The sequence below is a fragment of the Paenibacillus monticola genome (genome assembly GCF_009664975.1).
In the GTDB taxonomy this organism is placed as follows: domain Bacteria; phylum Bacillota; class Bacilli; order Paenibacillales; family Paenibacillaceae; genus Paenibacillus_AQ; species Paenibacillus_AQ monticola.
Window position 1 is genome coordinate 230,686 of the sequence record NZ_WJXB01000003.1, and the last position, 115,343, is coordinate 346,028.

109 protein-coding genes, 3 riboswitches and 1 other annotated feature (2 of these 113 only partly in view) are annotated in these 115,343 nt (G+C 46.5%); of the genes, 13 read left to right on the forward strand and 96 right to left on the reverse strand.

Translation table 11 applies throughout. The features are described from left to right. The 51 genes from GJB61_RS10140 to GJB61_RS10390 all read right to left on the reverse strand — a co-directional run. Positions 1-876: the 5' portion of a sporulation protein YpjB gene (locus GJB61_RS10140; protein WP_154118400.1), read on the reverse strand. Its footprint begins 21 nt before the window's first position; the window shows 876 of its 897 coding nt (coding positions 1-876); it begins with the start codon at positions 874-876; its stop codon lies beyond the left edge, outside the window. A gap of 68 nt (positions 877-944) precedes the next feature. After that, positions 945-1,589: a DUF1405 domain-containing protein gene (locus GJB61_RS10145; protein WP_154118401.1), complete on the reverse strand. Its 645-nt coding sequence runs from the start codon at positions 1,587-1,589 to the stop codon at positions 945-947. Between the two features lie 101 nt (positions 1,590-1,690). After that, on the reverse strand, positions 1,691-2,566 hold the full coding sequence (locus GJB61_RS10150) for a menaquinol-cytochrome c reductase cytochrome b/c subunit (protein ID WP_154118402.1): 876 nt from the start codon (positions 2,564-2,566) through the stop codon (positions 1,691-1,693). A gap of 28 nt (positions 2,567-2,594) precedes the next feature. Next, positions 2,595-3,266, reverse strand: coding sequence for a menaquinol-cytochrome c reductase cytochrome b subunit (gene qcrB / locus GJB61_RS10155; protein WP_154118403.1), 672 nt, complete (start codon positions 3,264-3,266; stop codon positions 2,595-2,597). A 6-nt stretch (positions 3,267-3,272) separates the two neighbouring features. Then, positions 3,273-3,827: a QcrA and Rieske domain-containing protein gene (locus GJB61_RS10160; protein WP_154118404.1), complete on the reverse strand. Its 555-nt coding sequence runs from the start codon at positions 3,825-3,827 to the stop codon at positions 3,273-3,275. 224 nt (positions 3,828-4,051) lie between these two features. After that, the gene (locus GJB61_RS10165; RefSeq protein WP_229521591.1) at positions 4,052-4,483 is read right to left on the reverse strand and encodes a DUF2487 family protein; all 432 of its coding nucleotides are present in this window, start codon (positions 4,481-4,483) and stop codon (positions 4,052-4,054) included. A 103-nt stretch (positions 4,484-4,586) separates the two neighbouring features. Further along, positions 4,587-4,766 carry an IDEAL domain-containing protein gene (locus GJB61_RS10170; protein ID WP_154118405.1) on the reverse strand — a complete coding sequence of 60 codons (180 nt, stop codon included), beginning with the start codon at positions 4,764-4,766 and terminating at the stop codon, positions 4,587-4,589. A gap of 18 nt (positions 4,767-4,784) precedes the next feature. Then, positions 4,785-5,291, reverse strand: a complete 507-nt coding sequence (locus tag GJB61_RS10175; protein ID WP_154118406.1) for a gamma carbonic anhydrase family protein — start codon at positions 5,289-5,291, stop codon at positions 4,785-4,787. 14 nt (positions 5,292-5,305) lie between these two features. After that, entirely contained in the window at positions 5,306-6,394 is a 1,089-nt protein-coding gene (locus GJB61_RS10180; protein ID WP_154118407.1) for a hypothetical protein, read from the reverse strand. Positions 6,395-6,484: 90 nt separating this feature from the next. After that, entirely contained in the window at positions 6,485-7,072 is a 588-nt protein-coding gene (locus GJB61_RS10185; protein ID WP_154118408.1) for a histidine phosphatase family protein, read from the reverse strand. Positions 7,073-7,272: 200 nt separating this feature from the next. Then, positions 7,273-7,719 (reverse strand): anti-sigma factor, encoded by a 447-nt coding sequence (locus GJB61_RS10190; protein WP_154118409.1) that lies wholly within the window; start codon positions 7,717-7,719, stop codon positions 7,273-7,275. Positions 7,720-7,871: 152 nt separating this feature from the next. Next, positions 7,872-8,465 carry an RNA polymerase sigma factor gene (locus GJB61_RS10195; RefSeq protein ID WP_154118410.1) on the reverse strand — a complete coding sequence of 198 codons (594 nt, stop codon included), beginning with the start codon at positions 8,463-8,465 and terminating at the stop codon, positions 7,872-7,874. Positions 8,466-8,982: 517 nt separating this feature from the next. Next, positions 8,983-10,077 (reverse strand): prephenate dehydrogenase, encoded by a 1,095-nt coding sequence (locus GJB61_RS10200; RefSeq protein ID WP_154118411.1) that lies wholly within the window; start codon positions 10,075-10,077, stop codon positions 8,983-8,985. A 48-nt stretch (positions 10,078-10,125) separates the two neighbouring features. After that, positions 10,126-11,223 (reverse strand): histidinol-phosphate transaminase, encoded by a 1,098-nt coding sequence (gene hisC, locus GJB61_RS10205; RefSeq protein ID WP_154118412.1) that lies wholly within the window; start codon positions 11,221-11,223, stop codon positions 10,126-10,128. A gap of 32 nt (positions 11,224-11,255) precedes the next feature. After that, complete coding sequence (gene trpA / locus GJB61_RS10210; protein ID WP_154118836.1) at positions 11,256-12,062, reverse strand: tryptophan synthase subunit alpha; 807 nt, start codon at positions 12,060-12,062, stop codon at positions 11,256-11,258. Between the two features lie 14 nt (positions 12,063-12,076). Continuing rightward, on the reverse strand, positions 12,077-13,273 hold the full coding sequence (gene trpB / locus GJB61_RS10215) for a tryptophan synthase subunit beta (RefSeq protein ID WP_154118413.1): 1,197 nt from the start codon (positions 13,271-13,273) through the stop codon (positions 12,077-12,079). Then, positions 13,270-13,950: a phosphoribosylanthranilate isomerase gene (locus tag GJB61_RS10220; RefSeq protein WP_154118414.1), complete on the reverse strand. Its 681-nt coding sequence runs from the start codon at positions 13,948-13,950 to the stop codon at positions 13,270-13,272. The genes trpB and GJB61_RS10220 overlap by 4 nt, the downstream gene beginning before the upstream one ends. Beyond that, entirely contained in the window at positions 13,943-14,773 is an 831-nt protein-coding gene (trpC, locus tag GJB61_RS10225) for an indole-3-glycerol phosphate synthase TrpC (protein WP_154118415.1), read from the reverse strand. Before trpC ends, GJB61_RS10220 begins: the two co-directional genes overlap by 8 nt. After that, positions 14,763-15,803 carry an anthranilate phosphoribosyltransferase gene (gene trpD, locus GJB61_RS10230; protein ID WP_154118416.1) on the reverse strand — a complete coding sequence of 347 codons (1,041 nt, stop codon included), beginning with the start codon at positions 15,801-15,803 and terminating at the stop codon, positions 14,763-14,765. Before trpD ends, trpC begins: the two co-directional genes overlap by 11 nt. A gap of 225 nt (positions 15,804-16,028) precedes the next feature. Continuing rightward, positions 16,029-17,585 carry an anthranilate synthase component I gene (trpE, locus tag GJB61_RS10235; protein ID WP_154118417.1) on the reverse strand — a complete coding sequence of 519 codons (1,557 nt, stop codon included), beginning with the start codon at positions 17,583-17,585 and terminating at the stop codon, positions 16,029-16,031. Between the two features lie 344 nt (positions 17,586-17,929). After that, complete coding sequence (aroH, locus tag GJB61_RS10240) at positions 17,930-18,304, reverse strand: chorismate mutase (protein WP_338115739.1); 375 nt, start codon at positions 18,302-18,304, stop codon at positions 17,930-17,932. After that, positions 18,298-19,401 carry a 3-dehydroquinate synthase gene (gene aroB / locus GJB61_RS10245; RefSeq protein WP_154118418.1) on the reverse strand — a complete coding sequence of 368 codons (1,104 nt, stop codon included), beginning with the start codon at positions 19,399-19,401 and terminating at the stop codon, positions 18,298-18,300. Before aroB ends, aroH begins: the two co-directional genes overlap by 7 nt. Before the next feature lie 2 nt (positions 19,402-19,403). Then, positions 19,404-20,573, reverse strand: a complete 1,170-nt coding sequence (gene aroC / locus GJB61_RS10250; RefSeq protein ID WP_154118419.1) for a chorismate synthase — start codon at positions 20,571-20,573, stop codon at positions 19,404-19,406. A gap of 197 nt (positions 20,574-20,770) precedes the next feature. After that, positions 20,771-20,932, reverse strand: coding sequence for a hypothetical protein (locus GJB61_RS31170; RefSeq protein WP_195724300.1), 162 nt, complete (start codon positions 20,930-20,932; stop codon positions 20,771-20,773). A 106-nt stretch (positions 20,933-21,038) separates the two neighbouring features. Next, complete coding sequence (locus GJB61_RS10255) at positions 21,039-21,842, reverse strand: CheR family methyltransferase (RefSeq protein ID WP_154118420.1); 804 nt, start codon at positions 21,840-21,842, stop codon at positions 21,039-21,041. A gap of 26 nt (positions 21,843-21,868) precedes the next feature. Continuing rightward, complete coding sequence (gene ndk / locus GJB61_RS10260; RefSeq protein WP_154118421.1) at positions 21,869-22,312, reverse strand: nucleoside-diphosphate kinase; 444 nt, start codon at positions 22,310-22,312, stop codon at positions 21,869-21,871. A 93-nt stretch (positions 22,313-22,405) separates the two neighbouring features. Next, positions 22,406-23,374, reverse strand: coding sequence for a polyprenyl synthetase family protein (locus GJB61_RS10265; protein WP_154118422.1), 969 nt, complete (start codon positions 23,372-23,374; stop codon positions 22,406-22,408). Then, entirely contained in the window at positions 23,371-24,231 is an 861-nt protein-coding gene (locus tag GJB61_RS10270; RefSeq protein ID WP_154118423.1) for a menaquinone biosynthetic enzyme MqnA/MqnD family protein, read from the reverse strand. The genes GJB61_RS10265 and GJB61_RS10270 overlap by 4 nt, the downstream gene beginning before the upstream one ends. A gap of 4 nt (positions 24,232-24,235) precedes the next feature. Beyond that, entirely contained in the window at positions 24,236-24,838 is a 603-nt protein-coding gene (locus GJB61_RS10275; protein ID WP_154118424.1) for a UbiX family flavin prenyltransferase, read from the reverse strand. Continuing rightward, positions 24,835-25,710 (reverse strand): UbiA-like polyprenyltransferase, encoded by an 876-nt coding sequence (locus GJB61_RS10280; protein ID WP_154118425.1) that lies wholly within the window; start codon positions 25,708-25,710, stop codon positions 24,835-24,837. Before GJB61_RS10280 ends, GJB61_RS10275 begins: the two co-directional genes overlap by 4 nt. A gap of 1 nt (position 25,711) precedes the next feature. Then, positions 25,712-26,458, reverse strand: a complete 747-nt coding sequence (locus GJB61_RS10285; RefSeq protein WP_154118426.1) for a demethylmenaquinone methyltransferase — start codon at positions 26,456-26,458, stop codon at positions 25,712-25,714. Positions 26,459-26,461: 3 nt separating this feature from the next. Continuing rightward, positions 26,462-27,331 carry a heptaprenyl diphosphate synthase component 1 gene (locus GJB61_RS10290; RefSeq protein ID WP_154118427.1) on the reverse strand — a complete coding sequence of 290 codons (870 nt, stop codon included), beginning with the start codon at positions 27,329-27,331 and terminating at the stop codon, positions 26,462-26,464. Positions 27,332-27,445: 114 nt separating this feature from the next. Then, positions 27,446-27,991, reverse strand: a complete 546-nt coding sequence (locus GJB61_RS10295; RefSeq protein WP_154118428.1) for a hypothetical protein — start codon at positions 27,989-27,991, stop codon at positions 27,446-27,448. Positions 27,992-28,089: 98 nt separating this feature from the next. Continuing rightward, entirely contained in the window at positions 28,090-28,338 is a 249-nt protein-coding gene (gene mtrB, locus GJB61_RS10300) for a trp RNA-binding attenuation protein MtrB (protein ID WP_087916928.1), read from the reverse strand. A 142-nt stretch (positions 28,339-28,480) separates the two neighbouring features. Further along, positions 28,481-28,753: an HU family DNA-binding protein gene (locus GJB61_RS10305; RefSeq protein ID WP_154118429.1), complete on the reverse strand. Its 273-nt coding sequence runs from the start codon at positions 28,751-28,753 to the stop codon at positions 28,481-28,483. Between the two features lie 304 nt (positions 28,754-29,057). Continuing rightward, positions 29,058-30,536 (reverse strand): stage IV sporulation protein A, encoded by a 1,479-nt coding sequence (spoIVA, locus tag GJB61_RS10310; protein WP_154118430.1) that lies wholly within the window; start codon positions 30,534-30,536, stop codon positions 29,058-29,060. Between the two features lie 429 nt (positions 30,537-30,965). Then, a complete protein-coding gene (locus GJB61_RS10315) occupies positions 30,966-31,712 on the reverse strand; it encodes a DUF3939 domain-containing protein (RefSeq protein ID WP_338115740.1) in 747 nt (248 codons plus the stop codon). Between the two features lie 32 nt (positions 31,713-31,744). Continuing rightward, positions 31,745-32,113: a 2Fe-2S iron-sulfur cluster-binding protein gene (locus tag GJB61_RS10320; protein ID WP_154118431.1), complete on the reverse strand. Its 369-nt coding sequence runs from the start codon at positions 32,111-32,113 to the stop codon at positions 31,745-31,747. A 33-nt stretch (positions 32,114-32,146) separates the two neighbouring features. Continuing rightward, on the reverse strand, positions 32,147-32,326 hold the full coding sequence (locus GJB61_RS10325) for a DUF2768 family protein (RefSeq protein ID WP_154118432.1): 180 nt from the start codon (positions 32,324-32,326) through the stop codon (positions 32,147-32,149). 153 nt (positions 32,327-32,479) lie between these two features. Further along, positions 32,480-32,755 (reverse strand): stage VI sporulation protein F, encoded by a 276-nt coding sequence (locus GJB61_RS10330; RefSeq protein WP_338115741.1) that lies wholly within the window; start codon positions 32,753-32,755, stop codon positions 32,480-32,482. A 67-nt stretch (positions 32,756-32,822) separates the two neighbouring features. Continuing rightward, on the reverse strand, positions 32,823-33,863 hold the full coding sequence (locus GJB61_RS10335; protein ID WP_154118433.1) for an NAD(P)H-dependent glycerol-3-phosphate dehydrogenase: 1,041 nt from the start codon (positions 33,861-33,863) through the stop codon (positions 32,823-32,825). Then, positions 33,856-34,473, reverse strand: a complete 618-nt coding sequence (gene plsY / locus GJB61_RS10340) for a glycerol-3-phosphate 1-O-acyltransferase PlsY (RefSeq protein WP_338115742.1) — start codon at positions 34,471-34,473, stop codon at positions 33,856-33,858. The genes GJB61_RS10335 and plsY overlap by 8 nt, the downstream gene beginning before the upstream one ends. A gap of 12 nt (positions 34,474-34,485) precedes the next feature. Beyond that, on the reverse strand, positions 34,486-35,814 hold the full coding sequence (gene der, locus GJB61_RS10345; protein ID WP_154118434.1) for a ribosome biogenesis GTPase Der: 1,329 nt from the start codon (positions 35,812-35,814) through the stop codon (positions 34,486-34,488). A 186-nt stretch (positions 35,815-36,000) separates the two neighbouring features. Next, entirely contained in the window at positions 36,001-37,350 is a 1,350-nt protein-coding gene (gene rpsA / locus GJB61_RS10350) for a 30S ribosomal protein S1 (RefSeq protein ID WP_267490797.1), read from the reverse strand. Positions 37,351-37,527: 177 nt separating this feature from the next. Next, positions 37,528-38,115 (reverse strand): lysophospholipid acyltransferase family protein, encoded by a 588-nt coding sequence (locus GJB61_RS10360; RefSeq protein ID WP_154118435.1) that lies wholly within the window; start codon positions 38,113-38,115, stop codon positions 37,528-37,530. Next, a complete protein-coding gene (gene cmk / locus GJB61_RS10365; RefSeq protein ID WP_229521592.1) occupies positions 38,112-38,822 on the reverse strand; it encodes a (d)CMP kinase in 711 nt (236 codons plus the stop codon). Before cmk ends, GJB61_RS10360 begins: the two co-directional genes overlap by 4 nt. Before the next feature lie 337 nt (positions 38,823-39,159). Then, a complete protein-coding gene (locus GJB61_RS10370) occupies positions 39,160-39,813 on the reverse strand; it encodes a flagellar brake protein (protein WP_154118436.1) in 654 nt (217 codons plus the stop codon). 170 nt (positions 39,814-39,983) lie between these two features. Then, positions 39,984-41,342: a germination protein YpeB gene (ypeB, locus tag GJB61_RS10375; protein ID WP_154118437.1), complete on the reverse strand. Its 1,359-nt coding sequence runs from the start codon at positions 41,340-41,342 to the stop codon at positions 39,984-39,986. A 300-nt stretch (positions 41,343-41,642) separates the two neighbouring features. Then, entirely contained in the window at positions 41,643-42,338 is a 696-nt protein-coding gene (gene prsW, locus GJB61_RS10380) for a glutamic-type intramembrane protease PrsW (protein ID WP_338115743.1), read from the reverse strand. A gap of 109 nt (positions 42,339-42,447) precedes the next feature. Beyond that, on the reverse strand, positions 42,448-43,062 hold the full coding sequence (locus GJB61_RS10385) for a genetic competence negative regulator (protein ID WP_154118438.1): 615 nt from the start codon (positions 43,060-43,062) through the stop codon (positions 42,448-42,450). 223 nt (positions 43,063-43,285) lie between these two features. Continuing rightward, entirely contained in the window at positions 43,286-43,666 is a 381-nt protein-coding gene (locus GJB61_RS10390) for a hypothetical protein (protein WP_154118439.1), read from the reverse strand. Between the two features lie 28 nt (positions 43,667-43,694). On the opposite strand from GJB61_RS10390, the gene GJB61_RS10395 reads away from it, so the two are divergent. Next, the gene (locus GJB61_RS10395) at positions 43,695-44,627 is read left to right on the forward strand and encodes a polysaccharide deacetylase family protein (RefSeq protein ID WP_420819740.1); all 933 of its coding nucleotides are present in this window, start codon (positions 43,695-43,697) and stop codon (positions 44,625-44,627) included. Between the two features lie 55 nt (positions 44,628-44,682). Here the strand turns inward: GJB61_RS10395 and GJB61_RS10400 are convergent, their stop codons facing one another. From GJB61_RS10400 to GJB61_RS10410, 3 genes are read right to left on the reverse strand one after another with little or no spacing between them, the layout of a single operon-like run. Then, positions 44,683-45,486, reverse strand: a complete 804-nt coding sequence (locus tag GJB61_RS10400) for a metallophosphoesterase (protein ID WP_195724301.1) — start codon at positions 45,484-45,486, stop codon at positions 44,683-44,685. Positions 45,487-45,530: 44 nt separating this feature from the next. Further along, positions 45,531-45,902 (reverse strand): hypothetical protein, encoded by a 372-nt coding sequence (locus GJB61_RS10405; protein WP_154118441.1) that lies wholly within the window; start codon positions 45,900-45,902, stop codon positions 45,531-45,533. Then, on the reverse strand, positions 45,899-46,492 hold the full coding sequence (locus tag GJB61_RS10410) for a CPBP family intramembrane glutamic endopeptidase (RefSeq protein WP_154118845.1): 594 nt from the start codon (positions 46,490-46,492) through the stop codon (positions 45,899-45,901). Before GJB61_RS10410 ends, GJB61_RS10405 begins: the two co-directional genes overlap by 4 nt. A 115-nt stretch (positions 46,493-46,607) precedes the next feature. Between GJB61_RS10410 and GJB61_RS10415 the strand changes: the two genes are divergently transcribed. The 7 genes from GJB61_RS10415 to GJB61_RS10450 all read left to right on the forward strand — a co-directional run bounded on the left by GJB61_RS10415 (position 46,608) and on the right by GJB61_RS10450 (position 55,238). Further along, entirely contained in the window at positions 46,608-47,513 is a 906-nt protein-coding gene (locus GJB61_RS10415) for a hypothetical protein (RefSeq protein ID WP_154118442.1), read from the forward strand. Positions 47,514-47,622: 109 nt separating this feature from the next. Continuing rightward, positions 47,623-47,848: a binding site (T-box leader), on the forward strand. 250 nt (positions 47,849-48,098) lie between these two features. Further along, positions 48,099-49,691, forward strand: a complete 1,593-nt coding sequence (gene serA, locus GJB61_RS10420) for a phosphoglycerate dehydrogenase (RefSeq protein WP_154118443.1) — start codon at positions 48,099-48,101, stop codon at positions 49,689-49,691. A 217-nt stretch (positions 49,692-49,908) separates the two neighbouring features. After that, complete coding sequence (locus GJB61_RS10425) at positions 49,909-51,159, forward strand: methyl-accepting chemotaxis protein (RefSeq protein WP_154118444.1); 1,251 nt, start codon at positions 49,909-49,911, stop codon at positions 51,157-51,159. A 132-nt stretch (positions 51,160-51,291) separates the two neighbouring features. Continuing rightward, a riboswitch (cyclic di-GMP riboswitch) is annotated at positions 51,292-51,390 on the forward strand. Between the two features lie 152 nt (positions 51,391-51,542). Continuing rightward, on the forward strand, positions 51,543-53,180 hold the full coding sequence (locus GJB61_RS10435; RefSeq protein ID WP_338115744.1) for a thiamine pyrophosphate-binding protein: 1,638 nt from the start codon (positions 51,543-51,545) through the stop codon (positions 53,178-53,180). 14 nt (positions 53,181-53,194) lie between these two features. Then, positions 53,195-53,563, forward strand: coding sequence for a carboxymuconolactone decarboxylase family protein (locus tag GJB61_RS10440; RefSeq protein ID WP_154118445.1), 369 nt, complete (start codon positions 53,195-53,197; stop codon positions 53,561-53,563). Between the two features lie 211 nt (positions 53,564-53,774). Next, the gene (locus GJB61_RS10445; protein WP_154118446.1) at positions 53,775-54,122 is read left to right on the forward strand and encodes a hypothetical protein; all 348 of its coding nucleotides are present in this window, start codon (positions 53,775-53,777) and stop codon (positions 54,120-54,122) included. 123 nt (positions 54,123-54,245) lie between these two features. Next, a complete protein-coding gene (locus GJB61_RS10450; RefSeq protein ID WP_154118447.1) occupies positions 54,246-55,238 on the forward strand; it encodes a 3-oxoacyl-[acyl-carrier-protein] synthase III C-terminal domain-containing protein in 993 nt (330 codons plus the stop codon). 98 nt (positions 55,239-55,336) lie between these two features. On the opposite strand, the gene glpK is transcribed toward GJB61_RS10450, so the two are convergent. The 21 genes from glpK to GJB61_RS10555 all read right to left on the reverse strand — a co-directional run bounded on the left by glpK (position 55,337) and on the right by GJB61_RS10555 (position 78,181). Further along, positions 55,337-56,830 carry a glycerol kinase GlpK gene (glpK, locus tag GJB61_RS10455; protein WP_154118448.1) on the reverse strand — a complete coding sequence of 498 codons (1,494 nt, stop codon included), beginning with the start codon at positions 56,828-56,830 and terminating at the stop codon, positions 55,337-55,339. A 243-nt stretch (positions 56,831-57,073) separates the two neighbouring features. Further along, a complete protein-coding gene (locus GJB61_RS10460; protein WP_338115745.1) occupies positions 57,074-58,510 on the reverse strand; it encodes a HAMP domain-containing sensor histidine kinase in 1,437 nt (478 codons plus the stop codon). Beyond that, positions 58,511-59,227, reverse strand: a complete 717-nt coding sequence (locus GJB61_RS10465) for a response regulator transcription factor (RefSeq protein ID WP_020427515.1) — start codon at positions 59,225-59,227, stop codon at positions 58,511-58,513. 78 nt (positions 59,228-59,305) lie between these two features. Further along, positions 59,306-60,568: a cytochrome c biogenesis protein CcsA gene (gene ccsA, locus GJB61_RS10470; RefSeq protein ID WP_154118449.1), complete on the reverse strand. Its 1,263-nt coding sequence runs from the start codon at positions 60,566-60,568 to the stop codon at positions 59,306-59,308. Further along, positions 60,565-62,250, reverse strand: coding sequence for a cytochrome c biogenesis protein ResB (resB, locus tag GJB61_RS10475; protein ID WP_229521594.1), 1,686 nt, complete (start codon positions 62,248-62,250; stop codon positions 60,565-60,567). Before resB ends, ccsA begins: the two co-directional genes overlap by 4 nt. Next, positions 62,247-62,771 carry a thiol-disulfide oxidoreductase ResA gene (resA, locus tag GJB61_RS10480; RefSeq protein ID WP_338115746.1) on the reverse strand — a complete coding sequence of 175 codons (525 nt, stop codon included), beginning with the start codon at positions 62,769-62,771 and terminating at the stop codon, positions 62,247-62,249. The genes resB and resA overlap by 4 nt, the downstream gene beginning before the upstream one ends. 110 nt (positions 62,772-62,881) lie before the next feature. After that, positions 62,882-63,640, reverse strand: a complete 759-nt coding sequence (locus GJB61_RS10485) for a pseudouridine synthase (protein ID WP_154118451.1) — start codon at positions 63,638-63,640, stop codon at positions 62,882-62,884. A 20-nt stretch (positions 63,641-63,660) separates the two neighbouring features. Further along, entirely contained in the window at positions 63,661-64,005 is a 345-nt protein-coding gene (locus GJB61_RS10490) for a peptidoglycan recognition protein family protein (RefSeq protein WP_154118452.1), read from the reverse strand. A gap of 141 nt (positions 64,006-64,146) precedes the next feature. Next, on the reverse strand, positions 64,147-64,680 hold the full coding sequence (locus tag GJB61_RS10495; RefSeq protein WP_154118453.1) for a spore maturation protein: 534 nt from the start codon (positions 64,678-64,680) through the stop codon (positions 64,147-64,149). 7 nt (positions 64,681-64,687) lie between these two features. Then, a complete protein-coding gene (locus GJB61_RS10500) occupies positions 64,688-65,353 on the reverse strand; it encodes a nucleoside recognition domain-containing protein (RefSeq protein WP_154118454.1) in 666 nt (221 codons plus the stop codon). A gap of 18 nt (positions 65,354-65,371) precedes the next feature. Further along, positions 65,372-66,565 (reverse strand): D-alanyl-D-alanine carboxypeptidase family protein, encoded by a 1,194-nt coding sequence (locus GJB61_RS10505; protein ID WP_154118455.1) that lies wholly within the window; start codon positions 66,563-66,565, stop codon positions 65,372-65,374. A gap of 199 nt (positions 66,566-66,764) precedes the next feature. Next, the gene (gene ytfJ, locus GJB61_RS10510) at positions 66,765-67,259 is read right to left on the reverse strand and encodes a GerW family sporulation protein (RefSeq protein WP_154118456.1); all 495 of its coding nucleotides are present in this window, start codon (positions 67,257-67,259) and stop codon (positions 66,765-66,767) included. A 94-nt stretch (positions 67,260-67,353) separates the two neighbouring features. Beyond that, entirely contained in the window at positions 67,354-68,070 is a 717-nt protein-coding gene (locus GJB61_RS32155; RefSeq protein ID WP_154118457.1) for a DUF2953 domain-containing protein, read from the reverse strand. Positions 68,071-68,436: 366 nt separating this feature from the next. After that, positions 68,437-69,039, reverse strand: a complete 603-nt coding sequence (gene scpB / locus GJB61_RS10520; protein ID WP_154118458.1) for an SMC-Scp complex subunit ScpB — start codon at positions 69,037-69,039, stop codon at positions 68,437-68,439. After that, entirely contained in the window at positions 69,008-69,799 is a 792-nt protein-coding gene (locus tag GJB61_RS10525) for a segregation and condensation protein A (RefSeq protein WP_338115747.1), read from the reverse strand. The genes scpB and GJB61_RS10525 overlap by 32 nt, the downstream gene beginning before the upstream one ends. 137 nt (positions 69,800-69,936) lie before the next feature. Further along, the gene (gene ribH / locus GJB61_RS10530; RefSeq protein ID WP_154118460.1) at positions 69,937-70,404 is read right to left on the reverse strand and encodes a 6,7-dimethyl-8-ribityllumazine synthase; all 468 of its coding nucleotides are present in this window, start codon (positions 70,402-70,404) and stop codon (positions 69,937-69,939) included. A gap of 60 nt (positions 70,405-70,464) precedes the next feature. Then, a complete protein-coding gene (locus GJB61_RS10535) occupies positions 70,465-71,715 on the reverse strand; it encodes a bifunctional 3,4-dihydroxy-2-butanone-4-phosphate synthase/GTP cyclohydrolase II (RefSeq protein WP_154118461.1) in 1,251 nt (416 codons plus the stop codon). 63 nt (positions 71,716-71,778) lie between these two features. Continuing rightward, positions 71,779-72,441, reverse strand: a complete 663-nt coding sequence (locus tag GJB61_RS10540; protein ID WP_154118462.1) for a riboflavin synthase — start codon at positions 72,439-72,441, stop codon at positions 71,779-71,781. A 128-nt stretch (positions 72,442-72,569) separates the two neighbouring features. After that, on the reverse strand, positions 72,570-73,670 hold the full coding sequence (gene ribD, locus GJB61_RS10545; protein ID WP_154118463.1) for a bifunctional diaminohydroxyphosphoribosylaminopyrimidine deaminase/5-amino-6-(5-phosphoribosylamino)uracil reductase RibD: 1,101 nt from the start codon (positions 73,668-73,670) through the stop codon (positions 72,570-72,572). 219 nt (positions 73,671-73,889) lie between these two features. Continuing rightward, positions 73,890-74,063, reverse strand: a riboswitch (FMN riboswitch). Between the two features lie 103 nt (positions 74,064-74,166). Beyond that, positions 74,167-74,562, reverse strand: coding sequence for a large-conductance mechanosensitive channel protein MscL (mscL, locus tag GJB61_RS10550; protein WP_154118464.1), 396 nt, complete (start codon positions 74,560-74,562; stop codon positions 74,167-74,169). Positions 74,563-74,707: 145 nt separating this feature from the next. Continuing rightward, the gene (locus GJB61_RS10555; protein ID WP_154118465.1) at positions 74,708-78,181 is read right to left on the reverse strand and encodes a collagen binding domain-containing protein; all 3,474 of its coding nucleotides are present in this window, start codon (positions 78,179-78,181) and stop codon (positions 74,708-74,710) included. Positions 78,182-78,318: 137 nt separating this feature from the next. Between GJB61_RS10555 and GJB61_RS10560 the strand changes: the two genes are divergently transcribed. The 3 genes from GJB61_RS10560 (at position 78,319) to GJB61_RS32380 (ending at position 82,086) form a co-directional block, all read left to right on the forward strand. Further along, positions 78,319-79,062 carry a YwaF family protein gene (locus GJB61_RS10560; RefSeq protein ID WP_154118466.1) on the forward strand — a complete coding sequence of 248 codons (744 nt, stop codon included), beginning with the start codon at positions 78,319-78,321 and terminating at the stop codon, positions 79,060-79,062. Positions 79,063-79,204: 142 nt separating this feature from the next. Beyond that, complete coding sequence (locus tag GJB61_RS10565) at positions 79,205-80,581, forward strand: MBOAT family O-acyltransferase (protein WP_154118467.1); 1,377 nt, start codon at positions 79,205-79,207, stop codon at positions 80,579-80,581. 32 nt (positions 80,582-80,613) lie between these two features. After that, positions 80,614-82,086 carry a stalk domain-containing protein gene (locus tag GJB61_RS32380; protein ID WP_154118468.1) on the forward strand — a complete coding sequence of 491 codons (1,473 nt, stop codon included), beginning with the start codon at positions 80,614-80,616 and terminating at the stop codon, positions 82,084-82,086. A 161-nt stretch (positions 82,087-82,247) separates the two neighbouring features. On the opposite strand, the gene GJB61_RS10575 is transcribed toward GJB61_RS32380, so the two are convergent. The 5 genes from GJB61_RS10575 to GJB61_RS10595 form a co-directional block, all read right to left on the reverse strand. Then, positions 82,248-82,679, reverse strand: a complete 432-nt coding sequence (locus GJB61_RS10575) for a peptidylprolyl isomerase (protein WP_154118469.1) — start codon at positions 82,677-82,679, stop codon at positions 82,248-82,250. Between the two features lie 142 nt (positions 82,680-82,821). Further along, complete coding sequence (gene lysA / locus GJB61_RS10580; protein ID WP_154118470.1) at positions 82,822-84,153, reverse strand: diaminopimelate decarboxylase; 1,332 nt, start codon at positions 84,151-84,153, stop codon at positions 82,822-82,824. Between the two features lie 115 nt (positions 84,154-84,268). Then, on the reverse strand, positions 84,269-85,945 hold the full coding sequence (locus GJB61_RS10585) for a spore germination protein (RefSeq protein ID WP_154118850.1): 1,677 nt from the start codon (positions 85,943-85,945) through the stop codon (positions 84,269-84,271). A gap of 781 nt (positions 85,946-86,726) precedes the next feature. Next, positions 86,727-87,152, reverse strand: coding sequence for a stage V sporulation protein AB (locus GJB61_RS10590; RefSeq protein WP_154118471.1), 426 nt, complete (start codon positions 87,150-87,152; stop codon positions 86,727-86,729). A gap of 2 nt (positions 87,153-87,154) precedes the next feature. After that, positions 87,155-87,814 (reverse strand): stage V sporulation protein AA, encoded by a 660-nt coding sequence (locus GJB61_RS10595; RefSeq protein WP_154118472.1) that lies wholly within the window; start codon positions 87,812-87,814, stop codon positions 87,155-87,157. A 223-nt stretch (positions 87,815-88,037) separates the two neighbouring features. Between GJB61_RS10595 and GJB61_RS10600 the strand changes: the two genes are divergently transcribed. After that, positions 88,038-89,069 carry a glycoside hydrolase family 53 protein gene (locus GJB61_RS10600; protein ID WP_154118473.1) on the forward strand — a complete coding sequence of 344 codons (1,032 nt, stop codon included), beginning with the start codon at positions 88,038-88,040 and terminating at the stop codon, positions 89,067-89,069. Positions 89,070-89,155: 86 nt separating this feature from the next. Here the strand turns inward: GJB61_RS10600 and GJB61_RS10605 are convergent, their stop codons facing one another. From GJB61_RS10605 to GJB61_RS10625, 5 genes are all read right to left on the reverse strand, one after another. Continuing rightward, positions 89,156-90,790 (reverse strand): type 2 periplasmic-binding domain-containing protein, encoded by a 1,635-nt coding sequence (locus tag GJB61_RS10605; protein WP_154118851.1) that lies wholly within the window; start codon positions 90,788-90,790, stop codon positions 89,156-89,158. Between the two features lie 71 nt (positions 90,791-90,861). Further along, on the reverse strand, positions 90,862-92,496 hold the full coding sequence (locus GJB61_RS10610; protein WP_154118474.1) for a response regulator transcription factor: 1,635 nt from the start codon (positions 92,494-92,496) through the stop codon (positions 90,862-90,864). Then, on the reverse strand, positions 92,493-94,238 hold the full coding sequence (locus GJB61_RS10615) for a sensor histidine kinase (protein ID WP_338115748.1): 1,746 nt from the start codon (positions 94,236-94,238) through the stop codon (positions 92,493-92,495). Before GJB61_RS10615 ends, GJB61_RS10610 begins: the two co-directional genes overlap by 4 nt. A gap of 170 nt (positions 94,239-94,408) precedes the next feature. Continuing rightward, the gene (locus GJB61_RS10620) at positions 94,409-97,810 is read right to left on the reverse strand and encodes a glycosyl hydrolase 53 family protein (protein WP_154118475.1); all 3,402 of its coding nucleotides are present in this window, start codon (positions 97,808-97,810) and stop codon (positions 94,409-94,411) included. A gap of 262 nt (positions 97,811-98,072) precedes the next feature. Continuing rightward, the gene (locus GJB61_RS10625) at positions 98,073-99,032 is read right to left on the reverse strand and encodes a DMT family transporter (RefSeq protein ID WP_154118476.1); all 960 of its coding nucleotides are present in this window, start codon (positions 99,030-99,032) and stop codon (positions 98,073-98,075) included. 128 nt (positions 99,033-99,160) lie between these two features. After that, positions 99,161-99,311, reverse strand: a riboswitch (FMN riboswitch). Positions 99,312-99,637: 326 nt separating this feature from the next. On the opposite strand from GJB61_RS10625, the gene GJB61_RS10630 reads away from it, so the two are divergent. Beyond that, positions 99,638-101,197, forward strand: coding sequence for an N-acetylmuramoyl-L-alanine amidase (locus GJB61_RS10630; RefSeq protein ID WP_154118477.1), 1,560 nt, complete (start codon positions 99,638-99,640; stop codon positions 101,195-101,197). A gap of 94 nt (positions 101,198-101,291) precedes the next feature. Here the strand turns inward: GJB61_RS10630 and GJB61_RS10635 are convergent, their stop codons facing one another. The 11 genes from GJB61_RS10635 to GJB61_RS10685 form a co-directional block, all read right to left on the reverse strand. Further along, the gene (locus tag GJB61_RS10635) at positions 101,292-101,774 is read right to left on the reverse strand and encodes a DinB family protein (protein ID WP_154118478.1); all 483 of its coding nucleotides are present in this window, start codon (positions 101,772-101,774) and stop codon (positions 101,292-101,294) included. After that, positions 101,771-103,252 carry a carboxylesterase/lipase family protein gene (locus GJB61_RS10640; RefSeq protein WP_154118479.1) on the reverse strand — a complete coding sequence of 494 codons (1,482 nt, stop codon included), beginning with the start codon at positions 103,250-103,252 and terminating at the stop codon, positions 101,771-101,773. Before GJB61_RS10640 ends, GJB61_RS10635 begins: the two co-directional genes overlap by 4 nt. An 18-nt stretch (positions 103,253-103,270) precedes the next feature. Continuing rightward, entirely contained in the window at positions 103,271-104,431 is a 1,161-nt protein-coding gene (locus GJB61_RS10645) for an AI-2E family transporter (protein ID WP_154118480.1), read from the reverse strand. Positions 104,432-104,519: 88 nt separating this feature from the next. Further along, on the reverse strand, positions 104,520-105,038 hold the full coding sequence (locus GJB61_RS10650; RefSeq protein ID WP_154118481.1) for a DNA topology modulation protein: 519 nt from the start codon (positions 105,036-105,038) through the stop codon (positions 104,520-104,522). Between the two features lie 34 nt (positions 105,039-105,072). Beyond that, entirely contained in the window at positions 105,073-105,885 is an 813-nt protein-coding gene (locus GJB61_RS10655) for a GNAT family N-acetyltransferase (RefSeq protein ID WP_154118482.1), read from the reverse strand. Between the two features lie 508 nt (positions 105,886-106,393). Beyond that, entirely contained in the window at positions 106,394-108,265 is a 1,872-nt protein-coding gene (locus GJB61_RS10660) for a DUF2264 domain-containing protein (protein WP_229521595.1), read from the reverse strand. Between the two features lie 139 nt (positions 108,266-108,404). Next, entirely contained in the window at positions 108,405-109,541 is a 1,137-nt protein-coding gene (locus tag GJB61_RS10665) for a glycoside hydrolase family 88 protein (RefSeq protein ID WP_154118483.1), read from the reverse strand. A 20-nt stretch (positions 109,542-109,561) separates the two neighbouring features. Then, a complete protein-coding gene (locus GJB61_RS10670; protein ID WP_154118484.1) occupies positions 109,562-111,376 on the reverse strand; it encodes a heparinase II/III family protein in 1,815 nt (604 codons plus the stop codon). A 29-nt stretch (positions 111,377-111,405) separates the two neighbouring features. Further along, on the reverse strand, positions 111,406-113,013 hold the full coding sequence (locus GJB61_RS10675) for a response regulator transcription factor (protein WP_154118485.1): 1,608 nt from the start codon (positions 113,011-113,013) through the stop codon (positions 111,406-111,408). Continuing rightward, a complete protein-coding gene (locus GJB61_RS10680; RefSeq protein ID WP_154118486.1) occupies positions 113,006-114,817 on the reverse strand; it encodes a sensor histidine kinase in 1,812 nt (603 codons plus the stop codon). Before GJB61_RS10680 ends, GJB61_RS10675 begins: the two co-directional genes overlap by 8 nt. Before the next feature lie 74 nt (positions 114,818-114,891). Next, a protein-coding gene (locus GJB61_RS10685; RefSeq protein WP_154118487.1) for an ABC transporter substrate-binding protein crosses the window boundary here: on the reverse strand, positions 114,892-115,343 show its end. Its footprint extends 949 nt past the window's final position; 452 of the gene's 1,401 nt are visible here — the last part of the coding sequence; its start codon lies beyond the right edge, outside the window — the gene reads right to left on this strand; the stop codon is at positions 114,892-114,894.

Consider the following 115,343-nt stretch of genomic DNA (forward strand, 5'->3'; position numbering starts at 1 on the left):
ATTCGTACCACGATATTTACGATATCCGGCATATCCTAATGCAGCTATAATAAACCCTGCTGCCAGCAATCCCCAGATCCCGTAATTCTGCGGTGCCATTGGAAGCGACAAGGCAGGTTCGTCCTTTTCTTTGTCAAACATTACGCGCACAGCTTCCTGCCCGTAAGAGACAATCTCGATTAAGCGCGCTCGTTCGATTTTTTGCGAAGAAGTCGGTACGCCTGCCGCATAGGAAAGCCAGGAATCGAAGGCATTGACGACCTCAGGCTGACGAGAGATGATAACAGCCGGCCGAATATTGTCATACCTGCTTTGCAGCCGCTCAAGCGTAGCCTTCCAGCCCGCCAGATCATTAACTGAGGCGCTCTGCTCCAAGGCGTTCAGATCCTCACGGATCGGCTTATAATATTGAAGCCACATCGGCTGGCGGGGATGATTCAGACTGTTAGCCGCCAACCGCAGCTTAGCCGCTGCCGCTTCCCAACGCTGCGGAGAGATCTGAACAGCCGCAACGGCAGCCTTTAAATCTATGATAACTGCCGAGAGCGCATTGATACCTTCTACAGAAGTTAATCCTTCAAAGGATGAAGATACAAAGATCCGCGAAATTTCAGCAGTTTCTTCCCGGACTTTAACGACATTCCCTTCCAATACGTACCCATACAATGCTTCCGCAGATTGCTCCAACTGTTGAACTCCCCTATTACCGCTAAGTACTGCCTTTCCATCATCCGCTATGCTTGTACTTCTATTCAATTCATTACCTGGTTCCCCGGAAGCATTCCCTTGCGCAGCTAGAACGGTAGCCCCGTTTACACCAGCAAATAACCAGCAGAATAACAATCCTATCAACAAATAATATCTCCTGCACGGCATGAGACATCCCTCCTACCCTAAATGTATGGCAGGAGGACAAGGGATAGAACATTCTTATGAGCCCCTTCTTAAGAGCTTGCTCGCTTACCAGAAGTTATCCTGAGCTTTGAACGTTCCCTGAACAACCAGGCAACAGCCACACTCAAGAGCGTCAGAGCAAATGTAAAGTATTGGACTCCGATAACATTATCCTCAAGTACAAACGGCAGCCAAGGATATACACCATAAGAATAATCTACAACATCGTTAAAAAGAGTCCAGATCAAGGCAAGAGGCAGCATTTTGCGGTAAGAGAAAAATCCTGCATAAAGAAGGGCTTCTACTGCCATTCCCGTATGGGAACCCATCAGCATCCAATCTTTCCAGGTCAGAACATCCCCTTGATAACCACCAGCAATGATAATACTTACAGCCCAAATACCATATTTCACAGATGTTACGACGGCAAGGGCCTCAATGATTCCTTTTATAGTTACCCCTGTAAATCTTTTCGGAGGAAAAAGCAGCAGCAATAGCGCCAAGGTAAAGAACAGACTCGCTGTCGGGCTGTCAGGAACAAATGGAAGAAGCCATAGAGGATAGTTAGCCGCTGTGAATTCCATTTGATTGCCATACCATATGTATCCATAAATCGTACCGAGGAGATTGACGATAAACAATAACCATAAGATCCCCCGGTGTTTAAACAACTTCTCGAACCAATGTACTGGCATACAGACTGTTAACCTCCCCAAATATTGACAGCTATGCATATATGCATATATGCATATAAAAACCTGACCGCATGTACGATCAGGTTTGCGTTAATAGTATTTTACTGTTCGCTTTTTTGTTTGGCAAGCCAGCCTGCCAGATTATCAATGTCCTGTTCTGATAATCCAGCTGCCATGGCAGTTTCAGCCATCGGAGGCATCTGGCCTTGGCCTTGTTTAATGATAGTAAGGATAGCCTCCTTATCATGGGTATCACCTACTCCGCGTAAGGAAGGACCCGCTGCCCCCTTCATATCGACAGCATGACAAGTGATACAGGTTGCTTGCTTAAACAAAGCCATGGCCGGATCATCCTTGTCCACAATCGCAATTTCGTTGGCCTTAACAGCACTGGAGGTTGGAAGGCCCTTAGCTTTATTCTCTGCTGCCTTTTCCTCACGCTGTATATCCTCAGGAATTTGCCCAGTTTCAGCCATTTCATGCTGGTATTCCGTCCATGCTGTATTGGTTAAATAAATAATGGCTGCAAGGGATAGGAACATTATTGAGGAAGCAATAGGCCTGCGGTAGAATCGCCGTTCACGGCCTGTATCAAGAAATGGTGCCAGGAGTAGAGCTCCAAAGGCTACCCCAGTAACCCCTAAGGTCCCCAGTACAATATAATCACCCGAAGCATAGGGAAGCTTCAAATACTGATACAGAAACAGAAAGTACCAGTCTGGTATAGGAATAACCGTTGCGCTGGCGTTCGCAGGAAAACCAAGTGGTGCCGGTTCTGAAATAGTAAGTACTAATATACCCACTAGCACAACAACTCCAACCATCCATTCTTTCAGCAAAAAGTTAGGAATAAAGGCTTCGGATTTGCCGGGGTAGGCCGAATAATCCGGTGGTGAGATAAATCCATTGCCCCGGCGTACTCGGGAATCTCCGACAAATACAACCTTTTCTTTGGAATGATCTCCGTTCTGTGCCATCTATAGGTCCTCCTCTCACTAGGTTGATTTACAACGGACCGGAAATACCCTGTCTGCGGATCATGATAAAGTGTCCCACGAGCAGAATAAGCAGTACCGCTGGGAGGAAGAATACATGTAGTGCAAAAAAACGGGTCAGTGTTTCAGCGCCAACGATCGTGCCACCTTGCATTAACTCCTTCAATATCGGACCCAGAACTGGCATGGAATTGGCAATTTCTAATGTAACCTTGGTTGCAAAGTACGCTTTGTTATCCCATGGAAGTAAATAACCAGTGAGACCCAGACCTAGCATAACGAAAAAGATCAGCATTCCCACCACCCAGTTCATCTCGCGTGGTGCTTTATAAGATCCGGTGAAAAAGACCCGCATGGTATGCAGGAACATCATGACAATAACCAGACTGGCACCCCAGTGATGCATCCCACGTACGATTTGTCCAAAGGCAACCTTAGTCTGCAAGTATTCGACGCTGGCATAAGCATTAATAATGTCCGGCACATAATACATCGTCAGGAACATACCTGATAGGATTTGAATGACTGTGATAAAAAAAGTCAGCCCACCAAAACAATATACAAATGCTGAAAAGTGATGGGCTGGGTTAACGTGCTCCGGTACCTCGTGGTCAGCGACATCTCTCCAGATCGGCGTAATATCGAGACGTTCATCAATCCAGTTATAGATATTTTTAAACATCTGAACTCACGCCTCCTTTTTGACTTCTGTATTTGGGACTACATCACCCAGATACACCCAGCCATTTTCGATTTTGATCTTGTATTGATCGAGTGGCTTCGGGGCTACAGCCAGATTCTTACCCAGCTTCGTGTAACGTGCACCATGGCAGGGGCAGTGATATTCGTCCGGATAAGCCTTATCATTGTTCCAGCCAACCGTACAGCCCAGATGCTTACAGGTCGGTGAAAGCGCATAAATATCTCCGGCTTCGTCTTTGCGGATCCAGGCCGTCAGCGTAGCTGTACTGGCATACCATCCATCCTGCTGCTTTAGCTCAAAAGTAAATTCCTGTGGTTGATCATTAATTTTGCTTGTCTCCGCAACCTTGATGAACTCGCCGGCACCTTTTTTATGTAATATCGGGTCCACGGCGAAACGAACCATGGGAAGAATAGCTCCGGCCCCCATGAAAGCTGTAGCACCGCCTAGCGTGTAGGTCAAAAACTGCCTGCGCGACATCTCTTTTCGGTCAGGTGGTTGTTCGGGCCAAGTCTCCTGTTGCTCATTATGGCTGCTCATACTGCTGATAACCCCCTTTTCAAAAAATAAGAAAAGCACCTTTCGAAGAGACTCGAGGTGTAACCGGTTAATTAATAATGCGTTTTCAATGATAAAAGTCACATGTCATATAGTTCAACCTAATAATAGCTTAGGCTCCAAAACCCGTCAAGAATATTGTCTAATTTGTGACAGGCTTAAAAGTGTACTTTTCTTAATATTGTTGGTTTTCTGTCACATTTGTTTCATTTTACATCCTTCCACATCTGAAGAATTCTCTCGCCTACAGTGGGATTAACCCCCCTGTTCTGAGAAGCAGAAATATCATGCAGGGTAAGAACTAAATCGCTTTCAAAATTCTCTTGATCCGCTGCCTTACTATCCGCTGTAACTACTATAACGTACTGGAAGCCACTGGATTTGACATTTCGGCAAATCTCATTTATCAAACCGATATATCCTGTCCCAATATACTGTACAGCTGGATAAGTTACGATTCGTCCCTGAAATGGCTTTTCAATGAGGTCCAATAAGTCACGCAATCTTTCCAATGCTGCTGTCATTTCTGGAGGACTCTCTAGACCTGTAAGTCCTGTAAAAGGAAGCAAGCAGGTATCATAGAATTGGTGGTTCTCTTCCCAACTGCTCCTATCTAAATCACTAAATCTCATCAGCATTCATCTCCCTGCTAGCAGTTTATTATTTTGATTTTTAATCGTTTGAATCAAGTCGTAAACCTATAAAATAATTTTAAAAAAAGAAATGCGCATGCGCATTTCTTCAGGCCAGACTTTTTAATTCTTCGGTCAGATTTCGGAAAGCCAGCTCATCTCCCGCCGCCAGCGCTGTGTCGATCTCCCGGTACAAGATGTCGGTGCGACGCTTTCGCAGCGCTTCATCCCACACCATTTCTGCCGCAAGTCCTAGCATCACTTCATAGGTAGCCTTCATTTTGTCCATTCGATACACCTCCGCTGTTTACATTGTTCTGTATTCCTTCGCCTTTTTCACATAACTCTCTGTCGTACGCGCCATTCGGAGTAAATCCTGCTCTGTTAATTCACGGACCACTTTTGCTGGTGAGCCTAGAGAGAGTGTGTAGGGCGGAATTATTTTGTTCTCGGTTACAATGGAGCCGGCTCCTATTAAAGCATATTCACCAATCTCGGCTCCGTTCAAAACAATTGCGCCCATTCCGATTAATGTACCTCTACCTATCCTGCAACCGTGGATAATCGCTGCATGCCCCACTGTTATATCATCAGCGAGCCAAAGCGGCAAACCCTCAGCAACATGACCTACGGCCCCATCCTGAATATTGCAGCGCTCCCCAATAATAACTGGCGCCAAATCGCCCCGAAGTACGGCATTAAACCAAATGCTGGAGTTCTGTCCTATTCTGACATCTCCTACCAGCTTTGCACCTTCTGCTACGTAAACTGAATCATCAAGCTGTGGTATGTAGTTCCCATAAGCAATTCGCATAAGTTTCTCCCCCTTTACTGCAAAAGCTGCTTCGGAGAGGCTGCCTCTATTCCCCATTGTGTCATCATGGCTACAGGCCCATCAGAAGTCTCACCCAAGCGAAGCATTCCTAGATGCAGCATTATCTTTATTATACGATGCTCTAGAATAGAAGCTGCTTCGTCGTAATAAAATGGCTTAATTAACCAGCCCACTCCATCCACCAATGAGGATACACTCACCCAATCACTGGCACTAATGCTGATCCAATAAACAAGTGATGGAAGATTTGGAATAGCCCCTTTATACAGTCTTAACCAAAAGGAGAATAACTGCATCAGCCTTTCACATTTTCCCTCATTCAGTATAACTACTCCCGCTGTAGTAAGTCTGAGACGATACCCTTCTTCTGATAACCAACGGCGATGACGGGCATAATCGTACAGAAGTGCCAACCTTGGGGGATAATGCTCGCAAGCTCTTCCATATCCAAATCTCCAGCCCCCTTTGCTAAGCGGCATCTCAGGAATATGGAGCGCATTCATTAATCCCTGTTGATACCGCTTATACAGCGCCCCTTCCTGATTCAGCTCCGGTTCATTCTCTTTAACATACCGAAGGAACAATAGGAGATCACTACTCATCAACTCGCCCTCGTTCCGATACATAGAAGGTTCAACACTAAGGGAGACACGCTCCCTGATGTATTGCCCCATCATTTCCCGGAAACGTTCCTTTAAATCTCTCGGTACCTGGAACAAATAACGGGTTTGCTGTGAAGAGCCGCTAAAAAGCCAGCCACTGCTTTTGAATCGAGCCACCAGGTCGCGGTAACTCCCTGACTTTCCCTCTGGAGCATCAAAGGAAGCCTGCCTAGCGGCGGCCAATAAATCTTCAAGACTGAAGTAGCTGCGTTCGTCGAACAATAACGTGTTCAGAAATCGCAATTCTACCGGGGTACATCCCCGGATATGAGACTCCATAAAATTTCTGCTGCCAAGCCTGATCAATATACTCTGGATCAAGTCATGCTTGGAGTTTCGCTTGCATTCACACTGATAGCGTCCCGCAATGGCGGTCAGCTGTCCAATATCCGCATAAGTAAGCATATCCGCCAGATTCATCTTTTATCGCCTCGCCGTTTTACTACCATTATGGGAAATACAGCTCATTTTATTCCCATTTACACAAAAAAAATAACCCGAGTGGACGGGTTAACGCTGATTTTGCAGAATATGGCGAGTACAATTGTACAACAGCGGGTTCCATTCCGGCCCATTCTTCTCCAGAATCGTCAGGGACAAATTACCAAGCCGTTCGGAATACTTATCCTTGAAAAGTGCAATGTACAGTTGAGCCAGAAATCCACCATGAGATACAACCAGTACATTTTGCTGAGGATACTTAGTAGATATATCCTTCATAAACGCTAGTGCACGAAGCTGTAGCTGCTCATCCGTTTCTTGCCCGAGTGACAGTAGATTCCACTCTTTCCCCCACTTCTCTTCCCGTTCTGCAGCAGTAAGCCCTTCAATCTGGCCATATGCGCGTTCCCGAATACGATGATCGGACTCCAGCATTGGAATCCCTAGTTGAGCAGCAATAATCTTCCCTGTCTCTTCCGCTCGCGAAAGACTACTGGTGATACAATAATCCCAGCGGTAGGGCTCCTGCAGAAGCCGGTCTGCCAGCATTTCTGCCTGCTCGCGGCCTTCCATATTTAGTGGAATATCAGTTTGTCCCTGTATTTTCCCCGCCACGTTCCAATCCGTCAGTCCGTGGCGTATTAAGCCGATTAGCATGTTGTATCACCCTTTTCCTTCACGTATTTGTTTCTTAATGTACCATGGATAGATTCAAATGTCTTCTTTTTAAAATGATTATGAAGCCCATTTAATGAATGGTAGGTACCCATTCGTACAAAAAAAGCCCTCTTTACCATGTAGTAAAGGGACTTCGTTATACGATCGGAACGTTCTTACGAGTCGTTAAGATCCGTTTTTTATTGTCTGCGGTAACGATTCAGCCGGACCAGTGAGATCACTGATAAGGCAACTCCAAGCATAGACAATATCATCCAATATTGAGGATGGGTAGGTCCCATACTGACTACTAGTGGCTCAATAATTCCGCCCCCGGATATGTTTTCAGGATATGAGGACTCTAATTCCATAGAGATACCCGCAACACCCGTTTCCACGATTCCACTTTGAGCTACTGTAGTATTTGCAGGCGTCTTAATCATGGTAAAGTATAGAAAACTGGATAAAAAAATCGCCAGAAAGCAGGCAATCCACAAGCTTAATCTGTGGCGAAATATGGCCGATGTTCCGGGAGATTTACCATCACCTGGCATCAGCCAAGGACTTTCCAGATAAATCCGTTCCATGACTCTGATATTTATCAATTCTGCACGCTCTTCGCTGACTTCTTCCTTCATATCCTGCATAAGGTGACTGCTCTCCTGCCACAGCGACAACTCGGCAGTACAAAAAGGGCAACTCTCAATATGCCTTTCTAACAATATCCGCCTAGGATGGGTGGGGGGAGCGTCCCACAAGAGCGGAATACATTCTTGCGCTTCCCTGCAGTTCATTGGCCTTACACCCTCTCAGCCTGCTCTTCAATTACAATCTCAGGCTCATAAAAATAGGATTCGAGTTGCAGCTTCACACTGCTCCTGGCACGAAACAATAGTGATTTCACGGAACTGACACTCTGATCCAAAATCACGGCAATTTCCTGATAATCCATTTGATCATATTCACGTAGAATCAGCGCAGAGCGCTGCTTCTCTGGCAGATTATTAATTGCATCACGAACCAGGTTCATCCGTTCTTTGCGCAGTACAGCCTGCTCAGGAGCCACTTCAATGGGGGCTACAGGAGTATAGCCACTTTCTTCAAGGGATACATTCCCGCCACGATTCTTACGAAGCTCACTAAGCACCGTATTACGGGCGATCGTATACAACCATGTTGAAAAAGATGCATCTACCTCCCGGAACGAATGCAAACTCCGAAATGCCTTATAAAATGTCTCTGAACAGAGATCCTCAGCAATCAGCTCCATATGAGAGTTCTTAAGCATATGGTACACAAAAGCCAATATTTTACGTTGATAGCGACTCATCAATTCTGAGTATAATTCCGTATCGCCTTGTTTGATTTGCTGGATCAATTGGGAATCCGTCATGGTGAGTTCGGCCCTCCTCGCCCTTGCGCGTCTTATCCCGTCCGGTCCGTACTTGTTATTACCGGGCAGGCCTAGAAAAGTTGCGGTGATGTTGCAAATTTAAATCATCTGAAAACGCAGTACTCCTATGTATATTCGCACAACCAACATTTAAGGCATGCTGTATGTTTCATTCCACAAAATATAAAACTATGAATATAGCTAATCTATTGTATCACACATCCGCATAGGATGACATTAATAGACTTCAGCGCAGCAGACTCGTCAGCTGAAATTGACAATTTCATCATAGTTAGCGTAGCTGAATTTTTGCTGAATAAAATATTTGTGATATAACTGTTGACAAAATGTAAACGTATACATATAATAAAAGTACAGTATGGTTTCTCTCCACTCCTATCCAAATACTACACGGTTCCAAGTAATTGTGAACTGTAGCCGCTTATTATGTAAGCGGTCTTTTTTTGTCTATTTTTAGTCTAAAAGACATAAAAAAGCCGGGGCAGACGCCCCGGCTCTACACATATACCGTATAATCGTTGTGCTGCAGCAGGACTTTAGCCAGCTCCATATCCCTCTCCTGACGAAAGGACAAGCGCATGATGCCAGGAACGTCCTCGCGGCTCTCAATAATTTGTACGTTACTAAGATTAATGCCCTGATCCCCTAGTTCTGTTGCAATACGACCGATAATCCCCGGATGATCTGGAACATCGATATGCAGATCGAATAGTGGCGCAATCATGCCTTTACGCCGCTCCGGCAATTGACTGCGGAAGTTGTTCGCTTCATCGAAAGCTTTCTGAATTCCTACACCGTCCTCATTCTCCAGCAAGGAAACAAAAGATGAAACCTCTGTCTTCCAATCCTTTAGCAAACGAAGCATTACCAAACGGTTGTTAAGTAATATATCACGCCAAATAATCGGATCACTGGAGGCTATCCGCGTAATGTCACGAAAGCCACCCGCAGCCAAAGTACTGTATAACGAGTCCGTGTCATCATATGCGCGAATCTGGTTAACGAGTGCCACGGCAATAATATGCGGCAAATGACTGATCGCACCCACAATCTCATCATGACGCTCCGGATCAAGCCGAACGATTTGCGCTCTTGTATGTAGAAGTAAGGACTCTAGAGCATGATAAGCAGCCTCTGGCACTCCCGGAGGAGGCGTCAGCACGTAATAGGCATTCTCGAACAATAATGACGAGGCAGCCTCCACTCCTGAGCGCTCCGAGCCAGCCATTGGATGACCGCCTATAAAGAACACACCAGGAATATCCAGTGAGACCGCACAGGCGGCAATGCTAGCCTTCGTACTGCCAACATCAGTAATAATACAGCCTGGCTTAAGTGGCAGCCTACTGAGCTGCTGGAGATATCCCTCTAGCATCCCTACGGGTACACACAGGAATATATAATCGGCATCCAGTGCCGCTTCCTCTACAGACAGCGTGGCGTGGTCGACCACGCCTCTACTCACATATTTTATGGCTGATTCAGGACGGTGGGCATGGCCTACGACGGTCAGCCCTTCCTTGCCCTTAAAACAAAGGGCCAGTGAGCCTCCGATCAGACCGACACCAAAAATAGCTATTTTTGTCGTCATGTTCTTTGAACTACCTGCCTTCTATAATTTCATTCTGTCTTCAACCAGCTATGCCCGTACCTTTTGCTCTGTAAGCGCCTGCTCAAGTGCTGTTACAAAAGCGTTATTCTGCTCCACAGAACCTACCGTAACACGGATAAAAGTAGGATAAATACGGTGACCTGCTCGTACAATAATCCCTTTACGCAGCAATGAATCGAAGACTTCAATTGCAGACTTACGAACATCTACCATTATGAAATTGCCATGCGCCGGAAAATATTCCAACCCAAGACGTTCGAATTCCCCCTGCAGCTGGATAATACCAGCACTATTAAGGCGGCGACACTCCTGTACATACTCTTGATCATCCAGAGCAGCCAAGGCAGCAACCTGAGAAATACGGGTAGTGTTAAAGGGCTCACGCACCTGATTGATCAGCGTAATGATCTGAGGGCTGGCTACGCCGTAACCAATGCGGAGAGCTGCCAAGCCATAAATTTTGGAGAATGTTCGCAGCACAACGAGATTTGGATAATGCTCTAGTAACTTAATTCCGTCTGAATAAGAAAGATCGGTTACATATTCACAATAGGCTTCATCAAGTACAACCATTACATGAGAAGGTACCGCATTTAGAAAAGTGATCAAAGCCTCTTCCGGGACAATCGTTCCGGTTGGATTATTAGGATTGCAAATCCAGATGATCTTAGTACGGTCGGTGATGCGGGCCAGCATAGCATCCAGATCATGTGTACCATGGGCCAGCGGTACCTCTATTGTAATTGCTCCTTCAATATCGGCGTTGCTCTTATATACGGAGAAAGTCTGGTCAGCCATAATAGTCTCATCACCTGGCAGAAAAAATGCCCGGGTAATCAGCGCAATAATCTCATCAGAGCCGCAGCCAAAAATGATATTATCATTCGTCACACCAAGCTGACTTGCCAGCTTAGAGGTCAGTTCCGTAGCTGAACCGTCTGGATAAAGGGAAAGATTGTCCAGCTCTGCTATAATAGCAGCTCGCACACTCGGTGCTGATCCGTACGGATTCTCATTAGAAGCTAGCTTGATGACTTCACTTAAGCCTAGCTCCCTCTTTACTTCTTCTATAGGCTTCCCTGGCTTATAGACAGGGAGGTTAACTATATTGGGTTTCGGATTCATAAATGACCCTCTCTCTCCATTAATATTAACTTTTATGGTCTTAATTGTGCCACAAATTCACGAATTTGCAACAACCCTTCTTGCCGTGTGGCGGGATTGTCCAGCAGTGGAATCACATCTTCGACTTTGCGGACTATGGCGCTACCCACCACCACCCCATCACATATTTGGGCAAACCGGGCGACCTGTTCACCGGTAGAGATGCCGAAGCCTACTGCCACAGGCAGATCAGTCAACTGACGAACAGATTCAATAAAGGCATCTACTCCCTCATGAAAAGTAGCTCTTTCTCCAGTGACACCCAGTGAGGATACACAATAAATGAATCCGCTGGCACCAGATACGATCTTAGCGATTCGTTCATGAGAGGTCGGTGCGACCAGCGGAATGAGGTTCACTCCAGCTTCACGGCTGCGACGGCGCATCTCCCCAGACTCTTCCACCGGCAGATCAGGAATAATAAGACCGCTAATTTCATGAGAAATCAAGGCTGCAAAGAAAGTATCAAGTCCCATTTGCAGCACCGGATTGTAATAAGTAAACAAGATGAATGGCAGCTCGCTTCCAGCTTGACGGGCCTTTAAGGCTGTCTCCATGCAGGTACGCAAGTGAATGTTCCCCTTCAGCGCCCGTGCGGAGGCTCGTTGTATTACAGGACCATCTGCGAGTGGATCAGAGTAGGGTACACCCAGCTCCAGAATATCAGCACCTGCCGCTTCAAGTTCAGTAATAATGGCAAGTGTAGTCTCAAGATCAGGATCTCCTACCGTAAGGAAGGGGATCAAAGCTGCCCGTCCCTCAGCCTTCAGCTTCCGGAACGTCAGATCCATCCTGTTCATTGTGTCTGTTGTCATTACTTACCCTCTCCTTCCGAATATGCCATAATAGACTCCACGTCTTTATCTCCACGGCCTGACAGACAGATAACAACAATATCATCCTTGGTAAGGTCTTTGGCAATCTTCGCTACATGGGCGATTGCGTGGGCTGATTCAAGCGCAGGAATAATACCCTCCGTTAAGCATAGCAGCTTCAGTGCTGCAAGTGCCTCATCATCTGTAATCGGTACATACTGAGCACGTTTCATATCTTTTAGATAGGAATGCTCCGGACCCACTCCCGGATAGTCCAGACCAGCCGATATAGAATGTGCCTCTGTAACTTGTCCATGTTCGTCCTGCAGCAAATAGCTCATTGAGCCTTGGAATACGCCGTGGCTGCCCTTACTCATCGTTGCTGCATGAAAAGGGGTATCAATACCCTTGCCAGCTGCCTCTACACCGATCATACCGACACTCTCATCCTCCATAAATGGATAGAACATGCCAATAGCATTACTCCCACCACCTACAGCAGCCACGAGCAGATCCGGCAGGCGTCCTTCAGCCTCCAGGAATTGGCGCCGGGTCTCATCTCCGATAACCCGCTGAAAGTTGCGGACCATCATTGGATAAGGATGTGGTCCTACTGCGGAACCCAGGATATAGAACGTATCCTCCACGTTGCTGACCCAGTAGCGAAGTGCTTCATTACCGGCATCCTTCAATGTTCTGGAGCCGGAGGTAACAGGAATAACTTCAGCCCCTAACAACTTCATGCGAAATACATTTAATGCTTGGCGGCGCGTATCCTCTTCGCCCATGAAGACTTTGCATTCCATGCCGAGCAGCGCAGCCACTGTTGCCGTTGCCACGCCGTGCTGGCCGGCTCCTGTCTCGGCGATAACCTTGGTTTTACCCATCCGCTTGGCCAGAATCCCCTGACCAATTGCATTATTGATCTTGTGAGCCCCCGTGTGATTCAAATCTTCACGTTTCAAATAGATCTTGGCTGCTCCGAGGTGCTTACTAAGTCGTTCAGCATAATATAACGGTGTCTCCCGTCCAGAATATTGTTTGAGGAGATAATCTATTTCTTCCTGAAAAGCCGGATCTGCCGAATACTCTCGGTAGGCCTCTTCTAGCTCAATCAGTGCATTCATCAAAGTTTCAGGCACATAGCGGCCTCCGAACGAACCAAAACGTCCATATTGGTCAGGCACTTGTATCATGATTGCTTCACCCTTTCTACGAAAGCTGTCATTTTAACAATATCTTTGATTCCATTACTTTCTACTCCACTGGATACGTCTACGCCATCTGGAGCATAAGCATCCAATAAATCACCTACATTACCGGGATGAAGCCCTCCGGCAACAAATAGCGGCAGTCCATATCTTGCTGCTATTTCCTGATAAGCAGGCAGTTCATCCCAGGCAAAAGTGCGGCCAGAGCCACCGCTCTGAGTAGGGTCGTAGGTATCCAGTAGCAGCGCATCAACAACATCTGCGTAGCTTTCAAAATAACTATATACATCCTCCGCTATATTGTGGTCTTTATCAGCAACAGTAAGTGCTTTCCATACCTGAACCTGCGGAAAAGCCTGTTTGACTTTCTTGCAATAGTCAGGGCTTTCCTGTCCATGCAGCTGAATAACATCTAACGGCACAATGGAGAGCAGCTCTCCCAGCTCTGCCAGATCAGGATTAACAAATACCCCTGCAGCTCGTGGAGCTGCACCAGCCTGCCAATTTACAAACTCAGCCATTAGCTGCGCAGCTCTCTCAGCGGACACTTTACGGCGACTAGGAGCAAAGACAAAACCTATGTAATCCAGTGGTAAGTGTACCATAGATTTTAGCACTTCAACGTCCTGAAGTCCACAGATTTTTACTATCGTCTCAGCCATATTGAACACGTACCTTTCCATCCGCCAGTGGGCCGAGTAGTGTATGAACTGCTTCCTCAACATTGGTCTGGCGCATCAAATATTCTCCGACAAGAACACCCTGTGCTCCTATTGTTCTTAGATAATCAATATCAGTTGGACCTGTAATTCCACTTTCACTTATTACTGGAACATGTTTTGGAATAAGGGCCGCCAGTTCCCCAGTTGTGACCAGTGATGTCTCGAACGTCCGCAAATTGCGGTTATTGATTCCAAGTAATACATTGGGATGCTCGATTGTGCCAGTATTCATTACAGTTGTAAGTTCGCTATGATCATGAACCTCGATTAAAATATCCAGACCCAATGAAGAAGCAGTATCCGTAAAGTAAGACAGTTGAGTTGGTGTCAAAATGGCTGCAATCAGGAGCACCGCGTCCGCACCTAATCTCCGTGCTTCGTAGATCTGTCTCTCGTCAATAATGAAATCTTTGCGCAGCAGTGGAAGGTTTACCACATCCCGTATTTGCTGCAAATATACTCCGCTGCCCTGAAAATAATCCTTATCCGTCAGCACGGATAGGCAATCGGCACCTCCCGCTTCGTAACCTTTGGCAATGGAGATAGGATCAAAATCTGCACGGATCAAACCTTTGGACGGCGAAGCCTTCTTTACTTCCGCGATAAGACCAATATCTCTATTCCGTCGATTCATTAGTGCAGCTCGGAATCCTCTCGTATCTTCCAGAGCTGCTATTTCACGCTCAGCCTGCGCCAGAGAAAACGACTTGCTTAACTCTTCGACCTCTTTAATCTTGGTAGCTACAATCTTATCAAGATACATAACTCAACTCCTCCGTCATCGCTTTGAGCTGATCCAGTTTGGCTAATGCCAGCCCCGAATCCACTGCTGTTCTGGCCTTCTCCACGCCTTCACTCAGCGTATCCGCCAAACCGGCAACATAGATACAGGCTCCCGCATTCGCGAGCACAATGTCGCGATAAGGGTTTATTACTCCTTCAAGCACGGTGGTGATAATCGCGGCATTTTCAGTTGCATCCCCACCCATAACTGCCTCCAGAGAATGCATACTAAGACCAAGATCATGAGGGCTAATCTCATAAGTGGTAACCCGGCCATCCTTCAGTTCGGAGACCAAAGTTGGTGCCGAAATACTGATTTCATCCAGTCCATCCAGACTGCTTACAACCATAGCACGTTTGGAGCCCAGCTCTTTCAGTACATTTGCCACCGTCTCCGTCATATTGCGATCATAGATTCCGAGAAGCTGGCGGTCAGCCCCAGCGGGATTAGTTAGCGGTCCCAGCATGTTGAACACCGTCCGCACTCCGAGCTCGCGGCGTGGCCCAGCTGCATGTTTCATTGACGGATGATAAATTTGTGCGAACAAAAAGCAGATGCCGATGCTATCCAGGCATTGCCGCGCCTGTTCGGCATTCAGATGAATATTTACACCCAGTGCCTCCAGCACATCGGCACTACCTGCTCTGCCGGAAGCCGAACGGTTGCCGTGTTTTGCTACCCGTACAGAAGCCGCAGAGGAAATAATTGCCGACGCAGTAGAGATATTGAACTTGTGGATGCCGGAACCGCCTGTTCCACAAGTGTCCAGCAGACGTGCACTCTCCGTGAGCACATGTGTCCCGAACCCGCGCATCGCTTCGGCAAATCCGGTGATCTCCTCCACAGTTTCCCCTTTGATTCGCAACGCGGTCAGTAGAGATCCGATTTGCGCAGGCGTGGCCGCGCCTTCCATAATAGCGCCCATTATCCCCCGGGCCTCAGCACGGGTAAGATTCTCGCCTTTTATCAGCCCGGCGATTCCTGATTGTAATAATCTCATTGCGTCCATTTTTTGTCCTCCCTAAAGTTTTGTGAGCGATACTTCATGGATCTACTTCGTACAAAGCTCGCTTCGAAAGCATATACCTAGTTTTGTTAGCATCGGCATCACTGTTTGGCTTCGTACAAAACTCGCTTCGAAAGCATATGCTTAGTTTTGTTAGCGATACTTCATGGATTTACTTCATACAAAACTCGCTTCGAAAGCATACGCTTAGTTTTGTTAGCGATATTTTCATTTAGGTGTGTATTCAAACATATAATCCTGATTGATCACTTGCTTCTCTTTCACCTCGGGCGGGAACATCGCTTCGGCCATTCGAATGGCTTTTAGCATGGCCTTCGCCTTGTTAACCGTTTCTTCATACTCCTTCTCCGGAACCGAATCCCAGACAATTCCTGCTCCTGCCTGCACATAGGCACGGCCTTTACGGAAAATAATCGTGCGGATCGTAATGCACGAATCCATATTTCCGGAGAAGCCAAGGTAACCAATCGCTCCGGCGTAGGCACCGCGGGCTTCTTTTTCCAACTCAGCAATGATTTCCATCGCCCGCAGCTTGGGTGCACCGGATACGGTCCCGGCAGGCATGCAGGATAAGAAGGCATCAAAGAAATCCTTATCTTCGCTCAAGGTACCCGACACATTCGACACAATGTGCATGACATGCGAGTATCTTTCAATCTCCATAAAAGAATCACATTTTACAGTTCCGAACTTCGAGACACGTCCGAGGTCGTTGCGTCCGAGATCGACCAGCATCAAATGCTCAGCGCGTTCTTTTTCATCCTCCAAAAGCTCGAATCCAAGAGCCCGATCCAAAGCCTCATTCTCACCCCGGGGGCGAGTGCCCGCAATGGGCCGTGTCTCTACACGGTTGCCATCCACTTTTACCAGTGCTTCCGGTGATGTACCAACAATAATCTCCTCGTCCATTTTCAGATAATACATATAAGGTGATGGATTGAGCGTACGCAGCAGTCGGTACACATGCAGTGGGGATACTTCGGTATCAATATGAAGACGCTGTGACAGTACAACCTGAAAAATATCACCCGCCCGAATGTATTCCTTAGCCTGCTCCACATTGCTAATATATTGTTCCTTGGTCAGGTTGGACTGAATTTCCCCAAGCTCGATATCCTGCGGAATGCTGCGCCGGTTGACGTTCTCCTTCGGACCTTCCTTTTGCAAATCTTCGGCCATATCCATAAGCTTTTGGCTCAGTTCTTCGTAATTCTCCCGAATATCGGAATCTGTATCGCCATCTTTAATATGCAGATTGCCGATGAGCAGAATTTGCTGCTTCACATGGTCAAATACAATAATGCGGTCACAGAACATAAAGCGGATATCATCCATTTGTAGATCATCTTTAACATGCGGGGACAGCTTTTCGTAATATTGCAGGAGATCATATCCGAAGAATCCGATAGCTCCGCCAGTGAATGGCGGCATCTCATCCAACTTAGGACTGCGGTAGGAACGTAGCAGTGCTTTAAGCTCTTCAATGGGTTTTCCGTGCAGCCTTCTTTTCTCTCCGCCGACTTCGACATTAATAACACCTTTTTTGCCGGAAATCATCAGAAAGGGATCACTGCCTATAAAGGAATACCGGGCCCACTGTATACCACCCTCCACACTCTCAAGCAAAAAGGCACGGTCGTGCTCAGCGAAGCGCTGGAAGATGCGAATAGGTGTCTCCATATCAGCAAGCAGCCGTGTTACGACAGGAATCAGATTATATTCCCGGGATAATGAGAGCACTTGTTCAACACTCGGATTAGTCATTTAAAGTACCTCCTTAGGATATGTTGATGGGGTCCGAAATACAGAAAAAACCTCCACCGAAGTAGAGGTTTATGTAAGCAAGTATTATGGAAAAGAGCAAAGGAACGGCTTCGTTACCAAATATTCTGCAGATTTATCCCTTAGTAAGATGTACCGGTAGCGTAAATATCATACCGCACATATCAAAAAAAGAATCTGCACAAATGTATACGATAGCTGCTTCTACTTAAAAAATCTCTGCGCTCTGCTCAACTATACTCATCTCAGCTAAACTAATTTCTACTTTACTCGGCTAATTACACTATACATGAAGACTGGAGTCATTGACAACCCCGCCTGCTAATTTATGACTTGCTCTGTGATAAATCAGGACGAAGCTTCTTGGCTTCATTCAAATAGATATGGCGGATTTCCTTTTGTGTCTTATTCGTATTGACTTGCACCATCAAACGGATGCACTGGGGCAGACTGCCTTTGACCGGAATCTCAACGGAGCACATCAGTGGCACCATTTCCCAGCCCTCAATCTCACGGATAGCTCTGGCAGGAAAAGTAGCATCCAAATCCGTAGTCATTGTGATCCAGACACTACAAATATCTTCGGCAATAACATCATTATGCTCGACAATTTCCCGCAGCAGTAGAACGGTTTCACGTAGAATCTCTGTTTCTTCGTTATGATTGACGGTTGTTGCTCCGCGAATTCCCCGGTTTACCACGGGCTTCCCTCCTTCTTAAGCTGTGCGATTACTTCACGTACAAGCGATGCCTGTACATCATTCACGATACTTACAGAACCAATGGCATCCGGCACGATGAAGGTCATCTTACCTTCCTTGAATTTCTTATCATGCATCATCGCTTCCATCAACTCATCCTCATCATAGTGCGCTGGCAGTCTTACTGGCAGTGATAGCGCAGAGAGCATGGATACCGTTTCTTCATAAATAGATTTGTCCCGGCCCAACTTAGCAGCCAGCAGAGCAGATCCCGCCATTCCGATAGAGATCGCTTCCCCGTGCAGGAGCACACCATACCCGCCTACTGCTTCAATCGCATGACCGATGGTATGACCCAGGTTAAGTATCGCACGCACGCCTTGCTCCCGCTCATCGTTTCTAATCACGTCAGCCTTGATCGAACAGCCTCGCTCCAGCGCGTAGCCTAGAACCTCAAGATTCAGACCTAGCAGTTCTGCAGCATGCTCACGGCACCAGTAAGCAAATTCCTTATCCAGAATAAGGCCATGCTTCACTACTTCAGCAAGCCCCGAAGAGACTTGTCGTGGAGGCAAGGTTAAAAGAGTATTGAGATCGTACAATACCATAGATGGTTGATAAAAGGCGCCGATCATATTTTTGGCAAGGGGATGATTCACAGCTACTTTACCGCCTACACTGCTGTCATGCGCAAGAATGGTTGTCGGAATTTGCATAAAGCCTATTCCCCGCATATAACTAGCGGCTACGAAGCCGGCCAAATCTCCGACAACACCGCCACCTAGTGCCAATACTGCCGAATGACGATCCAGACCGGCCTGAATCGCTGTTGTCATCACTTCCTCATACACGGTCAGGGATTTGGAAGCTTCACCTGCTGGAATAACGTGGCTATATACCGTATAACCCTTCTGTTGCAGAGCAGCTTCAAGGGCCGGTAAATAACGCGGAGCTACTTCAGTGTCACTGACAACTAGCAACGAACTTCGAACTGGAAAACCGGCTTCAACACACCGTTCGCCAATATTCTGCAGCAGCCCACTGCCAATATGGATAGGATAGGAACGATCGCCAAAATCTACTTTTATACTTCGCATAATTAGTAGCTCTCCAATTGTGAATGATAATTGTCGTAATTAGCTTTGATCTCTTCCATAGAATCACCGCCAAATTTGTCCAGAAATGCCTTGGCTATTTCCCAAGCCACCACATTCTCCAGCACAACACAGGCGGCTGGGACTGCACAAGCATCTGAACGTTCTACCTGCGCTGTAAACGGTTCTTTAGTATCAATATCAATACTTTGAAGCGGTTTGTAGAGCGTTGGGATTGGCTTCATTACCGCCCGGATAACAGCAGGCATTCCATTGGTCATGCCCCCTTCAAAACCGCCGAGCCGGTTGCTCCCCCGGTAGTACCCTTGAGCAGCATCATACATGATCTCGTCATGGACCTGAGAGCCGCGCAGTCTACCGGCTTCGAATCCGATGCCGATCTCTACACCTTTGAATGCATTAATGGACATGACAGCTCCAGCAATTGCTCCATCCAGCTTCCGGTCAGATTGCACATAGCTGCCGAGTCCGATCGGCAAACCTTCAACGATACATTCTACAATCCCGCCAATGGAGTCGCCTTCCTCCTTGATCTTGTCTATGTAAGACTCCATCTTCAATTCCGTCTCTTTGTCGACGACTCGGACAGAGGATTGCTCAGTTATCTCAATTAACTCATCGATAGGCAGGTTGTTTGCAGGCGCTTCTATCTCACCAATACGGATTACTTGGCCCGCTATTTTCACGCCAAAGGCTTCCAATAGTTGTCTAGCCACAGCACCGCAAGCAACTCTTGCCGCCGTTTCGCGAGCACTGGAACGTTCCAGAACATTACGAAGATCGGTAAGATTGTACTTCAGTCCGCCATTCAAATCTGCGTGTCCTGGACGCGGCCGGTTTACACGGCGCTTCTCTTCATCACCGCCTGGGATCGGTTCAATATTCATAATGGTCTTCCAGTGTGTCCAATCCTTGTTCTCTACCACAAGGGCAACTGGAGCACCTGTCGTAAAGCCATGCCGCACACCACCAACAATTTGTGCCGTATCTTTCTCAATTTGCATCCGGCGTCCTCGTCCATACCCTTTTTGCCGACGTTGCAGCTGAAAATTTAATTCTTCGAAATTCAGTGTCAAATTACTAGGCAGTCCTTCAATAATAGCCGTAAGCTGGGGTCCGTGCGTTTCCCCCGCTGTTAAATAGCGTAAACTCATCTGCGTTCCCCCTTCACACTTTCAAACTGTAAACCGCTAAAATGTTAAATGTCTTTGCTCATTATAGTATAGGGAATCCGCTTTGACAAGAAAGGGATACTGCTGGAATGACTCCTGTTCCATCCTAATAGAAAAGGCGTCGCCTATACTCTTGCGAGTATAAGTGACGCCGCTGTGGATCCCGTCTGGAGCCTATTTCAGCTTCCGATGCGCTGACCTGACTGAGGAAAAGCAAGCCTGTTCTCCTCGAGCTGCACCAGTCGCTTCAGCTGTACATCCTCCACACCGAGAATTTGTCCGCACTCACGGAAGGTAATGAAACCGCGTCTGTATGCGGATATAACCTTGCTTTTGTCCATCGGATATACTTTCCTTTCGCTTAAGCTACGGATACTATTATCCAGTATCACTGTAAAGAGGCAAAAATATACATCCAGATCAGAAGCACAAAATAGTAAGATAAGCTTATTTTTTACGGTAGAAGAAAGTCTCCGTTGATTCAAATCCATATTGTGCTGGAGTGAAAATCTGCTCCGTGCTGCCTACAAACAAATATCCACCCGGACGTAAACTAGCCGCAAACTTGTGATACAGCTTGTTCTTGGCCTCTTCCGTAAAATAGATCATCACATTGCGGCAAATGATAAGGTCAAAGCCATCATCGAATGTATCAAGTAGTAAATTCTGCTTGCGAAAATCAATATTTTTCTTCAGCGCTTCACTAACCTTGAGCACCGGACCCTCTGGAGTAAAATAACGAGCGGCCACGTCCTTAGGCACATCTTTCAAGGATCGTTCCAGGTACAGACCCTGCTTCGCTTTAGCCAAAGCCCCATCATCAATATCCGTAGCAAGAATGCCCGTCTTCGATAAGATATCCTTGTCAGACAAAATCATAGCTAGCGTATAAGGCTCTTCTCCCGTGGAACATGCTGCGCTCCAAAGCTTCAACTTGCGGCCTGTCCGCTGCAAATCTGGCAAAATAGTATCCCGAAGCACTTCCCAGCGATTTGGATTACGCCAAAATTCCGAGACATTTATCGTCATCCGGTCTAAAAACTCATAAAATAATGGCTTCTCCTTCATCATTGCAGCAAAAAAATCGCTAAAGGTTTGAAATCCGTTCTTCGTACGAAGAGTAGTCAGACGACGCTTCATCTGAGCCTCTTTGTACTGGGCTAAGTCAATTCCAGTACTCTTCTTGATGTTATTAATGAATCCTGTATAATCAGGATCTGCTGTTATTGTCGCATCTTCACGTTCAGACATAACTTCCCCCTGCCTTCTGCCCAGAACTACAACCAGGCTGCGATATCTTTGTTATATTTCGCCAGTTCATCCGCTGCAAAGAAATTAAAAATTTCCCGCTCCGCACTTTCTGGCGAGTCTGACCCATGGATCAGGTTGAGCGGTGTATGACTGGCGAAATCGCCGCGAATCGTACCTGGAAGAGCTTCTCCAACCCTTGTCTTGCCAATGAGTAGGCGGGATAAAGCCACAACATCATCGCCTTCCCATACCATAGCAAATACAGGACCAGAGGTTATAAAGGTAACCAGATTGGGGAAGAAATCCTTGCCCGCATGTTCCGCATAATGCTTCTTTGCCTGCTCGTCAGTTACAGTAATGAGCTTGGCAGCGACCAGCTTGAATCCCTTATCCTCCAGGCGTGAAACAATGCGCCCGATTAGTCCACGCTGAACACCGTCCGGTTTGATCATTAGATACGTTTGTTCCATTGGGCACTCTCCAATTCCACAAAAGATGCAGGTAGTATATACTTTCTGATATTATCAGAAACATTGCTTTATGGGAACGCTTAATATTCTGTCTTAATAGGCTCTGCCAGTGACAAAGAAAGCAATGTCCCGCAGATTGCGTTTAGTTCTACTATTGGGCAGCTGATCAAGTGCGTTAAGTGCTTTGGCAATATAGCGTGAAGCTAGCTCCTCGGCGCGCAAGATGCCTTCTCCGGACAGAATCAGATCAATGGCCCGTCCCACACTGCTGTGGCCTTCACGGATAGAAGAAATCTCATCCAGAAGCGATGCACGCAACCTATCATCCTCAAGCGTATAAATAACGGGAAGAGTGATGTTGCCCTGACGCATATCACTACCCGGTGGTTTTCCAATCTGTTTTTCCGTCCCAGAAAGATCGAGCAGATCATCACGGATCTGAAACGCCATGCCGACGTTATATCCGTAATTGTAGAGCAGCCGTGCCGACTCGGGCTCAGCATCAGCGGCTAGCGCACCCAGTTGGCAGCTAACAGCGATCAAAAGCGCCGTTTTGCGGCGAATACGCTCCAGATAATGGCGCACACTTTGCTCTGTATTGAAGAAATCACGAATCTGCTCCATCTCTCCGATAGACATTTCCACCATTGCTTTAGACAATATTTGATGAATACGTGGATTTTTCAGCTCTGTAGTCATAATTAGTGCCTTAGCATATATGTAATCTCCTGTGTACATGGCAATTTTATCGCCCCACTTCGCCTTCACCGTCAATTCACCACGCCGCAGTTCAGCGTCATCAATGACATCATCATGAACAAGCGAAGCACTGTGAATCAACTCAAGGGGTACAGCAATACACTTCAGCTTCTCCAGATCATACCGCCCAAATTTGCCACCCATGAGTACAAATATAGGACGCAGTCTTTTCCCACCTGCCTTCAGCAGATGCATTGAGGTCTCAGTCAGCAGATCGTCATCACCCTGTACGCTGCGGTACAGCTCTTTTTCGATCTGATCCATATCATTATTCAGCAAACCGAATAGTTGCAGTCGTTTCATTCCTTCACCCGTGTCAACAGATTATGACTCCAAAGCTCCATTTTCACTTCCTGCGGCAGCAGGCCCATCTCATAGGCATAGCGAAAATAGAGGTTTAGACCCTTCTGCTGCCTTTCTCCAAAATCATAAATCAAGTTGCGAAAATATCCATTCCAGTAGGATTCCGTACCACCGATTGTATAGCATGCTTCACGGACAATAGGAGACAAATTACGTAAACCCTCCTTCTTGCTATCCGCAAAAGCTTCGGCAATCTCTAGTATCGCTTCTGGCTTGGTTCTGGCCGCATCCCTGTTTACTGCCCAAACGGCAAAGGTCATGCCTAAGCCAGTCCATTCATTCCAAAGCTGGCCCAGATCGGTAACGATATATCCCTGATCCTGCCAAGAGGCTCTAATCGCATTATCCCCAATCAGCAGACATGCATCTGCATGCTCCATCATGACATCCAGATCAGGGGCAGCGCTGATATACTCCGGTTTGTTGCCAAAAGCCTTCTCCATCAGAATCTTTAACAAATTTACCGAGGTAGCAGAAGTATTAGTTACGGCTATCGTTCCACTGCCAATCTGCGCAATCGGCACTCGGGAGAACAACATAATCGAGTTTACTGGGCCGTCTGAACTGACAGATAAATCAGGCAGCAACAATAATCTGTCACTAGCTTCACCATATGCAAATGAAGATAATGCACCCACATGAATGGTTCCCTGACTCATACCCTGATTAAGAATGGCAGGCACTTCACTTACCATCTCTGCAGGAATCTTCAGAGCAGAGGGATGGAAATTGTGAAATACCGGCCATGAATTGGTATAACTGATTTTACCGATAACGGTATGCCCGTTACTGTTCATTCCTTTACTCCCCCCATCTGCGAAATAAAGTGTGCTCAATATTAAAACTGTCCAGCACCTTACCCACCATGAAGTTAACAAGATCATCCACGCTCTGCGGACCGAAGTAAAAGGCCGGCATTGCCGGAATCATCCGGACACCCAGGCGGGACAGCTTAAGCATATTTTCAAGATGAATCGCATGCAGCGGCGTCTCACGAGGAACAAGAACCAGCGTGCGCCCTTCTTTAAGCATGACATCCGCTGCCCGAGTCATCAAATTATCAGAGCTTCCGTTAGCCACTGCAGATAACGTCCCCATGGAGCAAGGCATAATAATCATACCTTCCACGCGAAAAGAGCCGCTTGCGATAGATGCGCCGATATCAGCAACGGGGTGATATAGCAGAGAACCGGGATGCCCTCTGAATTTCTCATTCAGAAAGCCTTCCCGGTCTGAGGCGATAAAGCCGAGCTCTTCTTTGAATACACGCCAGCCTGCATTGCTTACCACAAGATGCACGTTATAACCCATAGACAACAAGGTTTCAGTCAGACGCACACCATAAATTGCACCACTCGCTCCAGTAATTCCAACCACGAAGCTTTTAGGTTGTGGACTAATCATTTGTAGAACTGCACCACCAAGTCAATCAAAGTAAAGGAAAATACTACTATGCTCAGCACGCCATTCATCGTAAAAAAAGCAGTCTGTAGACGGCTTAAATCACTTGGTGAAACAATGTGGTGCTCATAAAAAAGAATAATATATGCAATCAGCATACCAGCAACATACCACCAGCTCAAATCCGTAATAAAGAGCAGTGACACAAAACCGATTCCCGTAAGAATATGGAACACGCGGGCAATAACAAGTGCACGGGCAACTCCAAAGCGAACCGGAATGGAATATAAGCCTTCCTTCTTATCGAATTCAACATCCTGGCAGGAATAAATAATATCGAAACCAGCCGTCCAGAACACAATCGTGAAGTAAAACACCATTGATGTCCAGTCCACACTACCCGTTACAGCCACCCAGCCGCCCAAAGGCGCGAGCGCAATGGTAAGACCAAGAATAAGATGGCAGGCCCAAGTGAAACGCTTAGTAAACGAATAAAAAACAAGTAAAAAAACGGCAATCGGCAACAGCTTGGCGGATAATGGGTTCAACTTGAAGGCTGCCCAGAATAACAGGAAAAAGGAAATACCAATAAAAATAATAACTTCTCCAGCTTTCAAAAGCCCTATAGGTAGCGCTCTTCCCGCTGTACGTGGATTCTTGGCGTCGCTGATCCGGTCAATCAGCCGATTCAGACCCATAGCGGCACTACGCGCACCGAACATGGCAATAACGATCCAGCCAATTTTACCCCAGGATGGCAACTCACCAAACATAACGACTGAGCCCAGCAAAGCACCCATAAATGCAAAGGGCAAAGCAAATACCGTGTGTTCGAACTTAATCATTTGCAAAAAGATGCCGATTTTCTTAAACATCTCAGTTCTCCTTGAGCCCAATATGTAATGCCGCGATGCCTCCGGTCAAGGGAAAGGATTCCACTCTTTTCAGTCCGGTTTCACGGAAAATAGTTGCCAGCTGCTCCCGGTCAGGAAACAGCGCTAGCGATTCAGGAAGCCATTTGTACTGCTCATAGCTTTTGGCGAACAGTTTACCCAAGAGTGGCAACACACGCTGGAAGTAGAAATAATATATGCCTTTAAATGGCTGTTTCATCGGCTTGGAAAGCTCCAGACATACGATCATTCCTCCAGGTTTCACAACACGTTTCATTTCATTCAGCACCTGAACTAGATCCGGAACATTCCGAAGCCCGAAGCCTATTGTTGCATAGTCATAAGAATTATCACCAAAGGGCAGCTCCATGGCATTTCCTTGCACGAGGGAGATTCGATTCTGGAGCTTATATTCTTCAACTTTGCGTCGCCCCACTTCAAGCATACCTGCGCTAAAGTCAAGGCCCATCACACAGCCTGTCTCACTGGCTTCTGCCAGAGCAATACTCCAGTCACAGGTGCCACAGCATAGATCAACTGCAGAATCCCCGCGCTTCATAGACATCTTCTTCATAGCGAACTTACGCCAAGCCTTATGCCTGCGGAAGCTTAAAATATCATTCATCAAATCATAATTGCCAGCAATACTCTCAAATACGGAATGCACAAATTGCTCTTTGGGTTTAATGCTGTTATCGCCTACATCTGTGGTCTTTTTTTCCATCGTCATTCGTTACCCCTCCACGGCTGCTTGACCTGAAATTTTCATCTGCAGGAGGAAGTGGTCCAGCGCATGGCTAAGCTCACTGATCAGATTCTCATCTTTAATTCCTTGCAGCAATCCCCGAATGGACAGGAGTGACTGATGCAGCTTGTCTGTCAGTAGGGAATCACATTTATACTTCATCATCAGCTTTTTCCAATCCTTAAGATCAAGGTTATGGCTTCGAAGCATCTGACGCTCGTCCTCTGTTGCTGACTCCAGCATCTTCCAGTAGCAATAACCATCTAAAGCATTTGCAGGATCATTGCTGCGCCGAAGCTCAAGGAAAACAGTTTCACACTGGCTGAATTCAGCCAACAACTTCTCCCAAATCTCTGCAAGGGGTTCTTCAATCATGGGTGTAAAAGAAAGAAACAGCCGCATATTCAGCTGTACCATCTGCCGCAAGTATTGTTCAGCCGAGAGAAGCATACCTCTCATCTTGCCGTAAAGATGCGCCTTCATGACATTGAAATCAGCAATTGCAGTACTTAATATGCCCACCATCTCAATTTGTTCCCGCTTCGCTAGCAAATGATAAAACCAGCTGCTGAAGTAATCCCCGGCCAACACCTTTAATTGGCGGGAGCGCATAGGGTCACCCCCTTGTTCACCATTGGAACGGTCGATAGCCTCGTGCGTGTCCAGACCAAGCTGTACAAGTGCTGTGACCAGCGTGTACAACTCTCCGTTAACCCGCTCGGCAGAGGAGCCGTGGTTAAGAAAAATATATAACAAATGACCGCGGCCATCGGAAAACGGCGGCAATTCCGTATGCCGTTGAATCATGTCGTAGTCGGTGTAGGGTTTAGCTAATTGCGGTATGCGATACGGTTTCATTTCAGCCTCCGAAGCCATTGACGTTATGACAAGTACTTTGTTCACAATCTTGTCTATTATATCACATGTTTTTTTGTCACGCACGGTGGTTTGCTCTAGTTTCTTTTACCCATTTCAGGGAGAAATGAACTGGTTCTTCCACAGTTCGCTTTCACTAATGCGGAAACCACTCTTTAGATGATCCGTTAACGGACTATTGCCGGCAGATTGAAGCTCATCCTGCAGCTTAAGGGACCACTCCTGGCGCCTAATGTCACCGGCCAGCAGCAGACGACGGCTTCCCAGCCACTTGTCCACGGCAACGATACGCAGCAGCAACTGATTCACATTCGCCGTTTCCTGAAAAGCGAAAGATATCACCTGAGCCATGTTCTGATATAGCTCTTCCGGTTCATGATCATTTCCGGTTACTTGCAGATCAAGCGACAGAACATGGTCCTCCCAACCGACACTATCAATGGGGAGGCTCAGGGGAAGTGCTCCCACAACATCAACGAGATTGTTGTTATCAAGCACCGTGTTGTGCCCACCTGTAAAAGTTTCTACCGCAACACGCTCCTGCTGTAAGGAAGACTCAAGATCAGCCAGCAGCAGCGGCAGTATTAAAGCCGAGGTCGCGCTCAGCAGCGTTACAGCTCCAATCATCCAAGCCCGGTTCATGGACACGCCCCCTAATCCATCGTTTCCGCCTCTTTGTACGTTATTCGATCATTCATATCTTACTTATATTTCGAAAAAAAGCAGGCTATGCCTGCTTTTCAGCTCTCGCTCTCCAATTGTCCGTGCTTGCTCCATATTTCAGCCTTGCCGCGAATTTTCATAGCTGAGGTATGATCTGTGAATTGCGCGATAAGGACCTCGCCTTTGTCCAGTTTCTCCGTATGATGGAAACGCGTATCAAGGCCTCTTGTCAACCCGATTACTTGTACACCGTTCTCCTTAGCCTTAACCACGATGTAATCACTGCCTGTAGGAAGCGGATTGCCGCCATTATTGTTCTCCGTCATCTCTGATCCTCCTAACGTTTTGTGAGCATACATACGCTTGAACCTTTTTAACCGCGCCCTTTAATGCTTCCAAAAACAAATGCCGCCTTGGAGGGCGGCATAATTGTTCTTAGAAGGCTATGGTAACGATATGTAGAAATCTTTATTTGATTCCGTCTTTAAGCGCCTTACCGGGTTTAAATGCCGGTACCTTGCTTGCAGGAATTTCGATTTCTTCACCAGTTTGTGGGTTACGGCCTTTACGTGCGGAACGTTCGCGCACTTCAAAGTTTCCGAATCCAACCAGTTGGACTTTATCACCACTTTGCAAAGCTCCCGCAATTGCTTCAAAAACGGCGTCCACCGCTTTAGTAGCGTCTTTCTTGGGAAGTTCAGTTGCTTCTGTCACTACGTTGATCAAATCTGATTTATTCATGTCTTCTCACCTCCCTGGGCAAATTTCCGGTATCATTCACTGTTTCCGTTTCAACGCAAAATATACGTGATAATCCCGTTTATTACTAGACAATGGCGCTTGTAGACCCTAAAGCGCAACAAACTTATAGTAATACAGCCCATCCATAATTTCAAGGCGTTCCTTAAAAAAGGAGTAGAAAGTATCATCTTTGCTAGCCAAATCGTCTGATTTTATAGACCCAACTTCACAATTATACCCTAATTCAGGAAAAAAAGAGCGGAATTTCTTCCGCCCTTCGCAATCTAACCACTTCATATTCAGCTTATAAAATAATGGCGATCAGCCCACCTGAACCCTCATTGATGATGCGTCCGAGTGTTTCCTGCAGCTTGTAGCGAGCATTATCCGGCATCATGGCAATCTTGCCCTGAATGCCCTCGCGCACAATGGAATGCAGAGACCGACCAAAAATATCTGATTCCCAAATCTTGATGGGGTCATTCTCGAAATCCTGCATCAAATAACGTACTAGCTCTTCACTCTGCTTCTCCGTGCCGATAATCGGTGAGAATTCAGATTCGACGTCCACTCGAATCATATGAATAGATGGTGCAGTAGCCTTCAGTCGAACCCCGAAACGTGAGCCCTGGCGAATCAGCTCCGGCTCGTCAAGCGCCATCTCGGCGAGTGAAGGAGCTGCAATTCCGTAGCCAGTTGTCTTGACCATTTCCAGTGCCTCCGAGAAGCGGTCATACTCCCGTTTCGCATGCGAGAATTCCTGCATCAGCTGCAGCAGATGATCCTTGCCGCGGATCTCAACCCCAACCACCTCCATCAGAACCTGATCATACAGTTCTTCAGGTGCATACAGATCGATTTCGGCTACCCCTTGGCCCATATTCATTCCACTAAGGCCAGCCCTATCAATAAAATCGTATTCAGTGAACTGGGACACAAGTCGGTCAACATCACGCAGGCGGCGGATGTCTTTGACAGTGTCGCGAACGGAGTTCTCATAGCTGCTGCGCAGCCAATGATTCTCGCCCAGCACCATTACCCAGCTCGGCAGATTCACATTGACCTCATGCACTGGGAATTCATATAACACCTCACGAAGTACGCCCGTTACATCATCCTCTGTCATACTCACAGCGCTAAGTGTCATGACCGGAATATCGTATTTGAGGGCAAGCTCACTACGGAGCTGCTGCGCTTCCTCACTGCGGGGACGGGTGGAGTTAATGACAAGCACAAACGGCTTGCCGACCTCCTTCAGCTCCGCAATAACGCGCTCTTCAGAGTCCACATAGGAACCGCGTGGAATTTCAGCGATTGTACCATCAGTGGTTACCACTACACCCAATGTGGAATGCTCTTGAATGACTTTTCGCGTGCCAATCTCGGCCGCTTCCTGGAAAGGTATTGGCTCCTCAAACCATGGCGTAGAGATCATGCGAGGACCATTTTCATCCTCGTAACCTTTAGCGCCTTCAACGGCATAACCAACGCAATCAACCAGTCTTACATTGACCTCCAGCCCTTCCGCAACCTTAATCTGGACGGCGTTGTTCGGGACGAATTTAGGTTCTGTTGTCATAATCGTTTTGCCTGCTGCGCTTTGCGGAAGCTCATCAATTGCCCTTACTCGGTCGGACTCACTCGTGATGTTTGGCAATACAATAGTTTCCATGAATCGCTTGATGAATGTCGATTTTCCCGTGCGAACCGCGCCGACGACGCCAAGATAAATGTCTCCGCCGGTACGCTCGGCAATGTCCTTGAAAATATCCACTTTTTCCAAAAGAGATCCCCTCCTCATATTACTCCGAAGAAAAAATGCCTGAAGAGCATCGACTTCGCGTTCCGCCGGTAATCATGACCCTTGCAGGACAGAAACCGGACTTATCGTATGTCCGCTAAGGAGTGTTAGCTGCTTTCAAACGGAAAACACCGCCCCGCGCTAAACCCCGAATGCTCGGACATGCATTTGGACTAGTATCATCATATGTATCCGGTACGAATTTATGACCTGCATTCGCGCAAGTTTAAATTGTAATTTCACAATGACAACCTGCCTACCCTGTGGTGGCCTAACGCCCGGAAGCTTTCTCATCAAACATATGCAGATATAATCCGGAGTAGAACTTCAGAGGTTGAGCAAAAAAATCCTCCTCATGTGAATCTGAGGAAGATTTCTCGTAGGGAAAATGGGGCAAATAAACTACTCATGCTAGCTTTGCGGCTGCGGAACGGGCTGGCTGTTGAGCCACAAATAAGGCAATGATTTGACCGGCACAAAGTAAGAGGAATGCTCCAATAATAACCGCAGATCCTTACTCATATCCTGTCCGTTTTCATTTTTATTGACGACTGTCATAATATCAAAAATATAATCAACGTAGACTACACCGTCTTTATCCATAATGAACTCCAGCGGCTGGCCAGAATAGACACTGGTCAGAGTAATAGAGCCCGTTCCCGCCTTATCTGTGTCGATCGTGTATAGGCCGGGGTATAATTCCTCTGCTGCAGGCAGATTCCCTCCGTGAGCGGATTTATACCGGTTAATCTGACGCTGAACATCATTGACCTTCTGGAAGGTGACCAGATCCATTACTTTTACGACCGGATTAGTTTCTTCGTCCAAAATCAGAAAATAAGCGCTGCCCCCCTTCTCGAAAGCGGTTGCAGGCAGTTCATCCAGATAACCTTTTTTGTTCAGCTTATCCAGATCGATACGAAATTTCTCGTATTTGGGTGTATCTTCATCCGCATTCAGAATCGGCAGAAGCCCTTCCTCCTGCTGATAGTCATCGACAGCGGCTTGTATCCGTTTCACGCTCTCGCGGTAATTAACAGCCGTTTGCTTCTGCTCTCCTGGGTACAGGCAACCTGAGAGGGTTGTGCCTAACAACAGCAACCCTAGCAGTGTCCCAGTCATGGCTCGGACCTTATTTCCACGCCTGAAATAAATCACTTAAAGGTCTCCCCTCTGTTGAATCCCACACCCTACCACAGCTTGTCATCTTCTCCACGGCGCGCTGCTTCAAGCTTACGGCGCACTGCAGCCTTAAGTGGGTCTTCGGGTACCTGAACGGTTACATCGTTCCACACGGCGGCCTGGCAGGCCAGGCGCACGCCCTGCTCCAAAGCACTTCCGAGTTTGCGCCGCTCAATATCACCCGGTGGCCTTACTCCTGCTGTTTCATCCTTTGCGATCGTTACCTTGCACATGAGGCAGCCGGCCTTGCCGCCGCAGCGAGTGGTTATCGCAACACCGGCCTTGCGGGCCGCCTCCAGCAGGGATACCCCGTGATTAACCACAGCTTTACGGCCCCCCGGCTGAAATACAACAGTTAGTCCCTTTTGCGGCTTCATGATGTGGCTTCCTTTCTACTTATGTTGTAATGCTTACATGATTGAAGCAACTCCGCCCAGCAAACCGATTAACATAATGACAAAAGCAACTAGGGACAATACCCCTCTGAGCCAGCCCTTCGTCTTGCTACGTGCAAAAGTAATCAAAAAGACAGACAATCCCATAATCAGTATTGCGATCAGGGACAACCACATTTTTGTCATCGGATCCATGGCTTTGTGCTCCCCCATTCGGTGGCAATTTATTGGACTTATTATATCATGAATTTTGACTAATTCTCTTTCTTATCGATCATAAAAAAAGAGCAAAAGAGCTGGAATCTATGCGATCCCGGCTCCTTTGCTCTTTGCTCAGCAAGAAATAAACTATTTTTTAAGCATCATTTTCATTAAAGACTCCATTGTGCCGGAACTAGCGCCGCCTTTTTTAACGGCATTGACAATTTCCTGCACCGTAGCTTCACTGACTGGCACTTTCGCCATTGATGACACCTGCTTGATTAACTGGCGGAGCTGGGCTTCATTCTGCGTGGTACCTGGCTTAACTGTACTGGCCAGCTTCTTGATGGCACCTTCCGAAATGTTCTTGCCCGCCTTTTTATTAATGGCGTTCAATGCATCCTTGGAAAAATCTCTGCTCACTTTTCATCCCTCCTCCGTCAATCCCCAATAACAACATATGAGAATTTCCGGTAAAAGGTGAACGTGATCAGGAGTGCCACTGCTCCCATGTTTCTTGGGAGATGGACTCCATCTCTGTCTTTCGGTCACGACCCATCAAAGCTTCTACTGCATTTCGTGGAGTTCGACCTTTAAAGAGTACATGATAGATTTGATCCGTTATCGGCATCTGGACGCCTAACTTAACCGAGATGGCATAGGCCGCCTCAGTCGTACGAATCCCTTCTACAACCATCCCCATAGATTCCAGTACCTCTGGCAACGGTTTACCTTGTCCAAGCATGGAACCTGCACGCCAATTACGGCTGTGCTTACTGGTCGCTGTCACCACAAGGTCACCGATCCCGGCAAGCCCTGAGAATGTGAGTGGGTTTGCTCCCAGTTCGACGCCAACCCGAGATATCTCAGCCAAACCCCGCGTAAGTAACGCTGCTTTGGCATTGTCTCCGTAGCCGAGGCCGTCGGAAAGACCTGCTCCAAGAGCGATTATGTTCTTGAGTGCTCCAGCCAGCTCAACACCAACTTGATCCCGGTTTGTGTAGACACGGAAATCATTATTGATGAACAACTCCTGCGCAGCGGCGGCAAGTTTATCGTCAGGCGAGGCCACCACAACTGTTGTAGGACACAGACGCACTACTTCCTCAGCATGACTAGGCCCGGAGAGTACAACCACCTGAGCCTCTGTACAGCCGAGCTCCTCTGATATTACCGTCGACATCCGCTTCATGCTCTCTGTCTCAAAGCCTTTCGTGGCATGGACACATAACATTTCTTCCTTCCAGAACGGCTTCAGGCTGCGCGCTACCTGTCGCATGGCGGATGAAGGGGCTACAATTACTACAGCTTTGGAACCTGAGACAGCATCCTCCATATCGGTGGTCCCAATAATGTTGGCGGGCAGCGTAATCCCAGGCAAATATTGATTATTTGTATGTGTTGCATTAATCTCGGCAGCTTGATTCGAATTGCGCGTCCACAGATAAACTTCCGAGTGGTTAGCAGCCAGCACACTTGCCAGCGCTGTTCCCCAGCTTCCCGCGACCAGCACGGTGACTTTATCAGACAACGCGATTCCCCCCTTTAACTTTGGAGCCAATCTTGTTCTCACGCCCCTCAACTATCTTCACGATATTAATCCGATGCCTCCAGAAGGCAAAAGCTGCAATAATGATACTGGTCCAGAGTACCGGTTGTGTAAAACCGATCACCAGTAAGAAGATCGGTGTCAACGCAACCAAAATAAGCGAGCCTAGCGATACATAACGGGTTATGAAAATAGCCAGGATGGCGATGACACCAGCGAGCAGCGCAGGCCATAAACAAAGCGTGATCAACACGCCGATCGTAGTAGCGATGCCTTTACCGCCGCGAAAATGAAAGTAAAGCGGCCAATTATGACCAATAATAGCGGCGATCCCGCATATTGCGGCAACCCACGTTCCCCAGCCGCCGACCCACGTTCCAAGCCAAATAGCCACGACTCCCTTCAATACATCCAAGACCAGCACCATGATTGCGGGTCCTTTTCCTAGAACCCGCAATGTATTGGTAGCTCCCGCATTGCCGCTTCCGTACTGACGGATATCAATTCCTTTCAGAAACTTGGCAAACAACACACTGAAGCTGATAGAGCCTAGCAGATAGCTTGCAACGATAACCAGAAGTTCAAGCGCCACACTTCTTCTCCCCTAACTTTCGTTTTCGGATTTACGCCGCGTAAAGAGTCGGATCGGCGTTCCTTCAAAATTAAACGCTGCGCGGATTTTGTTCTCCAAATAACGTTCATAGGAGAAATGCATCAGCGATGGATCATTAACGAATACCACAATGGTTGGTGGTTTAGTCGCAACCTGTGTTACATAGTTAATCCGCAAGCGCCGGCCCTTATCTGTAGGTGGAGGATTGATGGCGATTGCATCGGATACAACGTCATTAACCAAATGAGTGGTAATCCGCAGAGCATGCTGCTGAGACACGTGCTGCACAACCGGGAGCAGCTTTTGCAGACGCTGTTTCGTTAGTGCCGACAAAAAGACAATAGGTGCGTAACTCATGAACAAGAAGTGATCACGAATCTTTGTTTCAAAATTCTGCATTGTCTTATCATCTTTTTCAAGAATGGCATCCCATTTATTAACAACAAAAATAGACGCCTTTCCTGCCTCATGCGCATAACCGGCGATATGCTTGTCCTGGTCGATAATGCCTTCTTCGCCATTAATAAGCACTAGCACCACATCGGCGCGCTCAATAGCCCGCATAGCGCGCATAACGCTGTATTTTTCCACGTTTTCATATACTTTGCCTTTTTTGCGCATACCTGCAGTATCGATAAGGACATAACGTTGTCCATCCCGTTCAAAAGGAGTATCAATCGCATCGCGTGTCGTGCCTGCGATTTCACTAACGATTACTCGTTCTTCCCCCAAAATCGCGTTCACAAGGGACGATTTACCTACATTCGGACGGCCGATTAAAGCCACACGAATAATATCATCATCATATTCAATATCCTCTTTCTCTGGCAGACGCTCGACAACAGCATCCAGCATATCGCCAAGTCCGGTGCCATGGCTTCCGGAAATACCAAAAGGTTCACCAAATCCAAGGCTATAGAATTCATAAATATCATCTGAACGCTTCATATTATCCACTTTATTAATCGCAAGCACGATCGGCTTACCTGAACGGAACAACATCTGTGCTACTTCTTCATCTGCATTCGTCAGTCCACTCTTCGCGTCGCACATAAATACGATGACATCTGCTTCCTCAATCGCTAATTCTGCCTGAGCACGAATCGATTTAAGAATAGCGTCTTCACCGTCAATTTCAATACCTCCAGTATCAATTACACTGAAAGACTTGCCGTTCCAATCTGAAATACCATATATCCGGTCACGTGTAATGCCCGGCTTATCCTCTACAATGGCCATTCTTTCGCCGATCAGCCGATTGAAAATAGTCGATTTTCCGACGTTAGGCCTCCCAACGATTGCCACAACGGGTCTTGCCATATCCATTCCTCCTGTCTTCCTTACGTTAATCATCATAGCAAAAAACAATATAATTGGCTAACGCATGTAATTAGCCATTATAAGCATATAAATGAAACCTATACTTTATTGATACTGTAAAAACACAATCGGCGAACCCCCGTATCGAGGGTTCGCCGATTACTTTACCCGGTATGCTTTAAGGGATTAGTTGTTACCCTTAAATTTGTCGAGCTTATCTCCAAAACGTTCAGCAAGTGTAAAGCTAAGGCCTTCATTGCTAAGCGAGACATTCGGATTGTTAAGGACTTCTTTCGGTCCTCTGTCTCTGCTGCTGTTGTTGCTACGTTCAGGTCTAGCTGAAGGAGCTGGAGCTTCTTCAGTTTCTTTGATGCTCAAGCTAACGCGTTTTTCAGATGGGTTGAAGTCCAAAACTTTCACTTGTACTTCTTGTCCTTCTTTCAACACTTCATGTGGAGTGCCGATGTGCTTGTGGGAGATTTGGGAAATATGAACCAGACCTTCTACACCCGGAAGCAGTTCTACGAACGCTCCGAAGTTCACAAGACGTTTAACTTCACCTGTTACTACATCGCCGATGTTGATTTGGCCAGCAGCCGAATCCCAAGGACCTGGAGCAGCAGCTTTGATACTAAGGCTGATTTTTCCTTTTTCAGGATCTACCTTAAGTACTTTTACGCGAACTACGTCGCCTTCGGACACAACATCAGAAGGTTTTTCAACGTGGTTCCAAGCAATTTCAGATACATGCACTAGACCATCAACTCCGCCAACATCAACAAATGCGCCGAATTGGGTTAGACGTTGTACAGTACCTTCAATGATTTGGCCTTCAGTTAATTCAGCCATAATCTTCAGCTTGTTGGCTTCGAACTCCTCTTCAAGTACTTCTTTCGCAGAAAGAATTACTTTACTGTTCTCACGGTCGAGTTCTTTCACCTTAACACGCAATGTACGGCCTTTGTAATCACTGAAATCTTCTACAAAGTGACGTTCAACCATGGAAGCGGGAATAAATCCGCGCGCGCCAACATCCGCTACGAGGCCGCCTTTTACAACGTCTGCCACAGTAACTTCGAAAGCTTCCTGGGAAGCAAAATACTTCTCAAGATCTTCCCATGATTTTTCGCTGTCAACTGCACGTTTGGAAAGTACAAGACTTTCCTTGTTGTCGTTGATGCTAACCACTTTGCATTCTACTTCTTGTCCAACTTCTACCGCTGCAGCGGCATTGTCCAATTGTACGGAGGACAATTCGCGAATCGGAATTACGCCGTCGTATTTATATCCAATGCTTACGTAAGCTTGGTTATCTTCGATTTTGACGATTATTCCTTTCACGGTATCGCCTTTTTTCAGAGTCATGATTTCCAAGTCCTCTTGATTAGTAATCTCTTCTTCGTTACCTGCAACAACTTCTTCTACAGCTCCGTTGCTTTCTTCTGTCACAGCGGATTCCACAGTTTCCGTCGCTTCTACGGTTTCGTTATTTTCAACGTTTTCCGCAGCTTCCTGATTTCTAATTTCTTCAGACATGTGATTACCCTCCTCGATTCAAAACCCCATTTATTTAAACCCGCGTAGAGCAGAGTTCAAAACATTCATCATTTTTTAGAATACCACTTAAACTATAAGATAGTATGTTCCAAAAAATAGCGGCTATGCCGTTATTTAATTCAAAGTCACAGTAGCATTTGCGTTTACGTTTAAACCTTAATTAGCACTCGGCTTGCCGGTCTTTACCATCTCGTAGATGCGTCCCATAATTACATCGGTCACAGCCTCCAGAGAATCGCTTCCCGCTCCGTCGAATGAACTGAGATCAATGGGAGCCCCATAAATTACAGTCATTCGACGAAAGAGCTTATAGTGACCCACAATAGCAGCAGGCACTACAGCTGCACCACTTCGAAGAGCAAAACTTGCTGCGCCCTTCTTGGCAACGCCAGCATCAGAATTACGTGTTCCTTCCGGAAAGATGCCCATGACATTACCGCCACGAAGTGTTTTAAGGGCCGTTTTAATGGATTCCTTGCTTACACCACCACGCTTTACAGGAAAAGCTCCCACCTTCTTGATGATCCAGCCAAGTACAGGAATCTTAAAAAGTTCCGCTTTGGCCATATACTTCACCTGACGATCCAACTTAATTCCAATGGTTATGGGATCAAGCAAGCTGATGTGGTTGGCGCAGAGCAAAACTCCGCCTTCTCTGGGCATATTCTCTTTCCCTACGATCTTAAGAGGGAAGACAATAGCATAAATAAAGCGTAGCAATCCTCGGCAAATTACATAAATCATAAATGATTTCTCTCCCCGTCAACATGAGATCTACATTGGGATACAATGGCTTCTACAACTTGATTGATATCCATTAATGTCGTGTCAAGAAGAATCGCATCCTCTGCACGGCGCAACGGTGAAATCTCCCGTCCTTCATCAAGACGGTCCCGCCGGGCAATATCTTGTTCAAGCTGCTGCAGCGTCACTTGTTCCGCATCACTCAATTCGTTAAAACGGCGGAGAGCCCGTTCCTCCACGCTTGCCGTCATGAATATCTTCACTTCGGCATCCGGCAGCACGGTCGTACCGATATCGCGGCCATCCATCACAACTCCCTTGCGAAGCGCCATCTGGCGTTGCAAATGACTAAGTCTGGATCTTACACCCTCGATCTTCGAATACTGCGATACTAGACCGCTGACCTTCTGGCTGCGAATATGCGGGGTTACGTCTTCCCCATTAATAAGTACCTTCTGCACATCTTTCTCCGGAATTAACTCAATCACCATATCGCGTACCCATTGGTCCACTATATCTTGATCTTCCGGTGCTATGCCCTCACGAATCATATACCAGGTTATAGCCCGGTACATAGCTCCAGTATCGACATAAATATAAGACAGCTTCTGTGCTACCAATCGGGCTACAGTACTCTTGCCTGCCCCGGCAGGTCCGTCGATGGCGACGTTAATTTTGTCATAAGTATGTGTACCCTGCCTATCCAACGGGGCATTCCTCCTCAAACACTCTTTCATAAAGAAGAAACGACTTAACTCGTCTTTCAAAAGACGGCGTCCATTTCTCGTGAAAATATTAGCAAAGTATAGCGAAAAATGTATACTTACTAATCATTTATGGAAAACGCCTATCGACGCATATCCATGGAGTCTGACCGCGAAAATGCGGTAGTTTATTCATGCAATATCAGAAGGCATACTCAAATTTGTTATGCTTACTAATATTATCAAGAAAAAAGCAGGCATTGCCTGCAACATATAAAATTATACCACAGTTTGTACGTCAGTGCAAAATCGCATAGACTATAAGATATGCAAAAAAACATTACCGGTTGCGAAAATCGAACTGACGCTCGAAGCAATAACGGATAATTTTTTGGCGTTCTGTATCGGAAATAGCAGCAAATTTCAGCATCACCAAATTACGCCCATTCTCCAATTCTTTAATCCGGACAATTTCCCCTTCAAAATAAACATGCTCTGAACTTCCGTTCCGATAGGGCACCAGCAGCCAGCAGAGCAGTCTGCCGCCTAAGTCCAGCTTCACTTTGGTATCGCTGAGAAACGAGGTTCCACCACCTCCGATATCATCTGTCCGCACTAGAAATCGGCTGCCGTTGTGATCCTTCACCGCTAGCTCAAGCTCGGCACTTACGCGAAAGAAGCTTCGTCTCTGAATCTTGAAAACAGAATCCACATCTGGCTTTCGCACCTTGACCATACGGATTACATCTTCTCTAAAACCAACTACATGAGTATTAAAAAAATTCTTAACTCCACCCTCAGTGATAAAATAAACGGAAAGCTCGTCTCCCATAAACAGCTTTTTAAGCCGCCCATTGCCTTCCTGCATCGGAATTTCGATCAGGAAGGCTTCTTCCTCTATCTCTGCAATTCTCGATTTATATTCAATTTCAGATTCAGCAGCGTCACTGGAGGCTACTTGAATGTATAAATAATCGTTAATTTTCGGATACAAACGTGTCACCGCCACATGAGTTAGTAATATGTCTAAGGATGATTATAGCATGGCGGTTTATAACCCGGGTGAGAAATATTATTAGCTGCTCAAACAGCAAAAAGGGCAGCAGCCGATTTAGCGGATGTGCCCTGTACTATTCTGAAAACAATTACTGAAAGTGTGAGTTTTTATTTATCCTGAGCCCCTGAAGAAGTTCTGATTTCTTCTACGGATTCTTCATTTCCATCCGCTGAATTCAGATAAATCCGGTACTTCGAGCCATTTATTTTGCCGCCGAACTCATAGGTCAACAGCTCGACAGAATCTTCATTTTCAATCCAGGCCAGCCGGTTATATAACTCCTTGAAATCTGGGTTCAGCATTTTTCTAGCTTCCGCTAGAGAAAGTTTTGGCTTAGGAATGACCCTATTCTCCTGATGCTCATTAACATAATCACTGGCTTGAAATCCGGTAGCCTCACCGGTATCCAACCCCACGCGAACCGTCAATTTCTCCGGATAGATCAATACACCCTCACGGCTCGTAACAAAGGTTAAATTGCCCATATTGTCGTATCTGTCAGCACTAACTGCTGTCATGTTTGGAAAGCCCTTTTGCTTTAGAAACTGTTCTGATTTGCTGACAGCATTTTTCATGGATACTTTGGCTGGACCCACTTCACGATTATCATTGTAAGAAATCAGCAATCCCCCTTTAGTTGTAAAATCCATGCTGATGGACTGCTTATTATTCGCAGCTTTGACTGTAGCTGTGTAAGAAGGCCATTCTGTGCCTTTTCCATTCTCCTTAACATCTACCTTGGCATTGGAGCCTAAACCGGCAAATTTAATTGCCTTGCGTTTGATGTCTTCCGCTGTTACCGGAGTGCCCCCCAGCTTCTTGACTGAACGCTTATCATAAATACTGGCTACAGAAGGACCCCAGTCTAGCTCCGGGTATGCAGACACTCGTTTATCGACTGTTTTGAAGCCATCAATAATTGTATTGTCCTCTGCTTTGTTTTCCGTCGCCAGGGCCGTTTCGACATCCATCCAACGCAGCCGATTGCTGATGACTTTGTTCTGCACTTCTTGTAGATCCTTGGAAATTTCCCCTGAATTCGTATACAGTGCTTTCAAATTCCCCAATTCGGCTTCTGTGAGAGGTTTCTTGGTAAAATCGCGGACCGCCGCTTTGTAGGAAAAGTTAGAGATTTTGGAGAGGAATTCCTCCGTCTTACTAAATGGTAGCAGTGTTAGTGGAAGTTGGTTAATTTCATTCTGCGCCTCACTGGTCAACCGCCACACGTTCACTAGACCCTTCCGGTGCATCCCGTTTGAGGTAGTGTTAACAGCCAGCGTGTTACCAAGTTCTCCATGAAGTCGTTCCACGTGATAGGACAGATCATGAAAGGCACGTTGGTATTGATTCTCCGCCTTAATTAGGATTGAATTCTTCTCCTGATTTTCCTGATATCCCCAAACTAGCGCTCCGAGTAGCAGCAATGCAGTGAGCGGAAACATTACAGCACTTAATCTTTTGTACATAGGGATGCAAGACTCCTTTCGGTAGCTGATTGCCGTTAGTTTGACAATAACTGTGAAGTCTTATACACCTTTTTGTAATCCCACCCGCTCTTCAATCTCGAAACCGGTGTTATTGCTGCACAAACATTGTTTAAACCCTGTTTCAATGATTCCCTGCTCCTTACTGCCTCTTAATATGTAGCTCTCGCCGCACTGCTTGCAAACAATACGTACTTTTACACGCAAAAAAAAGACACCTCGCTCCTCTCTGGAATTCCTCGCTAACGGAACTATCCTTCAGAATAAGTGTGTCCATCTCTATTATAGCTTAACCTCTTCCTCACGCTTCAGGAAACGGAAAGGAGATCGGCTATTAGCACGTGCCACTTTACCCATGCCTCCATACCACAAAAAGGTCATTAGAGGCACAATAAACCAGATCCAGTAATTGGCTGTTGTACTCAGAATAAAGTCGTATATCCCATGCCACATTAAGGGCAATAGTAAGGAGATTAGCAAAATCCCCTTCGTCTTAACTCCCTTGGAAAATTTGGCTCTTCCCATATGATAGCCCATAATCACTCCAAACATGGCATGTCCTGAAACAGGAAGCAGCGCCCTCATAAACATGGAGGCTACCGAGGCATGGCTATACCAAGCGTACATTACATTCTCTATTGTTGCGAAGCCTAGCGAAATCGCTACGGCATATAGTATCCCATCATATGGCTCGTCAAATTCGGTATGATTATAAATCATATGATACAGTACAAACCATTTCAAACATTCTTCCACCCCGGAGGATATGAGAAAGGAATCTACATAAGGACCACCATTCAAGCCCAGGACGAGACCTCTCTGAATAATCATTACCGGAAAAACAATCAGAAAGCCCAGTAGAAATACCTTGATAACCATATGAAGTGGCTCTTGATCATACTTATCCTTCAGATAGAAAAAGGTCAGCAGAGCAAGTCCCGGTGCTACTGCTGACGAAATGACCGATAACAAAAGCACCGAATAACCTCCCCGTAACCTAAAAGCTCAAATCTACAGAATTTAGAATACGTCTACTGAAAGAAAAGGGCTGATTAGCAACAACCATTCCTCAGCCCTTCCTTACGCCTTATTCCTGACGTTTAAAATGAGTACACAATAGCTGTACAGCGTTCTCCGCCATGATAGTCTTTCCATATTCGTCCAGTACAGACTCAGTAACCGGTGATGAATCAGCAAATTCGGCTAAAACAGCAACAAGACCTGACAACGCAGCTTCTTCAAATTCTTTTGGATCAAAGTAAAGATACCATTTATCATTATAAGAATACAGCTTCCCCTGGGTAGTAATATTGCCGATGAGCACATGAGCCGCTTCAACTAGAACTTCAAAATCGCGGAATGCATATACAATGGAGTCGCTTTGTTCAAGGGTAACTTCCATTTCGTAAATCTCTTCAGGCAATTCTTCTTCCCCAGACGCACCGTACTGATGATGATCATATTTTCCTCGGGTCACTATAACGACCATGCCTTGCGCGGGCAAAGCGAAAACTTCCACAGCTAGCGGACCGGTAGCGTCAAAACCGAGTTCACTGTACGCTTGATCCATCATTTCCGTAAACAGGTCGTGTACCTTAGGAACTTCCTGCCACATGTCTTCCTTCTGGATGCCCCGCTCGCTCAGGTCGTCAAAAGTGAGGAAAATCCGTATCTTATCTTGACTTAATCGCTCTATTCTCATGACAGGATCCTCCTTTTGCAAGCTCATTTATTATAATGTATGATGAGTCCCGAGTAATGAGCCAAAAATGGTTACTATGTATGTATGTTATCATTTTGCCGCCACAAATGCACGTAAATAAATATTAAAAATAGCCTATAACTGAACTATGCATTTTTTAAAAAAAAGAATCATTTTGTGGACTAACGCATCCCCAAAATGATTCTGCAGGAGTCGTTTATGGTTACAAACCCGGAATAGCCGTATGGGTCTCTTTTAGAATCTGCTCCACTTCGTGTTTCACGTCGGGGTTATTGCGTATAAAATCCTTTAGCATTTTCATATTAGATTCTTTAGATTTAGCTGAGGATTCGGCCTTATGTTCAGCATTTCCGCTCTTCGAATCATGCTTGCCTTCTCCTTGCGAATGGCTCGCTGAAGCAGCAGTGTTGCCAAAGCCCGTCATCGCCATACCCAAAATTTTATCTTTCGCTTTATCCGCGGAACCGTTCATGTAACCGCTCGAATGACTAAGCGAGGACATCAAGGCATGCCGTTTTTTGGACATAATCATACTGGCAGCCGCGCCCATCAGTACTCCGCAAAAAAATGACGAAGTGTTCATATCTCTAACCTCCTTGTGTGGTAAAATCATGACTAGTGTTCGCGGAAAGATTCCGACTCATACAAGCAAATTAAAAGAAAGCGAGATGAAAAAAGTGGGTAAAGGCACAGCAGTACTGCTTGCGGCCACCTTTCTGCTGGCATCCTGTAGCAACAGCAGTGAGAACAGCAATGCAGTCAAGGAGTTAAACAATCAACCCACGGCAGCCGCCACAGAGGCATCAGCAACGCCGTCATCACCCGAAAAACCAGCAATTCTGGCAACTCCTTCGCCTCAGGCGACAGCAATTAAAGACAAAGCATCACCTACTGAATTTCCGCTTTTGTACCATATGAACAAAAATTACGATATTATCCCTAATGAAGCCGGTGCCAATAAGAAAATCATCCTGCTTACGTTCGATGATGGCCCCAAGGAAGCGGCTATGATCAACCCACTAATGGATATATTGGATAAGCATCATGCGAAAGCTATTTTCTTTGTGAATGGCTATAGGGTAAAAGCGCATCCCGAGCTGCTTGAGCTTATTCATTCACGCGGTGGAATTATCGGCAATCACAGCTGGGATCATATTGTGCTGAAAGATCAGCCTTATGCCAAAGTTAAACAACAGCTTGAAGATGTTCAGAAAATCGTTAAAAAAGTTATCGGCGAAGCTCCGCACTTTTTCCGCCCCCCGCATGGTGCAGGCGGTGATGTAGGTAAAAAAGTTGCAGCGGAGAACGGCTTATTGTACATGACCTGGTCCGTCGGTTCTCTGGACTGGGAAATGAAAGAAAAGGAAACCGGCAAGACCGATAAACTGATTAAAAATGTAAGCAGTCAACTGCATTCTGGCAGTAATATTCTAATGCATGAGCTCCCATGGACGGTGGAAGGGCTGGAAACACTGCTAACTACACTGGAAGGCAAGGGCTATAGTTTTGTAGATCCTCGTAGTATTGAACTGAAGGTGCGCTGATCTGCATACAGCAAGAGTCTTTTCACATATTACAAAAGGGGAGTTCCAGCAGCCACTATTGGCTCTGGGACTCCCCTTTACTTGTTGAATTACGAAGTGTCAGCACATGTATTTCAGCAGGACTTCTAAAGCGCAGCGGCAGATGAGCAGTGCCAAAGCCCCGGCTAATCAGGAGTTTGGCGAATGTTTTTGATTCATCCCCTTTAGGCAATATAAACCAACCTGCATCATATTCCTGATAGAAGGTTTCTACATGTCTCCGACCAAAAAAGGGAAAAACGACCTGCCCTCCATGCGTATGACCTGCCAGAACAAGATCAGCGGGTACGGAGGAACGCTGTGAGAGCCAAACCGGATCATGAACAAGAATAATACGGCAGGCCGTGTCAGACACAGCCAATGGTGGCAATGGTGGATAGGCAGATTTCCCGCGCTTCACCATGAAATCTACACCAGTCAACCAAAGTGTGCCGCCGGCCCGTTCAATAGCAACATTCTCATCTACCAGCAGTACCGCCCCACTTTTGCGGATTATATTATCTACCACTGAGGTATTCGCATTATAATCATGATTTCCATGAACGGCATATGTAGGAGCTATAGAAGTGACCAACGCCATATTAGATAGCAGCCTGTTCATCGGGTTATTCTTCTCGGTTATATCCCCGCCCAGGAACACGGCATCAACATGGCCTTTTAACGATAACATCAGTGCTTGCGGAAGAAGGCGGCGATGAATATCCGTGATGAATAGAATACGAAAGCCCTCAAAAGCCTGTGGCAAAGAATCCAGAAATATTTCCTCGGCAATAATACGTTTTCCGAACGCACTTATTACCATCGCAATAGTAATAGTCATACCAACCAATAGCCCTCCTGAAGCCAAGACCAGCAGCAAGTCCCTTACCATAATGTTTTCAGAGGAGGGGCTCCTTCTATTCCCCACCACAATAGTGAAGCAAGCAAAATCACAAACATAAAGATCAACGAATTGACAAAAATTTTACTGAGCCTTACACGCTCAGAGGTATAGGTCTGGGAACGGGACGGAGTTAATTCCGCACCCTTTTTGCCCCCTTCTCCTTCGGATGATTCCTGCGAAGAATACATTGAACCGCGGTTTTTTCTAGATAAGGTTCCGGTCGATATTTGGGCAGGCATAGAATGTGGAGTTTGCAAATCTACGGGTTGATTTCTTTTTTTTACTTTGACAGAAGGCCGTTCGCCTTTATACTGTTTCTGGCGGGATTTCACCCGACTGAGTTCCTCGCTCATGTCTCCCTCCTATAGCGAATGACTAGACCTGAGAACAGATCGATCAAGAAATGGCAGAGTATTGGAGCCCAAAGGGTACCCGAATGAATGTAAATATACCCCAGTCCATAGCTGCTTAAGAAAACCCAGCCCGTAGGGATCCAGTGACGCAAATAACGGACATGAATGACTGCAAATAAAATGCTGGTCCAGTAGGGGCCAAACGCATACTGGATCGCCCCTCGGAATAATATTTCTTCACATATCGACACAATAATAGCTATAAAAAGAATGTGCCAAATGGGTCGTTTGCGAAATAAAAGATCATTTATGCCTCCGTCATCCATGCTATCTTCTGGTACAATATGGGTCAGTAAAAAATCTACAACTAGCATAACTACTGCTAAACCAAGGCCCCATAATACAAAATGCCAGTTTTCCGGAAAATTAAATACGTGAATGGGATTTCTTTTCTGTAATAATATCCATATCAAACCGATAATCAATGTAAGTCCTTGTGTAATATAAAGATTCAGAAGAAGAAGCTTATCTGTTAATTGCTTTGGGTCTACCTTTTTTATCTTAATCTCACCAAATTTGAATTTTTTCATCATAACCTGCCTGTTCTATATTGTTTTTCCGGGCAGCTCAAGAATTTGAGAGTCTGTCCATAGACTTTCCGCAAAATACATAAAGATAATTTCCCTAGAAAAAGGAGCACTTATTATGAACAGTCGTACCTCCCGCACTCAAATGTTATACACGCTTGGTTTTTTATTTTTTCTGATTTCCGCTTTCGCCGCTTTTTTTACGGGAGTGAAGGTTGGTGCAGACAAGACAGAAGCCAAATATGAACAGCTGAATAATACAGCTAAACCAACGGAGTTCTCAGGATCCTACCAGCAGCAGGATCTTGTTACCTTCTATCATAACGTATTTTTGCCTTACCGTGAATTCAAGCGAAATTGGAACACTGAGGTTGATAAGCTTACTCGTAGCACTGATGCTCGAGAGAATGAAGCAACCTTGAAGAATCTAAGTATTCTGGCAGACAAACAGTATAAAAAGGTCAATCAGAATTCCCTCTTCACCAATTCTCCGCTGCTGTATCAATCACAATTGAATATACTAAAAAGCTTGACACTCTTCTCCCAAGCATCAAGTAAAATTTCAGCAAGTGCGGGAGGTGCAGAAACGGCCAAAGCGCTAAATAAAGACTCCTTTACAGCGAGTGCTGTACAGTTTGGTCTACTGGCACAGAAAAACTATTATGATTCCATGCTGAAATGGGGATCAAAAAGCAATAACAAAATCCCTGCAGAAGTGGGAAACCTGCAAACCCTATCCTTTATAAAATGGAAAAAGATGCCTCTTTTAGAGAAGAATGCATCTATTGCTAATATGATGCTGAATCACAGGGTTTATGCTAGTTATGATCCACAAGACCTTACTGCAAAAGTAGATGATATGATATATTCTGGCGTTGCTAATTCCTTGAAGCTTACTGACATTCAATCCTCGGTATCCCTGCTTGTTTCCACCGGTGCAGTACAGGAACAAGACTTCATTAAATGGCGCGAACAATATTATAGCAAGGAAATAGTGCCGCAGGTCCCGTTCTTTTACGAGTAAGACCAGTTATTGAATCATACCCAAAAAAGATGCCTACTTCAAGGTGACCTGCTTTAAAACCTATTGACACATCTGGCATCACCATGTTACATTATGAAAAATTAATCATGAAAAACCGATGATGGAACAAAGATACTGTGAGTCTTCAGAGAGCCGGTGGTTGGTGCAAACCGGTGACGAACTGACATCTTTAGCACTCCTGAGATATTGTACTGAAACTTAAGTAGGTACAATCGGATCACTCCGTTACCAGTGTGGCCTTTGCAGGCCAATGAGGCTGCTTCTTACAAGTTGCAGTGAATTAGGGTGGTACCACGATAACTTTCGTCCCTTACTACGGCAGTAGTATGGGGTCGGGAGTTTTTTTTTCATTCCCTTAAACTCACAAACAACTTGTCACTTTTGTCCCATAGCGCCTAATTCACGGCAACCTTGCACCCTTTCTCTTTTATGCGACACCGCGTTGCTCCGCCATTTGACTGTGCTTTATTATTTACAGCTCGTGATACTTCAGGTACTGTGGACTGCCCTTTCAGGGCATCCTCAACATATTATGCTTTCCAACTATAAGGAGGACAAGAAACCATGTTTAAAGTATTAGTATCGGATCCAATCAGTGATTTGGGCATTCAGCAATTGATGGACGCAAGCGATGTAACGGTAGACAAGAAGACCGGACTTAGTGAAGACGAACTTATTGCAATCATTGGTGAATATGATGGCCTCCTTGTTCGCAGTCAAACTACTGTAACCGAAAAGATTATTGAAGCGGGCAAGAACCTGAAGGTTATCGGACGTGCAGGCGTAGGCGTTGATAATATTAAGCTCGAAGCCGCAACGCAGCGCGGTATAGTTGTTATTAATGCCCCTGACGGAAATACAATTACGACTTGTGAGCATGCTTTTGCCATGATGATGGCTCTTGCCCGTCATATTCCTCAAGCTTATGCAAAAACAATTAGCGGTGTTTGGGACAAAAAAACATTTCTCGGAGTAGAGTTAAAAGGTAAAACATTGGGAGTGCTCGGCATGGGCCGGATCGGTAGTGAAGTAGCCAAACGCGCCATCGCTTTCGGAATGAATATCCTTGCCTACGACCCCTTCCTGACCGCAGACCGTGCCGAAAAACTGGAAGTAAAGCTGGCATCAGTGGATGACATTGTTCGCGGAGCAGATTTTATCACCGTCCATACTCCATTAACTCCTGAGACACGCCATATGATTTCCCGGCCGCAGTTCGAGGTAATGAAAAAAGGAATGCGCATTATCAACTGTGCACGTGGTGGTGTTATCGATGAGCTTGCATTGGTTGAAGCTATAGATAGCGGCATTGTAGCTGGAGCGGCATTCGACGTGTTCGAGAAGGAACCCCCTCAAGCTGACCATCCGTTCCTGTCCCATCCCAAGATTATCGTAACTCCACATTTGGGTGCTTCAACTGTTGAAGCCCAGGAGAACGTAGCCATTGACGTTTCTGAACAAGTGCTGCATATCCTGCGCAATGAACCCTTCATCAACGCTGTTAACATCCCTCCTGTAGCTCCAAGTGTAATGAACAAGCTACAGCCTTATTTTAAACTGGGCGAAAAATTGGGCAGCTTTGTCACTCAACTCACGAATGGAGCGATTCACGAAATTAACGTAGAGTACGCGGGTGATCTATCGGATGTGGATACACAGCCGCTGACCCGCTATATTGTGAAAGGCGTGCTCTCACGTCACTTTGCTGAAGATGTCAACATCGTTAACTCCATGCATCTGGCCAAAACGCGTGATGTTAATGTCGTAATCACCAAAACTTCCAAAACTAAAGGCTTCACTAATCTAATTACAGTCACTCTAAAAACTGAACAAGAGGAAGAACGTCTAGTAGCCGGCACTCTGCTGCAAGGTTATGGTGAACGTATTGTACAGGTTAATAAATTCCCTGTTGATATTGCTCCTGAGGGCCATCAAATCGTCGTTTCCCATAATGACAAACCAGGAATTATCGGTTTAGTGGGTACGTTGCTTGGTCAAAATGAGGTTAATATCGCCTCCATGCAAGTGGGACGTAAAATTGTCGGTGGTGCTGCAATTATGCTGCTTACTGTAGACAAAGCGGTTCCACAAGCGGTGCTTGTGAAGCTGGCAGGCCTACCTGAAATTAACACTGCTGAAGAAATAGTCTTGCTATAAAATTTGTAATAGGCCATTCCACACATCTCGTGTGAGAATGGCCTTATTTTTGTGATAAGAAAAGACCTGTGTTACACATTAGTGTATAATCTGTGGCATTCTGTCGGAAATAACATCCGCAGCTACATTTATGTCAGTTCTTACAATAGACTGATATCACTCTAATCCCCTATAATATTACAATATAAAATATTTTTTTAAGGGGGATTTCTTTCCAATGGACTGGATGAACAAGCTTCCGTTAAAACAAAGAATTATTGCCGGGTGTTACCTGATCGCCGCGTTATTTGCTATCCCTGTTTTGATTTCTTTTATTGTCATGGGTAAAATTTTTGTCGGCATTCTTCTTATCGTGGTTCTTGCTGGTCTGACTTATCCTCTTTCACGTTTTGTTGAGAGAACGCTTACATCTTCATTTGATGACATTGCAAATGTTACTCACAACATTGCAAAGGGCGACTTTACTACTAGAGCTGATGAAAATGGTTCTATGGGAGATGTTAGCCGCTCATTTAATACTATGATCGATAAATTGAAGAAGATTCTGACTGAAGCGTCACAGCTTACCCGTCAAGTTATGGACGCGAGCCGAGGAATTGAAAATAAGAATCAGAGTTTGAAGATCGTTATGGCTCAGGTATCCTCCTCCTCCAATGAACTAGCTCTGGGTGCAAATGAAATATCCGTAGATATTGCTGATATGACAGAATCTATTAAAGACATTGAAACTAAAGTTTCCAACTATACAACCTCCACTAAAGAAATGAACAAACGTTCAATACATACGCTGGAACTGGTTGAGAAAGGCCGGCAATCGGTAGACACCCAGGCTGAAGGCATGCGCAAAAATATCGCAGCCACCAAAAAAGTAGCAGAAACCGTCGATGCCCTTTCACAAAATGCTCGTGGGATTACGATGATTACGAAGACGATTACGGAGATTGCGGAACAGACTAATCTGCTATCCCTTAACGCTTCCATTGAAGCGGCCCGAGCCGGAGAACATGGACGTGGCTTTGCAGTGGTAGCCCAAGAAGTGCGTAAACTAGCTGAGGAATCAACCGCCTCAACCAAAGAAGTATTTGGTCTAGTCCGTAGTATTGAAAGCGATATTAAAGATGCCATAGCCAACATTGCGATCAATGAAAGCGTAGTGCAGGTTCAGAATGAAATGATTACTGAGACAGCTAGTATCTTCTCGCAAATTGTGCATAGTGTGCAATACATCGCTGAGCAAATTGCCGCCTTCTCTGCGGAGAGTGACGTTATGCTTGAAAGCGCGCTCAAAATTTCAGGAGCCATCGAAAACATATCCGCAATTACCCAGCAAACCGCAGCTGGAACTGAAGAAGTCTCGGCTGCTATGAATGAACAAATAAATGCACTGCAGTCTGTGGCTGAGGAAACCGAAAAAATGACTCAGGCTGTATTTAATCTGCAAAAAACAATTCATATCTTCAAATTTTAAATAGATAGGTCTTAAGGCTCCTCATATGAAATCATATTATTCGTCAATTTCCGCGCATATTTGTATAAAAATATTGACAAAAGAGGGGGAGGAATATATTGTAAAGGAAAATTATCCTTTATTTAATTTGATAATTTATAAGGGCAAAATTCCCGAAAGGGAATGACGCAAAGCCATGGATCTACAGCCTCATTTTTCAGTTAATGAGGCCATGACTGCCAGGTTGCTTAAATACCTTGAAAGACTGGATAAATATGCAGTCTCTATAGCGAATTATGCTACCCACCTGTGCTCTGTATCAGAGCACAGGTTTTATTTTTTTTTAGGTCTAACGTTTTCACTTCGGGAGATCGATAAAGATATTACAATAAAATACTTGTGAGGTGTATGTTTTGAAGACAGTTGCAGATTACATGGCGGAAGCGCTCCGCAACCTCGGAGTAACCCATTCCTTTGGGATTATTGGCAAATCTATTTGTCCTATTGTTCTTAAAATGGTTGACTATGGTATCGAGTTTATTCCCGGGAGACATGAATCAAGCTCCGGATTCGAAGCCTCTGGTTACGCGCTAAAAACTGGGAATCTCGGTGTAGCATTCGGGACCTCCGGCCCAGGAGGAACAAATCTGCTCACTGCAGCAGCACATGCAAAGGCTAATAACCTTCCTGTTCTTTTTATTACCGGTCACCAGTCTATTAAAGAACTAGGAATTCCTCAATGTCAGGACTCATCGTCTTATCTTGCCGATTTAGCAGAAATGTTCAGACCAGCTACTTTATTCAGTAAGCTTATCGAACGTGGAGACCATTTCAGTACTATTTTTAATCATGCTATTGCCATCGCGTTAAGCGGCAAACGTGGTCCTGTTCATCTCTGCATCCCCTTTGATGTGCAGACGGAAATGCTTGAAGAATGCAACATCGTATTTCCTGAACGAGAAACATTAGTAAATTATGCCAGCCTTGATCGTGTAATTACTGCTATTAACCATTCAAGTAATCCCTTAATTATTGCTGGCAAAGGTGTAAATCGGTCCGGAGCTCATAAAGAGCTAATCCAATTAGCTGAAACCTTTAATATTCCTGTCGTGACGTCACCTGGCGGAAAAGGAGCCATCCCCTGGGATCATCCATTGTATCATGGGCCTATTGGTGTAGGCGGCTGCACACATGGCGATGATCTGCTAAACCATAGTGATCTTTATATCGTATTGGGATCTCGTCTAAGCGATATGACCATATGTAACCTAAAACGAGAGAATCATCCAGAGACATTGATCCAATTTGATTGTGATCCTACTTTTGTCGGAAAAATACTAACCTCAAAGACTATTCAAATTACAGGTGACGTTCGCGATAATCTGGAGTTCTACCTTAAAGGAATTGACCAGACAACGCTTCCTAAGCGCGAAACTACGCCTTTTGATTACACTGAAGAGCTTCCCATTCTGACCAAGCTCTCATTGGCATCGGTTCTTAGCACAATGAGTGACCTGATTCCTTATAACAATACCGTTTTTGTTGATGATGGAAGCCATGGGTTTAATGCAGTCAAGTGGTATAAAGTAAAGAAACCCGGAAGTTTTGTATTTGACGCTTATTTTGCTTGTATGGGAAATGCGATTGGTATGGCTATTGGGGCAAAGGTAGCGGCTCCTAACGAAACGATATTCTGCATTACCGGTGACGGCTGTTTTATGATGCTGGGATCTGAGATTAATACTGCTGTATGCAAAGATATCCCCGTCATCTTTATTGTCGTAAATAATATGCAGTTGGATATGGCGTTAAAAGGGATGGAGAAAACTACAGGCCGAATTGATGGAACTATATTTGAAGTGCCTATGGATGTGGTGAAATTTGCTGAATCACTGGGAGCAACTGGCTTTAAATGTGAGACTGCTGAACAATTTTCCACAGCCATTAATGAGGCTGTGGCTTTGAACCGCGTTGCGGTTATCGAGTTGCTTACAGACCGTGACGAAATTCCACCTACTGCACACCGTGTACTAAACATGTAATTCAGGAGGCCTTTATGAGCGATAACATTAATAGTGGTTTTAACCATTTCTCTAATCTATCCGGTGACTATGGAGCCAAAGCCTTGGCTCCGATTAAAGAGCATTTTCCAGAGTTAGCTGAATTTATTATGGGAACCGCCTATGGTGATATCTTCCAACGCCATACCATTGGAAACGATTGGAAAGAAATCGCGGTGATCTCTTCCTTGATTACTATGGGACAATATGACCAATTGGGTGTTCACTATGTTATGGCGCTTCGTGTAGGTATTTCTGTTGAACAAATCAAAGGTATTTTATTACATTTAGCTCCTTGTGTTGGTGCTCCAAGGATTATTAGTGCCTTTAATGTCCTACTAGCTACACTTGAAGAAGTTCAATAAAGTCGTAAGTGACATTTTTATACATAGTTCGACTTTTATATTGCATATATGAGAAATATATGTATATAATACAGTTAAAATATCCCAAAGCTAAGGTTTTTATTGTCGAAATATGGCGTTAAACTAAACGTTTTAGAGGATATATCGCGGCTGAGTGATTATCACAGTCGAACTAAAGTGTATCGCAATTAAACAATGGGAGAGTGCACACATGGGAAAATTTATTTTGAAAACTGATACTGCTGCCAAAATCATTAATATTGAGCTAGAGGGAGCTTTTTCAGAGGAAGACGGTCTAAAATCAATTCAAGCGTATCAACAAACAATCAACCCTATTAATCCTGCAGATTATGAATTAAAGATTGATTGCCGCAAACTTAATGTTACCGCTCCTGATGTTGTGCCTCTTCTTGAAGGATGTTTTCTAATGTTTAAGGCTGATGGTTTTGTAAGAGTAAATCTTACGCTTGAGAATAATCCTATCCTTAAAATGCAGCTGGCTCGTCTGGGACGTAAGGCTGGTCTTGAGAATCTTGAGATCATCTCTACAGTTGCCTAGTCAGTTTAATAGTTTCACATTAAAAGATAGCTTATTCAGCGAAATAGATTCCTAAAAGTATAATACTGTAAATTTTTACTAGAGAAGCGCAAGCTTCAAAATCGAAATTTTAGGAGGAATCATATGGCTGGAATCTGTATTAAAGATATCGATATCTATCATCCAAGTAACAAAGTTGGTAACGACTTTTTCATTCAACATTTCGACGAAAAGGGTATTGATATCCGTGGACTTCTGGCTACTTTAGGTCGTGATTCTCGCTACAGTATTAACAATGAGGAAGAGAACTCCCTGACTATGGCTTTTGAAGCGGCTAGCAATGTTCTAGAGAAAACAGGACTAACCGGGGCAGATATCGACCTTATCGCCTATGCCAGTCAAACTCCTGAATATATTTTTCCTACAAATTCACTAATGATTCACCGATTGATTAACGGCGCATCCCATACCATTTGTATTGATAGTAATGCTAATTGTGCCGGGATGACGGCTTCCGTTGAGCAAGTTAGTCGCCAGATGATTGCTAATCCGAGAATCAAACGAGCTCTGGTTATTGGCTCCGATCATGTAGCACCACATGCCGATAAAAGCGATCCCGTATATTATGCCAACTTCGGTGATGCTGCTGCTGCTGTGATTCTGGAACGTGTCGAGAATTCGTCAGGATTCATTGATTCTATCTATCAGACAGACACTTGTGTCTATGGAAACTCCCTGTTTCCAGCTGAAGGCTTAGCAAAAATGGGTAAAACAGGTGTGGCCACCGGAGAGTTCAATGTTAAGTTCATTCCCTTCGATGATTCTATCTGTGTAGATGCTGCAACTGAATCTATCCAGACCTTGCTCTCCAACAATGATATTGCACCTGAATCCATTAAAGCAGCCTGCTTTTCCCAACTGTCACTTCCCAATATACTTGCTGTATCCGAAAGAATTGGCATCGGCAGCGACGTCGCTGTGTATATTGGTGATGAGTTCGGTTATACCTCCACTAGTAGTCCTTTTATCGCCCTACACAGGGCTGTTACCACCGGAAAGATTGAGCGTGGGGATAAAGTATTATTTTGGACGGTTGGCGCTGGCTGGCAGAATGTAGCTTTCGTTATGGAGTATTAATAAACTTGATTCAAGAAGAAACGGCAAGCCTCCTGCACTCAAGGAAGCTTGCCGTTTTTCTATTGTTTCTTATAAAGATTAAATTACAAATAAGTTCCTTAACGATGTCCTTCGTGCTTCTCCCAGCCCATCGTACGTGACACCGCATCCTGCCAGGCGTGATAGCGGCGTTCACGCTCTTCTTGCCCCATCATAGGTTTAAAGACCCTCTCAGCCTTGTTAAAGCTCTCCAGTTGGTCCCTTGTCCAAATACCGGAGGTTAAGCCAGCAAGAAGCGCTGCGCCCAGCGCAGTCGTCTCTGCGTAGGCCGTACGCGTAACCTCACTTCCCAAAATGTCCGACTGGAATTGCATCAGCAAATCGTTGCTTACCGCGCCACCATCTACGCGCAGCCCGGTAAGCGGCATGCCGGCATCTTTTTCCATAGCCCCAATAACGTCTTTAGACTGAAAAGCAAGCGATTCCAAGGTTGCACGTACCAAATGACCGGCTGTTGTTCCCCGAGTTAAACCAAATATCGCTCCTCGAGCATACATATCCCAATAAGGTGCACCCAGTCCGGTGAATGCTGGAACGACCACAACGCCTTCACTATCCTCTACTTCCTTGGCCTTATCCTCCGAGCTCGCTGGTTCTTCAATGAGTCCTAAGCCCTCCTGCAGCCACTGTACGGCAGCTCCAGCTACAAACACACTACCTTCAAGGGCATAATACATTTCGTCCCCCATACCCCATGCAACTGTTGTCAGCAGGCCATGACTTGAGACCACCGCTTCAGTACCTGTATTCATCAGAATAAAGCAGCCTGTTCCATATGTATTTTTGGCACTGCCTGCTTCGAGACAGGTATGGCCAAATAAGGCCGCCTGCTGGTCTCCCAGCACAGCGCGGATTGGTATTTCCGCCCCGAACCAATGCGCCGCCGCTACTCCAAAGTCTCCACCTGACATTCTCACCTCGGGCAGGATGGAGCGAGGAATACGCAGCTCGTCCATTAGCTTGTCATCCCATATACGTTCATGCAGGTTAAATAACATGGTGCGGGAAGCGTTGGTGACATCTGTGGCATGCACAGCACCTTCAGTGAGCTTCCAGATTAGCCAGCTGTCAATTGTCCCTGCCAGTAACTCACCCTTCTGTGCCCTCTCTCGTGCTCCTTCTACATGGTCTAGAATCCATGAGAGTTTGGTCGCTGAGAAATAGGCATCTACTACCAGGCCCGTCTTGCTGGCAATTTCTTCTTCTAAGCCTCTGGCTTTAAGCTCTTCACAATGTTCAGCAGTTCTCCGGTCCTGCCATACAATGGCTGGATAAATCGGTTTACCTGTCACTTTATCCCAGACGAGAGCCGTTTCCCGTTGGTTCGTAATCCCGATAGCGGATATGTTCGTTGCCGCAAAGCCGCTTGCGCTTATCGCATCTCTTGCTGCAGCTAGTTGAGTCTCCCATATTTGCTCAGGGTCATGCTCCACCCATCCGGGACGAGGAAAGGACTGTTTAATTTCATATTGTCCCTGGGAGATCATTCTAGCCTCCTCATCGAACAATATCGCTCGAGAGCTAGTTGTGCCTTGATCCAATGACAAAATCATACCGTTGCCTCCTAAAAGTTTTGTCAGCATAAGCTTCCTTGATATTTACTTCGTCAAAACTCGCATCGAAAGCATATACTTAAGTTTTGTCAGCATACACTTCCTTGATATTTGCTTCGTTCAAAACTTGCGTCGTAAGCATATATTCAGAGATATGTTCCACGATGAACAAGATTAGTCGTTTAGTTTCAACAAAAAGCACCTCTGCTGTCAGAGGCGCTGGTCATGCTTTGTTTAAAATTTCTATTTTTCGACAGGCAGTCGAAGTGTGAAGGTTGTCCCTTCTCCAAGCTTGCTGGAGGCAGAGATATACCCGTGATGCGACTCGACAATATTTTTGACAATGGCAAGTCCCAATCCGGTTCCTACAGTTTCACCCCGTACACGCGCCTTATCGGCTTTATAAAAGCGTTCGAATATATATGGCAAATCTTCCGGAGAAATTCCGACACCCTCATCACGGATGTTAATTTCAACGAAGCGGCGACCTTCCGATACACTAGAATCGGCAAGAATAATAATCTTCTTGCCAGCAGGCGTATGGCGGAAGGCATTATCCAACAGATTCGTTAGAACCTGCTCCAGCTTATCTTCATCTGCCGCCTTTAACTGCAGTACATCACTATGTTTATTAAACTGTAAATCAATCTCCCGTTCCTTCGCACGTACAGAAAACTTGCGGTAGACCCGTTCAAGCAGCTCATTCATATCAAGCTGATTCTTCATCATATCGGTATGACCGGCCTCCATGCGAGCCAGATCAAGCAAATCCTTCACCAGTCGTCCCATCCGCAGTGATTCGTCATGGATGACCTGAACCAGTTCACTGCTCTCCTCTGGCGAAGAAGCCATTCCATCCAGAAGCGCCTCACTATAGCCCTGCATCATCGAAAGCGGAGTACGGATCTCATGGGAGACGTTAGCGACAAAGTCCGTACGCATCTTCTCCAGTCGTACTTCCTCGGTGACATCACGAAGAACAGCCACAGCTCCCCGAATGTTATCTTCTGAATACAGGGGAGCCATGTGTACAGACCAAACGCCTTGTCGGACATGCACATTGGAACGCTGATCTCCGCGCTGGTTCAAGGTACTAAGAAATAAGGGACGCAGCGGCGGCGGCACATTACTCTTGCCAACTACCTCAGGATATAGCTCAGATTCACTCTCTTGCTCCCAGGAAAGATCGCTCCATGTTTCAAGCAGAGCTTGTCCGTGTGGATTAGTCAATATGATCTGGCCCTCGATATCAAATGTGATTACAGCATCACTCATGCTGCGCAGCACACTGGACAGATGGCCTTTCTCGTGATTGAGACTGCGTATATTGGCTTCCAGCTCTTGAGCCATATGGTTAAAAGAAGTCGCCAGTTGCCCAATTTCGTCACTGGTGACAAGCGTAAGTCTTGTGCTGTATTCGCCGCGGCGAATATCGTTCGCAGCCTCAATCACACGATGCATGGGCTGTGTAATCTTCGTAAATAGAAATAAGGCGAAGAAAGTCGTCAAGGAGAAACCAATCATACACGTATACAAAAATAAACGTTTAATTGCCCCGGAATTGGCAAAGTTACTGTCGATATAGGGAAGTAGAAATAACCCTAATGTAATGAGTACGACAGCAACAAGACAGATGATCGTGACCCACAGCTTGCCGACAAGACTTCTCCAGAAGTTCACCTATTTAGGAACCTCAAGTTTATAGCCTACTCCCCATACCGTTGTGATCATTGCTGCCGATTCCGGTGATACTTTATTCAGTTTTTCGCGAAGCCGTTTCACATGCGTGTCCACTGTGCGCAAATCCCCAAAAAATTCGTAATTCCAGACATCCTTAAGCAGCTCTTCGCGAGAAAACACCTTATCGGGTGAAATCGCCAAATAATGCAGCAACTCGTACTCCTTTGGAGTCAAGCTCACTTCCTGTCCACCTGCCGTCACACGATGCGCGTCATGCTCAATAATGAGATGTGGGAATACAATATTGTTGCTTGAATTGCTCTCCTTAGACAAAAAGGCCGTTGCCGATGAACGGCGCATAATGGCCTTAACGCGATAGATCACCTCACGCGGGCTAAAAGGCTTAACCACATAATCGTCAGCGCCCATTTCAAAGCCCTGAACACGGTTAATCTCTTCGCCTTTGGCTGTAAGCATTAAGACTGGTGTAGATTTGACCCCTCTAAGTCTTGTCAAAACTTCAATCCCGTCGATACCGGGCAGCATGACATCCAGCAAGATTAGACCGTAGTCATTAGCCGTTGCTTTGCGTAGAGCAATCTCGCCATCTTCGGCTTCGTCGATTTCATATCCTTCTTTTTCAAGGTACATCTTAAGTAGGCGGCGAATGCGTTCCTCGTCATCCACCACCAGAATTCTATTCAAGTGCTCTGCCATTTCGCTACAACCCCTTCATCAAATACAGTAGAACGTTACCCAAATCGATACGCTGCGTTAGCAGATAAAATAGTATGCTCAATCTGTCCCCGCATAAGAATGAAGTCCAGCGATGACCAGATTAACACCAACCAGGGTAAACATTACGACTAGAAAGCCGAGTACGGCGAGCCATGCGGATTTGCGCCCCTGCCATCCGCGAGCCAGCCGTAAGTGAAGATAAGCACTATAAAACAACCAAGTAATGAGTGCCCAGACTTCTTTGGGGTCCCATCCCCAGAATCTACCCCAAGCCACTTGAGCCCATATCATTGCAAAAATCAAAGCCCCCAGTGTAAATATAGGGAAACCTATTGCTATCGCCCTGTACGCAATCTCATCGAGGTCTCCCTCATCAATTCCGTCCATAACCGGATGAATCGCCTTGCCCAGCGGTTTGCGAGCAATAAGACGGATAACTCCATAAAGAAGCAGCCCGGAAATCAGTGACCAGATAACAGTATTGAACTTCCGCCCTGCATTTACACCATTCATCCAAGCTGGCGCTTCGAAGAGTGGCGCTTTCATGCCAAGAAACGACTGGAAGCTCTCAATTTCGCTATGGTAAGGTGCCACAATCGGCGGCATTTTATAACTGACTTTCTCTATTGTACTATTTTCCTGCCCGGGGCTGTCAATCGTAACGTTCTGGCGAACAAAAACCGTTTCATATCCAGCGCCACGGAAAGCAAATACCGAGCCAAGAAAACCAATTATAACAATGATTGAAAACAGTGTAAATTCGACCAGCCGCTGCTGTTTGCGGTCGACTTTCTCTACACTGTCAAATTTCACAGTCCGCAAGAGATACATTAGTCCAGCGGCAAATCCAACCGCGAAAAATGATTCCCCAGTTGCAGCCAACGTAACGTGAATGTTCAAATAGATGGATTGCAAAGAAGGTATCAGCGGCTGGACCTCTTGTGGAAATACAGCTGCATACGCCATAACAATAATGGAAATTGGAACAGCGAAGACACCCAGTATAATTTTGCGGTAGATTGCGAATATTACGGTAAAAGCTACCATAACCATCATCGATAAAAAAGTCATGAATTCATACATGTTACTAACGGGAATATGCCCTGAACCCATCCAGCGGGTCACAAAGTATGCTATGTGGCACAGCAAGCCAACAGAGGATACGGTGAAGGCAACTTTACCCCAGCGCGCTGTATGAGCCTTTGGATCGCGTCCGGACCATTTTCGGCCCATTATGGCGATAGTGAATAACATGAACGCGCCACTGTATAAGAAAAAAGCGGCAATAAAGACGTCACTGCTAAAATCGAGCAAGCTCATGCTAGACCTCCCCCGTTGTCCAAGGATTTTTCATCGACTGCCATGTCCACTCTTTCCAGAATAGAAACAATCTCGCGCCGGAAGCCGAACCAGTTCTTATTCGTATGTCCTCCAAGCGTTAGTTCTCCATTACTCACAATTAGCCAGATGCGTCGATGTTGCCAATAAAAACCGAGCACCAGACCCAGCATAACGATTCCCGCTCCCAACCACACGAAAGGCATGGCCCGGTCCACACGTATATTCAGATAGGCTGTTGATTCTGCAAAGTCGACATCACTCATGTTGGCCACATCAAGTTCCAAAAAGCGGTCTTGGCCACCGAGCTTATCATTAATAGATGCCTGTTGGAACTGAGCCTTATCCACCTGTTTGGGAAAATAAAAGTATTGCTGACCGGCCGACGGAAGATCAGGTCCCTTGATCAGGAATAGAAATGCTGGTGCATTCGGATAGGGCGACTTAGAGACGGGCTGACCCTCCTCGTTCAGACCAAAGTCCAGGTATTTCTCCTTCAGTGTCAGCGTATAAGGACCCACCTGAAAGCTCCGCTCTGGATTCTTCATCTCCAGCATAAACTTGCCGTAAGACTCTCCGTTCGCAGAATTGATCAGCTCCGGCTGCACTGAGCGCAGCACAGGAGTCAGGTCGTAGTCAAACTGATACGCTTTCAAACCTTTGTATTCCAAAGGAGAATTAACCTGAATATCATGCGCTGCTACTTCGGACAGCTGTGGCTCCTTAGACGGGTCGATACAATCCGCAGTACATTGATACAATACCGCGCTTGTTTGATACAGTTTTGGAAGAACCTTTTTGCCACGGAACTCCTCGGGCATCTCTTCCTCCGTGTAGAACTCGACCTTGAATTTCTCGTTCTTTAAATAATAGGTCGTGTCCGGAATTCGGGTAATTTCCCCTTGCGGAAAAGCTAAATGCTGATCCATATTAAGTCCTGGCAAGCCTCTCGCTAGTACCGCAAGCAGAAAAATGATAAGACCGATATGTATTACATAGGGTCCCCACCGGCTGAAGCGGTGCTTCTCAGCCAGCAGAGCACCCCCATCCACCTTGACACGATAGCCTTTTTTCTTCAATGGCTGAAGTAGGCGTGTTACCCAGACCTCCGGATCTTCCTCTATATTAGCTATCAAGACGACCTTCTGCCGGGTTAAAAACTGCCGATGCTTGCGAATCTTCTGTCTTGTTAATGCCTTATATAGCGGAAGCACCCGATCCAGGCTGCAGATAACCAGTGAAGCGCCGATCATCACAAGCAAAGACACAAACCACCAGGACTCATAAGTATGGGAGAAGCCCAGTGTGTAATAAATTTGTCCTGCTGCTCCATACTGTTCCTTGTAATAGGTGGAGGCATCAATATTCAAAAAGGTGCTTTCCTGTGGAAAAACTGTACCTAGCATGGAGCCCAACAGGGTCAGTACAATCAGGTAAATCGCTATTTTGACCGAAGAGAAGAAGTTCCAAATGAGATCAATAACGCCTGGATTGACACGCTGGGAACGGCGGGCAACACCATCATAGCGCATTTCAAGGTTCTCGCTGGAATCAAACTCCTCACCAATCGGCTTGCCGCAGGCTTCGCAGAGAACAGTACCTACAGGGTTCTGGTGACCGCATTCACATTTAGTGTTGGCAATAAAAGGCGCATGCCCCATCATCGACTCACCAGCTTCCCAATTTGAGCATCCAGTGTACTTAAATCAAGCTGGCCAATGTGAATACTGTCCACTTTCCCCTTTGAATTAATGAAGAAGGTAGTTGGCATCGGTGAAATTCCGTAGCTCCGCACCGCATCTCTCCCGGTGTCCATAACCACTGGAAAATTGATGCCAACCATCTTCACAAAATTCTCGACAGTCATCTGATCCTCACCAACATTTACTCCTACGACTACAACGCCTTGGTCGCGCCATTTCTCCCACTGGGCCTGGAGAGCCGGCATTTCTTGGACACAAGGACTGCACCAGGAGCCCCAGAAATTCAGTACTACAGCCTTGCCCTTATATTGTTTTAACGTGTGGGTCTGGCCGTCAAGGCCGAGAAGCTCGAAGGACGGGGCTCTACTGCCTTCCTTAGGTTTTCCGTCTCCACCAAACACTGAGGAGCCAATTGCATAACCTCCCAGCAGAACTATTAGAAACAGGATCACGATTTGTATCGGCTTTCTTGCTTTCCCCACACGCGATGCCCCCTTCTGTGACAGAATTCATACTTAAGTTAATAGGTGTGAACATCCTATGAACATTATAACGAATATTGTCACAACTTTAGGGGCTTTAATTGTGAACTTTATGTGTCTTTACGTGGTGTTCTTTCTTTTAGCAATCCCGCTTGGGCAATTTGCTGCAGATGGTTGATTTCATCCTTGGTCAAATGGCGGTATGAGCCTCGTTTTAAATTTTGCAGCAAAATATCCCCGAATGAAATCCGCTTCAAGCGAATCACGGGGTGAGAAATCGCTTCGAACATCCGTCGCACCTGACGGTTGCGTCCCTCGTGAATGGTAATGCTGATTACCGATTCTTTGTTTCCTTCGCCAATATCCTTGTACTCCACTTCAGCTGGAGCAGTCATACCGTCTTCCAGCTTGATGCCTGTCTTGAGCTTGTCCAGCGCAGAACCGTGCGGTACTCCCTTGACCGTGGCGTGATACGTCTTGGGAACATGATGCTTAGGATGGGTCAGCAGGTTAGCGAACTCACCATCATTCGTCAGCAGCAGCAATCCTTCTGTATCATAATCCAGACGGCCAACGGGATATACACGCTCGTTAATACCCTTTAGGTAATCCGTTACCACTTTGCGCCCCTTAGGATCGGAAGCACTCGTAATGACACCCTTAGGCTTGTTGAACATAATATAGATTTTATTCTCGCTCCGGATCAATCTGCCGGAAACTTTAATAATATCTTGTGCGGGGTCAACCTTTGTGCCAAGCGTAGTTACGAGTTCCCCGTTGACTTCCACTTTACCGGCCAAAATCATTTCTTCACACTTGCGTCTGGACGCTACACCTGCTTGCGCCAAAATTTTCTGTAATCTTTCCATATTCGACTAGTCACCTCAGATTAATGATAACCATCAGAGGGATAAATCACAAGTTCATTCCACGGAAAAAATGTCCCAGGACAGGAATTCGTATGGTGTTCGATGATTAATGGTGAGATTTGATAGCGTTCAGCCAGCTCAAAAATAAGTTTTCCTGTTGCAAAAAGCTGTTCCTTCCTGCCCGCTTGTGAAGGAGCACTCTCCTTCTTGCTGAAATCACCCTCGAGACAGAGGTGAATATAGTCAGGATCTGTCAGCAGTGGTGCAGCATAAATGTCCCCCTCTGACCCTATCCAAAAATCGAAGCCTTTACCATTAATTGATGGGCAGCGGGAATGATGTAGAATTAATCCTTTGTATTTCATTGGATGTCTGCCTCCCTCCATATTGCTGCAATAGCATATGTTAGGGAGGAGGGCGGGGTGACACCAACCATATTTTTTGTTGGAGGAAAAGGCCCTTTGACTAGGGTAACTGCGAGGAAGTTTGGACTTGAGGGTCGCTTGCTACCCGAATACCATGAGGCAAATAGCGATGGCAGCGACAAAGCCGACAATATCAGAGAAGAGGCCGACCTTGAGCGCATAACGGCCATTACGGACCCCAACAGCTCCGAAATATACGGTCAACACGTAGAGGGTCGTGTCCGTGCTGCCCTGGATGGTTGAGGCAATCATTCCGATTAGGGAGTCTGGACCATGGACACGAATGAGGTCAGTGGTATAGGCGAGCGACCCAGTGCCCGTAAGCGGCCGCAGAAGACCCAGTGGCAATACTTCTGGGGGCACTCCCAAACCTTGCAACGCAGGGGCTATGAAGCCCATCAGGAAGTCCAACGCCCCAGAGGCGCGGAAGACACTGATGGCTACCAACATCCCCACTAAAGGTGGGATGATGGCGACAGCAGTACCAAAGCCATCCTTCGCCCCTTCTACAAAGGACTCATACACAGGAACCTTCCGCGTAAAAGCGTAGAGCGGAATAAACGTAATCATGACCGGTATAGCCCATGATGATAGCAGGCTGATCCATTCAAACATGGGACGATCATCCTTTCAAAGAAGTATGCGGTAGCTTGGTACTCCCACGATCAGAGTCTCCGTGCCCCACTGCCGGAGGCTTCGGCGGCCTGCGCAGCAAAGACATCCGCCGGAACATTCTGTCGGCAGCAATGGCTGCCAAAGTGGCTACAGCAGTTGCTGCCAGCGTAGTGCCCACGATGCCAGCCGGGTCTGCCGAGCCATAGTTAAGTCGAATGGCAATCAACGTTGCCGGGATAAGTGTTATGCTCGCCGTGTTAAGGGCTAGTAAAGTACACATGGCCGGTGTAGCGGTATCTTTGTCCGGATTAAGCTTCTGTAGCTCTTGCATCGCCTTGATCCCCATCGGTGTTGCCGCGTTGCCTAATCCCAGTAGATTCGCACTCATATTGGATAGAATATAGCCGATAGCCGGATGCCCCTTCGGAACGTCAGGAAATAAAAAAGAAACCACAGGACCAAGCGCACTGGCGATTTTTTTGAGCAGTCCTGAATCTTCAGCGATTCGCATAATCCCAAGCCAGAACACAAGCACACTGATTAAACCAAAGCTTACAGTAACGCCATTCTTTGCTCCGTCAAATACAGCGGCTGTAAACTCATCCATGCGGCCATTAACGGCTGCGAACAGAAAGCCGATGACGATCATTCCCAGCCAGATCCCGTTAATCATGGATATACCTCCTTCTACTCATCTTTCAAAAAGTGCCCGAAAGGCGCTGCCCAGTGCCTGCAGCCAATTATCTGTGGGATAAATAGGCGCAGTAACTGCACTGAACTTCTTAACATAAGCAGATTGCTCCGGCGGTAAATGATCAGGTGCATACACCGGGATACGGCCAATTTCCTGGCCGCCCAGCTGGAGCACTAGAAATCCTCCAAGTCCAAAGCTACTGCCTCTAGGCTGTTTTGAGGTCGTTACTTGCTTCTGGTTAAGGACCAGCTTCGTAACAAGTCGTTCCTGTTCTCCCTGACCAAACGGATAAGCAAAATCTTTGCCTGTCACGAGGGTGTAACCACTAACGGCATCGCCCCGTTCGATTAATCTTTTGAGCGGATAGTGATTGAAGCCGAAATTTAGCAGTGAAGCATGATCATTCCAGTCATCACCATCGTTCAGGGTCACTACAACCAGTTGTTGACCGTTTCTTGTAGCTGAACTGACCAGGCAGCGGAGCGCTTTTTTCGTATACCCTGTCTTCACTCCATCTGCTCCTTCATACAGGCGCAGCATTTTATTCTTATTGCTCCATTTATAATCCCATTTCTCTTCAGGGTTATCTGCTGTTTTTTCCGGGGTCTTCACAATCTCCTTAAATACAGGATTATGGAGCGCGTAAGCCGTCAGCACAGCTAAGTCATTTGCAGTGGAATAATGCCCCTCGGCATCAAGACCATGCGGATTGGCGAAATGGGTATGAGTCAGCCCTAGTTCCTTTGCCTTGGCGTTCATCATATAAACGAAACCCTCTTCCGATCCGCCAACATGCTCGGCAATAGCCGTAGCTGCATCATTCCCCGAGCGCAACATCAGACCGTAAAGCATATTTTCCAAAGTCATCTCTTCACCCATTTTTAAGAAAAGCGACGAACCTTCCTTAGCGAACGCGTTCTTTCCAACTTTGACCTTAGTCGTTAAATCACCATTCTCAATAGCGACTAAGGCGGTCATAATTTTGGTTAGGCTGGCTATCAGCATGGGCTCATCCCCTCGGCTGCTGTAAAGAATCCGCCCGGATTCAACATCGATCAGCGTTGCCGCCCGTGCATGGGTGGAGATGGAGCTGTTCTCTGCTTGGAGTGAAGTCAGCGGCGTCAGAAAGAGCAATAAAGCACACAATATTAAGGCGAATGGCCATTTACGGGTTGTTATCTTCATGTTCATCCTCCGGCTTCTTATCAGTTCTTGAGCTACATGCTAAGATTTTCATTGTGTTGTACAAGTGTATGCGCTGCGGTGGGATGGTATGTCCTTCTCTACTCCCGTTCTACGCAAAAAGGAGACACTCCCCCTTTAGAGGCCATGTCCCCGATCCAGAATATAGTTATGCAGACTTGAAGGTAACATCCATTGTGATATTCAGCTAGATAGACGAGTGAGTGGATACGTTTGACGGTACAGCTTCACCTTTAACTGCAGTATGAGTTACAGTCTCTGATTCAACATTAGGGGACTGAAACATATTTTGTATCTTATCAAGCAGTGCTGGTGTGGAATCGATAATTTTCTCGAACAGATGGGTCTGGTTGTCGAGCGGTACGATATGTACGCCCTCTTTGCCCACAACAAGAAAAGCAATTGGACGAATGGATACGCCGCCCCCGCTACCGCCTCCAAATGGGAGCATCTTGACTCCACCTTGGCCCCCTGCTCCAGTTCCATTTACACTCGGTGTTTCATCATCAATCCGGAAGTCACTACCGCCGGCTGCAAACCCAAACGCAACTTTACTGATAGGCAGAATGACACTGCCGTCTGGTGTCTCAACTGGATCTCCTACAATCGTATTCACATCCACCATACCTTTAATATTCTCCATCGCAGTCTGCATTAGACCCTGAATAGGATGGTCACTCATATTATTCTCCTCCTTTGGTTTCTTTATATAGTAAATATCATCTACAGCTTATATCATCCCCACCTCCACAGCTTTGTATGTATTGGCTTTAGTTTCAGCCTTCTGTTTCTGCAAAGGACTTATGGTGTTTACTGCCTAACAGTTGTTTCCATTGCTTCAGTCCACCTTCCGCTCTAAAAGCACGTATCAGGAGTAATACGCCGGCATAGAGTCCATAGGCTACGGATATTTTTCCGGTACATACTAGTTCTGTGGAGAAGCTAAGATCATCCTGGAATACAGGCTTAACAAACAAGCGCGGGCTACTTTCCAGCTTAACCCACTGTGAGATCCAACCGATGACACACCATTTCATTCCCCACAACGCGCCCGCCGCAGTGGCTGTTCCCGCAGCATCACCGAGTGAGAAATCTGTTGACCAATCGAGTTTTGTTATTTTGACATGAGCTAGGGTAGCCTGGAACCATTTCTTAAATCCATAGGTCGCTTTCAGCACCTTCTTAATGTCATCCAGCCAACGGCTCACTTTTTCCTTATCGATATTTTCTTCATTATCCTCTTTATCACTTCTTATTGGCGCTACTCCACTTTCTTCCAGCTTCACCTTGACTCCCCGCTCTATTCCTTCATATACCAACTTCGGGAGTTCATAATGAAACCTGATCCATCCAAAAAGAGTTCTAACGTCTAGCTCCACCCGATCGTCCTTTCCAAGACGGCATAACCGGAAATGAAAATCGATAGAAGAAGACAATATTAGCACAAAACCTAAGAGCAATAAGGCGAGGGGTATTGCGAGCCATAACGTCACGTGTTAACCTCCAAGCAACCTCATTAATAGAAACCTTTAGTTTAGTATGGCAATTAATGCCGGAGAAAATTCGAATATATGTAAAAATGATTGTGTATTCCTAAATAAAAATGCCAAGAAGAAACGACTTTGCTGTCTTTTACATGGACGGCACCCGTTTCTTCGAGAAATATAAGGATAATTTATCGTGCTAAAATTCTTAAATTTAAAAAAGCACTGCTCCCAAGCTTGTTAGCCTGTGAAACAGTGCTTATCAGTTCTCTATTCAACAGAAAAGATTAAACATGCTGTTATGCTGTGTCCAAATCCGCAATTAGATCTGCAGTATCCTGATAAACCGATTCGGTCATTGAAATTCCAAATGTATTATACCTGTTCAGCTTCCTCGAACGTCATCTGGCTATCCAGCTTACTGAATAGCAGCTGCGTTTCTTCTTCCAGATTGTCAGTGCTTTCGAAACTTGACGGCTCAGGTAGCTCTTTAAGATTAGCGAGGCCAAAGCTCTCCAGAAAAGATTTCGTAGTCCCGTACAGAATCGGACGGCCCACGGCCTCCGCTCTCCCGACCTCGTAGATCAGATCCTTGTTGTTCAGCGTGTGAATGGCCCGTTCCGACTTCACGCCACGAATCTCCTCTATCTCTACCCGCGTAATCGGCTGACGGTAGGCAACGATGGCCAGCGTCTCCAGCGCCGCTTGTGACAATGAAGACCTGGATGGTGAATAGGCCAGCCGCTCAAAATAAGGCGCATGTTCAGGCAGTGTGGCCAGTCTGAAATTCCCGGCTATTTGCACCACCTGTAGACCGCGCTCCTGAGCGATGTAATCCTCTTTCAGCTCTTTCAATGCTCCAGCAGCAAGCTCCGCACGCTGCTCGGTAATTTCGGCTATTTGCCGAATGGAAATTCCTTCGTCCCCAGATAGAAATAACAGGCCCTCAATAATTGATTTCAGATCCTTGTAGTCCATCGAAGTGTTCTCCTCCTCTCCACTCCATGACGATATCGTCAAACAATTTCTCTTGATAGCAATAAATCGCCTTCATTTTCATCAGCTCGAGAATGGCTAGGAAGGTCACTACAATCTCATGCCGGGCCATTTCATCATGCAGCAGTGCCGAAAAGCTCAATCTGCCGCCTTTTCCTCTACGCTGCAACGCATCCGATACATCACGAATCCGGTCCTTAACCGAGATTTCATCCCGGGTAATCCGCTGATAGGAGGTCCGTCTGGCCGCCTTGCTGAGCGCTTTGCGAAAAGCGGCTATGAGGTCAGCAGTATGTAAGCCTGTAAGGGTATTATCAATCTGCGTAGGCACGAACGGACCTAAATCTTCTGGCTCCTTCGTAAAGATCAGACTGCGCTCACTCTCCATATCGAATAAATGAACAGCAATGCTCTTGAATTTACGGTATTCAATCAACCGCTGTATCAATTCAGCCCGTGGATCAAAACCATCCTCCTCGAAATACTCGAAATCTTCGATTTCGATAACTGGTGGCTTGGGCAGCAGCATTTTGCTCTTAATAGACAATAACGTTGCGGCCATCACGAGAAACTCACTGGTAATATCCAGCTCCAGCTCCTTCATACTCCGCAGATATTCCATATACTGTTCGGTGATCTCGGCGACCGGAATGTCCTGGATGTCGATTTCCGCCTTATCAATTAAATGCAAGAGCAGATCCAGCGGACCTTCAAACGTCTCCAGCTTGTACAATACAGTCACGAGGCAACCTCCCGCCAAAAAAAGTAAAGTGCAGCGCCGCTAATGGACGCTACACAAGTAGAAAGATTCTTATAATCCATGCTTTCTTCTTATATCTATAAATAAGCACGTTTGTAATGGATTCGTCAAGAGCTGAATTATTTAAACATTTTGTTCAGGTTAGCCATTTCGATAGCTGCATTAGCCGCATCCCAGCCTTTGTTGCCCGCTTTGGTACCAGAGCGCTCAATAGCTTGTTCAATATTCTCTGTAGTAACTACGCCAAAAATAGTCGGAATGCCTGTTTTGAGATTGATCGCTGCTACACCCTTAGCGACTTCATTGCACACATAATCATAATGCGTGGTTGAACCACGGATAACGGTTCCCAAGGTAACTACGGCATCGTACTTACCGCTTTCAGCCATTTTTTGGGCGATCAACGGGATTTCGAATACTCCTGGAACCCAGGCTACATCAATCTCGTCATCAGCTACACCATGGCGTTTGAAGGCATCGAGTGCACCATTCAGCAGCTTGCTTGTAATAAATTCGTTGAAACGGCCAACCACAATCCCATATTTTAAACCCTCGGAAACTAAATGTCCTTCGAAATAATTCGGCATATCAATCATCAACCCTTCATTAGTAAAATTATATGGTTATACATTATTCAAGCGGTTTGGTTATACTTTTGAATCCTCATTTTGTTCAATGTTGTCAAAAGAAAGCAGATGTCCAAGTTTAGCCTGTTTTGTATGGAGATATCTAGTATTATCTTTAGTCTCCGGCATTTCGATTGGCATGCGTTCAACAACTTCCAGCCCGTAACCTTCCAGCCCCTTGATCTTGCGCGGGTTATTGGTCAGCAGCTTGATCTTGCTTATACCCAGATCCTTTAGAATCTGTGCTCCAATGCCATAATCGCGTAGATCAGCCTCAAAACCCAACTTCAGATTGGCATCAACCGTATCCAATCCTTCCTCCTGGAGCTTGTAAGCACGCAGCTTGTTGATCAAGCCGATGCCTCTGCCTTCCTGTCGCATGTAGAGCAGCACACCTCTACCGGCAATTTCAATCTGACGCAGTGCCGCTTCGAATTGCGGACCGCAGTCGCAACGGTGTGAATGGAATACATCACCGGTCAAACATTCGGAATGCACCCGAACAAGTACAGGCTCATCCCCGGAGATATCCCCTTTGACCAAAGCTACATGCTCTTTGTCATCTACTTCATTCGTGTAGGCAATCGTCTGAAAATCCCCAAAATCGGTAGGCAACGTCACCGATACTTCTCGGGTAACTAGTTGCTCCTTCTCATTCCGGTAATGAATCAGATCCTTGATGCTGATCAATTTCAAGTCATGCTTCTTAGCAAGTTCTACCAGATCAGGCAGACGGGCCATCGTGCCGTCCTCTTTAATAATCTCGCAGATTACGCTGGCTGGATATGCGCCACATAAGCGGGCCAGATCGACCGCAGCTTCCGTATGTCCTGAACGGCGCAGAACGCCACCCTTCTTAGCAATCAACGGGAACATATGTCCCGGTCTGTTGAAATCGGAAGGTTTGGCCTTAGGGTCCATAATGGCTTTGACGGTCAAGGATCTTTCGACTGCGGAAATACCCGTAGTTGTGTCCTTATGGTCAATGGAGACAGTGAAATTTGTCCCGTGGAAATCTGTATTCCGGCTGATCATCGGCTTAAGATCAAGCTCTTCAGCCCGTTCTGCGGTGATAGGCAGGCAGACCAGACCACGTCCCTGAGAGATCATAAAGTTAATCACTTCAGGCGTTGCACGTTCTGCAAGAGCAATGAAGTCCCCTTCATTCTCACGGTCCTCATCATCCACAACAATAACCACTTTACCCCGCATCAAATCATAAATAGCATCTTCAATTGGGTCCAATACAGAATCTTTCTTTTTCTGGTTCATCTTACTTTCCTCCTGAAAGCTTTACGGAATCAAATACTGTCTCCGTAAGCAAAATCTTAAACCTTATACAAATCCGTTAGCCGCCAGAAAATCACGGCTGATACCGGAGCTACTCTCATCATTGTGTGTTGCCGAGCCGTAATGCAGGAGATGATCCACATATTTACCGAGCACGTCACACTCGATATTAATACTGTCTCCCGCCCGCTTGTGCACCAACACGGTTTCTCCAAGCGTATGTGGAATGATCGACACACTAAAGATGGAGTTACCGACATTCACTACGGTTAAGCTAATTCCATCAATCGTGATTGAACCTTTAGGAATAATAAATTTGAACAATGAAGGATGATCAGGTGTGATTTCATACACAACTGCATTCTGATCTCGCTTCACACTTTTGATTGTGCCTGTTCCATCTACATGTCCCTGCACAATATGTCCGCCAAAACGGCCACCAGCCGCCATCGCCCGTTCCAGATTCATTTTGCTGCCAATCCGCAGCTCCTTCAGGTTGCTGTTACGATAGGTCTGTGGCATTACATCCACGTTAAAATATCGTTCACCCAGCGAAGTCGCAGTCAAACACACACCATTGACTGACACACTGTCACCGATTTTCAGATCGCCCATAATGACCGAAGCCGTTATACTCAGCACCATCATTTCTCCACCGGTAGAGACACTGCGCAGAACGCCAACTTCCTCAATTAAACCTGTAAACATATCATCCCTCCCGAAAGTTTTGTGAGCATAGGCTCCTTGATATACTTCGTACAAAACTTGCTTCGGAAGCATACGCTTAGTTTTGTGAGCAATACTTCTCCGAAATCGCTTAGTTCTGTGAGCAGCGCTTAGCGAACGGGCGTGCCGCTGATACACACATTATCCCCGAGCACTTCTACTTCCAATCCCTCAAGAGTAATGGCATCCCGCATCCACTCAACGCCCGGAAATGTAAATGTCCCCGCTGCCGCTGCCCCTCCACCCACAATTTTGGGAGCGAAAAAGAGGATGATTCTGTCGATCAGGCCACTCTCCAGCATTGCACCGTTCAGCGTACCTCCACCTTCTAACAGAATAGAGCCAATCTCCATTTCTCCAAGTGCCAGCATGGCTGCTTGCAGATCCACTCGAGGACCCGCGCCGCTAACCACTACTTGAACTCCTGCAGCTATAAGTGCAGCCTTCTTAACCGAATCAGCTGCTTCTGTAGTCACGACAATCGTACGGGCTAAGCCATCGCATACAACAGAGGAGTTCAGGGGAATTCTCAATGCGGAATCAATAACGATACGTATCGGACTCAGACCAGGTAATTCCATTCTCGTCGTCAGAGAAGGATTATCCGCGATGACCGTATTGACTCCCACCATAATCCCCTGGTGGCGGTGCCGGAGTGTATGTACAATCTTCCGCGCTTCCCCATTTGAAATCCATTTGCTGTCTCCGGTTTTGGTAGCTATTTTGCCATCAAGTGTACTAGCGCTCTTCAGGGTAACAAAAGGTTGCTTCGTCAGAATATACTTGATAAATTTCTCATTAAGCCGCAAGGCACGATTGCGCAACAGTCCAACCTCGACCTCAATCCCCTGTTCACGCAGCATCTCAATTCCCCGTCCTGCTACCTCTGGATTAGGGTCTTCACAAGCTACCACGACTCGAGCTAAGCCTTCGTCAATCAGCCTTTGGCTGCACGGGGGTGTCTTGCCGTAATGGCTGCAGGGCTCGAGCGTCACATAAGCAGTGCTTCCTTGTGCCTTGCCTGCTGCCATATTCAGCGCGTGTACCTCAGCATGGCCCGTCCCGCGCTGCAAATGCGTGCCCAGTCCAATCATCGCCCCGTCCTTCACAACAACGCAGCCGACAACCGGATTAATGCCCGTCTGCCCTTGAGCACGTTCTGCCATATCCAGCGCCAGTGACATATAGAACTCGTCATTTATGGTGTCCATATTTGCCTCCCGTCTCATTGCTATCTATCTGTCTGTCTGATACATACAAAAAAACCCATCTCAATCTCCAGGAGGAGTTCAAGATGGGTTATACGAGAGTTTACCGGCAGTTTTAAAAAATTGTGCGCAAAAAACCGCCAAAGATCGGTATTGTGAAATATCGCACATAATATTCGAAAATACTGCAGCACGTCTAGCTCAATGAGCACAGAACGTCAATCTCCCCTTCTTCCATCCAGACTATACTGTCGGTCCCGGAATTGCACCAGGTCCACCGTCCACGTAAACAAACGTGAAGCGGGTAGCGGACTTAAGCAATGTAAATTAACGTTTCCGCCAACATACAGTTGCATCACCGCCGGTAGGGAATCACACCCTGCCCTGAAGGTTTGATACATTATTCAGTTGAAAATCAATTTTGCTTACATCAAAATTAGCACTTAAACAGCAAAAATGCAAGTGTATTTATTATATTTACTTATTTTATGTAACTAATTTATGATTCACTTCTCTGATTCGCGTTCAACAGATCACGAATTTCTGTTAGCAGGACAATTTCTGGTGCTGGTACAGGAAGCTCAACTACTTCAACTTTAACAACTTCCTTGCGTTTGAATCTGCTTGCAAGCTTTATAACCATGAAAATAGAAAAGGCAATGATGAAGAAATCAACTACAGATTGCAAAAATACACCGTATTTTAAAATCACATCGTTGTACACAAACGTGAGGTCCTTCAGATTAATTCCTCCGAGAAGCAGTCCTACAATCGGCATAATAATGTCATTCACTAATGAGGAAACAATCTTCCCAAAAGCAGCTCCGATGATGACAGCAACCGCAAGATCCAGCACATTTCCTTTCAAGGCAAAACTTTTGAATTCTTTCCACATACTCTAATCTCCTCTGAAGTCTTTAATTTAACATATATTATAGCACCAAGTACTAACAACTATCTGCAAAAATGCCAAGAGCACCCGGAATTAATCTTCCCTGGTGCTCTTGCACTGCATACGATGTTCTTATCTTTGATTTATCCTACTCCTGCTTCTTACTCCGTTTGAATACTCTATTTAGAATAAAGCCTGCAAGAATCAAGCTGATTCCAGTCATATAAAGCGGCATTGGACTATCTTCACCTGTCTTCGGAAGTTTGCTGACATTAGTGCCTGCAGGATCAGTTACCGTACCTGCCGGTACTTCATCATCATCGATCGTAACGCCACCCAATGGAACTTCTTCATCTATTGGGCTCACTACTTCAGGAGTGTTTCCGTTGACTGGTGGTGAGGGCTGAGCATCCGTTACAATACCAGGTCCTGCTGGAATCTCCAGATCATCAATAATGATCCCGGGAATCACAGAACTTGTCGGTGTTGGCACGATCACACTGCCGGGTATGCCCGCAGTTGGTGAAGGTGTTGGTGTCGGAGCTGCCGATTCCACCGGCGTCAGTGATGCAGTTGGTCCTGGTGATTCTGTAACCGGTGGTTCTGTTGCTGTTGCTGGTGTTGCTGTTGGTTCCGGTGTTATTGTTGGTTCTGGTGTGGCCGGCGCCTCAGATTGTTGATTGGTTATACTCAGTTGAATGGCTGTTGATGAATTAATAGTCACCGGATACTCAGTGGTATCTAGAACATATCCTTCAGGAGCCTGAGTCTCAGTCAATATATAGCTGCCCAACCAAATTTTATTGAATGATACGATTCCGCTTGAATCTGTAGTTAAGGTATTTATGAGTAAGCGCTCTGAGCCGTTCAAGCGATATAAAGCAAAGGTCGCCCCGCTGAGCAATTTGGTATTGTCCTGGGCATCCATCTTCTTGACGATCAATGTTCCTCTTACGCCGCTGCCTGTTCCGGAGCCGCTGGAAAGACCAACAATGATTTCCTTAGAAGTTTCTTTAGTCACCAAGATCACATTGTTGCCACTGAAATTAACCGTATTGGTGACCTTATCTCCTGAGTTCGCCACAATTAAAGATTGATATTCGAGCACATAAGCCGTGCTAATACCGTGAGCAAAGCTTAATATAAAGGTTTGTTTGCCCTCGGCATCCGAGTTGATCACTACGGAATAGTCCGTATCCTTAATCAGCTCAGGACCGCTTTTGGTTACAACTCCATCCGCAGCTACAGTCGTAGGGTACAAATGGAATGAATCCGGCAGTAGAATCTGATTTGAACTAGGAGTATCTGTGAGCACTGCGTTCAGCACATATGACTGCCCGCCATTAATTAGTACACTCCAATCAATCTTATCCCCATTCTGTCCACCATTCTTAACGACATATTCATCTCCGTGAGGAATCGAAACAGCGGCAATCAAATCCTTCGAAACCTTCTTTGTTCCGTCAAACAGTGCTGCCGTATTATCTACTGTGCTGTTGATCAGTTGCCCTTCAAGACTTGTTGTAAAGATAACATAATAGGGCGTATTGATGGATTCCGTAAAATCCACCTTTAACTGATTGTCACTGTTAACACTATAATTATAAAGATTGCTGTTCACTTCTACGCCTTGTGAGGGATCACCGTTCTTCGCAATTTTCATGGTATAGACTTTAAGTGAACCAGGAACAAGCACTTGACCTGCCTTCAAAAGATCGGTTACTTCTGGATCATCAATACTTTTACTATTATAATTAACTCCCACTGTCCAAGTAATTTCCTTGGAAGTCGCATTGTAGGAACCAGATTTGAAGCCGTTATTCTTCTCTTCGATTCGAGGGATAAACAGTCCCTTTGCCTCTGTCCAGTGGGGGTTAGCTGAATCATCCACCCAGTCGATTCGGGCATTGTTAATGAAATTATCCGTTGTTCCCCAGATCCAATCCTTGTTGAAAAACGTTTGGTAGCCAAGGGTATACGTACCCGATATGGCCGAATTGAACACTATCTTGAACCCTTTATTCGGCTGTGCCTGAGTTACATAATCCAATTGATAGGCCGTGGAGCTCAGTACCGCCCCGCTGCCATTTTTTATGACCAGCGACTCCGGTATGAACTGAAGTCCGCCTTGCGGAAAAGTATCGGTAATCACTACTTGACCCATCGGGTAATTATCACCATTAATTGTAACTTTCCAGTCAGCCTTCTTAGTCTGATAATCTACCCCCGACAAGGTCTTGTAAATGATTACGGGTCGGATAAGCTGAGTAGCCTGTTCAGTATAGGTACTATCAGTAACTGAGTTGGTTATCGTTGTATCGCTGAATACGCGTTCAGTCGCTTTTGTCTTATACTCGATCCGATAGGAAGAGGAAATATCGTTTGTAAACTGCAGCCGAAAGCCTTTTTTACCAGCTTCTGCAGCCTCACTTACTGTATAGTCAACGCCCTCAACCAAGGCACTGCCTTTGGTTGCTGCGCCGGATGAATTCAAGGTTACCGGATAAACCTTTAGCGAACCGCCCACCAAATACTGAGAATTATTGAACAAGTCTGTTAACACCGCATTCCCCTGCGGGATCGTCTTATGATTATAGTTATATTCAATTGCCCAGGAAATGGTCTGAATTCCCGAATCATATGCTGTTGAATATTTCTTCAGGCTCCCACCGCGCTCTACATCAACTGTAGAAGTGGAATCAGCTGGGACACGACCGTCTCCAGTAAAGGTTGCAGTATTCGTAAAGCTATTTTGATTGTCATCGGTGATCGAAGTGGAGTACTCAATGCGGTATGCGCTCGAGATTACAGGATCGGTAAAATGAACTGTAAGTGTATCTGCCACAATCTCTGCAGTATACTTGCTGCTGTCAATCAATGCTCCCTGCGAAACCGTGCCATCCAGTTGAACATTCAACTGATACATTGCTATGGCTGTAGTATCCAGTGAAAGCCCCGCTGGAATGGGATCAGTGACTACTGCGTTCCCCACAGTCTCAAGAGTTTTGTTGACATCAACGGTCCATAGGATGCTGTGTGCGTTGAAACCTTGAGCTGTACCCTTCTTCTCAATCGTGGATCCTACTGACGGTTTGAAATTCACAGTAACGGTTTGAATTCCTCCATTTACCGGAAATAAAATTTGCTGTGTCGTGCTCTGCGAAATAACCTGCTTATCAAAATTAGTGTTTATTCGGAGTGTACCCTGCACGTTATCATGCTGTTCAATGTAATCATTAAAGGTCATAACAACCTGGTGTGACGATTGGTTTACCTTAAAGGTTCCTACATCTCCTTCATCAGAGACTAGATATCCGTTAATATCATTAAAAAGCTGAAACTGCACGGGAAGCTGAAAAGTGAAAGTATCTCCCGATACATAACTATGATTATTGGGAAGGGACCATGTATAATCCAAGGTAACATTAGAATCCTGTTCGTACACACTATCCGTTACAGTACTGCCACCCGGACCGTAAACAGCCATCGATACACTGGTGATGATGTCTCTTTCGTTTTCTATTGCTGCTGCTTTGACTTGAGATGTATACCCCATGCCATATGCGTATTGCGTAATTAGTATGAGAATAACAATTAACAAGCTGGTCTTTTTCTTGATCATATCTTTAAAACCCCTCCGTTTCACTGTCTAATATATATCACTATATCACCATTATATAGTTCCATAGAATCAAAATATTTAGTTTTTTATAAATTATTTTTTTAGTAATATTACCACCCTCTAAAGGAGTAGATGGAATGAAACTTTGGTATTATTTTGACCGCAAACATTCTGAAAATTTCATTATGTTCTCGCTCTCTCACTGGATTGCCTTGTCTTCGATCGCCTTGGTATGCCTTGTGTTCTTTAGCTCTAGGGTGGCTCTGCGGACACATCCCAACCTGCGCCGAGGCGTCCGCCTGCTGCTAGTGCTGCTTCTTCTGTCTTCAGAGACAGGACTTCAATTGTGGTATAGGTCGCAGGATCTATGGAAAGCCAGTTCATCCCTGCCACTAGAGCTATGCGGGATTACTTTGCTGCTGTCTGTCATTATGCTGCTTACACGCAGCCGACTGCTCTATTCTTTCCTCTACTTCGCCGGCATCGGCGGAGCATTTGTTGCCCTCATTACTCCTAATTTAGTTTATCCGTATCCACATTTCCGTTTCCTGTTGTTTTTCATTGCTCACGGCGCTATTATTCTGGCTTCCCTTTACATGACCTGGGTTGAGGGCTATAAACCAACCTGGAGATCGCTTTTCTTCACTATGCTCTGCCTCAATATCATAGCTGCCTGTGTCAGGTTCGCTGATTATTTGCTTGACTCCAACTATATGTTCCTGGCCCATAAACCAAGCACCTATTCCATATTGGATTATTTTGGACCTTATCCTTATTATTTGCTAGTTGAGGAATTGTTCGGATTCACTCTATTCTTATTGATGTACTTGATATTTTTCGAACTTCCAGAACGGTATCGGTCCAGACATAGAAACTTATAGATCGCTATATTTAAACAAAAACTGTAAACATCTCCTTTTTGTTGATTTATATCACAGTGCGATTTCGCCGATAAATCATATCATTAATAGATTCATCACTTCCTTCATTCCCCTTCCATTTTCCAGAAAAGCGAGGACTGCTATGTTATTTAATTCTTATGGCTTTATTTTTGCTTTTCTGCCCGTTGTCCTAATCATGTACTTTCTATTTATTAAGCTTCGATACTTTTTCATAGCAAAGCTTTGGCTGGCCTTATCCTCTTTATTTTTCTACGGCTGGTGGAACATGCACTACATCCCGTTAATCTTGTTGTCCATTGCAGTTAATTACGTTGTAGGGCGGAGACTTCTATCTTCTACAGCACGAAGATCTGTAATCCTCATCTTGGGGTTATCTTTTAATGTGCTGCTGCTCGGATATTATAAATATGCTGATTTTTTCATTGAGAATTGGAATGGATTCACAGGTGCCAATGTGCCTGCACTTCATCTTTTGCTGCCGCTTGGCATCAGTTTCTTCACCTTTACACAAATCGCTTATCTGGTGGATGCCTACCGGGGGCGTGTGCAGGAGTACAAGCTGATTAACTATATTTTATTTGTTACCTTCTTCCCTCATCTGATTGCTGGCCCAATTCTTCATCACAAGGATATGATGCCACAGTTCGACAGACTCCGTAACAAGGTCTGGAACTGGAGTAATGTGATGGCTGGGGCTTTGCTGTTTTGCATTGGCCTCACCAAAAAAATGCTGATCGCGGATACTCTTGCCGGCTATGCCAACAACGGATTTGCAAATGCTACCCAGTTCTTCGACTCCTGGGTCGCCTGCCTCAGCTATACCTTCCAAATTTATTATGATTTTAGCGGCTATACGGATATGGCTATCGGTGTTGCTCTTCTGTTTAACATCCGGCTGCCGCAAAATTTCAATTCACCGTATCGGGCCACGAGCATTCAGGACTTTTGGAGACGGTGGCATATTACGCTAAGCCATTTTCTCAGAGACTACATCTATATTCCTTTAGGTGGCGGCAGGAGAGGATTCTGGACAGCCATTCGAAATGTTCTCATCACCTTTCTGATTGGCGGAATTTGGCACGGAGCAAGCTGGATGTTTATCCTCTGGGGATTGCTGCACGGAGGAGGACAGGCTGTGCAGCGGATCTGGAACCGCTGGGGTCGTCCACTTCCGCTAGCGTTGTGCTGGTTGCTCACCTTCAGTTTTATCAATGTAACGTGGGTCTTTTTTCGAGCGCATGACATGCGACAGGCTAGCAGGCTGCTCCGCGGGATGTTCGGCATGAACGGCTTGGGTCTATCCACACTCGCAGAGTCAATACTGATCCTTCCTGTTCTGGCAGTTCTGCTGCTGGCAATGCTAACCTCACCGAATTTAACAGAAAGACTGAGCAAGCTGCGCCCAAATTGGCGGACATCCCTGCTTATGGCAGTCCTGTTTATGATCTCGCTCCTCTTTTTCAACCGGATTACTGAATTCTTGTATTTTAATTTCTAGGTTTATCTTATTTCGTTTAGGAGGAAATCCAAGTGTTTCCACAACAAAAACCGGATTTCGTAGCGAATCTAATTCAACCTTCAGGTTTCCATAGCCGCTCCAAAAGAGCAGTAGGTTACTTTGTTTTTTTCACAGTGACTCTTGCAGTTTTGATGGCACTATTGATCATATTTCTGGACCCGCTGCAATTCTATCATCGTTCAACCTGGTATACGCCTGTCTTCTCTACACAGGAAAGGTATCAGAATCCGGGTCTGGCCAAAAATTACGATTACGATACCATTATTATTGGCACCTCCATGACGGAGAATTTCCTGCCATCAGAAGTAGATAAAAGCTTGGGCGGAAAGACCTTAAAGCTGTCTATCGAAGGTTCAACGGTCGAGGAGCATTACAAAGTGGCTCAACTGGCTCTAAAGAGTGGCAAGGTGAAAAAGGTACTGTGGGGGTTGGACTACTTCTCTTTGAAGGATGTTACTGCGGAAGACAAACAGAACTTTCCCGATTACTTGTATGATGACAAATGGTGGAACGATTATAAATACTGGTACAATTCTTCAGTCTATGTCCAGTTTGCTGTTAGCCTCAAGAATATGTACTTAGGTCAGGCTAACGATCTGGAACATCTCAATAATTGGAATGATGAATCCGTATTTTCAAAAGCACATGTGCTTAAATCTTATAATGATCAGAGCGCCAGCGAAGCTTACTTCGGTCTAAACGAAGAAGATACGCCGCAGCTCCAGCAGCGCTTCGATACATACATCAATCAACTACTCATCGATTATCCTGATGTGCAATTCTACTTTTATTATCCACCTTACAGCATTATGCGGCAGTTAGCCTGGTACAACACCAATCCGAAGCGTTATAACAATCAGCTGGAGATGCGGAAATGGATGTTCCAGCAATTTGAGCAACATTCCAACGCCCGACTCTACGACTTTCAGTCTGAAGCACAATGGACCTTCAATCTGGATCTCTATAAAGATATAAGTCATCACAATGAGCAGGTGAACAGCTGGATTGCTGAAGCGATCGGGAGAGATGATTCCACATATCGGGTATCCGCAGACAATATCGAGCCATTAAACAACACTCTTATTTCACAGACCACGTCAGCAACAATAGACAAACTAGGAAATGTATATGCCTATGATATTCGGATAAAGGATAAGAGTTTCCCTCTCACAAGTCGGGTAATTCAGGGGGACGGCGAGCTGTTCGTAACAGCTACTGAAGCCGCTTTAGCACTTGAAGCAACGCTTACGTGGGACTCCATCAGCAAAACAGCCATCCTAGCCAACAAGCAACAGAAGCTGGAAATGACAGTGGGGAATAATATCGCCAAGGTTAACGGGAAAGAGGTACCTATGACTAACCCTCTACTGCTGACTGCCGGCAGAACCATGCTGCCCCTGCAGTTCGTAGCAGATCAGTTAGGCTGGAAGACTACTGTCCATATTGCAGGAGCAGCATATCTCCTGACGATTGATTCTCCTTAACAAAAAAGAATACGAGCTATTTACGCAACGGTCCGTTCTTAGAACATCACTCAGAATACTAAGGCTCCATCCGTCTTTACAACAAAAGGGTGTTCGGTAGTCATTTGTATGACTACCGAACACCCTTTTGTATAGATCGTTCACGATTAATAAATCAGAATTTACGCTTCGATAACTTCCACGGAAGTCATTTTGTCGCGTCCTTTGAAAGAATCTACAAATTCCATGCCTTTAACAACTTTACCGAATACAGTGTGTACTCCGTCCAAGTGCGGCTGTGGACCATAAGCAATGTAGAACTGGCTTCCGCCAGTGTTCTTGCCAGCATGTGCCATAGCAAGGCTTCCACGTTCATGTTTGTTAGGGTTGATCTCGCAGTTGATGGTGTAACCAGGTCCGCCGGAACCTGTTCCGTTAGGACATCCGCCTTGCGCTACAAAACCAGGGATAACACGGTGGAAGACCAAACCGTTATAGAAACCGGAAGATGCCAGCTTCTCAAAGTTGGCTACAGTGTTGGGAGCGTCTTGATCGAACAAGTCAATTAGTACTTCTCCGCCGTTCTCGAGTGTAACTTTCGCTTGCTTTGCCATATGTAAATGACCCCTTTCGAATTTACCAAATGTTGAACACTTTTATTATTTTACTATGAAACCCCGCACAAAGCAAAGCCAAGCGGGGGCTTTTCCACTTGGCTTTGCTTTGGTTGATTCTTCACAAGCAGGCTAAGACTTGTTACTTCGTAACCGCCTGCTTGGCAATGCGCGCCGGTACAATATCATTAGCGATAAGATCGTTATGGGTTTCACGACGCACCACGAGATCTCTTAGTCCGTTCTGTACGAACACTACAGCAGGACGTCTAATCCGGTTGTAATTACTCGCCATGGAGTAGTTGTAAGCGCCCGTGCAGGACACAGCCAGCAAATCGCCGCTCTCAGCCTTCGGCAGTTCCACATCCCAGATCAGCATATCTCCGCTCTCGCAGCATTTACCAGCGATGGAGACCTTCTCTGTTGCCGCCTCATTGGCACGGTTAGCCAGCAGCGCCTCGTACTTGGACTGATACAGGGCAGGACGAGGATTATCGGTCATTCCCCCGTCTACCGCAACATACTTGCGTACGCCGGGAATATCCTTGTTAGTACCCACAGTGTACAACGTAGTTCCGGCATCGCCAACGATACTGCGGCCGGGTTCTACCCAAATCTCCGGCAGTGCACTATAAATCCCGGCAAAATGGGTCTTCACTGCGTCCGTGATCGCGAGCACATATTCCGATACCTGAAGTGGTGTATCTCCCTCAACATAACGAATACCAAAGCCTCCGCCCAGATTGACTACCCGGAAAGCTACATCCAAACCTTCCTTGACGCTGCGTGCAAAACCAGCCACACGCTCTACGGCAAGCTGGAAGCCTTCGGTTTCAAAAATCTGCGAGCCGATGTGAGAATGCACACCAAGCAGCGATAAATTACTTTTACCTGCTGCCGTTTGGACGGCTTCATAAGCAGAACCATTGCCGATATCAAAGCCGAATTTGGAATCCGTCTGGCCAGTTGCTGTATATTCATGGGTATGTGCTTCAACGCCCGGAGTAACACGCAGCAAGATATTTACCGTTACTTCCTTGCGGGCCGCAATGGCTTGCAACAGGTTGAGTTCAACCAGATTATCAACTACGAAGCAGCCGATGTGGGCATCAATCGCCATTTCAATCTCATCTGATGTCTTGTTGTTGCCATGAAAATGAATACGCTCCGCTGGAAATCCAGCTTTCAGTGCTGTGTAGAGCTCACCATCTGAAACCACGTCAAGCGATAACCCCTCTTCATCAGCCAAACGACACATCGCCATTACTGAAAATGCCTTGCTGGCATAAGCGACTTGAAAGCCAAGTCCGGAAGCTTTAAAAGCGTCCATATATTCGCTGCAGCGGCGCCGGACCAATTGCTCGTCCAATATATACAGCGGGGTTCCATATTCCGCCTTCAATTCAGTTACATCACATCCGCCGATTTCCAGATGTCCAGCATCGTTAATTCGGCTCGTCCCGTGTAAAAACATTGTGCAGTCCTCCAATTTCTGTGGAATATCCTATTCCATCCGTCTTATTGTATTCAGTATAGCAGACCGGTGGAACACCATTGAATGGACTAATTCGCAGTTGATTTGTATTTTCCTACGATTGTTGCTCGTTCTCTTGGATCGGCGGCATTCTTGTATTATCTCTTGTTTTATTGAATGACGGCCTTGTTTTTGAGTTTAAAACAGGCTGACGCAATAAAATCTCACCCATCGCCTTTGCATTAAAAGGTATAAACGGCCACAGATAAGAGGAATTGTAGGAGCGATGCATAGTCAGCAGTACAACGAGTAAGGTAGAGCCGATCATAAAGCCAGGAACTTGGAATGCGGCAACGGCAATCAGCAGCGCCAGCCTGACAATGCGGTTCGCCAGCCCCAGCTCATAGCTTGGTGTCGCGAACATGCCTATGGAGGCTACTGCCATATACAGCACTACTTCATTCACAAATAAACCCGTCTGCACAGCTATGTCTCCAACTAATATAGCGGCAATCAGGCCCATGGCAGACCCAAGCGGGGTTGGCGTATGAACTGCCGCCATTCGAAGTAGATCAACCCCTAGTTCCACAATGAGAAACTGGGCCAGCAAAGGAATATGAGCCGTCTTCTGCGGTCCGATAAATTCAAGCATTGGCGGCTTAAGTTCAGGATGTAAAACCAACAACATCCAGAGGGGCAGCAAGAACATAGACGCGAAAATACCAATAAACCGGACCCAGCGCAAATACGTACCCATAAAAGGGGTCTGACGATTCTCCTCAGCATGTTGGCAAAGGTCAAAAAATGTTGTTGGAAGAACCATAACACTAGGGGAGGTATCAACAAAAATAACAACACGTCCCTCCAGCAAATGAGAAGCCACGGTATCAGGACGTTCGGAATAACGGACCAGCGGATACGGATTCCAGCCGCCGCCAACGATCGCCTCCTCTAATTGTTTATCCGCGAGCGGAATTCCGTCGACATTAACACTTTTGATTTTGTCTGTAACAGCCTTCACCTGAGTCTTATCCACAATGTCGTCAATGTAGGCTACGCAGACATCCGTTCTTGTCCGGCGCCCGACCTGATGCATTTCGTACTTCAGTCCCGGATCACGTATCCGTCTTCTTACAAGCGCAACATTACTTAGGAGGGTTTCTGTAAACCCGTCTCGTGAGCCGCGTACGACCCGCTCAATCGAGGGTTCATCGGGATTGCGCGAAGGGTAGGCACGGGTATCCATCACAATTACCTGTGTCTCGCCTTCAATGAAGATAGCACTCATTCCGGACATCACCTTATTGATGCACTCACTTAACAACTGACCTTTCTCAACCTGAATATGCGGAATATATTGGTTCATAAAGCTGGCAAACACATCTGTAGATAAATTCTCCGGCGTAAGATAGGTCAACCGCTTTAAGATTTCATCCATTATGGTATCCTTGGCAAATCCGCTAATACATAGTAGTGCCGCCTTGTGGCCGCCAAAGGACATTTCCCTGAACACCACATCAAAGGATGATCCAAGCCCCATTACTTCAGTGAGTGTATTTTTGGTATCCTCTAACAAGGGTGGAATTTCATCATGGCCTTGCCAATAAATAATTGATTCCTCTAACGAATCTGATCGTTCAGTGTCTCGTTTCTTTTGCCGCGGATCTACTTTGTTCTTTTCCTTGCTGGAATCCTGCGGTGGCTCCTTAGCCTCAACAGTCTTGGGCGGCAGGGCCGCACTCTCCTTCCCCGATTCCGGCTCTTCTGCTGCCTGTGCATTTGGGTCCTGCATCTCCGTGTCTTCGTCCTCATCTTCGTCAGCACCCAACCCAAATAATCTGGCAAAAAAACCTTTGCCGGAACTTTCCTGCTCCTCAGAGCCCAGTTCATCTGAAGCTTCCGCTTCCTGCTGCTGTCCCCCGTCGCTTGCTGCAGAATCCGTGCTGTTCTCCACTGCCAGGGCAGCGCCCTCCGTATTTTTTGTGCCCTCTTGGTCTGGTGTACCCAGTCCGTCTGATGCTTCAATATCCTGCTCTCCATAACCAGTTGCTCCTGAGTCCACCCCCACGTCTGCTGTTTGAGCATCCGCCTTTGGCTCCTCTTCTTGTGAGTCTTCTGCACCAGACTCCGCTGGAACCGCCTCTTTCTGCTCATCCTCCTCTGCGTCTGTACCAAACAGTTTTGCGAAGAATCCTTTACTAGAATCTTCCTCCTCTTCAGTACCCAGCTCCTCTGAGGCTTCTGAGTCCTGACTGCCGCCACTGGTTGCTCCAGCGGTTGCCCCAGCGTCCGCCCCGGTATCCACTTCAGAATCTGTTGCATCCGGCTTCTGTTCGGCGGACTGGTCAGTGGCCTGCGCTTCTTCCGCTTGCTGACCACAATCAGCCTCAGGCTCAGTGCCTTCGGTGGTGCTCACAGTTTGGCCAACGTCAGAAGCTGGCGTTGCGCTCGGGCTGCCCTCCTCTGCACCTGCTTGTGCGTTACTTTCCCCTTCTGCAGCGGGTGTTATCTTCTTCTCTTGCTCTACGTAATCGCCGCTGTGAATATATTTGACCATTCCAATAGCCCCCTATTTATTGTCGATATACAAACCAATCGAATAAAGAACCCGCGACCTTGCCAGCTACCATCGCCATTAGTAATCCGAATAGATGGTGAGTCATATTCAGACGTTTAGCCAATATAGGCAGTACATTTAAAACCTCTGTTAAAGCCGCAGCCAGCATTCCGACAAATATTCCATCAAACAGCCCAACCCCTAACTCCACTAAGGGGCCGGCTGATAACCTCCAATTCCAGAAATCACTTACAGTACCAAGCAGTGACCCACCCACCAAAGCGCCTTCATACCAATGCACTTTATCGTAGGAAGAGGTCAGTTGCGCCAGGCGGGGCACCATATCCAACACAATAATTAGCGCGATAACCCCACCGCCAACAGCGATCCCTCCCGCAATACCCAGCAATAGATTTAAACCTAATGAGATCGGTGCAGTCATGATCAGCCCTCCGGGTGTTCAGCTTGACTCACTTCTTGACGATTCTTCATTTTGCTGTATTCTTCATTCACCACATAATGGTCGATATTTTTCTGGTACAGATACATCTCCACTTCGAGTGGAGTTGGCTCCTCGTTCCACTTCTTTTTGAACAAATGGTTGAAAAATATAACCATCCCAAAACCAATACCCAGTGAATAAGCAACCTGAAAGGCATACGGATGCTCATCCCGATGACCCGTTAACATCTCTACAATACGAATTTGGACCTCCTGCATGCTTACATCCGCATGAAAATTCATGATGGTCAGTGCAGAGCCGAAGAAGAGCAGCAGCCACACTAACACAAACAACGCCATGGAGGGTTTCCGCGCCTCAACCGGACCTTCAATCTGCACGATCGTTTTGCCCTCCCCAATCGGCTCAATATCAGCTTTTGGCAATAGCTCCTGGATGCGGGGGATGACCATCAGGAGATCAATTAGGATAAGGTTTCCGTCACTTTGTTCCGGCTGCAGCAGCAGAATAGAATACAATGACTCCTCCCACTCTGGGTCTGTAATCAGAAAGGCAACATCACGTAGCGTGACTCCCTTACCTTGGGGGACCGTCACCCGGTTTTTCAGCTGTATATAGATGGCGGGAGCAGAATGGCCTTTCATCCACAGTCCTCCTAAGGATTTTAGATACGAGATTAACGATAGTATGGGAGAAAAGGTTTATTTTTACTCTGAGGTCTATTTCATTTCCAAAAATGAATAAATGTTGATTGTTTATGGGTACCCTTGCCGCAGATTTCAATCTAGACTTAAGTTGTAAGTTGTAAGCCGTTAGCGGAGAACTAAATGTAAGCGTGTACAGTAAATTTAATTCAGGAGGTTGGTTATGAGAAAGAGTCCCAAGAATATTTTCAAATTATTCATTTGTTTATCTCTCCTGCTTAGTATCAGTTTCAATTGGGGTCAGCACAAACCGGCAGAGGCTGCTGCTACTTTTGCGAAGGGGGCTGATGTGGGCTGGTTATCGGAGATGGAATCCTATAATTGGGCTTTTTACAATGACAGTGGGGTTAAACAGGATGTGCTGCAAACGTTGAAGGATCACGGAATGAACTCGATCCGGCTGCGGGTCTGGGTGAATCCTTCCATTAACTTTTCTAATAAAGCCGATGTCGTTAAGCAAGCTGTTCGTGCGCAGAAGCTTGGTTTTAGAATTATGATTGATTTCCATTACAGTGATACCTGGGCAGACCCGGCTAATCAAACCAAACCATCCGCATGGACTAGCAAAAGCTTTACAGATCTAAAAACAGCAGTATATGACCATACTTACGATGTGCTAAACACACTGAAGAGTAATGGCGTTACCCCTGAATGGGTGCAGGTTGGCAATGAGACCAATAACGGGATGCTCTGGGCAGATGGCAAAGCGTCTGTAAGTATGAGTAACTTCGCTGCACTGATCAACTCCGGCTATAACGCTGTAAAAGCGGTAAGCAGCACCTCCAAGGTCATCGTCCACCTGTCTAATGGGTATGACAACGCCTTGTTCCGCTGGATGTTCGACGGGCTGAAGACCAATGGTGCCAAATATGATGTCATCGGCATGTCACTTTATCCCACTACTAGCAACTGGTCCACGCTGAATGCTCAAACCTTAACCAATATGAATGATATGGTTGCTAGATACGGAAAAGAGGTCATAATCTCCGAGGTTGGCATGGATGTAAGCGCACCTGCAACTGCCAAAGCATTCCTGACCGATATTATCAGCAAAACCAAATCTGTCACCGGCGGCAAAGGGCTGGGTGTATTTTATTGGGAGCCAGAGTGCTACGGCACTTGGTACTCTTATACTAAAGGCGCTTTTGATTCATCCGGTAAACCTACAATAGCACTGGATGCCTTTTTGAACTAACCTCTCAGGTAAACCTATAAGGACCGTCTCACCAGTTCAATATTCACTGGGAAGACGGTCCTTTATTTTTTGAAAATGGGCAGGATTTATTTCACGGTCGCATACCATTCATTAACTTCCTGCGTAATTTGTTTGCCTCCGCCTGATTTCCAGGCAGCTGCAAAGGTATCGAAGGCGCTCAACGGCTGAATGCCGTATATAATATCGTTAAACGTCTGACTCTCCAGCTTGTTCAGATAATCCTGTCTGGATTTCATCGTTTCCGTTGCCGGTCCGGTGAACATATCCTTGAATGATTTATCTTTTTGCGCCAGTAGAACTTTGGCTGCAGCCGGGGTATCAGGACCATAACTAACGACTGCCTCCTTCTCTAGTCTCGTCTGCGGTTCGGCGCCGCTCGCCAGATGAAGCAGTGACTGCAGCTGAGATTCAGGGATACGTGCGCCGTCTCGCACCAGCAAATAACGGATACTGTTGACATAACCACCGGATATCTTGTCATTGGCGATCCGGTTCCCCGTGGAATCCAGTTGATAGTCATAACCAGAAAAAAGTCCGTTATCAAGTTTGCTACCAGGCACAGGATCAGCATAATGGTCAAAGAGATAGTTCTGATAGGTGAAAAAAGCTTCCGGATGCTTCATTGTCCTACTGATCAGAGTTACACCATTATTGTAAGAGGTACCATGCCGCATTACGGTTCCTCCCGGCCCAGCAGGCAGCTTAATCGGTGCCCATACGGCATCAGGAGCATGGATCAGCGTATCCCGCAATGGCCAACCACTCATCCAGTAAGGTCCGGGAATCATACCAGCGGTGCCGGCAACTGCCGGTTCAGCTGTCTTATTCTCATCCCATAGTGCCGCTTCCTGCGGAATGTATCCTTTGGCTAACCATTCCTTCAGCTTCGCCAACCCCTGCTTGCTGCCGTCATTAACGGAGCCATACTCCAGTTTGCCATTAGCTCCTAAGTTCCATTGCTGCGGAAGCGTTCCATAAGCACCGAAGATCCACGAAGGATCACCCATCCATGTGTTCATCGTTGTCTTGAAGCCTATACTAAGCGGGGTCACCTGATCCGGCGCCAACCTGTCAGGATTGTGGTATTTGAAGGCCTCCATGACTTGTTCCAGCTCGTCGATCGTCTCGGGAGCCTTAAGCCCCAGCTTAGTCAGCCAGTCCTGGCGAATCCACAGAATATAATCATGGTTATAGGCATAATCGAGCACCGGAATGCCCATTCTTTTGCCGCCGCGGCTGTACTGGTTCCAGACATTAGGATCTTGTGCCATCGCCTTTTTCCAAGTACTAGAAGCATATTTATCAAACATGGAACCAACCTCAGCATAGAGTCCCGAATCGATTAAATCCTGCGCAATGGTTATATCAGAGGCTCCGACAGTCACCACCTCCGGCATTTTCTGGCCTGAGGCCATCGACAGTCGCAACTTTGTACCATAAGCACCGTTCGTATCCGTAATCGACCACAACGATTGAATATGGATGCCGAATTGTTCTTTGGCCCACCGGGTAGCTATGTTATTCTCAATCGTTTCTCCGCGCTTGAATTTCAGCTCCGGATCAACGCCCCACACTGTTGTAATCGTCACCTCGGGATCATATTTATCCTTGTAGACGTTCTCTACATCTCCTGCTGTGTGACCAGCTGTACTTGCTGTATTTTTTGTATTTGCGTCCCTTATTCCGAAGCAGCCCGTCATGCCGCAGGCCAAAAGCAGACATATGCACAGGATCAACAATCGTTTCCTTTTCTTTATCGCGCTCTCCCCCCTTATCCCTCACGAAATTCATTTGGTGTCATACCGTAGTGCTTTTTAAAAAGAATACTGAAGTACTGCGGGTTCTGATATCCCAGCGCTGTAGTGATTTCGTATATTTTTTTGTTCGTATTCTTAAGCAAATAGAGTGCATGTTCCATCCGCATTCGGATGATATAATCTCCAAGTCCTTCTCCTGTTTCGGCCTTATAGATCTTGGAGAGATACACTGGATGCAGATACACCTGTTCTGCAATACTCTTCACCGACAACTCATAGCCGCCGTGTCCTCCTATCAGCTCATGCACCTGCCTAATCATATAGCTTTTTGTGTATTGCTCACTTTCAGACAGTTCCTTCTGCAGCTTGCTCAGCATCTCATACGCCCAGTTCTGCAGCTTCTCAAGTGAAACAATAATGCTCTGGGTCAGCAGGGGATCAAAGGCGTACTGGTCAATTTGCGAAATAAATTGTCCATCTTTATGGACGATATACATAAAAGCATTGGTGATGGACAGAAACACTTCATACAGATGCTCTCTGGGAGCGGTCTCCATATCACGGAACACCTCGTCAATCTTCAAACGGACTGCCTCCCATTGCTTTGATTCCAGCAGATGAATCAGTGTGGGTGGACGATATAGGCTTTCCAGCGACTTGACCGCAATCTTCTCCTGCAAATCGCGCTCCTCCAAAAACAACACCGAGCTAGATTCGTTAGGCGCTGTCAAATACATGGCACTAAGCCCGCTTCTGTAAACAGAGGTCAACCCTTCGGGAAAAGTAAACCACTTAGATACGATAAGCGAAATATCCCCCTTTAGATAATTGCTCACGTGAATACGAAATTCGGATATAGCTACCTTTAGCAAGCCCCTCCGCACAGCTTCGTAGTTGTCCAGCAGCTCTATTTCTTTTACAACATCTACTTTTAACCCAACCAGCAAAAGCAGGCAATCATGCGGCGCTTTACTGAACCAGACATGGAACTGCTCCTTGAATAATTCCTCAGCAATATTGCCTATAGCATATTCCATTAGAGAGATCGAATGCTGATCCATTGCCGTATAATGCTTGCCAAGCTGTATCAGTAGAATTACCGAAGGGGCAGGCATATCAAAAGCGACCTCATATTCTTTTAGCTTATCCTTAAGCGTCCGCTCCGAAAGCACTTTACCTAGCAGCAGATCATGCATCAGATTGGCGCGAAGCACACTATAATCCCCTTTTCGCTTATAGAGCAGCAGATGATATTTATCGTGTACCTCCCATTCATCCTTCAATGATTCAATGGCATCGGTTACACTTTTGATAAACTCCTCGTCATTTACTGGCTTCAGAATATAATCGAACGCCTGCAGCCTGATCGCCTTCTTTGCATATTCAAAGTCGGAATAGCCCGTCAACAGAATCGAGCGGATATTGGGCCACCTTTCGCCCACGATCTCCATTAATTCGAGTCCGGTCATGCCGGGCATGGAAATATCCGTGACCACAATGTCTATCTGCTGCTCCTCTATCATTTGCAGCGCCTGTGCACCTGACACTGCTTGATGTACTTTCCAAACCCCCAATTCCGCCCATGGAATCGTCCGTTGCAGGCTCTCCGTCACATAGGATTCATCATCAACCAATAACACCTCTATCATCGCTTATCCTCCTGATTTGGCGGCAGCAGCCATTGCAGTGTAGCTTGTAATCCTCCAAGTGGTGAAGCCGTAAAGGACAAACTCGCCTGGTCCCCGAATCGCAGCCTCATTCTCTGGTATACGTTCCAAAGTCCGCAACTCATCTCTTCCGTCATTGGCCGACCCAACCGACCCTCCAGTTCCGCTCTGTCTTCCGCATTCATACCTTGTCCATCATCTTCAACCGTTAACATCATCACTTTCCCGCTGCAATAGCCAGTGATCCGCACCCTTCCAGCTTCGGCCAACGGTTGAATTCCATGCAAAATTGCATTCTCAACCAGCGGCTGCAACACTAATGGGGGAAGCTCTAGCTTCAACATTTTGGGGGGGATATTTACCGTATATTGAAGTCTGCTCATTCTCATCCCCTGAATTTCCAGGTAGTGAGTCACAAATTCTGTCTCTTCCGATAAAGCTACCAAATCACGCTCCTGCCGCGTCGTGTATCTGTAATAGCGTGATAAATTATGCGACATCGCAACAACAGCGCCCATATTGTCGAGCTTCGCCATACTCGTAATAAAGGAGAGGCAATTATAGAAAAAATGCGGGTTGATCTGTGACTGCAGCTGCTTCAGCCGTGCCTCCCGCACGTGAATTTTCTCCATCAAAACGTTCTCGATCAGCTCTTGGGTCTGTTCAACCATAGTGTTAAAGCGACCGGATAAAAAGCTGAATTCATTCTTCCCTTTGAGCTCGACTCGGGCAGAATAATCACCCTGCTTCAGCCTCTGAAATCCTCCTATCAAATGTCTTACAGGCACCTGCACCTGAATATATAACAAATAGGCTATCAGACTACCCATTAACAGCAAAGCGCTGACGGATATGTAAAATAAGCGATTCGAGTTGTGAATGGGCTGTAATATTTCCGACAAGGGAATATAATCGATCAAATACCAGCCCATTTTATCAGAATAAACAATATTAATGCTGTAGGATTCACCCTCTATATCCAGCGTCCGGTTCTCACTGCCCATGATCTGTTTCTGCTCCAGCCGTCTGACCAGTTTATTAACGAACAACAGGTCGGCGCTGTGGTTATAAATCAGCCCGGTCCCTGGTTTGTAATAGAAGGGATCTCTACGACCATCACTTTTGAATTTATCCAGCATATCCTCTATATTCCGGCTATCAAATTCCACCTTCATGATAGAGTTGACCTTCTCGGGAGAGAATTCGGACATAAACGGTGTGAAAGAGAACCAGGAGAACCGAAAACGATCCCCACTCTGATCTTGCAACTTCTCCACCTGCCAGCCTGCTTTCACTTCCTGCAATAAATCTGCATTTTTATAGGTTGTGACATCATTCTCAATGACGAGCCGTTGTAAAGACGGGGAATAGAGATATAATTTACTCTTCCAATTGGAGGAGCTTTCTTGAATGCTGATTTTGGTCTGAATCCGTTTGATCAGATTCATAGTATGAAGATTCAAATGTCCAAGCTCCAAATGCTCATCCTTGAGACTGAGAATATCAGGGTCGTGGATCAATAGAATAGGCCATGAGGCCAGCAGTTCCATATTAGTCTCTACCTGATTCTGAAAAAAGCGCAATTGATCACTATTCGATGTATTCAACTCACTCCGCAGTACATCGGTAGTCGTCTTATTGGAATAAATATAAAGAAGGGTAATTGGAATCAGCAAGATGACCATAACACTGACGATTTTGGTAAATAAATTAAATTTATACACTTTCTCTTCACACCCCAGCGTATTGTCGTAGCTCTTATTGTACAAACAATACCTGCGGACGCATAGCCAAAAAGGCAGGCTGCATAGTCACGCTTGGCACAAATCCCCAAAACGTGTGATAGGCAGGCCTTAACCGCCTAATTCCAGCACGGTTACTGCCTGCCCTTCACTTATTGCTGCATCAACGCAGATACTATGGAAGCCGCTTCAGCACGTGAGGTATGAGCCTGCGGTTTGAAACTTCCGTCACCAAAACCCTTGATAAAACCAGCCTGTTCAAGAAAAGTTACTGCTTCACTGGCATATGGCGAAATCGAGTTCTTATCCTTAAAAGGAACTGGACTGCCGTTGCCGTCAGCCTTAATCTCATTAATAAGCTTAAGGGCGCGGCACGAAATGACAGCCATTTCTTCACGAGTCAAGAAATCGGAGGGACCAAAGTCTCCGCCTGCTAGTCCCTGCACAATTCCCAGCTTGCCAGCCGTAATCACTGCCGGATAGTACCAGCTCTCAGGGTGCACATCCGGGAAGCTGGCTGAACCCTGCTCTGTTGTCAGTTGGAGTGCGGATAGCAGCATGCTGACGTATTCGGCACGAGTAACGTTACCTTGCGGTACAAATTGCCCGTTACCTGTCCCTTGTACGACTCCTCTAGCCGTCAGCGTCTCGATAGCTTGCGACGCCCAACCCGCTGTGTTCAAATCAGTAAATTGGTCTATTACATATCCGGCAGCATAGGTACTGAAATGACGAGGCTGAAATACAATCTGTTCTGCAGCCTGGTCATACTGCACGTCTCTGACATATTCATACTTACCATCAGCGCTAATCGAATATACGGCGATTTGATGGCCTTTCTCACCGGGCTTCAACGAGTAGTTCATGGCTATAACCACTGCACCAGGCTTGTTGAACTGGTTCACGGTCACACCGTCAACTGCGAGATGGAAATCATACGCCGGATATCCGCGTGTTCCAGCTGACAGCTGCTGTGGGATTGGAATCGATGTAGCTCCGGACAGCGAGACTGTCATGATCTTGGCGTCATCCTTTACGATTCCTGCTCCAGCTTCTGTAGAAACGGTGATGGAAGCTGCACCGCATACAATAACAAGCTGAGGACGCTTACCTAGCTCCAATAACGAGGCTAAAGGGATCTCTACATTAGCCCCTATGCTCTCTCCAGCTGCAGGTTGGATTGTGATAACCAGTTTCCCGTTATCCGGAAGTTTTGCCACTGCTTGCTTGAGCTCATCAGCAGTAAGGGTGACTTTGGCGATACCATTACTTCCGACCAGCGCTTTGACCTGTAACTGGCCTTCGGCTTGCACAACTGTTGCAGTGCTTGCAGTAGTGCTTGCGGGGTTAACGCCTCCCGTGTTAATAACTATGACCGGACTAGGAGCTACTTCAACAGTACCAGGGTCAGGCTCACCAGTGCCGGGGTCTACTTCACCAGTACCAGGATCCACCTCACCGTTACCCGGGTCAGGCTCACTGCCATTGTCACCAGGAGTCTCGTCTTCTCCGGTTACCGGAGTCTTGAAGACATCTAGAGAAGGCAACGCATTGCCTGCAAAATCGAACATCGCCTGATTCTCCCAGGCATTGCCTTCGCCAACCTTCCAGCCTACTCCAGCAGCCGGAATCCAGGCCGGCTCCCAATAAAAGATCCCCGTCCCTTTGCCTTCAGGCACTTTGGAGACCACATTCATCATCGTCTTCACTTCGGCCTTTTGACCGGCCACCGTAGCCGGGAAACCACTGCCGTCCAACTGATCCTGTCTGGCGATATTATTCTCAAAACCGTCTGCATCCTCTAGAGTGAACGGATACGCAGTTTCTGCTACGATCACTTCTTTGCCATAACGCTTGGAAATGTCATCCAAATTGTATTGCAGACTATCTAGCGTGCCGCTCCAATACGGATAGAAAGAGGCACCGATCACATCATAATCGAGATTTCGCTTCGTTAACTCATCAAAAAACCACCGAAACGTATCATTCTTGCCGCCTTCGGCAAGGTGGATCATGATCTTGATATTCTGTCCTACTGCCTGAGCATCTCTTACCGCCTGCACTCCGCTGTTCAGCAGCGGAACCAGCTTATCAAAGGCATTCTCTTGATCGTAGGATTTGCCATCCGGCCATAACATACCGCCGTTAATCTCATTCCCGATCTGCACCATATCGGGCGAAGCCCCTTTTTCCTTGAGCTCCTCCATGACACTATGGGTGTAGTCATATACGGCTTGTTTCAATTCTTCATAAGAATAATTCACCCAAGCTCCAGGTTTATTCTGTTTACCGGGATCGGCCCAGAAGTCAGAGTAATGGAAATCAAGCAGCAGCTTGAAGCCTTTCGCCTTCACACGTTGCGCCAGCTCCACCACGTGCTCACGGTCATTATATCCGCCCGCTTCCTCGGGATCGTTCCAAATGCGTAGGCGAATGTAATTCACACCCCGGCTCTTGAGAATATCCAGCAGATCCTTCTCTACTCCATGGTCGTAATACTTCCCGCCAGCATCCTCAACTGCCTGCAAAGTGGAAATATCCGCACCCTTAATGAAACCTGACTGTAGGACGAGTGCAGTAACTGTAATTACAGCCGTCGGCTGTATCTCTGTTCCGTCCACTTGTCCGGTTATTGTATATACACCTTCTACAGCATACTGCGCCTCTGAAAGGTCGTTCCAAACGACTGGAAGCTGCTTGCTTGAGCCATCCTCATAGGTAGCCTTAACAGCAGAAGGCAACACAGCAGGCACATCCGTGATTGTAGCCACTTCTACCGGCTCAAATCCGCTAATCGGTGTAGTGCTATCACCAGTTACCGTCACCTCAGCCACCGCTCGCAGCAGTGTTGCGGAAACAGAGCCGCCTACTGTAATTGTCCCAGGGCGAGAATAATCTGCAGGTTGCAGCACATCCCAAGTAACCTCCGCATCCTCCGTACCGGAATCACCGTATACCGCGGTTACCACATTGGGCAGCTCAGGTACCTTTCCAACTTCCGTATCGAGTCTAATTGGCAGTACTGAAGTTATAACTCCTTGCTGAGGCTCATGCGCATTAGTTCCGGCAGGCACTCCCCATATTTTCACATCATTTACAGCAGCCCATTTCCCGCCGTTAATTCCAGTGACTGTAACTCGCACATAGGAAATATTCCGCATCTTAAAAGCATTGTACTGCGTTTGCTCTGTACTAACGCTCTGACTTTGGTCCGCAACGGTTATCCATACCTTGTGATCGCGTGAAACTTCAATTGTATATTGGTTGATGTAGCTCCAGGCATTCCAAATCACAGTTGCCCCGGACAAGTCGTATGAGCCTTGCAGATCAACCTCCAGCCAATGCGGAAAGCTGCCATCATTCGCCGCCCAGTTCGTGCTCCATTCCTCCGCATCCACCGCCATCCCTGCTTCATATCCGCTAAGCTCGCTATCCGAACTCGCTGGTTTGCCTAGAGCGACATTCCCTTCTGCCGCTGCTTGAACTGCGTTCCCGAAAGTGAAAGGAGAGCTAAGAAGGGCCAGAATCATTATTAATACGAATGTTTTTCTCAAATTCACTGCCTCCCAGACTATATAATGGTGCTATTCATAAGCTTGCAACACTGTAGTTCTGTATACTTCCTAATTGTAAACGCTCCCTAAAAAGCACCATAGATCACTCCTGAAACATTTCTGCAGTTTTAGCATTCTATTTACGAAAAAACAGTTAAATTGTATAAATTCTTAACTTTGAACAAAAAGAGGGATGCCCCAAAAGCCTTAAGGCCTTTGGACATCCCTCTTACTATGTTAATTCTAAGTTATGTTTAAGAGATTAAACTTTGGAGAGTATCTCTGGTTTGGGCTGCTGGCTGGAAATAAAGAATAATGCAGTCCAAATCAACGCAAACCCGATAATTTGCGGAAGGGTAACCAACTGACCGAACACCATCCAGTTAAGGACTATGCCCGTCATCGGGAAGCTGAGTTCAGCCAAGGTAGCAAAGGAAGCTTTGGTCGTGCTAAGTCCTTTGTAATACAGCAGCATACTGAGCAATCCTGGCAGCAAAGCCTGCAGCAGCAAGTTGATCGCAATCGCAGCAGAGGTACCTAGCCCGCCATGAATCTGCCACGGCGCATTTTCCAGACTGGTAATCACAAACAGCAAAGGCAAAGCCATAATGAAACGTAACGAAGTCACGGTCTCGTATTTCATAGAACCCAGCAGATACCGTCCCATCACAGTTGAACCGCCCCAGAGAGCTGCTGCCCCTAGCGCCATCAGGCTGCTGATGCCAATAAAGCTGTTGACATGCCCAAAGGGAATACTCCAGCCAAAGGTTAACAGATACGTGCCTGCCAGTGCTACTAAGATCAATGGCCCAAAGTTTCTGGGCAGACGTTCTTTAAGGATTAGAGCGGCGAGCCCGATGGCGAACAGCGGCTGTAGCTTTTGCAGCAGGAGTACCGCATTCAGATCTCCGCTGGATAAAGCCATGGTGAACAGGATCGTAGCCACGGCAGACCCCCCCCAGGAGACAACCAATAATGCCCCTGCCTGACGGATACGGATGCCTTTAAGTTCGGCGCGATGGCGCCACAATACGGGTGCAGCAGCCAGAAAAAGCACAACATGCTCCAGCAGTACGATTTGCGAAGAGGTCAGCGATTTCAGCAATATGATGCGGAATAGCGGATCAACGCCCCACAATGCAGCACCCAGCACAACCAGCCAAAAGCCACTGCGCAAAGGTGCTGTACGAACTTCGGATGATGAAGCAGTTACATTACTCATAATTCCATTCTCCTTGTCGATACAAACCCTCGATAAGAGACCAAAAGCCCCCGAATTACCTAAAAGGGTAACAGTCGGGGGCCATTATCAATAAAGGCTGGCAGGAGGGACTCCTGGCGCCTTTATCTTATGATCCTCTCCCATCCGGACTTTACCGTCGGCTCTGGATTGGCACCAGATCAGTCGCTTCCTCTATAGAAAAGAGAAAACGAGTCGCGGGCTTAGTTCGCTTAGAACCTCACCGCCGGTCAGGAATTTCACCTTACCCCGAGAATCTTGTATTCCGTTATTTTTTTCACAATCTTAGGATAAACCCCATCTGGCGTTTCGTCTAGTCCTTTATGAAAATATACATAGTTGTTTCACAAAATAAAGCATTTAGTGCAGCATTCGACAGCAAATTCAGGGTTCATTTCTCCTATTTATTTACCGATATAACAATTAGGTCAAGCCATTTATTACTTATCTAAATAATCATGTTTTCAGCCAAAATATCCCGCAACTTTTGCCAACATTTGTCGTTAAAGCATTATATGTGCCACTAGTGGCAGAAGTAAAACTCAGGAATACATAGGGCCAATAAATGGGGATGGTAGGGATTATATATGAAGAAATATGGTTTTTGGGCGTTTCTGCTGCTCCTGTTGGTAGTGGTATTCCCGGGAAGCAGTCATGCGGAATCTGTCGAGACACATATTAACCTGGATGGTAATGAGCTTACGATCTCAAAAGACGCCCAAGTACAGATTGTAAACGGCAGTGTTATGGTTCCGCTTCGACTCGTAACCGAACAGCTTGGTTATTCTGTGAAATGGGATAATGTCACCAAGACAGCGATCATTGCACAGGCGAATACAACGCTAAAACTGGTTGTGAATAATACAACAGCTGAGGCTTCCGGCAGGCAGGTGCAACTGGATAACCCTCCTTTTCTCAGCGGCAACATCACTCTAGTTCCTTTGAGATTCGTTGGGGAGGAGACGGGAACTACGGTTGGTTGGGATAACCTTTCGAAAACGGTATATCTCACATCAGCAGCAAAAACTGCAGAAAATAACGTTTCTACTGCAACTAATCAGATAGCTGTACCGGATTCAGAACCCTCTCTCTTGCCCGAGACCGAAACGGAGATTAGCGGATCACCTGCTGGTGCGGAGTCTGCAAGTGAAAACAGCAGTCAAGCAGAGCTGACCAATCTCAGCTTCAGTGAGAACCGGCTTATCATTGCCGTAAATGGCAAATTGTCCCCGAGTACATTCACTATGACTGCTAAAGACCGGATCATTATAGATTTGCCGAACACCCGTTTTGCTTCGAGCTTCGCTCAGAGCCAATCTCTCGCCAACAGTCAGAGTGGACAGATGACTGTTACAGAATATCCAGATGTCTCCGCTGTCAGGTATTCATTGTTCAGCAACTCTCCAGCTGCGATTCGGGTGGTCATTGATCTAAATAGCGCCAAGACTTACAGTGTAATTAATAACAATGATGGACTTCTTATTATTGATCTGAACGGGACAGGAATTGTTCCTGAATCACCAACAGGCCCTGATACTACAATTGCAGACCCAGCAGATATTCCTTTGCCCTCTGTAACCCCACCCCCCATTACTACTTCTGGCAAACGACTGGTTGTTATTGATGCCGGCCATGGCGGAAAGGACCCCGGAGGAATCAGTCTCAATAAGCACAACGAGAAGGATTTCACCTTAGCTACAGTGCTAAAAGTAGCGGAATTACTGAAAAATGAACCCAATATTAATTTTGTGCTCACCCGCAGTGATGATAGCTATCCCACGCTGCAGCAAAGAGCCAAGATTGCCAACGATTTAAAGGCTGATCTATTCCTCTCCATCCATGCCAACAGTATTCCGGCTGGCACTACAAGCAATCCTAGCGGCTTCGAGACGTACTACTCTCGCCCAGAAAGCCTACAATTTGCTACTACCGTGCATAAATATCTCGTACCCGCAAGTGGACTTTCAGACCGTGGGATACGCAAGAGCAGTCTATATGTCACAAGAGAAACTAAAATGCCCGCCATTCTGCTGGAATGCGGATATTTAAGTAATGCCAATGATGAAGCGCAGCTCTATTCGGCTGATTATCAGCAACGGATAGCCGCGGCGGTGGTTGCCGGTATTAAGGAGTATTTGGGGCTATAACAGAGCAGTTCTATAGACACACAAAAGGGTCGTACCCGAAGCCAGTTGTCCTGACTTTGGGTACGACCCTTTTTGTGTAGTATTAAGGTGATGCTTATTCTTCAAGTCTCGAAAAGTTTATATAATCCGTATTTACAGGCTCATAACCTTCCAAACGCAGGTACGAGGAGATCTGACCGCGATGATAACTTCCATGCAAGGACACATGACTCAAAATATCAAAAATGGATGTGCTAAAAGCTATTCCTTTACTGTTCTGGTAAGGGATCATGGTATCCAGATCGGTATCCTTAAGCTGATCAAGGAACGACAGATATCCGCTATGATTCTCCTGAATGAGAGCCCCACACTCCGCAAGCCGAGAGATGGGCCAGATGCTCAAGGATGAGCTGTCTCTTTCATTCAGCCGTTCCAGCCAGACCTTTTCCGCGGAGAGTAGATGGCCGAATAACGAGATTAACTTCTCTGGTACAGCATCTGCTTTTTGCAATGCCTCTAATATCTCTAGATTAGCCCAATGGGTATGGCTTAATACACGAAGCAGATGCTTGTGTCCTGCCTCCTGCAGAGCTGTCATAGACTGTTCCTCCCCATATTATGGATTAGACGCTTGCGCTTCTCCCGTTCAGGATCATGCACAATACGGATGTTTTTATCAAAAATAAGCGTAGCGCGATCCCCCGGTCTGTATTGGGGCCATGATTGTTGAGTCGTGCCTGGATCTCCCCTGTGCGCAAAGGCAATCCAAGCTTCCTGCATAGCTTCTGCCAAACTTATCATAGAAGGTGTGATTTCTAATCCGAGCAGTGACAATAAAGACAGATTATTAAATACATAGGCGATTTCTGCACCATGCACTGCTTTGCCAAAAAACGGATGACCAGGAACGATCCAGTCGAACCTGTACATCCAGACAGGCGCATGAACCTGTTGGCTCTCCGCGAAGACAACCGAGCTGCTCCAGAAGTAAAGATCCGTCAGGATTTCGGCTTGCCCCTCCCATGATGTAGGATAATGGCGAGCGACCTCTGACAGATTCCCTGTTCCCATTAGCAGTTCGAGTGCCTTGAGCGATTGCTCAAAGCCAGCTGCCGAACCCTCCCGAAAGAACAAATTCCCCTCATGCCGATTAGTTCCAATGAGCAGCGGGATACCGCTTGCCGAACCCTTCTCTAAGGCATCTGCCGGATTTTCCGGCAGTGTGGACGGTTCAATCACCGGCTGAAAGAACATGCTGAGTGAATCGCCGGACAGCTTGTAGGTCATACGTTCAGCTGCTGCAATAATGGTCTCGGCCGGAAGTGAACAGAGCAATCCAGCCCCGCTAGCGGAAAAAATGCCAAGCTCGGCCAGCAATGCAGCTGCAATCGCGTCCGCCTGATCGGACTGCAACGTTTGAGCCGCTCCACTTTGCATAATTGCACCTGCGAACAAACCTTTCGCGGCAGGCATCGCCAGCAGGGCAGCAATACTCATGCTGCCTGCTGACTCCCCGAATACCGTTACACGCTTGGGGTCTCCGCCAAAGGCGGCAATATCATGCTGTACCCACGTAAGCGCCGCGATCTGATCCAGCAGTCCTTGATTGGAGGCTAATCCGTCCCCCAGTGGAGACAGATGCAGAAATCCAAACGGTCCCAGCCGGTAGTTAATGGACACCACAATGACATTGCCACGGGCAGCAAAGCTGGTCCCATCGAATAACGGTTGACTGCCTGCTCCAGTAATAAAGGTCCCGCCATGAATCCAGACCATGACCGGCAACCCTTTACCACCAGTTGCAGGTGCCCAAATGTTTAAGTAAAGGCAATCTTCCGAATGTTGCGGATTCCCGCCGCCAAATCGGGTACCCCGGCTATCTAGGGGCTGCGGGCTGACCGGACCGAATTCGGCAGCATCTCGGAGTCCACTCCATGACTCCGGTGGCTGCGGCGCACGAAAGCGAAGCTCTCCGACTGGAGGTTGTGCAAAGGGGACACCGCGCCAGACGTTTACGCCATTCTCTTGTCTTCCTTGAAGTTCACCGTAAGTGGTTACTGCTACAGGTCCTTTCATTGCATTCATCCTTTCGTGTTATTCTTTTTCCTCTTCCTCTTCAATCTTATTATATAATCCCGAACGTAAGCGGAAATACTGAAAAACATGAGTACATACTACCTTGAACACCGCATAACCGGGTACAGCCAAGATGATGCCAAGTATCCCGAACATTTTACCTGCAAAAATAATAACAAAAATAATCGAGATCGGATGAATCTTCAGTGACTTCCCCATAATTTGCGGCGAGATGAACTTGCCTTCAATTAACTGCACCGCAGTCCAGACGAAGACTAACTTCAGAAACATAAACGGTGAGGTTACTAGTGCTACAATTAAGGCTGGTGTAATGGCAATCGCCGGACCGAGATAGGGCACAACCGCAGTACAAGCAGCAGCTATAGCCAGTACAAGTGAATACTCCAGACCAATAATAAGATAGCCGATATAGAGCAGCATACCTATACAACAGCTGACGATAATTTGCCCGCGAATATAGGAAGCCACTTGGCTGTTCATTTCAGACATGACCATTTTAGTCTGATGCTGCATTCTCGTAGGAATGAATCTCAGAATGAATTCAGGAAGCTTTTTCCCATCCCGAAGCAGGTAAAATAATATAAATGGAGTAGTCACCACTGCCAGCACGATCTCCGTTAGCGCTCCTACAAAACTCCCTACCCCGTCCAAAGCATTATTCAGGAAAGACGTAGTCCAGGTCGTGACCCGACTCGTAATATCAGTAAAATCGGTTCCTACATTCTCCTGAATCTGCCCGAACAACTTGCTGCCGGTCATATCCCAGAACTGTTCCTGGATCTGGTCGCTGTACCTAGGGAAATTATCAATCAGGCCCACTAGTTGGGTGCGAATAATAGGAATCACCGTCAGCAGAATCAGCGTTATGATGCCGGCAATCAACAGATACAGAATTACAATTCCATACGCGCGTTTGACCCCGCTTCTTCTCTCCAGTCGGTCTACCAGTGGATTAAGCAAGTAATATGCGATACCCGACAACAACAATGGCGCCGCTACCGTGTGCAGCAATATGGTGACAGGCTTGAAGATAAACGACACCTTGGAGAATACCATCACATTAATCCCTATCAGCAATAAAATAAGCAAGGATACCACAAATTTATTGTTCAAAAAAAACTTTCTGAACTTCTCCGGCCAGACCTGCAGCCTCTCCATTTCCCTAACCCCCTGACTGCATACACTTGTACAGAAGTGTCATCTGATTTTTACTTTGTATTAGCATAGTCAACGTGAGCGCTTCAAGTCAAATTTCTTGTAAAGAGAGTTGCTCCAAGAACATCCGAATCTTTGTGCGGCTATCTAGAATGATCACCTGCTTCTCCTCATCGGCCTCACTCAGTACGCTAACAATCTTCGATCTGGAGCGTTTCTTGAAATTCCAAATCCAACGGATAAATTCCCAATCCAGCTGCTCTTGGCAACCCTCATTCATATCCGGACGGGTTAATCCATTGTATTGAATACGACGCTTTATTACGCGGTAAATGCATAGTACTCTCGGCATATCCAAAAATATAACCGCATCAGCCTTCTCCAACCTCATCTTAAGTGTCCGAGAGTAATTACCATCCATGATCCACGTTTCCTGCGCCGTCTGCTCCTCCACGAATTGCTCCCACTCCCGACTCTCTGACGCGACCCAGTCCGGCTTCCAATAATATTTGTCTAGATGGATCACAGGAATATGTAATATAGCTCCAAGCTTCTTGCTTAATGTTGACTTCCCCGCCCCCGCCGACCCAATGATTAGAATCCGTTGCATCTTGCCCTCCTAATAAGCATACCTTCATTTTCCTTCAATCAAACTTTATATCCGCAATTCTCCCTGCCTCCACAAACCCAATCGACTGATAGACCTTGTTGGAATCGGGGTTCTTGGCATCGGCATAGAGCATTGGCGTTAACTTCTCTAGGAGTAATTGCGCACATAGTTCGGCCACGAGTGCGCTGGCATATCCTTGTTTACGATGAAACGGTAAGGTATATACATCGTTAATGCGAGCGTGCTTGGTAGAGCGATGAGCTATCTTAGCCATCGATACGGGAATTCCCTCCACCATCCATAGAAACATTTGACCGGAGCCAGCAGCTGCTTCAGCCATCGACAGCAAAATCTCAAGTTTGGCTGCTTGCATACCAAACGCATCCTCCGAGAAACCTGCCATAAATCCCGCAATCGTAGCGGTATGTTCCATCGTTGCTTGCTGCAGATGTCCTCTGACATTCACAGGCTTAATCACTTCAGGACAATGATAGGCTTCCAGCATCATTGAGGTATGAAACAGAGCTCCCTTAACCTCACAAAAAGCTCTGGCAAAGAGCTTCGCCGTCTCCGGCTCCGCAGATATTCCACCATAACCGTCATCCTTCACGTATTCCACCAGTTCTTGTACAAGCTTTTCCCGCTGTTCAGGTTCAAGCTCGTTTGACACCCATAACCAAGGATTATGCCCTGTGGACTGGGTAAAGATCAGATTGCCGTCGATAGATTTAAACTTGGTCGCATCCGCGATTTCACTGATAAAATGAATCAAATTGTGTTGAAGCTCATCCTGTGCAAATGCCTTGCCATGCAGCACCATATCATCTGCAGTAAATCTTTCAAACATAATCGGATTCCCCCTAAATATACCTTTCTTTCAATGATAATCCTCTTTCCCGCAAAAATAAACAGCCCAGCACCGAAGAATTTCCGGTGCTGAGCTGCATTTTGGAATAAGTATATTAATGGGTAGACGGAGGAGGATGACAGGTCGTCCCGATGTCTAGGAAGCACATATTTCCTGCGAACAACCGTTTTAGGCTGAATCCTGTATTTTTTACAACATTACTCTCGAAAAGATCCTGTAAAAGTTGATTTACTGGATAAAATCCAACAATTCACTTCAAAACAGACTCCACAGGTAGCCCAAGTTGGATCTGATACAACATTTACGGACAACACAGTAGACTCAATAAATATTATTGGAATTTATACAGCATTTCCTCTTACTCCACGGAGAGGGTGACCAGTGATGGATTATTTGTCTCTCAATCCTCTCTATTCAGGATGAGGAATCATTTATCGACATCCCGAGTTCTCTTCACATTCTCTAGAGTGTGCTCTGTTTGCTCCGTCTACTTGTCCAGCGTTATGACCATATTCTTGCCGTTAGAAGTAGTAATGGTAATTTCCCGATCACCTACACTCACCTTCAATTGTTCTGCTGGAGGTTCTTGTGGTGCTGCTTCAATAGCCCCGTTAGGTTCTCCATAGATTGCTGCGACAAGCCAATGCATTCCGGGTGCAAGAGTAGTCCGCAAGGTAGGGATTGAGGTGCGCGGCTGCAATACATTGGTATTGGTATGAGGTCGGATTAGTTCAGCCTGCTCGTAGCCCAACAAATTGCGGACTTCGCTTCGTCCCTGACTACAGATTGCCCCAATCCCGGTCTCTCCCGCAGGAGTAATCTCCTGAAGCTCAGGTTCTAACTTTAAAGTAAAGCCTCCCTCAGCAGCCTCCAAAACTCTTGAAGTGTGCACGCGGTGAATGCGGATATGCCAAGGAAGACCGGCCACGACCCAAGTTTGCACTTCAACATCGGACCAAGGCTTCCACTTGGAGAACAGTACGTTGTCTTCGATCTGTGAGACCTCACTCATTCTTCTCACCCGAAACAGATTATCGCTGCCTTCACTAAGCGCCAGCATTGAGTCGAAAGCTCCTTGGGCCAGCCCCCACTCTGAACGGGGAACGCTGAAGCCAAATGCCGTTGAGTAAGCAAACTTCTCATATTTAGCCGAAGTATGTGTATGCTCATTCGTTGTGAGATGACCACTGTTAAAGGCAACTAGATGGCCGGTACTGGCTTGACGGCAAATCACAAGATGGGCAGGCCGCTGTACCGACAATTCCTCCAGTTCAGGCAGCGGCAACTCTTCTGCCAACCAAAAAGGATGATCCTCCGGCAGTGCAAGCGGCAGAAAAGACTTCAGTGACCAATACGGGGAACCCGGTGAATTATAGTTCTCGGCCATGACCAGATTCGGATAGGCATATCCAATGGTAAGCACACCCTCAGCATCAAAGATCGGCTGTTGGAACCACCAGCGCAAATTGCGCAAGACAAGACCTTTGATCACGCCATAGGACAGTACATCAACCTCGGCATAGGCCAGAGCACCCCAGAAAGCGGACTGTGCGAACCTGTAAGTCAGACTTCTCCCGTATGGAAGTGCGGAGCCGTCTGGAGCGAACCATTGAAGGAACTCTCCAGCGAATTCCCCAGCTCTCTCCTTGAATACACGGGCCCGCTCTGGGTCCTCATTACCCATCAACTTGGCGTACAGCAGACCATAATAATGAAGAGCAAACGGAACATAATAATCAATATGCCCACCCACACCATCGCTGTACCAGCCCTTGGATAAATAAAAATCATCAATGCGCCGCAAATTACGCTCCAGTTGCTCTGCGTCATAGGGAAGTCCTGCTTTATGGAATCCCATATTAACCAGCACATTGAAAAACAGCCAGTTGCAGTCATAACATGGATGAGTATTGATCTGGTTCAACCACTCATAGAGGTTGGAGCGTTCCTGCTCGTTCAAAGGACCCCAGATCCGTTCTGGAATCAGAGACAGTGCGAAACCAAAGGCTGCCATCTCTACAAGCCGCTGATCGTAATCAGCTACTGCTCCCCAGTATTCCGTATGTTCTGGATCAGTCCCGCTGCGAATACCGTCCAGACATATATCCCAGAGTTCATCTTCTGCGCCTCCCGCAAGCAATGGTACAATTCCCCATAAAACTCTAGAGAAACCCTCCATTTCGGCAATCGCAGGACCGTAGTGAACTCCAGTCACTCCCAGTTTCAAGCGAGCTCGACCCGCGCTGTAATGGGGCTTCAGCGGATAGACCAACTGACGAAATGCTTTTTGCAGATCTGCCTTCGTTTCCAGTGGATTTGTTGTAATATCCCCCAGAGGATTACTCATTAACTTGCTCATCACTTTTCTCTCCCTTAAAAGTCTGCGGAACCAGACTCCGCTAGATTCCACTTCAAAGCACCTAATTCTTGAGCAGCTAAACTTAGCTACTCACAAGGACGTTCTATTGCACTTTGTGCAATGTTTCTACACTTACAGCCTATTCCCAATAGAAAGGACCTTTGCCCTTCAGGCGGGCCAAGCCTTCAACGTAGAAGAAGTCCCCATAGATCAACGGAACATCAATGTTCTGTCCGGCTGGGTAATTGCTTGTACCGTGAAGAATCAATCCTTCCTCGGCATCATTGCCCCATGTGCCGTAATTACGGTACAAAGATTCCAGCATCTTGATGGCAGGCTCCCGATATACAGGCGCCTCCAGCTCTCCGACCTTGTCTGCCAACAGCAGCAAGCCACTTGCAGCACAAGCCCCGGCTGATGAATCACGGAACTCACGATCTTCTGTCGGTGCCCGAAAATCCCAATGCGGCACATAATCCTCAGGTAAGCGGGCCAGGAAGAAATGGGCAACCTTTTGCGCCGTATACAGATACTCGATCTTGCTTGTATGATGATACGCCAGCGTCAACCCGTAGATGGCCCATGCAGTTCCCCGCGACCAGGCTGATTCCGCAGCATAACCTTGACCACCAATGCCTTCGATGAATTCTCCGGTCTCCGAATCAAAACGGACAATATGATACACCGAGCCGTCCGGACGGATGAAATGCTTCACCACAGTATCCATATGCGCCTCAGCAATATGACGGTAACGTGGATCTCCTGTGACCTCCGATGCCCAGAACAACAGCGGCATGTTCATGGCACAGTCGATGATGGCGTAGCCCCGATTGTCCTCGCCTTCAAACCACGGGTTCCACGCCCGGATGAAGTTTCCCTTCAGATTAAAGCGGGCTGCCAAGAAATTCGCCGCTTTAAGGGCTCTGATCTTGGAGTCTTCATTCGCAAGCAGCTTGTACGAAGCCACGCTCGTTAATGTCCACATGAAACCCAGATCATGATCCAGACGCACATATTCGTTCAGCACAGCATCCAGCCGCTGCTCACACTCTTCAGCAATGGCCTTCAGTGACTCATCCCCACTCTCGTTATATAGCAGCCACAACTGTCCTGGCCAGAAACCCGCTGTCCACCAAAATGGCTCCTCCAGCACATATTTCCCGCCTTGGCTAGCATGGGGAAATCCCGCGCCAATACGCAGGCTGTTCTTCTTCGTCTTCTCTAGTGCCTTACTCCACGCTTCCTCTACCCATTCCAGCTTAGTTTCAGCCGTCATCTTTAGCCACCGCCATTCTTTTATTTAGAATTATTCATGAATTGGAATTCAAACACATACCGTGCTTCCTTGCTCGGCTGTCTAACCTGAAAGTCAACAGCATACCAGGTCTTCTCCACTCCAAAGTGGTCATGGAAGGAGTGGACCGAAATTCCCGGCTGCAGCAGGTGATCATCGTAGACAATGCTAAGTCCATGTCCATGAGCCTGCGGTCCCTTAAGGATTACGAGCCCTTTTTCAACGACAGGAGGACAAAAGGACACCATCCGCTCAATTAGCGCTGCCGGAGCTTCGTCAAAGTGGAATTCATCACTCAGCGTTAAGGAAGGCCGCACTCCGGTCCGCCACACAAAAGAGCGTGTCAGACTTTGAAGACCCTCATAGGCATAAGCCTGCGCCAAATCCAGGACGAGTACGTCCTCCTCCGGAGACGTAGCCGCTTCGAGAACAACAGCATAAGACTCCGGACCCGCGGTCTGATATTGCCCGTCGATAATCGGCACGCTATGACCTTGGGAACCATTGCAATCATGGGAATACCTTTCTGCCCCGAAATAACCTGCCTTATATTCACCACTGCCCAGATCAGACAGATAAACCGTCCCCTCCCCAAGGAGGATGAATTGCCCGAGATCATTATGGTTATGCGGCTCATCATTACTGCCGCCTTTAGCAGCGAAGCCAAATGCTCCGGCTTCACTGACATGACGGGACAGCAGCCACTGCGCATCAGGCAGATAATTGCTGGCACTCCCCCATTCAACCGGAGCACGGGTTGAATTTTTCCAAATCAAGTTTCGGAAAGCTGGAGCCCAGCGGCTGCAGTGATCCTCGCTGTATGCCGCCCTTAGCGATAATGGCGGCGCTTCCACTTCAGGAAAAGCCGCCGCTATATAATGGCTAAGTCCAAGCTGGACGCTGCCCACGGCCTGCGAATCAGAGAAATTGGCGACAAGTTCACCGCCGAGAAAACATTTTTGCTGAAACATAGCGATACTGCGCACCTGTTCGCGCTTAAACCAATCGATTTCTCCAAGGCTGCGTTTACGGAGAAGATCCGCGTAATAGACGAAATAACCAAACCCATAATTCCAGTAACCCAGTCCTTCCAGACAGGCTCCATCTGCGCCGAAGCCTTGCAGATAATATTCCATACTGCCCTGTACCTTCAGTAGTATATCGGTAAGCGTTTCGGAGTCCTTCAGCATCAGGAGAGCAGCCGCGCCAATCGAACCTGAACAGACCGCAGCCCAATTATGTGTAGCGGTCTCCCAGTGAAAAGGTCCGCAGGTTAAATAAGGCACGAACAATCGCTTGTTTACGTTCTCCTTAATCCGGTATTGCAGCAAGGCGGGCAACCTTTCTCCAAGAAGACAGCTTATCTCACTGAGCGCAAATCCAGTCTCTGCCGAGAACAGGTCAATCGTCTCCGTAATATTTGTCTCCCCCAGATGAGCTGGCAGACACCAGGTGTACTCGTTACAGATCGACCAGAGGATATCTTCAAGAGCAGCCAGATGCTCTTCCCGTTCCGGCTCTAGTAAGGTCAGAAACACAGAAGTATTCAAGATTCTTCTTCGTTCAAAATACACCCGCTCATATTCCAGCCTGGACCCCTTACGGGTATATATTGAAAATAGCGAATAAGTGAGCTCAGGAATAGGCAAACCACGCAAACGGTTTCCTTCCGCACGAATCTCCGACCGCTCGTTCTCATATAGCGGGGACTCCCTTACAGAGCGCCAGTAGTTTTCCTGATCACCGTCTGGATAATACAGCAGAAGATCTGCTGGCTCCATTGTAGAGACCATCGGCAACAACTCGAACCTTTCCATTTCACTCCGCCCTTCTTTGAATACTTGCCCTAGCCCCGATACTCCACCGGAGTAACTCCTGTATGCACCTTAAAGGTCTTAATAAAATAACTCTGGTTGTCATATCCAAGCTGTTCACAGATTTCACCCACGCTGCAATTTGTTCCGTCGAGCAGTTCTTTGGCTCTTTCCATTTTCAGTCTAGTAATATATTCGATAAAAGTAATTCCCGTCTCCTTCTTGAACAGCCTGCTAAAATAGCTCGCATTCAAATGCAGGTGATCTGCTACCTCATCCAGACTGATCCTTGAGCCCAGACGCTGGGAAACATATTGACAGGCTTCTTTAACATCCACTCTTTTGCTTGCACCAGCCCCGGCTCCTTTGGCGGCAACGATGGATTCCAGATGATTATTTAGCCACTCCTGTAGTGCTGGCAGCGAATCAATGTCCACAATTTCTTTATGCAGGGTATCTGCTGAATAGGCCGGGCGGACAGACTGCAGCGAATGCAGCTTCAGCTTCAAATCGAGCAGCAGCTTCAGCGTCCAATCCTTGACTGTCTCTGACAAATATCGCTCCTGCCGAATAAGGGAGATCCACTTCTCTGACACAACACGCGCCTGATCCGGCTGTTTGCCCAGCAGCACCTCACGCAGCTCTGTACTAGCCTGATCATAGTAAGTGAAGATACTCTGCCTGATGCTCGCTTCCAGGACAGGCTTCTTCTTGCATATATCCCGCTGCTCCAGATAGAACCGCTGCTCTTCTCCTCCCACTAGTTCATTCAAGCACAGTTTCAATGCCCCCGGCGTTTCACAGCCCTCACCTGTAATGAAAGACATATTAATCTTGAGCACTCTGAACAAGGTGGCCTGAATGATCTTCAGACTGGCTGCCGCTTCGGCATAGATATTGGTCTGGAGTCCTGGCTTATAGGAGAATAGTAGAAACGAAGCTTTCACATTATATCCGACGTACAAGCCTTTGGGCTTCATCCCTTCCAGCACTTCATTCATAACATTGCTCACGGCAAAATGCAGCGTCTGATCGGAGGTGAAACGGTATTTGACATGGCGGTAATCCTCCAAATAAGCAATAGCGGGCAGGCAGTATTCACCATTCTCAAACAAACCGTACTCCGCTGCTTCTACCCTCCACTTCTCGGGGGAAAGCAAGGGCTGATGAATAAAATTCTTGATGCTTTGCTCCTTGCGCAGCTCTCTCGTCTCTCCGAACCGATGCTTCATGCGCGAATTCTCCCAGCCCGCCTGATGCTCCTCATCCATGGATAGTTTGAATCTGCGCAGCAATTGAACCAGATCCTCTGGGTCAAGCGCATCCTTCAACAAATAGTCCTGCACGTTTAAGCGCATCGCCGCCTGTGCATATTGAAACTCGTTATGGCAGGATAAAATAGCAATGCGCACACCCGGCTTCCGCTCCTTGATTCGGGCCGATAATTCAAGTCCATTCATCCGAGGCATTCCGATATCCGTGATTAGAATATCCGGCATCTCCAGCTGTGCGTGCTCCCAAGCACTTTGGCCATTCTCGTGCATTCCCATCAGGCGGAAGCCAAGCTCTTCCCACTTGATCGTTTCGGATAACAGCTCAATGACGGGATAATCATCGTCCACCAGCATGACATTATACATCCCGCAACTCCTCCCTGTGTGGAATATGCATCTCGATAGTGGTCCCTTTTCCAAGCTCACTGTGCATTTTAATATCAAAAGCATCCCCGAACAATATTCTCATCCGCTCCACAACATTGTGCAGGCCCATGCCTGAAAATGAGCTGTTCCCCTCCTCCTTGTCAGGAAGCGAACCCTCACTAGAATCCATTTTGCGGTAGATGCGTTCCAGCTGTAAGGCATCCATTCCCCGTCCATTATCCTCAACCGTAAGCAGGACATACTTCTCCTGCATGACTGCCCGAATACTAATCAGCCCTGGCTGCTGGCTAAGCCCATGAATGAGTGCGTTCTCAACGAGCGGCTGGAGAAAGAAGCGTGGCACTTTAATGAGAAAAGCTTCTGGAACAATATCCAATTGAAGCTCCGCCTCTTCCTTTTGCCTCAGGTTCATTAAAGCTACATAATGAGATACCAAATCCATTTCCTCGTGCAGGTAGATTTCATCCTCCTCACGGCTAATCGTCATGCGGAGCAGCATGGACAGGGAACCGATCATCTTCGCGCTCTCTGGATCTCCTCGCTTCATCACCTTCATGCGGATTGAATTCAGCACGTTGAAGAGAAAATGAGGATTGATCTGTGCTTGCAGCATTTTCAGCTCTGCTTTTCTTTTGCGCGCCTGAGTATCGGACACTTCGGCAATCATTTCCATAACCCGGTCCAGCATCTGATCGAACAAGAAACCCAGTCGTCCAATCTCATCATTTCCTCTTATGCCGGAGCGCACCATCAGATTGCCACGCTGTACCGCCGTCGTTACTTTACCCAAACGTACCAGGGGCTTCGTGAAGGCCCTCACCAGCGTAATCAGCAGCAGCAGGAATATAAAGAACGAAATTAGCTGAATCACAAATACCCGATTAAAAATCGAGCTGATATCTACGATGCTTTCTTTATAGGGCTGCATCAGTACCAGCCGCCAGCCATTGAAAGGAATCTGCTGTTGTGCCACCAGATATTTATCCCCAGCTATGGACACTATTGACGATTCCTTCACACCACCCGTTGCCGCGGCATAGGGAAAGGGCTTACCGATACTGCCTGTATCACCGCCGGACACGATGGTGCCAGCTTCATCCAGCAGAACAACCTTCTGCCCTGCCGACAGGTTACCGAATATATGATTGAGCTGATCTTCCATAATGGTCACAACTACATACCCGTAAATACCTCCGCTGTCCAACCTCAAGGTGCGAGCAAGCGTCACTTGGTACGGATGATCGAACTTGTCATACGAATAATCAGTAGGTTCAACACCAATCCAATAGGATTCTAAACCTCTTAACTCCGTCAGCTTCTCAAACCAGGCTTTCTTTTTAATATCCAAAGGTTTGTAATCACTGACTGAATAATTCATGAAATACGAGTCGTTAGTGAGCAGGACGGTGACATAACTTGCCTCGCCTACAAACGTCAAGCTATCCAGCTGTTCAAGCACGCGGTTCGCGTCCATAAATCTTTGATATTTATCACCGACCTCATTATTTGAAGCTACAAGCTTAAGATAGGCCTTCAGCCCGGGATTCACTTGTACGTAATTAGCAATGGTCAGCATGCCCTTCAGTCTGTTCGTCACCGAGCCGTTCACCAGCTTTAATGAATCCTCGGCATTGGAAATCGCCTGCTTCTGCACGGCTTCCTGAGTCAATGAGTTATATATGATTAGCGTTAGGGCCGCTGGAACAAGAATACAGGCAATAGAAGCAATAATTAACTTGTGTCGGATAGATTTAGGGGCTAGCTCCCTGAGTTTCTTAAACATGAATGTCCCCCTTTAAAGTAAAAAAAGGGGGACGAGGAGTCCGCCCCCAATTTGGGTTCATTATACCAATAAATTTATTTTTTGTTGGCGGCAATAATCTTATTCACACGGTCCTGGGAATTCTTGACCGTTGTATCCACATCCTGATTGCCGAGAATCATTTTCTCGTATTCCTCATTTATAGCCTTGTTGACCTCAGCTTGATAAGTTGCCGGAGGAATGATGGCCGATGCTTTTGAAGCTACTAATGTGTCTACCAATGATTTCTTGTCTACCTTTTCCGGATTTTTAGTGCCCGCCAGAATAGTATCAATGATGCCTTCTACCTGATCACTAGTCACCTTGCTCCAGGCTGGAATGTTCTTGCCTTGGACAAGCTGTCCTTCCGTTGTATACCAGCGAACAAATTTATAAGCGGCTTCCTTGTTTTTGGATTTTGCAGCAACCGCTACATAGTCCGTTGTAACCGGAGTCAATCCAATTTCATCCGCTGCATTGTTCTTAGGGAATGGAGCAACCGCTACAT

Coding starts and splice junctions, on each gene's coding strand:
- GJB61_RS10145 (WP_154118401.1), bottom strand. CDS start 1,589: ATGCCAGTACATTGGTTCGAGAAGTTGTTTAAACACCGGGGGATCTTA.
- GJB61_RS10150 (WP_154118402.1), bottom strand. CDS start 2,566: ATGGCACAGAACGGAGATCATTCCAAAGAAAAGGTTGTATTTGTCGGA.
- qcrB (WP_154118403.1), bottom strand. CDS start 3,266: ATGTTTAAAAATATCTATAACTGGATTGATGAACGTCTCGATATTACG.
- GJB61_RS10160 (WP_154118404.1), bottom strand. CDS start 3,827: ATGAGCAGCCATAATGAGCAACAGGAGACTTGGCCCGAACAACCACCT.
- GJB61_RS10165 (WP_229521591.1), bottom strand. CDS start 4,483: ATGCTGATGAGATTTAGTGATTTAGATAGGAGCAGTTGGGAAGAGAAC.
- GJB61_RS10170 (WP_154118405.1), bottom strand. CDS start 4,766: ATGGACAAAATGAAGGCTACCTATGAAGTGATGCTAGGACTTGCGGCA.
- GJB61_RS10175 (WP_154118406.1), bottom strand. CDS start 5,291: ATGCGAATTGCTTATGGGAACTACATACCACAGCTTGATGATTCAGTT.
- GJB61_RS10180 (WP_154118407.1), bottom strand. CDS start 6,394: ATGAATCTGGCGGATATGCTTACTTATGCGGATATTGGACAGCTGACC.
- GJB61_RS10185 (WP_154118408.1), bottom strand. CDS start 7,072: ATGCTAATCGGCTTAATACGCCACGGACTGACGGATTGGAACGTGGCG.
- GJB61_RS10190 (WP_154118409.1), bottom strand. CDS start 7,719: ATGCAGGATATGAAGGAAGAAGTCAGCGAAGAGCGTGCAGAATTGATA.
- GJB61_RS10195 (WP_154118410.1), bottom strand. CDS start 8,465: ATGACGGATTCCCAATTGATCCAGCAAATCAAACAAGGCGATACGGAA.
- GJB61_RS10200 (WP_154118411.1), bottom strand. CDS start 10,077: ATGACGACAAAAATAGCTATTTTTGGTGTCGGTCTGATCGGAGGCTCA.
- hisC (WP_154118412.1), bottom strand. CDS start 11,223: ATGAATCCGAAACCCAATATAGTTAACCTCCCTGTCTATAAGCCAGGG.
- trpA (WP_154118836.1), bottom strand. CDS start 12,062: ATGAACAGGATGGATCTGACGTTCCGGAAGCTGAAGGCTGAGGGACGG.
- trpB (WP_154118413.1), bottom strand. CDS start 13,273: ATGATACAAGTGCCTGACCAATATGGACGTTTTGGTTCGTTCGGAGGC.
- GJB61_RS10220 (WP_154118414.1), bottom strand. CDS start 13,950: ATGGCTGAGACGATAGTAAAAATCTGTGGACTTCAGGACGTTGAAGTG.
- trpC (WP_154118415.1), bottom strand. CDS start 14,773: ATGTATCTTGATAAGATTGTAGCTACCAAGATTAAAGAGGTCGAAGAG.
- trpD (WP_154118416.1), bottom strand. CDS start 15,803: ATGGACGCAATGAGATTATTACAATCAGGAATCGCCGGGCTGATAAAA.
- trpE (WP_154118417.1), bottom strand. CDS start 17,585: ATGACTAATCCGAGTGTTGAACAAGTGCTCTCATTATCCCGGGAATAT.
- aroB (WP_154118418.1), bottom strand. CDS start 19,401: ATGCGAAGTATAAAAGTAGATTTTGGCGATCGTTCCTATCCTATCCAT.
- aroC (WP_154118419.1), bottom strand. CDS start 20,573: ATGAGTTTACGCTATTTAACAGCGGGGGAAACGCACGGACCCCAGCTT.
- GJB61_RS31170 (WP_195724300.1), bottom strand. CDS start 20,932: ATGGACAAAAGCAAGGTTATATCCGCATACAGACGCGGTTTCATTACC.
- GJB61_RS10255 (WP_154118420.1), bottom strand. CDS start 21,842: ATGTCTGAACGTGAAGATGCGACAATAACAGCAGATCCTGATTATACA.
- ndk (WP_154118421.1), bottom strand. CDS start 22,312: ATGGAACAAACGTATCTAATGATCAAACCGGACGGTGTTCAGCGTGGA.
- GJB61_RS10265 (WP_154118422.1), bottom strand. CDS start 23,374: ATGAAACGACTGCAACTATTCGGTTTGCTGAATAATGATATGGATCAG.
- GJB61_RS10270 (WP_154118423.1), bottom strand. CDS start 24,231: ATGAACAGTAACGGGCATACCGTTATCGGTAAAATCAGTTATACCAAT.
- GJB61_RS10275 (WP_154118424.1), bottom strand. CDS start 24,838: ATGATTAGTCCACAACCTAAAAGCTTCGTGGTTGGAATTACTGGAGCG.
- GJB61_RS10280 (WP_154118425.1), bottom strand. CDS start 25,710: ATGTTTAAGAAAATCGGCATCTTTTTGCAAATGATTAAGTTCGAACAC.
- GJB61_RS10285 (WP_154118426.1), bottom strand. CDS start 26,458: ATGACGATGGAAAAAAAGACCACAGATGTAGGCGATAACAGCATTAAA.
- GJB61_RS10290 (WP_154118427.1), bottom strand. CDS start 27,331: ATGAAACCGTATCGCATACCGCAATTAGCTAAACCCTACACCGACTAC.
- GJB61_RS10295 (WP_154118428.1), bottom strand. CDS start 27,991: ATGAACCGGGCTTGGATGATTGGAGCTGTAACGCTGCTGAGCGCGACC.
- mtrB (WP_087916928.1), bottom strand. CDS start 28,338: ATGACGGAGAACAATAATGGCGGCAATCCGCTTCCTACAGGCAGTGAT.
- GJB61_RS10305 (WP_154118429.1), bottom strand. CDS start 28,753: ATGAATAAATCAGATTTGATCAACGTAGTGACAGAAGCAACTGAACTT.
- GJB61_RS10320 (WP_154118431.1), bottom strand. CDS start 32,113: ATGAAGCCGCAAAAGGGACTAACTGTTGTATTTCAGCCGGGGGGCCGT.
- GJB61_RS10325 (WP_154118432.1), bottom strand. CDS start 32,326: ATGGATCCGATGACAAAAATGTGGTTGTCCCTGATCGCAATACTGATT.
- der (WP_154118434.1), bottom strand. CDS start 35,814: ATGGCAAGACCCGTTGTGGCAATCGTTGGGAGGCCTAACGTCGGAAAA.
- rpsA (WP_267490797.1), bottom strand. CDS start 37,350: ATGTCTGAAGAAATTAGAAATCAGGAAGCTGCGGAAAACGTTGAAAAT.
- GJB61_RS10360 (WP_154118435.1), bottom strand. CDS start 38,115: ATGATTTATGTAATTTGCCGAGGATTGCTACGCTTTATTTATGCTATT.
- ypeB (WP_154118437.1), bottom strand. CDS start 41,342: ATGTACAAAAGATTAAGTGCTGTAATGTTTCCGCTCACTGCATTGCTG.
- GJB61_RS10385 (WP_154118438.1), bottom strand. CDS start 43,062: ATGAGAATAGAGCGATTAAGTCAAGATAAGATACGGATTTTCCTCACT.
- GJB61_RS10390 (WP_154118439.1), bottom strand. CDS start 43,666: ATGAACACTTCGTCATTTTTTTGCGGAGTACTGATGGGCGCGGCTGCC.
- GJB61_RS10395 (WP_420819740.1), top strand. CDS start 43,695: ATGACTAGTGTTCGCGGAAAGATTCCGACTCATACAAGCAAATTAAAA.
- GJB61_RS10400 (WP_195724301.1), bottom strand. CDS start 45,486: ATGACTATTACTATTGCGATGGTAATAAGTGCGTTCGGAAAACGTATT.
- GJB61_RS10405 (WP_154118441.1), bottom strand. CDS start 45,902: ATGAGCGAGGAACTCAGTCGGGTGAAATCCCGCCAGAAACAGTATAAA.
- GJB61_RS10410 (WP_154118845.1), bottom strand. CDS start 46,492: ATGAAAAAATTCAAATTTGGTGAGATTAAGATAAAAAAGGTAGACCCA.
- GJB61_RS10415 (WP_154118442.1), top strand. CDS start 46,608: ATGAACAGTCGTACCTCCCGCACTCAAATGTTATACACGCTTGGTTTT.
- serA (WP_154118443.1), top strand. CDS start 48,099: ATGTTTAAAGTATTAGTATCGGATCCAATCAGTGATTTGGGCATTCAG.
- GJB61_RS10425 (WP_154118444.1), top strand. CDS start 49,909: ATGGACTGGATGAACAAGCTTCCGTTAAAACAAAGAATTATTGCCGGG.
- GJB61_RS10440 (WP_154118445.1), top strand. CDS start 53,195: ATGAGCGATAACATTAATAGTGGTTTTAACCATTTCTCTAATCTATCC.
- GJB61_RS10445 (WP_154118446.1), top strand. CDS start 53,775: ATGGGAAAATTTATTTTGAAAACTGATACTGCTGCCAAAATCATTAAT.
- GJB61_RS10450 (WP_154118447.1), top strand. CDS start 54,246: ATGGCTGGAATCTGTATTAAAGATATCGATATCTATCATCCAAGTAAC.
- glpK (WP_154118448.1), bottom strand. CDS start 56,830: ATGATTTTGTCATTGGATCAAGGCACAACTAGCTCTCGAGCGATATTG.
- GJB61_RS10465 (WP_020427515.1), bottom strand. CDS start 59,227: ATGGCAGAGCACTTGAATAGAATTCTGGTGGTGGATGACGAGGAACGC.
- ccsA (WP_154118449.1), bottom strand. CDS start 60,568: ATGAGCTTGCTCGATTTTAGCAGTGACGTCTTTATTGCCGCTTTTTTC.
- resB (WP_229521594.1), bottom strand. CDS start 62,250: ATGATGGGGCATGCGCCTTTTATTGCCAACACTAAATGTGAATGCGGT.
- GJB61_RS10485 (WP_154118451.1), bottom strand. CDS start 63,640: ATGGAAAGATTACAGAAAATTTTGGCGCAAGCAGGTGTAGCGTCCAGA.
- GJB61_RS10490 (WP_154118452.1), bottom strand. CDS start 64,005: ATGAAATACAAAGGATTAATTCTACATCATTCCCGCTGCCCATCAATT.
- GJB61_RS10495 (WP_154118453.1), bottom strand. CDS start 64,680: ATGTTTGAATGGATCAGCCTGCTATCATCATGGGCTATACCGGTCATG.
- GJB61_RS10500 (WP_154118454.1), bottom strand. CDS start 65,353: ATGATTAACGGGATCTGGCTGGGAATGATCGTCATCGGCTTTCTGTTC.
- GJB61_RS10505 (WP_154118455.1), bottom strand. CDS start 66,565: ATGAACATGAAGATAACAACCCGTAAATGGCCATTCGCCTTAATATTG.
- ytfJ (WP_154118456.1), bottom strand. CDS start 67,259: ATGAGTGACCATCCTATTCAGGGTCTAATGCAGACTGCGATGGAGAAT.
- scpB (WP_154118458.1), bottom strand. CDS start 69,039: ATGGACTACAAGGATCTGAAATCAATTATTGAGGGCCTGTTATTTCTA.
- ribH (WP_154118460.1), bottom strand. CDS start 70,404: ATGCCGAATTATTTCGAAGGACATTTAGTTTCCGAGGGTTTAAAATAT.
- GJB61_RS10535 (WP_154118461.1), bottom strand. CDS start 71,715: ATGAACCAGAAAAAGAAAGATTCTGTATTGGACCCAATTGAAGATGCT.
- GJB61_RS10540 (WP_154118462.1), bottom strand. CDS start 72,441: ATGTTTACAGGTTTAATTGAGGAAGTTGGCGTTCTGCGCAGTGTCTCT.
- ribD (WP_154118463.1), bottom strand. CDS start 73,670: ATGGACACCATAAATGACGAGTTCTATATGTCACTGGCGCTGGATATG.
- mscL (WP_154118464.1), bottom strand. CDS start 74,562: ATGTGGAAAGAATTCAAAAGTTTTGCCTTGAAAGGAAATGTGCTGGAT.
- GJB61_RS10555 (WP_154118465.1), bottom strand. CDS start 78,181: ATGATCAAGAAAAAGACCAGCTTGTTAATTGTTATTCTCATACTAATT.
- GJB61_RS10560 (WP_154118466.1), top strand. CDS start 78,319: ATGAAACTTTGGTATTATTTTGACCGCAAACATTCTGAAAATTTCATT.
- GJB61_RS10565 (WP_154118467.1), top strand. CDS start 79,205: ATGTTATTTAATTCTTATGGCTTTATTTTTGCTTTTCTGCCCGTTGTC.
- GJB61_RS10575 (WP_154118469.1), bottom strand. CDS start 82,679: ATGGCAAAGCAAGCGAAAGTTACACTCGAGAACGGCGGAGAAGTACTA.
- lysA (WP_154118470.1), bottom strand. CDS start 84,153: ATGTTTTTACACGGGACGAGCCGAATTAACGATGCTGGACATCTGGAA.
- GJB61_RS10585 (WP_154118850.1), bottom strand. CDS start 85,945: ATGCAGGACCCAAATGCACAGGCAGCAGAAGAGCCGGAATCGGGGAAG.
- GJB61_RS10590 (WP_154118471.1), bottom strand. CDS start 87,152: ATGACTGCACCGATCTCATTAGGTTTAAATCTATTGCTGGGTATTGCG.
- GJB61_RS10595 (WP_154118472.1), bottom strand. CDS start 87,814: ATGAAAGGCCATTCTGCTCCCGCCATCTATATACAGCTGAAAAACCGG.
- GJB61_RS10600 (WP_154118473.1), top strand. CDS start 88,038: ATGAGAAAGAGTCCCAAGAATATTTTCAAATTATTCATTTGTTTATCT.
- GJB61_RS10605 (WP_154118851.1), bottom strand. CDS start 90,790: ATGACGGGCTGCTTCGGAATAAGGGACGCAAATACAAAAAATACAGCA.
- GJB61_RS10610 (WP_154118474.1), bottom strand. CDS start 92,496: ATGATAGAGGTGTTATTGGTTGATGATGAATCCTATGTGACGGAGAGC.
- GJB61_RS10625 (WP_154118476.1), bottom strand. CDS start 99,032: ATGAGTAATGTAACTGCTTCATCATCCGAAGTTCGTACAGCACCTTTG.
- GJB61_RS10630 (WP_154118477.1), top strand. CDS start 99,638: ATGAAGAAATATGGTTTTTGGGCGTTTCTGCTGCTCCTGTTGGTAGTG.
- GJB61_RS10635 (WP_154118478.1), bottom strand. CDS start 101,774: ATGACAGCTCTGCAGGAGGCAGGACACAAGCATCTGCTTCGTGTATTA.
- GJB61_RS10640 (WP_154118479.1), bottom strand. CDS start 103,252: ATGAAAGGACCTGTAGCAGTAACCACTTACGGTGAACTTCAAGGAAGA.
- GJB61_RS10645 (WP_154118480.1), bottom strand. CDS start 104,431: ATGGAGAGGCTGCAGGTCTGGCCGGAGAAGTTCAGAAAGTTTTTTTTG.
- GJB61_RS10650 (WP_154118481.1), bottom strand. CDS start 105,038: ATGCAACGGATTCTAATCATTGGGTCGGCGGGGGCGGGGAAGTCAACA.
- GJB61_RS10655 (WP_154118482.1), bottom strand. CDS start 105,885: ATGTTTGAAAGATTTACTGCAGATGATATGGTGCTGCATGGCAAGGCA.
- GJB61_RS10660 (WP_229521595.1), bottom strand. CDS start 108,265: ATGAGCAAGTTAATGAGTAATCCTCTGGGGGATATTACAACAAATCCA.
- GJB61_RS10665 (WP_154118483.1), bottom strand. CDS start 109,541: ATGACGGCTGAAACTAAGCTGGAATGGGTAGAGGAAGCGTGGAGTAAG.
- GJB61_RS10670 (WP_154118484.1), bottom strand. CDS start 111,376: ATGGAAAGGTTCGAGTTGTTGCCGATGGTCTCTACAATGGAGCCAGCA.
- GJB61_RS10675 (WP_154118485.1), bottom strand. CDS start 113,013: ATGTATAATGTCATGCTGGTGGACGATGATTATCCCGTCATTGAGCTG.
- GJB61_RS10680 (WP_154118486.1), bottom strand. CDS start 114,817: ATGTTTAAGAAACTCAGGGAGCTAGCCCCTAAATCTATCCGACACAAG.